The sequence below is a fragment of the Sorangium sp. So ce426 genome, from assembly GCF_051475585.1.
GTDB lineage: Bacteria > Myxococcota_A > Polyangia > Polyangiales > Polyangiaceae > Sorangium > Sorangium cellulosum_B.
The window spans coordinates 4060580-4175922 of record NZ_CP150341.1 but is presented as its reverse complement, the minus strand read 5'-3'; the positions used below and the strand labels follow the sequence as shown (position 1 = coordinate 4175922).

Annotated in this window: 95 protein-coding genes and 1 pseudogene (2 of these 96 running past the window's edge); 47 read left to right on the top strand and 49 right to left on the bottom strand. The window is 72.7% G+C overall.

All coding sequences use genetic code 11. From position 1 onward, the window contains the following. From cyoE to WMF44_RS15670, 6 genes are all read right to left on the bottom strand, one after another. A protein-coding gene (gene cyoE / locus WMF44_RS15695) for a heme o synthase (protein ID WP_437299923.1) crosses the window boundary here: on the bottom strand, positions 1–831 show its 5' portion. It extends 168 nt beyond the left edge of the window; only the first 831 of its 999 coding nucleotides appear in the window; the start codon lies at positions 829–831; its stop codon lies off the left edge, out of view. 364 nt (positions 832–1195) lie between these two features. Beyond that, on the bottom strand, positions 1196–2116 hold the full coding sequence (locus WMF44_RS15690; protein WP_437299922.1) for a carboxypeptidase regulatory-like domain-containing protein: 921 nt from the start codon (positions 2114–2116) through the stop codon (positions 1196–1198). A 197-nt stretch (positions 2117–2313) separates the two neighbouring features. After that, positions 2314–3531, bottom strand: a complete 1218-nt coding sequence (locus WMF44_RS15685) for a hypothetical protein (RefSeq protein WP_437299921.1) — start codon at positions 3529–3531, stop codon at positions 2314–2316. A 20-nt stretch (positions 3532–3551) separates the two neighbouring features. Beyond that, complete coding sequence (locus WMF44_RS15680) at positions 3552–4055, bottom strand: T3SS (YopN, CesT) and YbjN peptide-binding chaperone 1 (RefSeq protein WP_012235526.1); 504 nt, start codon at positions 4053–4055, stop codon at positions 3552–3554. 44 nt (positions 4056–4099) lie between these two features. Next, complete coding sequence (locus tag WMF44_RS15675; RefSeq protein ID WP_437299920.1) at positions 4100–5857, bottom strand: hypothetical protein; 1758 nt, start codon at positions 5855–5857, stop codon at positions 4100–4102. Positions 5858–6126: 269 nt separating this feature from the next. Next, positions 6127–6972 (bottom strand): SDR family NAD(P)-dependent oxidoreductase, encoded by an 846-nt coding sequence (locus tag WMF44_RS15670; protein ID WP_437299919.1) that lies wholly within the window; start codon positions 6970–6972, stop codon positions 6127–6129. 275 nt (positions 6973–7247) lie between these two features. Here WMF44_RS15670 and WMF44_RS15665 point away from each other — a divergent pair, with 275 nt between their 5' ends. Then, positions 7248–8021 carry a J domain-containing protein gene (locus tag WMF44_RS15665; protein WP_437299918.1) on the top strand — a complete coding sequence of 258 codons (774 nt, stop codon included), beginning with the start codon at positions 7248–7250 and terminating at the stop codon, positions 8019–8021. 4 nt (positions 8022–8025) lie between these two features. Here the strand turns inward: WMF44_RS15665 and WMF44_RS15660 are convergent, their stop codons facing one another. The 3 genes from WMF44_RS15660 to WMF44_RS15650 form a co-directional block, all read right to left on the bottom strand. Beyond that, the gene (locus WMF44_RS15660) at positions 8026–8760 is read right to left on the bottom strand and encodes an OAM dimerization domain-containing protein (protein ID WP_437299917.1); all 735 of its coding nucleotides are present in this window, start codon (positions 8758–8760) and stop codon (positions 8026–8028) included. Positions 8761–9082: 322 nt separating this feature from the next. Further along, positions 9083–9574 (bottom strand): hypothetical protein, encoded by a 492-nt coding sequence (locus tag WMF44_RS15655; RefSeq protein ID WP_437299916.1) that lies wholly within the window; start codon positions 9572–9574, stop codon positions 9083–9085. A 28-nt stretch (positions 9575–9602) separates the two neighbouring features. Then, the gene (locus WMF44_RS15650) at positions 9603–11147 is read right to left on the bottom strand and encodes a lysine 5,6-aminomutase subunit alpha (protein ID WP_437299915.1); all 1545 of its coding nucleotides are present in this window, start codon (positions 11145–11147) and stop codon (positions 9603–9605) included. Positions 11148–11368: 221 nt separating this feature from the next. Between WMF44_RS15650 and WMF44_RS15645 the strand changes: the two genes are divergently transcribed. From WMF44_RS15645 to WMF44_RS15630, 4 genes are all read left to right on the top strand, one after another. Then, positions 11369–11953, top strand: a complete 585-nt coding sequence (locus WMF44_RS15645; RefSeq protein ID WP_437299914.1) for an FxsA family protein — start codon at positions 11369–11371, stop codon at positions 11951–11953. A 475-nt stretch (positions 11954–12428) separates the two neighbouring features. Next, positions 12429–12947 carry an NUDIX hydrolase gene (locus WMF44_RS15640; RefSeq protein ID WP_437299913.1) on the top strand — a complete coding sequence of 173 codons (519 nt, stop codon included), beginning with the start codon at positions 12429–12431 and terminating at the stop codon, positions 12945–12947. A gap of 243 nt (positions 12948–13190) precedes the next feature. After that, positions 13191–13883 (top strand): oxidoreductase, encoded by a 693-nt coding sequence (locus WMF44_RS15635; RefSeq protein WP_437299912.1) that lies wholly within the window; start codon positions 13191–13193, stop codon positions 13881–13883. A 93-nt stretch (positions 13884–13976) separates the two neighbouring features. Next, positions 13977–16163: a RecQ family ATP-dependent DNA helicase gene (locus tag WMF44_RS15630; RefSeq protein WP_437299911.1), complete on the top strand. Its 2187-nt coding sequence runs from the start codon at positions 13977–13979 to the stop codon at positions 16161–16163. A gap of 13 nt (positions 16164–16176) precedes the next feature. On the opposite strand, the gene WMF44_RS15625 is transcribed toward WMF44_RS15630, so the two are convergent. From WMF44_RS15625 to WMF44_RS15610, 4 genes are all read right to left on the bottom strand, one after another. After that, positions 16177–16389: a hypothetical protein gene (locus WMF44_RS15625; protein ID WP_012235515.1), complete on the bottom strand. Its 213-nt coding sequence runs from the start codon at positions 16387–16389 to the stop codon at positions 16177–16179. A gap of 340 nt (positions 16390–16729) precedes the next feature. Further along, positions 16730–17785: a tyrosine/phenylalanine carboxypeptidase domain-containing protein gene (locus tag WMF44_RS15620; RefSeq protein ID WP_437299910.1), complete on the bottom strand. Its 1056-nt coding sequence runs from the start codon at positions 17783–17785 to the stop codon at positions 16730–16732. A 135-nt stretch (positions 17786–17920) separates the two neighbouring features. Beyond that, positions 17921–19240 (bottom strand): PhoH family protein, encoded by a 1320-nt coding sequence (locus tag WMF44_RS15615; protein WP_437299909.1) that lies wholly within the window; start codon positions 19238–19240, stop codon positions 17921–17923. A 95-nt stretch (positions 19241–19335) separates the two neighbouring features. Beyond that, complete coding sequence (locus tag WMF44_RS15610) at positions 19336–20697, bottom strand: sigma-54-dependent transcriptional regulator (RefSeq protein WP_437299908.1); 1362 nt, start codon at positions 20695–20697, stop codon at positions 19336–19338. Positions 20698–21090: 393 nt separating this feature from the next. On the opposite strand from WMF44_RS15610, the gene WMF44_RS15605 reads away from it, so the two are divergent. The 6 genes from WMF44_RS15605 (at position 21091) to WMF44_RS15580 (ending at position 28711) form a co-directional block, all read left to right on the top strand. After that, positions 21091–22761 (top strand): aminotransferase class I/II-fold pyridoxal phosphate-dependent enzyme, encoded by a 1671-nt coding sequence (locus tag WMF44_RS15605; RefSeq protein ID WP_437299907.1) that lies wholly within the window; start codon positions 21091–21093, stop codon positions 22759–22761. A 151-nt stretch (positions 22762–22912) separates the two neighbouring features. Beyond that, entirely contained in the window at positions 22913–23620 is a 708-nt protein-coding gene (locus WMF44_RS15600; RefSeq protein WP_437299906.1) for a hypothetical protein, read from the top strand. 330 nt (positions 23621–23950) lie between these two features. Then, complete coding sequence (locus WMF44_RS15595; protein ID WP_437299905.1) at positions 23951–24736, top strand: hypothetical protein; 786 nt, start codon at positions 23951–23953, stop codon at positions 24734–24736. A 112-nt stretch (positions 24737–24848) separates the two neighbouring features. Further along, the gene (locus tag WMF44_RS15590; protein ID WP_437299904.1) at positions 24849–26291 is read left to right on the top strand and encodes a serpin family protein; all 1443 of its coding nucleotides are present in this window, start codon (positions 24849–24851) and stop codon (positions 26289–26291) included. Positions 26292–26410: 119 nt separating this feature from the next. After that, a complete protein-coding gene (locus WMF44_RS15585; RefSeq protein ID WP_437299903.1) occupies positions 26411–27598 on the top strand; it encodes an acyl-CoA dehydrogenase family protein in 1188 nt (395 codons plus the stop codon). Between the two features lie 54 nt (positions 27599–27652). Beyond that, positions 27653–28711: an LNS2 domain-containing protein gene (locus tag WMF44_RS15580; protein WP_437299902.1), complete on the top strand. Its 1059-nt coding sequence runs from the start codon at positions 27653–27655 to the stop codon at positions 28709–28711. 78 nt (positions 28712–28789) lie between these two features. On the opposite strand, the gene WMF44_RS15575 is transcribed toward WMF44_RS15580, so the two are convergent. Continuing rightward, positions 28790–29989: a vWA domain-containing protein gene (locus WMF44_RS15575; RefSeq protein ID WP_437299901.1), complete on the bottom strand. Its 1200-nt coding sequence runs from the start codon at positions 29987–29989 to the stop codon at positions 28790–28792. Positions 29990–30324: 335 nt separating this feature from the next. On the opposite strand from WMF44_RS15575, the gene WMF44_RS15570 reads away from it, so the two are divergent. Continuing rightward, positions 30325–30951 (top strand): HAD family hydrolase, encoded by a 627-nt coding sequence (locus WMF44_RS15570; protein WP_437299900.1) that lies wholly within the window; start codon positions 30325–30327, stop codon positions 30949–30951. A gap of 27 nt (positions 30952–30978) precedes the next feature. On the opposite strand, the gene WMF44_RS15565 is transcribed toward WMF44_RS15570, so the two are convergent. Beyond that, positions 30979–31647 carry a DUF2293 domain-containing protein gene (locus tag WMF44_RS15565; protein WP_437299899.1) on the bottom strand — a complete coding sequence of 223 codons (669 nt, stop codon included), beginning with the start codon at positions 31645–31647 and terminating at the stop codon, positions 30979–30981. A gap of 29 nt (positions 31648–31676) precedes the next feature. On the opposite strand from WMF44_RS15565, the gene WMF44_RS15560 reads away from it, so the two are divergent. After that, positions 31677–32465: a class I SAM-dependent methyltransferase gene (locus WMF44_RS15560; RefSeq protein WP_437299898.1), complete on the top strand. Its 789-nt coding sequence runs from the start codon at positions 31677–31679 to the stop codon at positions 32463–32465. A gap of 135 nt (positions 32466–32600) precedes the next feature. After that, positions 32601–33410, top strand: a complete 810-nt coding sequence (locus WMF44_RS15555; RefSeq protein WP_437299897.1) for a fumarylacetoacetate hydrolase family protein — start codon at positions 32601–32603, stop codon at positions 33408–33410. A 51-nt stretch (positions 33411–33461) separates the two neighbouring features. Here WMF44_RS15555 and WMF44_RS15550 read toward each other — a convergent pair whose 3' ends face one another. The 6 genes from WMF44_RS15550 to WMF44_RS15525 form a co-directional block, all read right to left on the bottom strand. After that, a complete protein-coding gene (locus WMF44_RS15550; RefSeq protein ID WP_437299896.1) occupies positions 33462–34379 on the bottom strand; it encodes a glycoside hydrolase family 11 protein in 918 nt (305 codons plus the stop codon). 1449 nt (positions 34380–35828) lie between these two features. Then, positions 35829–36017 carry a hypothetical protein gene (locus tag WMF44_RS15545; protein ID WP_437299895.1) on the bottom strand — a complete coding sequence of 63 codons (189 nt, stop codon included), beginning with the start codon at positions 36015–36017 and terminating at the stop codon, positions 35829–35831. A 775-nt stretch (positions 36018–36792) separates the two neighbouring features. Next, entirely contained in the window at positions 36793–38253 is a 1461-nt protein-coding gene (locus tag WMF44_RS15540) for a serine/threonine-protein kinase (RefSeq protein ID WP_437299894.1), read from the bottom strand. A gap of 79 nt (positions 38254–38332) precedes the next feature. Further along, on the bottom strand, positions 38333–40471 hold the full coding sequence (locus WMF44_RS15535) for a DUF2169 family type VI secretion system accessory protein (protein WP_437299893.1): 2139 nt from the start codon (positions 40469–40471) through the stop codon (positions 38333–38335). 143 nt (positions 40472–40614) lie between these two features. Further along, positions 40615–41475, bottom strand: a complete 861-nt coding sequence (locus WMF44_RS15530; protein WP_437299892.1) for a hypothetical protein — start codon at positions 41473–41475, stop codon at positions 40615–40617. Positions 41476–41484: 9 nt separating this feature from the next. Beyond that, the gene (locus WMF44_RS15525; protein ID WP_437299891.1) at positions 41485–43101 is read right to left on the bottom strand and encodes a hypothetical protein; all 1617 of its coding nucleotides are present in this window, start codon (positions 43099–43101) and stop codon (positions 41485–41487) included. A 135-nt stretch (positions 43102–43236) separates the two neighbouring features. On the opposite strand from WMF44_RS15525, the gene argJ reads away from it, so the two are divergent. From argJ to WMF44_RS15495, 6 genes are all read left to right on the top strand, one after another. After that, positions 43237–44412, top strand: coding sequence for a bifunctional glutamate N-acetyltransferase/amino-acid acetyltransferase ArgJ (argJ, locus tag WMF44_RS15520; RefSeq protein ID WP_437299890.1), 1176 nt, complete (start codon positions 43237–43239; stop codon positions 44410–44412). A 306-nt stretch (positions 44413–44718) separates the two neighbouring features. Further along, positions 44719–45609, top strand: a complete 891-nt coding sequence (locus WMF44_RS15515; protein WP_437299889.1) for a hypothetical protein — start codon at positions 44719–44721, stop codon at positions 45607–45609. 48 nt (positions 45610–45657) lie between these two features. Beyond that, positions 45658–46254: an OmpH family outer membrane protein gene (locus WMF44_RS15510; RefSeq protein WP_437299888.1), complete on the top strand. Its 597-nt coding sequence runs from the start codon at positions 45658–45660 to the stop codon at positions 46252–46254. Positions 46255–46302: 48 nt separating this feature from the next. Then, the gene (gene fabZ, locus WMF44_RS15505) at positions 46303–46770 is read left to right on the top strand and encodes a 3-hydroxyacyl-ACP dehydratase FabZ (RefSeq protein WP_012235490.1); all 468 of its coding nucleotides are present in this window, start codon (positions 46303–46305) and stop codon (positions 46768–46770) included. Between the two features lie 20 nt (positions 46771–46790). Continuing rightward, complete coding sequence (locus WMF44_RS15500; protein ID WP_437299887.1) at positions 46791–47402, top strand: TlpA family protein disulfide reductase; 612 nt, start codon at positions 46791–46793, stop codon at positions 47400–47402. A gap of 25 nt (positions 47403–47427) precedes the next feature. Then, complete coding sequence (locus WMF44_RS15495; RefSeq protein WP_437299886.1) at positions 47428–48531, top strand: dipeptide epimerase; 1104 nt, start codon at positions 47428–47430, stop codon at positions 48529–48531. Here WMF44_RS15495 and WMF44_RS15490 read toward each other — a convergent pair. After that, on the bottom strand, positions 48497–49222 hold the full coding sequence (locus WMF44_RS15490) for a pseudouridine synthase (protein ID WP_437299885.1): 726 nt from the start codon (positions 49220–49222) through the stop codon (positions 48497–48499). The genes WMF44_RS15495 and WMF44_RS15490 overlap by 35 nt on opposite strands. Next, positions 49219–50427 (bottom strand): protein phosphatase 2C domain-containing protein, encoded by a 1209-nt coding sequence (locus WMF44_RS15485; protein WP_437299884.1) that lies wholly within the window; start codon positions 50425–50427, stop codon positions 49219–49221. Before WMF44_RS15485 ends, WMF44_RS15490 begins: the two co-directional genes overlap by 4 nt. A 326-nt stretch (positions 50428–50753) precedes the next feature. Between WMF44_RS15485 and WMF44_RS15480 the strand changes: the two genes are divergently transcribed. Both WMF44_RS15480 and WMF44_RS15475 read left to right on the top strand, forming a co-directional pair. Next, a complete protein-coding gene (locus WMF44_RS15480; protein WP_157906681.1) occupies positions 50754–50903 on the top strand; it encodes a hypothetical protein in 150 nt (49 codons plus the stop codon). Positions 50904–51162: 259 nt separating this feature from the next. Then, positions 51163–52128, top strand: a complete 966-nt coding sequence (locus WMF44_RS15475) for an FHA domain-containing protein (RefSeq protein WP_437299883.1) — start codon at positions 51163–51165, stop codon at positions 52126–52128. Positions 52129–52174: 46 nt separating this feature from the next. Here the strand turns inward: WMF44_RS15475 and WMF44_RS15470 are convergent, their stop codons facing one another. The 7 genes from WMF44_RS15470 to WMF44_RS15440 form a co-directional block, all read right to left on the bottom strand. After that, on the bottom strand, positions 52175–53314 hold the full coding sequence (locus WMF44_RS15470; RefSeq protein ID WP_437299882.1) for an acyl-CoA dehydrogenase family protein: 1140 nt from the start codon (positions 53312–53314) through the stop codon (positions 52175–52177). 79 nt (positions 53315–53393) lie between these two features. Beyond that, positions 53394–53537 (bottom strand): hypothetical protein, encoded by a 144-nt coding sequence (locus WMF44_RS15465; RefSeq protein WP_012235483.1) that lies wholly within the window; start codon positions 53535–53537, stop codon positions 53394–53396. Beyond that, positions 53537–53815, bottom strand: a complete 279-nt coding sequence (locus WMF44_RS15460) for a CcmD family protein (protein WP_437299881.1) — start codon at positions 53813–53815, stop codon at positions 53537–53539. The genes WMF44_RS15465 and WMF44_RS15460 overlap by 1 nt, the downstream gene beginning before the upstream one ends. 4 nt (positions 53816–53819) lie before the next feature. Next, positions 53820–54611, bottom strand: coding sequence for a cytochrome c biogenesis protein (locus WMF44_RS15455; RefSeq protein WP_012235481.1), 792 nt, complete (start codon positions 54609–54611; stop codon positions 53820–53822). A gap of 131 nt (positions 54612–54742) precedes the next feature. Continuing rightward, positions 54743–56134, bottom strand: a complete 1392-nt coding sequence (locus tag WMF44_RS15450; RefSeq protein WP_437299880.1) for a TolC family protein — start codon at positions 56132–56134, stop codon at positions 54743–54745. 67 nt (positions 56135–56201) lie between these two features. Continuing rightward, complete coding sequence (locus WMF44_RS15445) at positions 56202–57665, bottom strand: sigma-54-dependent transcriptional regulator (protein WP_437299879.1); 1464 nt, start codon at positions 57663–57665, stop codon at positions 56202–56204. A gap of 22 nt (positions 57666–57687) precedes the next feature. Next, positions 57688–58863, bottom strand: a complete 1176-nt coding sequence (locus WMF44_RS15440) for a diguanylate cyclase (protein WP_437299878.1) — start codon at positions 58861–58863, stop codon at positions 57688–57690. A 190-nt stretch (positions 58864–59053) separates the two neighbouring features. Here WMF44_RS15440 and WMF44_RS15435 point away from each other — a divergent pair, with 190 nt between their 5' ends. Continuing rightward, positions 59054–60022 carry a COX15/CtaA family protein gene (locus tag WMF44_RS15435; RefSeq protein WP_437299877.1) on the top strand — a complete coding sequence of 323 codons (969 nt, stop codon included), beginning with the start codon at positions 59054–59056 and terminating at the stop codon, positions 60020–60022. Here the strand turns inward: WMF44_RS15435 and WMF44_RS15430 are convergent. Then, entirely contained in the window at positions 60019–60687 is a 669-nt protein-coding gene (locus WMF44_RS15430; RefSeq protein WP_437299876.1) for an AMIN domain-containing protein, read from the bottom strand. The two genes, WMF44_RS15435 and WMF44_RS15430, sit on opposite strands and share 4 nt — an antisense overlap. A gap of 60 nt (positions 60688–60747) precedes the next feature. Here WMF44_RS15430 and WMF44_RS15425 point away from each other — a divergent pair, with 60 nt between their 5' ends. Further along, the gene (locus tag WMF44_RS15425; RefSeq protein ID WP_437299875.1) at positions 60748–61323 is read left to right on the top strand and encodes a DUF99 family protein; all 576 of its coding nucleotides are present in this window, start codon (positions 60748–60750) and stop codon (positions 61321–61323) included. An 89-nt stretch (positions 61324–61412) separates the two neighbouring features. Here the strand turns inward: WMF44_RS15425 and WMF44_RS15420 are convergent, their stop codons facing one another. After that, positions 61413–62837 carry a hypothetical protein gene (locus WMF44_RS15420; protein WP_437299874.1) on the bottom strand — a complete coding sequence of 475 codons (1425 nt, stop codon included), beginning with the start codon at positions 62835–62837 and terminating at the stop codon, positions 61413–61415. A 241-nt stretch (positions 62838–63078) separates the two neighbouring features. Here WMF44_RS15420 and WMF44_RS15415 point away from each other — a divergent pair, with 241 nt between their 5' ends. The 4 genes from WMF44_RS15415 (at position 63079) to WMF44_RS15400 (ending at position 72378) form a co-directional block, all read left to right on the top strand. Continuing rightward, positions 63079–63678: a bactofilin family protein gene (locus WMF44_RS15415; RefSeq protein ID WP_437299873.1), complete on the top strand. Its 600-nt coding sequence runs from the start codon at positions 63079–63081 to the stop codon at positions 63676–63678. Between the two features lie 196 nt (positions 63679–63874). Then, a complete protein-coding gene (locus tag WMF44_RS15410; protein ID WP_437299872.1) occupies positions 63875–64705 on the top strand; it encodes an SRPBCC family protein in 831 nt (276 codons plus the stop codon). A gap of 516 nt (positions 64706–65221) precedes the next feature. After that, entirely contained in the window at positions 65222–68371 is a 3150-nt protein-coding gene (locus tag WMF44_RS15405) for a PD-(D/E)XK nuclease family protein (protein ID WP_437299871.1), read from the top strand. Next, a complete protein-coding gene (locus WMF44_RS15400; protein ID WP_437299870.1) occupies positions 68368–72378 on the top strand; it encodes a UvrD-helicase domain-containing protein in 4011 nt (1336 codons plus the stop codon). The genes WMF44_RS15405 and WMF44_RS15400 overlap by 4 nt, the downstream gene beginning before the upstream one ends. A gap of 72 nt (positions 72379–72450) precedes the next feature. Here WMF44_RS15400 and lon read toward each other — a convergent pair whose 3' ends face one another. After that, on the bottom strand, positions 72451–74865 hold the full coding sequence (lon, locus tag WMF44_RS15395) for an endopeptidase La (RefSeq protein WP_437299869.1): 2415 nt from the start codon (positions 74863–74865) through the stop codon (positions 72451–72453). 52 nt (positions 74866–74917) lie between these two features. Further along, the gene (locus WMF44_RS15390) at positions 74918–75799 is read right to left on the bottom strand and encodes a hypothetical protein (RefSeq protein WP_437299868.1); all 882 of its coding nucleotides are present in this window, start codon (positions 75797–75799) and stop codon (positions 74918–74920) included. Positions 75800–75960: 161 nt separating this feature from the next. Between WMF44_RS15390 and WMF44_RS15385 the strand changes: the two genes are divergently transcribed. The 3 genes and pseudogenes from WMF44_RS15385 to WMF44_RS15375 all read left to right on the top strand — a co-directional run bounded on the left by WMF44_RS15385 (position 75961) and on the right by WMF44_RS15375 (position 78702). Beyond that, the gene (locus WMF44_RS15385; protein ID WP_437299867.1) at positions 75961–77505 is read left to right on the top strand and encodes a DUF262 domain-containing protein; all 1545 of its coding nucleotides are present in this window, start codon (positions 75961–75963) and stop codon (positions 77503–77505) included. Then, positions 77502–78335: pseudogene (locus tag WMF44_RS15380) on the top strand (type II toxin-antitoxin system HipA family toxin); the annotation flags it as partial. The gene WMF44_RS15385 and the pseudogene WMF44_RS15380, both read left to right, overlap by 4 nt. Before the next feature lie 160 nt (positions 78336–78495). Next, on the top strand, positions 78496–78702 hold the full coding sequence (locus tag WMF44_RS15375; protein ID WP_437299866.1) for a hypothetical protein: 207 nt from the start codon (positions 78496–78498) through the stop codon (positions 78700–78702). A 14-nt stretch (positions 78703–78716) separates the two neighbouring features. Here the strand turns inward: WMF44_RS15375 and WMF44_RS15370 are convergent, their stop codons facing one another. Together WMF44_RS15370 and WMF44_RS15365 are read right to left on the bottom strand one after the other, a co-directional pair. Continuing rightward, complete coding sequence (locus tag WMF44_RS15370; protein WP_437299865.1) at positions 78717–80720, bottom strand: hypothetical protein; 2004 nt, start codon at positions 80718–80720, stop codon at positions 78717–78719. Continuing rightward, entirely contained in the window at positions 80720–81760 is a 1041-nt protein-coding gene (locus WMF44_RS15365; protein ID WP_437299864.1) for a PEGA domain-containing protein, read from the bottom strand. The genes WMF44_RS15370 and WMF44_RS15365 overlap by 1 nt, the downstream gene beginning before the upstream one ends. 175 nt (positions 81761–81935) lie before the next feature. Here WMF44_RS15365 and WMF44_RS15360 point away from each other — a divergent pair, with 175 nt between their 5' ends. Continuing rightward, positions 81936–83165, top strand: coding sequence for a hypothetical protein (locus WMF44_RS15360; RefSeq protein WP_437299863.1), 1230 nt, complete (start codon positions 81936–81938; stop codon positions 83163–83165). A gap of 61 nt (positions 83166–83226) precedes the next feature. Beyond that, positions 83227–85344, top strand: a complete 2118-nt coding sequence (locus WMF44_RS15355) for a thrombospondin type 3 repeat-containing protein (RefSeq protein ID WP_437299862.1) — start codon at positions 83227–83229, stop codon at positions 85342–85344. Between the two features lie 18 nt (positions 85345–85362). Here WMF44_RS15355 and WMF44_RS15350 read toward each other — a convergent pair whose 3' ends face one another. The 4 genes from WMF44_RS15350 to WMF44_RS15335 all read right to left on the bottom strand — a co-directional run bounded on the left by WMF44_RS15350 (position 85363) and on the right by WMF44_RS15335 (position 90622). Continuing rightward, positions 85363–86211 carry a hypothetical protein gene (locus tag WMF44_RS15350; protein ID WP_437299861.1) on the bottom strand — a complete coding sequence of 283 codons (849 nt, stop codon included), beginning with the start codon at positions 86209–86211 and terminating at the stop codon, positions 85363–85365. A gap of 795 nt (positions 86212–87006) precedes the next feature. After that, a complete protein-coding gene (locus tag WMF44_RS15345) occupies positions 87007–87915 on the bottom strand; it encodes a hypothetical protein (RefSeq protein ID WP_437299860.1) in 909 nt (302 codons plus the stop codon). Continuing rightward, positions 87912–89027 carry a PEGA domain-containing protein gene (locus WMF44_RS15340; protein WP_437299859.1) on the bottom strand — a complete coding sequence of 372 codons (1116 nt, stop codon included), beginning with the start codon at positions 89025–89027 and terminating at the stop codon, positions 87912–87914. The genes WMF44_RS15345 and WMF44_RS15340 overlap by 4 nt, the downstream gene beginning before the upstream one ends. After that, a complete protein-coding gene (locus WMF44_RS15335) occupies positions 89024–90622 on the bottom strand; it encodes a serine/threonine-protein kinase (RefSeq protein WP_437299858.1) in 1599 nt (532 codons plus the stop codon). The genes WMF44_RS15340 and WMF44_RS15335 overlap by 4 nt, the downstream gene beginning before the upstream one ends. 169 nt (positions 90623–90791) lie before the next feature. On the opposite strand from WMF44_RS15335, the gene hisB reads away from it, so the two are divergent. Together hisB and hisH are read left to right on the top strand one after the other, a co-directional pair. Further along, positions 90792–91379, top strand: a complete 588-nt coding sequence (gene hisB / locus WMF44_RS15330) for an imidazoleglycerol-phosphate dehydratase HisB (protein WP_437299857.1) — start codon at positions 90792–90794, stop codon at positions 91377–91379. Positions 91380–91382: 3 nt separating this feature from the next. Continuing rightward, a complete protein-coding gene (gene hisH, locus WMF44_RS15325; protein ID WP_437299856.1) occupies positions 91383–92060 on the top strand; it encodes an imidazole glycerol phosphate synthase subunit HisH in 678 nt (225 codons plus the stop codon). Positions 92061–92076: 16 nt separating this feature from the next. Here the strand turns inward: hisH and WMF44_RS15320 are convergent, their stop codons facing one another. Continuing rightward, complete coding sequence (locus WMF44_RS15320) at positions 92077–92991, bottom strand: sensor histidine kinase (RefSeq protein ID WP_437299855.1); 915 nt, start codon at positions 92989–92991, stop codon at positions 92077–92079. A 382-nt stretch (positions 92992–93373) separates the two neighbouring features. On the opposite strand from WMF44_RS15320, the gene WMF44_RS15315 reads away from it, so the two are divergent. Beyond that, entirely contained in the window at positions 93374–93850 is a 477-nt protein-coding gene (locus WMF44_RS15315; RefSeq protein WP_437299854.1) for a pyridoxamine 5'-phosphate oxidase family protein, read from the top strand. A gap of 76 nt (positions 93851–93926) precedes the next feature. Here the strand turns inward: WMF44_RS15315 and WMF44_RS15310 are convergent, their stop codons facing one another. The 4 genes from WMF44_RS15310 to WMF44_RS15295 all read right to left on the bottom strand — a co-directional run bounded on the left by WMF44_RS15310 (position 93927) and on the right by WMF44_RS15295 (position 97385). Next, positions 93927–94613, bottom strand: a complete 687-nt coding sequence (locus WMF44_RS15310; RefSeq protein WP_437299853.1) for an HAD-IB family phosphatase — start codon at positions 94611–94613, stop codon at positions 93927–93929. 157 nt (positions 94614–94770) lie between these two features. Further along, positions 94771–95808: an aldo/keto reductase gene (locus WMF44_RS15305; protein ID WP_437299852.1), complete on the bottom strand. Its 1038-nt coding sequence runs from the start codon at positions 95806–95808 to the stop codon at positions 94771–94773. 168 nt (positions 95809–95976) lie between these two features. After that, positions 95977–96519 (bottom strand): non-canonical purine NTP pyrophosphatase, encoded by a 543-nt coding sequence (locus WMF44_RS15300; RefSeq protein ID WP_437299851.1) that lies wholly within the window; start codon positions 96517–96519, stop codon positions 95977–95979. 23 nt (positions 96520–96542) lie between these two features. After that, positions 96543–97385 (bottom strand): SIR2 family NAD-dependent protein deacylase, encoded by an 843-nt coding sequence (locus WMF44_RS15295; protein WP_437299850.1) that lies wholly within the window; start codon positions 97383–97385, stop codon positions 96543–96545. Positions 97386–97672: 287 nt separating this feature from the next. Between WMF44_RS15295 and WMF44_RS15290 the strand changes: the two genes are divergently transcribed. The 8 genes from WMF44_RS15290 to WMF44_RS15255 all read left to right on the top strand — a co-directional run bounded on the left by WMF44_RS15290 (position 97673) and on the right by WMF44_RS15255 (position 104792). After that, positions 97673–98170, top strand: a complete 498-nt coding sequence (locus WMF44_RS15290; protein ID WP_437301713.1) for a hypothetical protein — start codon at positions 97673–97675, stop codon at positions 98168–98170. Further along, positions 98080–98286, top strand: coding sequence for a hypothetical protein (locus WMF44_RS15285; RefSeq protein WP_437301567.1), 207 nt, complete (start codon positions 98080–98082; stop codon positions 98284–98286). The genes WMF44_RS15290 and WMF44_RS15285 overlap by 91 nt, the downstream gene beginning before the upstream one ends. A 151-nt stretch (positions 98287–98437) precedes the next feature. After that, the gene (locus WMF44_RS15280) at positions 98438–100012 is read left to right on the top strand and encodes a protein kinase domain-containing protein (RefSeq protein ID WP_437299849.1); all 1575 of its coding nucleotides are present in this window, start codon (positions 98438–98440) and stop codon (positions 100010–100012) included. A 97-nt stretch (positions 100013–100109) separates the two neighbouring features. Further along, positions 100110–101081, top strand: coding sequence for a hypothetical protein (locus tag WMF44_RS15275; RefSeq protein ID WP_437299848.1), 972 nt, complete (start codon positions 100110–100112; stop codon positions 101079–101081). A gap of 83 nt (positions 101082–101164) precedes the next feature. After that, positions 101165–101890, top strand: coding sequence for a 1-(5-phosphoribosyl)-5-[(5-phosphoribosylamino)methylideneamino]imidazole-4-carboxamide isomerase (hisA, locus tag WMF44_RS15270; RefSeq protein ID WP_437299847.1), 726 nt, complete (start codon positions 101165–101167; stop codon positions 101888–101890). A 37-nt stretch (positions 101891–101927) separates the two neighbouring features. Then, positions 101928–103610 carry a tetratricopeptide repeat protein gene (locus tag WMF44_RS15265; RefSeq protein WP_437299846.1) on the top strand — a complete coding sequence of 561 codons (1683 nt, stop codon included), beginning with the start codon at positions 101928–101930 and terminating at the stop codon, positions 103608–103610. After that, positions 103600–104256 (top strand): CDP-diacylglycerol--glycerol-3-phosphate 3-phosphatidyltransferase, encoded by a 657-nt coding sequence (gene pgsA, locus WMF44_RS15260; protein ID WP_437299845.1) that lies wholly within the window; start codon positions 103600–103602, stop codon positions 104254–104256. Before WMF44_RS15265 ends, pgsA begins: the two co-directional genes overlap by 11 nt. A 44-nt stretch (positions 104257–104300) precedes the next feature. After that, positions 104301–104792: a hypothetical protein gene (locus WMF44_RS15255; RefSeq protein ID WP_437299844.1), complete on the top strand. Its 492-nt coding sequence runs from the start codon at positions 104301–104303 to the stop codon at positions 104790–104792. A 149-nt stretch (positions 104793–104941) separates the two neighbouring features. Here the strand turns inward: WMF44_RS15255 and WMF44_RS15250 are convergent, their stop codons facing one another. Next, a complete protein-coding gene (locus tag WMF44_RS15250) occupies positions 104942–107164 on the bottom strand; it encodes a hypothetical protein (RefSeq protein WP_437299843.1) in 2223 nt (740 codons plus the stop codon). A gap of 280 nt (positions 107165–107444) precedes the next feature. Here WMF44_RS15250 and epmA point away from each other — a divergent pair, with 280 nt between their 5' ends. Next, positions 107445–108776, top strand: a complete 1332-nt coding sequence (gene epmA / locus WMF44_RS15245) for an EF-P lysine aminoacylase EpmA (RefSeq protein WP_437299842.1) — start codon at positions 107445–107447, stop codon at positions 108774–108776. After that, the gene (locus tag WMF44_RS15240) at positions 108773–109324 is read left to right on the top strand and encodes a hypothetical protein (RefSeq protein WP_437299841.1); all 552 of its coding nucleotides are present in this window, start codon (positions 108773–108775) and stop codon (positions 109322–109324) included. Before epmA ends, WMF44_RS15240 begins: the two co-directional genes overlap by 4 nt. Positions 109325–109393: 69 nt before the next feature. On the opposite strand, the gene WMF44_RS15235 is transcribed toward WMF44_RS15240, so the two are convergent. Next, positions 109394–110386, bottom strand: a complete 993-nt coding sequence (locus WMF44_RS15235) for a hypothetical protein (RefSeq protein WP_437299840.1) — start codon at positions 110384–110386, stop codon at positions 109394–109396. A gap of 111 nt (positions 110387–110497) precedes the next feature. On the opposite strand from WMF44_RS15235, the gene WMF44_RS15230 reads away from it, so the two are divergent. Next, the gene (locus WMF44_RS15230; protein ID WP_437299839.1) at positions 110498–110890 is read left to right on the top strand and encodes a DUF423 domain-containing protein; all 393 of its coding nucleotides are present in this window, start codon (positions 110498–110500) and stop codon (positions 110888–110890) included. Between the two features lie 27 nt (positions 110891–110917). On the opposite strand, the gene WMF44_RS15225 is transcribed toward WMF44_RS15230, so the two are convergent. Continuing rightward, entirely contained in the window at positions 110918–114247 is a 3330-nt protein-coding gene (locus WMF44_RS15225; RefSeq protein ID WP_437299838.1) for an efflux RND transporter permease subunit, read from the bottom strand. A gap of 1 nt (position 114248) precedes the next feature. Then, a protein-coding gene (locus WMF44_RS15220) for an efflux RND transporter periplasmic adaptor subunit (protein WP_437299837.1) crosses the window boundary here: on the bottom strand, positions 114249–115343 show its 3' portion. 105 nt of this gene lie beyond the right edge of the window; 1095 of the gene's 1200 nt are visible here — the last part of the coding sequence; the start codon falls outside the window, past its right edge — the gene reads right to left on this strand; its stop codon occupies positions 114249–114251.

Below are 115343 nucleotides of genomic sequence, written 5' to 3'. Positions count from 1 at the left end.
CACGCCGAACGGGACGAACAGCACCGAGGACAGCACGAGCAGCGCGAGGTAGCCGACGATGTGGCGCCGTGTCGTGAGATCGCCCTTCTCGAGCGGCAGCACCTTGAGCCCCGCGCGCTGGTACTCGTCCTGACGGAAGAGCGATATCGCGAGGAAATGCGGGATCTGCCAGAGGAACATGACAGCGAAGAGCAGGAAGCCGGGCGCATCGATCTGCCCTGTGACGCTCGTCCACCCGAGCAGCGGCGGGATGGCGCCGGGGATCGCGCCGATCGGCAGCGACAGCGTCGTCCTGCGCTTGAGCGGGGTATAGACGAGGACGTAGCTGAGCAGCGCCGCCGCGGCGAGCACGCCCGTGGTCGCGTTCACCCCGACGAACAGCACCGGAATCGAGGCGGCCGAGAGCGCGATCCCGAACCAGAGCGCCAGCTCCGGCGAGAGCCGCCGCGCCGGCAAGGGGCGGCTCCGCGTCCGCTCCATCAGCAGATCGGTGTCGCGCTCGATGTACATGTTGAGCGCGTTGGCGCCGGACACGACGAGCACCGTCCCCAGCAGCGCCAGCGCGAGCTGCGCCGGCGGCACCGCCGCGCGCTCGATCGCGGCCTCTCCCGCGAGGCCGGCGCGGAGATAGCGGCTCGCGACCCACATGCCGCCGAGCATCGTCGCGACCACCATCCTCGTGATGCGCGGCTTGGTGAGGCTCACGAGATCGGCCGCTCCCTTGAGCAGCGGGCGCGTGCTCGTGGGGACCGCACAGCCGCCGCCCTCGGACGGCTCGGCCTGGCGAACGTAAGGGACCGGGGCGCGCTCGGCGGCCTGCTCGACGCTCATGGTCACGCGCGCACCTCGCTGCTGTGCCCGGCGCCCGCGCCGCGCGCTCGCACGACATCTCCGAAGATCCCTGGTCTCGGGACAGCTACACTGAAAAACGACGTCATCACCGGAGCGCGGGAGGCGGGAGAAAACAGCATCGGGGCCGGGAGACTAGCGCGCACAACACGTCTCGGGGAGTCGAGTTCGTCAGTTGTCGCCCGCCTTCCTTTAGGGCACGAGTCGCCTTGGGGCAACCGTCGTGGCGTGCTCATCCGTTCTTTGCGCGTCGAGCGAGCCTGGAGAGGTCGCTCCACCACGCCGCTCGCCGCCAGCCGGGCGGCCCGGGGTGGGGCGACGCCTGCTGCAAGCGCTGCCATGGAGCTCACCAAAGGCCCTTGAGCTCGTCCTTGTTTTCCGCCGGCTCAGGCTCGGTGCCGGCGTACGTGAACGTGACCTGGGCGGGCTTGTCGTCCGCGACCGTGACGTCGGCCGTCTTCAGGCCGTAGTGGGGGTGCCACGCCTCGAGCTTGTACTTGCCGGCAGGGACCTTCTCGATCGTGAACGAGCCGTCATCACCGCTCACGGCGAAGAACGGGTGATCCGTCACCACGACAAAGCCGCGCATCCACGGGTGGACGTCGCAGGTGAGCTTGATGATGCCGTCCTTCCATGCCTTCGTGAGCGGCGCGGCGCCCCCCGGCTGCGCCTGGTTGAACAGCGTCTCAGAGCCCTTGTAGGTGTGCACGTTGTGCAGCGTCCGGTCGCTGTTCTTGATGTCGACCTGCTGCTCGGAGACCACGCCCTGGATGCGCGGCACATACATGCAGTCCTGCTGGTCGACCACCGCGTGCGCGTCGGGCGCCTTCCAGCTGCCCGGCACGCCTCTGACCGCGATGCGGACGAAGGTGTCCTTGAGCTTGCCATCGTTGACGACAACAGCGTTGTACAGGACGTCTTTGTCCTGGCAGACCGGGGCGTCCTTGCGCGCGGCGGGGACCTTCATCTCGACCGGCTTGCCGGTGAGCTTGACGACCCCCTTGATGATCCCCTTGCCCGCGGGGGCAGCCGGGGCGGCCTCCTGCGCCGCGGCCTTCGGCGCTTCGGCCCCCTGCGGGGCCGCGGCGGGCTTCTCGACCGAGGCCGCCGGGGGCGCCGCCGTTGTGGCGATCGCGGCCGTGCCGCCGCTGGGCCTCGAGGGCTCCTCGGGGCACCCTGCGAGCGCCAGCGCGGTGAGCGCCAGCGCGGTGAGCGCCAGCGCGGTGAGCGCGAGAGCAGAGAGCGAGGCGAGATCGCGACGATGCATGAGGACTCTCCCGCGCCCGCGGCGCGCCACGCGAGCCTGATTCGCGCCCCTCCGAGCCTGACCTGGCCTTTTCTAAGGAGGGACCGTCTGGACCGGGCGGCGGCTCCCCCCGCGTCCTTCTGGCGAGCAGCGGGTGGAATGCCGCGCGCTGTCCTTCCGCACAGCGAGGGCGTGCTTAACGAGTGTCGTCGCTCGCGTCAACCTGACGCGCCGCCGGTGGTGTCCGGTTTCCCGGCGCCCGGGAGCGAGCTCGAGGTGCGCTCGCGCTCGTTCGCGAGCATGGCCGCCCAGAAGCCGCGCTCGTCGCGGGCAGCGAGTGCGATGCAGAGCGCGGCGATCACCAGCGACAGCGCGCCGAGCGGCACCTCCGGGGCGCTGCCCGCGACGAGCAGCAACGCGAGCGCGCCGCCCAGCGCCGGCAGCCGCGGCGGGGCGACGAGCGCGAGCGCGACGACCACCACCGAGAGGGCGGCGACGAAGAGCTGAATCGAGAGCGGCACGACCGGAGCGGGGCGGGTGAGCAGCCGGTCGAGCGCGCGGCGGAAGAGCGCCTCGACCATGGATGCGTCGTCGGCGGCGCCCGCGAGCGCCGCCCGCGTGGCGAACAGCGCCGACGCGAGCGCCACCAGCGAGAGCGGGCTCACGAGGCGCGGACGCGGCGGCTCGGCGTCGCGCGGCCGCGCCTCGCGGCCCGCGCCGAGCGCGACCGTCGCCGCGAGGACGGCCAGCGCATCGAGCGCGAACGCCGCGGTCGCGACGGAGCTCGTCGCGCCGGCGAGCGCCTTCGAGCCGCGGTCGTTCGCCCAGACGGCCAGGAGCACGCCGGCGAGCCGCACGAGCGCGGAGGCGCCGATGAGCCCGAGCGCGGCCGCGACAGGCCGCACGAACGGCACGCGGAGCGCCTCCCACGCGCTGCCGAGCGCGAGGATCGCGGCGCTCACGCCGATGAGCGCGGCGGACAGATCGGGCACGCGCTGCACGGTCGCGTGCAGCACGACCAGGATGACGAAGCTGCCCGCGACGATCGCGCCGATCCGCAGCGCGTACGGGACGCGGCTCCGCACGACAGCGCTGATCAGCGCCATCGCGACGACGATGGCGCCGATCGCGAAGAGCTGCGAGGCGCCGGCGCCGGCGAGCTCGATCGTGTGGACGGCGCGCTCGATGCCCACCGCCAGGCCGACCATCGCCGGCGCGACCATGCGGCCGAGGATCATCGCGAGCAGGGCGAGGACGGCGAGCGGCCGGATGAGCGCGAGCACGGGCAGGCCGGCGAGCGGAGGCCGCCCGGCGGCGGAGGACCGGCGCTCGGCGGGCGGAGGCTCGCCGCCCTCCTCGCGACGGGGCGAGGCAGCCGTGTCCGGCGCGGCGGAGGGAGGAGGGCCTTCGGGTGGGAGATCGATGGTGAGGAGCATTGAAGAACAGCGCCCGTCGCTCAGCCCTTGTCCCAGGCGCGGGGGGCTTCGAGATCCGTGAAGACCGCGGCGGTCGCCGAGGCGTCGATCAGGTCCTGCATCCGCTGGCCGCCGGCCTCCTCGACGATGCGATCGTCGTACTCGTCCGCGAGCACCGACAGATCCCGGAGGGCGACGAGGATCTCGTCGGCGTCGAGCGTCTCGCCGCCGAGGAGCGTGTGGACGATGACCACACACGAGCCCTGCGCGACGTAACCGAAGGCGCCGAAGCGGATGCGCGCGTTCAGGCGGAGCAGCTTCATCGCGAGGTCCGGCGTCATCTCGACGCCGCGGGCGAGCTGCGCGACGAGCCGCACGAGCGCGCGATCGGGCGCCCAGGGAAGGACATGAAGGTAGACGTACGCTGTCCCCTGGCGAACGACGTAAAACTGCGGCTCGACTCGGGTGAACGCCGGGGAATCCGCGAGCGCCGCCTCGATGCGCGCGTTGGTCACTCGAACGGCCTCGTCGGAATCCTTCGGCATGACGCGGAGGATACATCGCCGCGGTCCCGGTGCAGAGCCGGGACCTAACGCCTGAGCGGAAGCAGCGGACCTGGCGGCGCCGGCGCCCCCTCGTCGCCCGGGACGGGCCGCGGCCCCTTGCGCACAGGCGCCGGCTCGATCGGGGCGGCGCCGGAGGGCGCCTTCAGCAGGAACGGGCGGGCGTTGCGGGTCGAGCACGCATCGTACGGATCCCGGTGGAACTCCCAGTGAAGGTACACATTGCCGTCCGGCGAGACGATCGCGTCCGGCGCCTTGCCGAACGGCGACGCGCGGTGCACCGAGTTCAGCGCGACGATGTCGAAGGCCGTCATCCCGCTCGGCCTCGTGACCCCGAGGCGCACGACGCTGCCGCTGTCCTTGTTCAGGACGATCTCCACGTGCGTGACCCGGTTCTGGTTGAACGCGTGTCCGGAGGGCAAGCTCTCGAGCGACGCCAGGAACTCCTCCGCGAAGATCGGGTGGAGCCGGTTGTGGATCATGTTGATGTACGTCGCGAACGGCACCCGCGCGGCGTTGAGCGAGGTCTGGTTGCCGGGCTTGACCGAGGGGTCGTAGTTCTCGATCGCGGCACGCCATTTCTTCCACTTGTCCGTCGTCTCCCACGAACCCCGGTGCGCGCTCCTGCGGGAGGCGCCGTCCGAGGCCCGCTCCGCCCTGAGCTTCTCGTTGCCGACGGCCGCCTGCACGCCGGTCATGTCCAGGTTGAGGTTGGGTCCGCCGGGGAGCCCCGGCGCGCCGAGGCCGATCGAGCCGACACGGACCGGGCTCTGGTAGGGCTGCGGCGTCGCCTTCTTGCCGGCCACGCGGCTCTTGCCGTCGCCGCCGGGGTTCGCCGGATTGAGGGTATAGCCACCGCGCGCGCCGTCGATCACCTCGGGAGACGCCGGGCCGGAGCCGCCCGCGGCGCCCTTCTCCGGCGGCGGAAGCGCCGGAGAGACCTGCGCGACGCGAGCGCCGCCGCTCGCGCCCGGCACGCTCGGGGGGGACGCCGCCCGGGAGGCCTGCGCTGCCTGCGCCGGCGACGCCGGGCTGTGGTGCTCCGCGCTCTCGCTCTCGGGGTTCCCCTCGCCGGGCGCGTGCTTCTCGTTGCCGGCGCGCTCCTCGCTGTGGCCGCTGTGATCGTGGTCGCTGTCGCCGACCGTGTCCGTGGGCGCCTTCGGCCCCGACGGCGTCCCGGGCGTCGGCTCGGGATCGTCCTGATCCTTCGAGCGGATCTGCGCCATGGTCTCCTCGTCGACCTTGTTGGCGTCGTCCGCGATCCGGTTCGCCTCGGGGTTGTCCTGCTGGTCCTTCTGGACGTGCTGGCGGACGGCGATCCGTCGATCCGCCGGCGGCAGCGGCGGCGGCGGCGCCGGCTGGACCGGTACGATCTTGGTTTCCTTGGGCGGCTCGGGCTTTGCCGGCGCGGGCGGAGGCGCTTTCGCCTGGCGCGGCGGCTCTGCCTTCGGCGGCTTCGGCGGCGGGATCGTCGCCGCCTTGGTCGGCTCGGGCTCCGGCTGCTGCGGATCGGGCGTCGCGTCCTCGTCCGGCTCGCTGTCCGACGGTCGCTCGGGCGGCGCGAGCGGGGCGAGGGGCGGCGTGAGCGCCGCGCCGTCGGTCAGGATCTCGAACGTCGTGTCGCCCGGCCGGAGGCCATCCCTCACCGCGTGGACCATCTGGCGGAGCTGGGCGCGATCCTCGATGACCTGCGCCACCTCGACGGCGCCGCCGCCGCCCGCCATGTGCGCCACGATCGCCGCGCAGATCCACAGGGCGAGCGGGATGTGGGCGTCACGCGACACGGCGCTCAACGCCTCCGCGCTGCAGAGGCCGCACCGCGCGACATGGCGCAGGCGTAACAGCAGCGAAAGACGGTCACCGGTGGCACCTCCAGACTCCGCGTGAACGACCTGCTCGAACAGTGCGCCGATGCGCCAAACGTACCCCGGAAGCGGTTCGAACCTAGCATCCAGGGATCAGCGCAGCAACGGTCGGCTCGCGCTCCCGCGCTCCCCGCGCCCCGGCGCCCCCGCGCCCGCCCTCGGCGAGGCGCCCTGCGCCGTCGCCAGGATCAGAGCTTGATGATCGCGTCCCAGTGATCCGCGATCTCCTGCGCCGTCCAGACGCCGCCCTCGTCCTTGAACTTCCCGGGGCTCTGGACGACCTTGTAAATGTACATCTGTGCACCGGCGACGGCGAGGACGTTGCCGGTCTTGTCGGCGCACAGGTCGGACGCGAGGAACAGCGCCGCAGGCGCCACGTGCGCCGGCGTGAGCGTGTCGCCCGCCGATTGGAACATGGGCAGATCCTCCGTCATGCGGGTCTTGGCGATGGGCGCGATCGCGTTGACGGTGATCCGTTGCTTCTGCAGCTCGATCGCGGCGGTGCGGGTCAGGCCGTAGATGCCGGCCTTGGCCGCCGCGTAGTTGGCCTGCCCGAAGTTGCCGAGCATCCCGGAGACGCTCGTGGTGTTGACGATCCGCCCTCCCCCGCCCTGCGCGACCATCTGCTTCGCGGCGGCCTGCGTGCAAAGGAACGTCCCCTTCAGGTGAACGGCGATGACGGCGTCCCACATGCCCTCATCCATCTTGAGGAGCGTCTTGTCGCGGACGATTCCCGCGTTGTTCACCAGGATGTCGACCCGGCCGAACGCATCGACGGCGGTCTTCACGATCTTCGCCGCGCCCTCGGGGGTCGCCACGCTGTCGAAGCTCGGCGCGGCCTGCCCGCCCGCGGCCTTGATCTCCTCCGCGACCTGCGCCGCCATCGCGTCGCTCGAGCCCGACCCGTCGCGCGTCCCGCCGAGGTCGTTGACGACGACCTTCGCGCCCTCCCGGGCGAACAGCAGCGCTTCCTCGCGGCCGATCCCGCCGCCGGCTCCCGTGATGATCGCGACCTTTCCGTCGAGCAAGCCCATCGCAGATTCCTCCTGATCCGCGCGCCGGCGCGGTGCGCCGTGCCGTTTTCGCGCGGAGCTTCGCACGGCGGGCCCCGGCCCGGGCACACATTCGTGCGCGCAGGCGCGCGCAACGCAATCGAGCGAGGACCGAGCGAGGACCGAGCGAGGGACGAGCGAGCGCCGAGCGACGGTGCGCGCGAGCGGGCCCGTCCGGCCAGAGCGACAGCCGCGCGCCCGGGCGCCCACGCCGCTTCTTTGGCCGATCGAGCGCGGCAGTGATAACGCCGCCTTCGATGCAACTGCCCAGCCGCCTTTCCACGTCGACCCTGGGAGACCTGCTCGGCGCGCTGCACCGCGAGAAGACCACCGGGCTCCTGGAGCTCTGCGAGCTCCGGACGCCGAGCGGCTCGACGGTGCCGGGCCGCCAGCACCGGATCCAGCTCTTCTCCGGCCTCGTCACGGCCGTCGAGACGCCGCTCCGGGTGCCCCGCCTCGGCGAGATCCTCGCGAAGGAGGGCTCCGCGCCCGAGCCGTCGATCCAGCGGCTCGCCGCGCTCGTCGCCGCGCACCGGGGGCGCCGGACGGGCGAGGTGCTCGTGGCGGCGGGGCTCATCCCGGCGAGCGCGGTCGACCGCGCGCTCCGGATCCAGCTCCGCGCGCGCCTCGAGGCGCTCTTCAGCATCGAGGAGGCGACCATCTGCTTCCACACGGCGAGGCCCCTCGCCGGGTCGCTGCGGCAGACCGGCCCGCTCCCGCCGAGCGATTTCCTCCACGGCCGCCCGCGCGCGCGGGATCGGCAGCGGCGCGCCGGCTCGTCGGCGCGCGCCGCGCACGGCGGGCCGGCGGGCGCGCCGCCGCGCGCCGCTCGGGCGGACGAGCCGCGCCGCCGGGCGCTCGACGTGCTGGGTCTGCGCGAGGGCGCGACCGAGGCCGAGATCCGCCGCGCATTCCGCCGCCTGGCCGCGTCCCTGCACCCCGACCGCGCCGCCGCGCACGCCGGCGACGGCGCCCAGCGCACCGCGCGGTTCGCCGAGCTCTCGGCCGCCTACCACCTGCTCGTCGCCTGACCGCCTACGCCCGGCCTACGAGGCGCTCGATCAGGAACGACGCCACGGTGATCGGCTTGGTGCCCGGGCCGAAGCCAGCGTCGAAGCCGAGCTCGACGGCCAGGTTGTGATCGATGCGCGGGCCGCCGAGCAGCAGGATCACCTTGTCCCGGAAGCCCTGGCGCGTCGCCAGGTCGACGAGCGCCGCCGCGTTCTCCTTGTGGCAGTTCCGCTGCGTGATCACCTGCGAGACCAGGATCGCGTCCGCGCCGAGCGCCTTGGCCTTCTCGCAGAGCTCGGCGTTCTCGACCTGCGCGCCGAGGTTGTGGGCGTCGAAGCACTTGAAGCTCTCGAGCCCCTTCTCGCCGGCGAACCCCTTGTAGTTCAGGATCGCGTCGATGCCGACCGTGTGCGCGTCGCTGCCGGTGCACGCCCCCACGACCACGATCTTCCGGCCGAGCTTCTTCGCCTGCGCCTCGATGTCGTCCCGGGTGAGCGGCTGGGCGGCGAGCTCCTGGACCTCGATGTCCGAGAGGTCGACCCCGTGCTGGGAGTGCCCGTAAACGACGAAATACGTGTGCTCCCGGCTGGCCTGCTCCATCGCCGTGACCAGCGGCTCGCGCAGGCCGTGCGACTCGGCAAAGCGCTTCGCCGCCTCGCGCGCGCGGTCACCCGGCAGGACGCGGAGCGTGAACGACATCTGGACCATCCCGTCCCCCTCTCGGTCGCCATACGCACGCAGGATGTTTCGCTGTGTCATGCTCACCTCCGTCTACAGGCTACAGGGGGCGGACTGCGCCGATCCCTCGTTGACAGTAGCGCCAGGCGGCCTCGCGCGGCTAGGGCGTTCGCGCCGCAGAGAGCGAGCGAAAACGACACGAAAGCTCAGAGAGCATGCGTTTTGAAGACTCCAGTGACGTCGCTTCCCGGAGCGGTTCGAGCCCGACTCTGGCGCTGTGCTGGGACGAGAAGGGAGTGAGACGCCAGGATGTAAGGAATAGAGATCCAGGGGTTCCTGGCGTCCATGGCGCCTCGGCGGTCCCTTTTCCGATCGTCTCGTCCCGTTCCCCTCGATCGGCGCGTCAGCGCTGGAAGGAGAGGGGCTCGTTGCAGCGCGGGCATCGACCCGACCAGTACCGCTCGTGGCGGGCCGGCTCGCTGGGGTCCGGGCGTCGGATCCGCCGCGCGCAGCGGGCGCAGCGGACCCGATCGACGAGCTCCTCGATGAAGCCGTGCGACGGGTGGGCGTCGACCAGCTTGCGCAGCTCGGAGAACACCTCGGACGAGGGAATGCGACCCGCGCGGCGCAGGAGATCCTCGGCCGCGCGGCGGACGCCGTCCCCCTTCGGCGGCTTCGCCTTCGCAGGGGGCGCGGGCGCCGGGAGGTGAGCGAGCTGAGCGCGCATCCGCTCGAGCTCCTCCCTGAGCTCGTCGATCGCGCGCTGCTGTCGGTCGAGCGCCTGCCGCTGCTCCGCGACCCGATCCTCGAGGATCTCGAGCCGCACCGCGTCGGTCGCGTCGCTCCGGTAAGGCGAACCGCCGCGCCGTGTCCCCTCGGGCATCCTTCCGCTCATGCGCCCATGCTCGCAGATTCCGGTCGTCTTATGGCCGCTCGAGCACGTCGAGGATCGGGTTCAGGTACTCCGGGTGGCGCGCGACGACCCCCGAGTACCCCTTCCCCCCGGTGCGCGTGCGCCTGACGTCGCCGAACGCGCCGCGCCCGATGGCGTCCCAGACGGTCTCCCGCTCGACCTCCTGCAGCAGCTCGTGCGCCTTGTCGAGGACCTCGCGGGCGCGCCGCTCGACGATGCCGCCCGGCTTCCACTGGATTTCGTCGCCGAGGTGCCGCGCCGCCGTGAAGATGTAGCGAGCGCTCTTCAGCGAGAGATACCGGTCCATGAGGAGCGGTGTGTGGACCGCCTCGCTGAACATCCCGAGCAGCTCGATCGACTGGCCGGTCGTGATCCCGACCAGGTTGAACATCGCGTCGTGGACGTGGCTGTGGAAGATGTCGCCTGTCTTGAACTTGGTGGGCGGCATCCACTTGATCGGGTGCCTGTCGAAGATCTGCCGGACGAGCTGCGCCTGGGCGAGCTCGAAGAGGAGGCTGTCATCGAGCCAGGGGTCGATCTCGAAGGCGTGGCCGAGGCCCATCTGCTCCTCGCGGAGGCCCGCGCGCCGCGCGAACGCCTCGTTGATGAACTGCGACGCGAGCACCGTATGGGCCTTCTCGACCGCGTCGGCGGTCGTGAGGTAGTTGTCCTCTCCCGTGTTGATGACGATGCCGCTCCTCGCGATGATCCTGCGGGAGAAATACTGATCGATGAACGTCCGCTGCATGTTGATGTCGCGGAACAGGATCCCGTACATCGCGTCGTTGAGCAGCATGTCGAGGCGCTCCACCGCCGCCATCCAGGCGATCTCGCTCATGCAGAGGCCGGACGAGTAGTTCGTCTGCGCGAGGTAGGTGCCTGTGTCGCGGGTCGCCTCGTCGGTGGCGCGGCGGATGATCCTGAAGTTCTCCTGGGTCGCGTACGTGCCGCCGTATCCCTCGGTGGTCGGCCCCTCCGGGACGTAGTCGAGGAGCGACTGGGCGGTCGCGCGGATCACGGCGACGATGTCGGCGCCGGCGAACCCGGCGGCCTTGGCCTGCACGGCGTCGTCGTAGATGTTGCCCGTCGCGACGATGACGTACTTGAGCGGCGCGACGCCGACCCGGTGCGCCGCCTTGGTGGCCTCGCGCTCATCGCGGGCCCTGTCGATCCGGGCGATCGCCTCCCGCGTCGCGGCCTCGAGCGCGCCGCGCGCCTCGGCCGCGGAGGGCCCCGCGCCGAGGTCGGCCGCCTCGCTGAACGCCAGCATCTCCGCGGCCTCCTGCACCGAGCCGGCGCCCTCGCAGAGCGCCCGGCCGAGGTGGTACGCGACACCGCGGCCGGCTTGCCCCGCCCTGTGGATGCGATCGACGAGCGCGTTCACGAGCGGCGTCCCCTCGGCGTCGGCGCCGACCACGCCGTAGGCGCGGGCGACCGTGCGCTCGACGCCGACCGTCGTGTGGCGGTCGATGAAGCGCTGCACCTCGTCGGCGATGTCGGCGGCAAACGCGCGGCACGCCTCCACCTTTTCCTGCTCCACGGGGACAGTCGTCATGGATTTCTCCGGGGCAAGCGCTCTTAGCGCACTCTCCCCGCGGCCGGTACTCCGGCGCAGGATCCATGGCGGAGCATGGAACAGCCGGCCTCGCGGGACTCAGCGGCGGCCGATGACGGCGCGCGGCGCGTGATGACGGCGCACGGCGCCCGGCAGCGACGCCGGCGGCGGGCGGCCTCACGCGTGCGCGGCGCGGCGAGCGGCGCTAGACGACGGGGGTCATGGGCAAGCTCATCCTGCTCTTCACGGCGCTCCCGTTCCTGGAGCTCTGGCTCCTCCTGTCGATCGGCGACGTCATCGGCTTCTGGCCTACCGTGGCGATCGCGCTCGGGACGGCGGTCCTCGGCGCGGCGCTCGCGAAGCGCGAGGGGCTCAAGGTGCTCGCCTCGTGGCGCGGCGCGATGGCCGCGGGGCGCGTCCCGGACGAGGGGCTCACGGGAGGGCTCCTTGTGCTCCTCGGGGCGGCCCTGCTCGTCACGCCGGGGGTGCTGACCGACGTGGCAGGGCTCCTGCTCCTGCTCCCGCCGGTGCGCCGTCGCATCGCGGCGGTGGTGCGGGAGCGGTTCGAGCGGCGGGTGGCCGCGGCGAGCGCCGCCGGCATCGGCGTCGGCGGCCCGGGCAACGGCGCGTTCTTCAGCATGAAGGTCATCGACCTGAGCGGCGGGCCGTTCGGCGAGCGCGCCGGCGCGTCCCGCGGGCAACCGGCGTCATGGCAGGTCATCGACGTCGATGCGGAGGTGACCGAGAGCGCCGAGGAGGATGAAGCCGGCGGGCCAGCGCGGACGACGCGACGACTGCCCGGCTGACACCCAGGTGTCATCGATGCCCCGGCGAACGCAGGCGCGCTCGCGCTGCCCGGAGCACCAGCGACTCTCACGCACGACCCCCGAACACCGGCGTCAGGAGCTCGGCGGTACACGCGAGCAACGACGCAGGACAACGATTCACGTCCGAGCTGCACGACTGAAACGACAAAGAAACAGAGCGCATTGTACGCTCCTCAACGTCGTCGGCGCAGCCCGACATCCCAGGAGAAACGACATGAAGATCTGAACCTGCGCAACATCATGCAACAACGCACAACGACACCAACGCAGCAACCTCTATGAAAGATCCAACTCGAACCTCTATCCCATCGACCCGGCCGCGCCGCCCCGGCAGCAGCGCGAAGAACGACCCTGGCACGACGTCCAGGCCTGAGCAGCGCCGGCGCGCTCGCCTGAACGCCCGGCGGGCGGTGCTCCAGCGGCCCCGCCGCGCGCCCTCGCGGAGGATGCCGAGATGAGGCTCATCAAGTCGATGGCCGGCTGGCTCCTCGGGTACGTCGATCCACGGGAGCCGCTCGGCAGCTCGCTCATCAACGCTCTTTCCCGGCTCCCCATCCACCTCGCCGCGGACGCCGTATGCCTCCGGAGGAACGCGGACTCCGGCGCCATCGAGGTGCTCCTGACACAGCGCGGAGCGTCGGCGGCAGGCCCTGGAGAGTGGTGCTGCCCCGGCAGCGTCCTCTCGCCGGGCGAGCAGCCCGAGCACGTCCTCCACCGGGTCGGGATGACGATCTCCGACTTCACGTTCGTCGGCGACTACTTCTCGGCCGCCGCGCGCGGCTGGATGCTCTCCCGGGTCCATCAGGCGAAGCTCGCCGAGGTCCCGGCGACGGGCGCCTGGTGGCCAGTCGAGCAGCTGCCGAACAACCTGGTACCCAAGCACCGGGAGCTGGTCATCCCGATGGCGGTCAAGGCCTTCCACGCCCAGCGCGCGAAGCGCTCGCAGAAGGTCGCCAGCGCGCCGCTCACCTGAGGACAGCGGTCGTCCGTCTATGCTGCTCCGGGCGAGCGCGGCGCGTGGCTGGCGCGTGACTGACCAAGACTGAGCATGTAGCGCCCGGACACACCAGGAAAGGAAGCGTGGGGAGGCCGCGCCGTCGGTCCGCTCGCGCCGCGCGCGGCCGGCCGCTATGGTTCGCGCGCCGCTTGCGTTACGCTGCGTGGTACGGCTGTGGATCCCCGCGGCGGCGCTCTCCGCGGGTGATTCCGCACGGACATGGAAGACATGACGGTCGACAAGACAGCTCTCATCGTGGGAGGAACGGGCCTCGTCGGCGGCCACTGCCTGCGCCTCCTCGTGCAACAGCCAGCGTACACGAAGGTCGTCGCCCTGCTCCGCCGCCCGGCCCCGATCGAGGACGCGCGGCTCTCGCAGCGCATCGTCGACTTCGACCGGCTCGAAGGCGCGGACTTCGCCGGCGTGAGCGACGTGTTCTGTGCGCTCGGGACGACGATCGCCAAGGCCGGCTCCGAAGAGGCCTTCTACGAGATCGATTATCGCTACCCCATCACCGTCGCCAGGCTCGCCGAGAAGGCCGGGGTGAAGCAGTTCGTCCTGGTCTCCTCCGTGGGCGCCGATCCGCGCTCGACCAGCTTCTACCTGCGCGTGAAGGGCGAGCTCGAGCAGGAGCTCTCGGCGGCGAGCTTCGCGGCGGTCCACGTCCTCAGGCCGAGCCTGCTCCTCGGCGAGCGGGGCGAGGTCAGGAAGGGCGAGGCCATCGGCGTCGCGGCGGCGCAGACGCTCCGGTTCACGATGAAGGGCGGCCTGCGCAGGTACCGGCCCATCGACGCGAGGACCGTCGCCGGCGCGATGGTCGCCGCCGCGCTCGACGGGCGCAGCGGTCGCCACGTCTATCACTTCGACGACATGGAAGCGCTCGCCAAGGGCATCGGCGTCGTCCAGGCCTGATCACCGCCATGGCGCCGCCACCCACCTGGCGACGCAAGCGCGCGAAAATGCTAGGGCTCTCGGCAGGCACGGCGCTCGCTCGATGACGCCGCCATGGTCCTCGCTGAACGCCCCTCGCCGATCGTGACCGAGCGCCTCGCCCCCTCCCCGCTGCGCCCGCCGGAGAGCCCGCCGCCGTCGCTCGACGCCGTGCTCGCGGAGCGGTTCGGCATCGCCGCGTTCCGGCCGTGGCAGCGCGAGGCGATCGAGGCCCTGCTCGGGGGCGCGGGGCGCGTCCTCGTGGTCGCCCCGACCGGCGGCGGCAAATCGCTCTGCTACCAGCTCCCGGCCGTCGCCCTGCCCGGCACGGCGCTCGTCCTGAGCCCGCTCATCTCCCTGATGGAAGATCAGGTCCGCGCCCTCGAGGCGCGCGGCATCCCGGCGACGTTCATCGCGTCCAGCCTCGCGCGCGAGGAGAACGGCCGCCGCCTCGCCGCCCTCCGCCGCGGCGAGTACAAGCTCGTCTACGCCGCGCCCGAGCGCCTCGCCCTCGACGGGTTCCTCGAGGCGCTCGCCGCGTGCCGCCTCTCGCTCGTCGCCGTCGACGAGGCGCACTGCATCGTCCAGTGGGGGCACGACTTCCGGCCCGACTACCTGCGCATCGGCGCCGCGCTCGCGCGGCTCCGGCCGCCCCGGGTCCTCGCCTGCACCGCGACGGCGACCCCCGACGCGCGCGACGAGATCATCCGCCGGCTCGGCTGGCCGCTGCCCGCGCTCGACGGCGCGGGCGACGGCGGCGGCGATGCGGTGAGCGGGCGCGGCCCCGAGGAGCCGCCGCCCAAGGTGATCCTGCGCGGCTTCGCCCGGCCCAACCTCCACCTGCAGGTCTCCGCCGTCGACGGCCCGCGCGAGGCCGGGCGCCGCACGGCGCGCGCGCTGCTGGAGGCCCTCGGCGATCCCGGGCGGCCCCGCGGGGCGGGCATCGTCTACGCGGCCACCCGCAAGGGAGCCGAGCGCCTCGCCGAGGCGCTCCGCGACGCCGGCTGGAACGCGGAAGCGTACCACGCCGGGCTCGCCCCCGAGTCCCGCGCGCGCATCTCGGCGGGCTTCGCCGATCGCAGCCTCTCCGTGGTCGTGGCCACGAACGCCTTCGGCATGGGGATCGATCGCCCCGACGTCCGCCTCGTCGTGCACGCCCAGCCGCCGTCGTCGATCGAGGCGTATTACCAGGAGGTCGGCCGCGCCGGGCGGGACGGCGCCCCGGCCCGCGGCCTCCTCTTGTTCGCGCCCGCGGACATCGCGCTGCGCCGCCGGCTCTGCCAGCTCGGCGAGGGGGGCGTCGAGGCGAGCGCCGACGACGCCGCGCGCGCCTGGGGGCTGTTCCGCGAGCTGCTCCGCTACGTCGACGCCGCGACGTGCCGGCACGACTTCATCCTCCGCTACTTCGGCGACGAGGCCGAGTCGCTCGGCGGCTGCGGCCACTGCGACGTCTGCCTCGAGGTCGACGCCCTCGAGGCGAGCGACCCGGCCGCGCTCGCCCGCGACAACGACCTCGTGCGCCGCGCGCTCGCCGGCGTCGCGCGGGTGAAGGGCGGCGCCGGGATGCAGGCGGTCGCGTCGATGCTGATCGGCGAGTCGAACGAGCGCGTCCGCCGCATGGGGCTCGACCGGCTCTCGACGTTCGGCGTCCTCGAGAAAAAGAGCCACGACGAGGCGATGTCGATCCTCCGCGCGCTGCTCGCCAACGCCTGGATCGATCTCACGACCGGCGAGTTCCCCGTCCCCCTCATCACGCCGGCGGGCTGGCGCGTGATGCGCGGAGACGTGCCCGCGCGGGTGCGGCTCCCGGTCCCCGCCGCGCGGCGCCGGGCCCATCGCCCGCTCCGCGCGGCGCCGGGCCCATCGCCCGCTCCGCGCTCGCCGGCGGCCGCGCCCCCCCCGCGGGCGCGCGCGCAGCCGGCCCCGCAGGCGTTCACGTCCGCAGCGACCACCGACGACGCGGCGCGCCCCGCGCCGGGCGCCCCCCTCCCCGCCTCGCGCGCGCAAGCGGAGCCCGGCGTCGAGCTCGAGGAGCGCGACGTGCCGCTGTTCGAGGCGCTCCGGGCCCACAGGGCCGCGCTCGCGAAGGAGAAGTCGCTGCCCGCCTACGTCATCGCGCACGACCGGACGCTCCGGGAGATCGCGCGGATCCGGCCCGCGTCGCTCGACGACCTCGCGCTCGCGCGCGGCATGGGGCAGGCGAAGATCTCGAGCTACGGGGAGGGCATCCTCCGCGTCGTCCGGGAGTTCTCGGGCCCCTGATCGGCCCGGGACCTCAGGCGAGACCCGCGACGCGGAGCTCCGCGATGAGCTGGCCATCCAGGCTGACGAACGTCGTCAGGCGCCCCTCGACGTTGATGAACACGTCGAGCATCAGGCCCGCGCCGAGCTCCAGGACATGGAGGTCCCCCTTGAGGACCACCGTCGGGGCCTCGCCTCCCCTCGGCGGCCGCCTGGGTTCCCTCTCCATGGCCTTCTTCGAGTTCATGCCCACCTCCGCCCACCGGCCCATCCGCGCCCAGGACCGCCGCCGCACGCCGCGCGGTCGACCCGGATGCGACCGCACGCGCGAGGCAGCCCGCCCGCCGGCCACCACCTCAAGCGCGTTCCATGCCGTGCTCGCACGGCTGGAGTGATCCTTCCCTTCACGCAGCCCCCTTTCTCGCCCGCTCGTCACCCGCTCCTTCCCCGACCGGCGCTGCCTTCATTTCATGGGATCGGCTTCACAGGAAGGCACGAAGTTCAGCCAGGATCGGACTTTTCTTCCCGGCTTCCCATCCTCCCGATGGATCCGGGCAACGCCGGTCGAGCGGGGCAACCACGGTCCATCACCTCTCCCTGGCCCAGGACGAGAGCGACGCTGCTGCGCCCACCGAGACCCGGCCCGAGGCGAGCACCGGCCCCAGCGCTGGCTGCTCCACGAGCAGCGCCTCGACCCGCAGCAGCGCCGGCAGATAGACGACCTCCCGCGCGAGGCCGCCGCCCCGGTGGACGCGCGCCGCGATGCGCAGGGCGTCCCCCGTGGAGCGCGCGCCGCGCGCCTCGAGAAGCCGCGCGGTCTCGACGAAGCCCGCGCCGCGCTCGACGCTCCGCGCGGCGAGGTGGCGCAGCCCGAGCTCGATCCGGCGGGCGCCGACCAGGTACCCCGCGGCGCGCTCGCGCGCGAGCGCCCAGCCCTCCTGATCGTCGCCCCCGTTCGCGGTCCCGATCGCGAAGATCCCGAGCGGGAGCGCCGCGGCGCGCACGCTGGGCGCCGCGTGCCCCTCGATCTCGTGGAGCACCGTGCGCTCGACGTCGTCGCGCGTGAGCATGCGCCCCCGCGCGACCTGGATCACCCCGTCGCCCGTCGCGGCGAGCGGCGCGATGTCGGCGATCACGACCCGGAGGGGGAGGCGCCGCGCCCCGATCTCGCGGCGCATCCGCGACACGAGCGACCGGGGCGAGCGCGCGTCATCGCTCCGCACCCGCACCTCGTCGCCGGGCGCGGCGCCCGCCTCCTGCTCGACCCAGGCCGCGGCGAGCGCGTCCGCCTGCTCGTCGAACGCGTCGCGCGCGGCGTAGCGGCGGCGCGCGGCGGCCCAGCACCCGGCCCCGCCCGCGGCCTCGCAGATGGCGGCCTCCGCGGCGAGCTCGCTCGCGCGGCCGGCGTAGACCGCGCCGAGCTCCCCTTGCCCCGCGAGCCGCTCGGCCGCCGCCTCCATCGCCTTCCGGAGATCGCCGTGGTCCTGCGCGGGCGCGTAGGTGAACCGCGGCAGCTCCCCGCCGCTCCGAGCCCAGGAGGCGGCGAGCCGCGCGAGCTCCTCGACGAGGTTCACCGGCGTGCTCGACCCGACGACGCGGATCCGCCGCGCCGCGGCGCCGAGGAGCCGATCCGCGTCCGGCACCCACGCCGGAGGCGCCGGCCGCTCGGCCGACCTAGCTCGATGACGCCGCGCCACGGCCCGCCGCTCCTTCCAAGTACGCCCCCGCCCCGTGTGCCCCTGCCCCGTGAGAGCGCCGCGCGCCCGGTGCCGCCCGCCTCAGAGCAGGTTCGCCGCGAGCTCCGCGAGCTCGCTGCGCTCGCCCTTGGCGAGCACCACGTGACCCGCGATGCGCTCGTGCCTGAACCGCTCCGCCACCACGAGCAGGCCGTTCGACGCGTGGTCCACGTACGGGTTGTCGATCTGCTGAGGGTCGCCGGTCAGCACGATCTTGGTCCCCTCGCCGCACCGCGTGATGATCGTCTTCACCTCGTGCGGGGTGAGGTTCTGGGCCTCGTCCACGATGAGGTACTGGTGCGGCAGGCTGCGCCCCCGGATGTAGGTCAGCGGCTCGACCTGGATCTGCCCGCTCTCCAGGAGCTCCACGAAGCCGCGCGCGTCGCGCCCCGGCCTCGTGCCGCCGTTCGAGAAAAGGAACTCGAGGTTGTCGAAGATCGGCTGCATCCACGGGTTCAGCTTCTCGTCCACGTCGCCCGGAAGGAAGCCCAGATCGCGCCCGAGCGGCATGATCGGCCGGCTCACGAGCAGCCGGCTGTAGGCGTTGTCCTCGGTCGTCCGCTTGAGCGCCGCCGCGAGCGCGAGGAGCGTCTTGCCCGTCCCGGCCTTGCCGATCAGCGTGATCAGCCGGACCGAATCGTCGAGCAGGAGGTCCAGCGCGAACGCCTGCTCCTTGTTGCGCGGCCGGACCCCCATCACCCCCTCCCGCCCGACGCGGAGCGCGACGATCTGCCCGCGCGCGGCGTCGAACCGGCCGAGCGCCGTGTGGCTCGGCGCCCCCGCGTCGCGCAGCAAGACCGCAGAATTCGGCAACAGATCCGCGAGGTTGGCGCCGGAGAGAGAGCCGTTCTGGAAGAACGCGTCGACCTCGGCGCCGGGCACCTCGAGCTCCACCACCGACTGCTCGATGGCCGGGTCGTGCACCCGCTGGTTCTCGTACGTCTCCGCCGGGATCCCGAGCGCGTCGGCGCGGATCCGGAGGTTCGTGTCCATCGTCACGAAGATGGTCGGCCGATCCTTGTGCCGATCGCGGATGTCGATCGCCGTCTGCAGGATGGCGTTGTCCTGCGATCCGGACTCCAGCCCCACGAGCAGCTCCGGCCGCCGCTCCGGGATCGCGATCCGCAGCGTCCCGCCGCTCTCGAGCAGCACCCCGGTCGCGAGCGTCCCGGCGCCGCGGACCTCGTCGAGCAGCCGGGCGATCGTCCTCGCGTTGCGCCCGCGCTCGGAGCCCTCCCGCTTGAACTGATCGATCTCCTCGATCGCGTAGATCGGGATGATGACGTCGTTGTCCTCGAACCTGAAGATCGCGTGCGGATCGTGGAGGAGGACGTTCGCGTCGAGAACGTAATTCTTCTTCATGGGGGAGCGGGACGACGTAGCCGCCTGAAGCGACGGGCGCAAGAGAGCTCTTGTGCCGCCCGCGCTCGGTTGTGGTCCCAGCCGGCCCGTCGTCGTCAGAGATCGATCCGGTAGTCCTTGATCTTGTAGAGCAGCGCCCGGTGGCTGATCTCCAGCACCTCGGCCGCCTTGGTCCGGTTGCCCTTCGTCTTCTGGAGCGCGCGCCGGATGAGGATCTCCTCGATGACGCGGGACGTCTTCTTGATCGACAGCTCGCCGCTCGTCAGCTGCATCTGGATCGGATCGCGCGCCTCGCGGATCCGCTCGGGCAGGTCGGCCTCGCCGATGCGCTCGCCCTCGCAGAGCACCATGGCGCGCTCGACGGTGTTCTCCAGCTCCCGCACGTTGCCCGGCCAGCGGTACTCCAGGAGCAGCCGCCTCGCCTCGGGCTCGAAGCCGCGGATGTTGATGCCGAACCGCGCGTTGTTCCTCGCGAGGAAGTGATCCATGAGGATCGGGATGTCCTCCCGCCGCTCGCGGAGCGGAGGGATCGCGATCGGGAGCACGTTGATCCGGTAGAAGAGGTCCTCGCGGAACCGGCCGGCCTGGGTCTCGGCCAAGAGGTCGCGGTGGGTCGCCGCGAGGATGCGGACGTCGACCTTGATGTCCTTGCTGTCCCCCAGCCGGCGGAGCGTCTCCTCCTGGAGCACCCGGAGCAGCTTCACCTGCAGCGGGAGCGGCAGCTCGCCGATCTCGTCGAGCAGCAGCGTGCCGTGGTTCGCCTGCTCGAACAGCCCCGCCCTGTCGTTCACCGCGTCGGTGAACGCGCCCCGCTTGTACCCGAAGAGCTCGCTCTCCAGCAGGTTCTCCGGGATGGCGCCGCAGTTGACCGCGACGAACGGCCCGCCGCGGCGGCTCGACCGCCGGTGGATCGCCCGGGCCACGAGCTCCTTGCCGACGCCGCTCTCGCCCGTGATGAGCGCCGTGGTCTTGTAGTCGGCGACCTTCGCGATCGTCTTGAAGATCACCTGCATCGGCGGGCTCTTCGCGAGGATCTCCTCGAAGAGGTTCTCCCGCCGGATCTCCTGGCGCAGGACGCGGTTCTCGCGGCGGAGCGCCTCCCGCTCCTCGGCCTTGCGGAGCGTGAGCAGCACCTCCTCGGCCTTGAACGGCTTCTGGAGGTAATCGTAAGCGCCCGCCTTCATCGCCTCGATCGCCAGGTCGACGTTGCCGTAGGCGCTCATCACGATGACCGTGGCCTCGTTGCCCTTGGCCTTCAGCGTCGCCAGCAGATCGAGCCCGCCCATCCTGGGCATCCGGACGTCGGTCAGGATGACGTCGGGCCCGAACGTCTCGACCATCGCGAGCGCCTCCTCGCCGCTCGAGACCGCCTCGACCTCGTAGCCGTCCCGCTTGAGGAACGTGCGCACCACGAGGCGCAGGTTTTCTTCGTCGTCAACGACTAGGACACGGCGCATACACCCTGAAAACTTTTCCTACACCGGCGCGCACCACTCCGCAACGAGTTGCGTCTTTGCCCCTGCCGCAGCCTGTCCTCCGCGGTGTTTGGGAGTCGGGCGCGGCGCGCGCGGGCCCACAGCGGGCGAGCTCTGCGAACGTCGCCGCGCACCACGCGAACGCCCCTGCGCGACGCGGAATGCGCGTGCGCGGCGACGGCGCTTCGCGGCGCTCGCGGCGCGCCGGGACGACGCGGTGGTGGCAGTTGACGCGGCCCGCGCAGGCTGCTTTAGCGGCGACACGCGCAGGGAACCAGCAGGGGCTCGAGAGGCCTCGATCCTGCACGCCGGAGCGGCTTTCGCGGACAGGACCGCGCCCCTTAATTCGATCGCGTGAGGAGCCAGGGCATGAGGATGAAGGATCGTCTGGTCGACCAAGCAAAGAAGCTCACCTCGTCGGGCGTGGTCGTCCGTGTCGTCAGCAACGATCGCGTGATGCGGCTCGCCACGGGGGTCATGGACGCGAAGAACCGCCTGCGCGCCGCCCGGGAGCGGGCCGCGGAGGCCTGGGACATCCTGCTCAACGGGCACGCGCTCCCGAACATCGATCCCGCGCTCGACGACGAGGCCGGCGTCCACGTGGCGACGCCGTCCCGCTCGGCGGCCCGCCAGCCCGCCGCGGGCGGCGCGGGCGGCGCGGGGCTGTCGGTCGTGGAGGAGACGGCGAGCGGCGACGCGCCGCGCGAGCGCGCCGCCCGCACGCACGTGAACGGCGTCGGCGCGAACGGCGCGGGCGCGAACGGCGCCGGCACCTACGTGGCCGCGGCGGCCGAGCAGCAGCTCGCGACCCAGATGGCGGCGCGGACGTCGCTGTCGCGGATCGGCGGGCGCGACGTGTTCGAGAAGGCGTACAAGTTCATGACCGCGGACAACGCCCGCGCCATGGGCGTCTACCCCTTCTTCCGCCCGCTCGACTTCAACAACGGCCCCGAGGCGCAGCTCGAGGGCCGGACCGTGATCATGCTCGGCTCGAACAACTACCTCGGGCTGACGACCCACCCGAAGGTGCGGGAAGCCGCGCGGAACGCCATCGACAAATACGGCACCAGCATGACCGGCTCCCGGCTCGTGAACGGGTCGATGCGCCTCCACAACGAGCTCGAGCAGAAGCTCGCCGCCTACCACGGCAAGGAGGCGGGGCTCGTGTTCACGACGGGCTATCAGGTGAACATCGCGACCATCTCGGCGCTGCTCAGCAACAAGCGGAGCGTCGCGATGATCGACAAGGACGATCACGCATCCATCTACGACGGCGTGCGGCTCGCGCAGGCGGCCGGCGCCCGGATGGTGCGCTACAAGCACAGCGATCCCGCCGCGCTCGACAGCGCGCTCTCCGAGATCGCCGACACCGAGGGCGCCCTCGTGATCACCGACGGCGTCTTCAGCGCCCAGGGCGAGATCGCGAGTCTGCCCGGGATCGTCGAGGTGGTGAAGAAGCACAAGGCGCGGCTCCTCGTCGACGACGCGCACGCGCTCGGCGTCATCGGCCCCGGGGGCCGCGGCACCGCCGCGCACTTCGGCCTCGAGAAGGAGGTCGACCTCATCGGCGGCACCTTCTCGAAGTCGCTCGCCTCGATCGGCGGCTGGCTCGTCGGTGAGCGAAAGGTGCTCGATTATATTCAGCATTTTGCCTACAGCTTCCTCTTCGCGGCGAGCGCCGCGCCGCCCTGCGTGGCCGCCGCCATGGCCTCGCTCGAGGTCATGCAGGAGGAGCCCTGGCGCCAGGAGAAGCTCCGCGAGAACTTCACGTACATGCGCACGGAGCTGCAGCGGCTCGGCTTCGAGCTCGGCAAGACCGAGACGGCCGTCATCCCCATCTACATCCGCGACGATCTCAAGACCGTGATGATGTGGAAGTCGCTCCTCGACGACTACTCGCTCTACGTGAATCCGTTCATCACACCCGGCGTCCCGCCCAAGCAGCAGGTCCTGCGCACGAGCTACATGGCGACGCACGAGCGCAAGCACCTCGATCACGCGCTCGAGGCGTTCGAGAAGGTCGGCAAGAAGTTCGGCGTCATCTGAGCCGGTGAGCCGGTGAGCCGGTGAACCAGGAGGAGCGCCGAGGGGCGCCCTCCGGGCCCGCTCCCCGCGCTCGACGTGATCGACGTGATCGACGCGCGCCCGTCAGGTTCGGCATTTTCGCCGCGCGGCGGGCGTGGTCAGCTGAGCGGTCATGGATCTTCGACCGTTCGTGCAAGGCGTCGCCGGGGCGCTGGGACCTGCGCTCCGCTCTTTCTTCCTGACCGCCGCGGCCATGTCGTTCCTGGCCCTCGTCCTCGCGGCCTCGTCGTATGCCATCGCGGCCGACGGCTCGGCGCTGCGCGGGGGGCTGGCGGCCGTCGCGGCGCTCGCGCTCTCCGCCGTGATCGGCTTCACGCTGTCGTGGAAGCGGGCGCTCGGCACGGGCATCCTTCAGATCGTGCGGGCGAAGCGCCTCGGCGGGATGCTCGTGACCGCCGTGTTCGAGCGGCTGCTCGGCGTCTCCGAGCAGGCCGAGGCGGGCGCCCGCGGCGGGCGGATGGCGCAGGCGGTGGAGCGGGTCCCGCTCAACGAGGCGGTGAAGCGCCTGCGCCTCGCCGTGATCCACAGGGTGCAGGCCGCGCCGACAGGGGGCGGCGTGCGGGGGTTCCTGCGGCGCAGGATCGAGGCGCAGCTGCTCGGGACCATCGAGAAGCTGACGCTGGCGCGCTTCCGCAACGAGGCCAACCAGGGAGGCGGCATCGACCTGCTGAAGGTGCGGGACGAGCTCGCCCAGGGCGTCGACGGCCTCGTCACCGACCAGATCGAGGGGACGCTGCTGAAGATGACGCTGCTCCTCGTCGGGGCCGCCGCGCTGGCGTCGCTCGGGGCGGCCGCGGGCATCCAGCACATCCCCGTGTGATCCTCCTCTCAGACCACGCGCAGGCCCTCTCCCCCCCTGCGCGCCCCCGGCCCTCGGCGAACGGCGCCGCGCCCGCGATCGAGCGCCGCCAACGGCTCAAGCCGCTCCCCTGCCCGATCGACGCCTGTCGCTAGCGAGCTGCGCCAGCGCAGGCAGGCCACGCCGCCGCGCGCCGCTCGGAGGCTCTCCGTGCACATGGGCTTTGCCTAATTGCTCTCCATTACGTTAGTGTCAGCCGACTGCCGTTACGTTTCATGTTGCTCTCATGTTTCATGTTGCTCTCATGTTTCATGTTGCTTTCACCTCATGCTGCGCAGAGGAGGCAATTCGATGATGGAGAACGATATGGGGAGATGTTGCTCGGCGCTCGCTTGCGTCGTGGGATTGCTCGCGTCGCCGGCCGCCTGGGCTCAGGATCCCGCGCCGCCCCCGGCTGATCCGGGCGCAGCGGCCGCGGCGGCGCCGACGCCCGCGGCGGAGCCCGCCGCGCCGGCGCCGATCCCGAGCTGGTTCCGCTTCGACGCAGACAGCCTCGGTCTCCAGCTCTGGGCCGGCGCCTCGCACCAGGTCGGCCCCATCAGCCTCTCGAGCGACATCTACCTCACCACGCTGGGAACCGCGGAGTTCGACATCGGCCCCGCCTTCACGATGGGCCCTGTCACCATCAACCCGATGGTGGGCTTCTCGTTCAACTTCATGACGATGGAGCCGGCGGCGCTGGTCGCCCCGCAGCTGTTCACCTTCGTCGACGCGAAGCCCGTTTACTTCGAGTCGTGGATCCTGGGGTCGTTCTCCAGCATGTTCAACGAGAGCGTCCAGAACTACGTCTACACGCGGGACTTCCTGCTCTATTACCCCATCGACGACTTCGGCATCGGCCCGCACCTCGAGGCCACGATCGACCTCAACGAGGTCGCGCTCGAGGACGACCCGTTGACCGCCGGTGCGGACGTCGACGAGAGCGGCCTCGCCAGCCTGCAGGTCGGCGGCGTGATCGGGCTGAACTACGGCACGGGAAACAAGCTGCTCCTTTACCTCGGCTACGAGACGCAGGAGGAGAGCCAGATCGGCGGGAACAAGCTCGCTGGCCGGTTCACGTTCGTCCACAACTTCTGACGGCGCGCGCCGCGCGGCGACGCCCGCCGGCGCGGTAGGAGCTCGCGCCCTCGCCGCGTTCCGTCTTCCGGTCGAGCTTCCCGCCGGCCGGGCGCGCTGGTACCGCAGCGCCATGGCCAGACCGATCTCGTTCTTCACGACCGCGCTGTGCACGTTGCTGGGGCTCGGGTGTCAGGCCCGGGATAACGTCCCGCCGGCCGCGCCGGCCCCGAGCGCGTCCGCGTGCCAGCCCGCCGACTGCGGCCCCCTCGCGATGATCGCCCGCGTCTGCGACGACGGCTCCACCGGCACCCCGCAGTGCGCGCGCGCCGAGGGCGGGGCGTGCCGGTGGGAGCACGTCTGTCCCGGCGCGAAGCCGGCCTCCGAGGCGGCGGCCCCTGGGCCGAGCGAGCCCGCCTCGCCGGACGCAACGCCGCCGGCCACGGCGCTCGCCGACGCGAACGCGGCGTTCGCGCAGCGCCTCTACGGCAAGCTCGCCGCCACGAAAGACAAGCTCTTCTTCTCGCCGGCGAGCATCTCGACCGCGCTGGCCATGACCTACGCCGGCGCCCGCGGCGAGACCGCGGCCCAGATGGCGAAGACGCTCGAGTTCACCCTCCCGCCCGAGGCGCTCCACCCCGCGTTCGCCGGGCTCCTCAAGGAGCTGGCGCTGGCGACCGGGCCCAAGGGGCCCGAGCTCCGGATCGCCAACCGGCTGTGGGGCCAGGCCGGGCTGCCGATCGAGCCCGCGTTCCAGAGCACCACCCAGCAGCACTACGGGGCCGGGATCGAGCTCGTCGACTTCAAGGGCGGGAGCGAGCCGGCGCGGGGGCGCATCAATCAATGGGTCGAGCAACAGACGAACGGGAAGATCAAGGACCTGATGCCCGCCGGCAGCATCACCGGTCTCACCCGGCTCGTGCTCACGAACGCCGTGTACTTCAAGGGGAAGTGGGCGACGCCGTTCGACAAGCGGGCCACCAAGAACGAGCCGTTCACGGTCAAGCCCGGGACGGCGCCGGCCGTGCCGATGATGCGCAAGACGCTGCTGGCGGGCTTCGGAAAGGCCGCTGACGCGTCGGTGCTGGAGCTCGCGTACGAGGCGCAGAGCCCCGAGCGCCGGCTGGCCATGGTCGTCGTCCTGCCCGAGCAGGTGGACGGGCTGGCGAAGGTGGAGCAGCGCCTTTCGGCGGGGGAGCTCAAGGCGTACGTGGAGGCGCTCCATCCGGCGCGGGTCGACGTGGCGCTCCCGCGCTTCAAGATGACCGCCGAGCTCGAGCTGTCGGCGACCCTGAGCGCGCTGGGCATGCCGCTCGCGTTCGACGACAAGAAGGCCGACTTCACCGGGATCACGAGGGCGGAGCCGCTCTTCATCTCCCAGGTCCGCCACAAGGCGTTCGTCGAGGTCAACGAGGAAGGGACCGAGGCCGCCGCGGCCACGGGCGTGGTCATGACGACACGGTCGGCCCCGGCGCAGCCCCAGGTGTTCCGCGCGGATCACCCGTTCGTTTTCCTGATCCGCGACGTCGCGACAGGCGCCGTGCTGTTCATGGGCCGCGTGACCGACCCGCGATGACGTTCCTCCCGGCGGAGGGGTACCGAAAGTCCGCGCGGAGCGCCAGAACCGCCGTACGATGAGCCGTTTTGCCGGGCCTTCACGGGCTCTGCCACCCCCCCGATTTCAAGGAGCGAGCGATGAAGAACGAAGACGCCGCGAAGGTGCTGCATGCCGTCCGTGACCTGACCCCCGCGATCGCGTCACGGAGCGCCGAGATCGAGGAGGCGCGGCGCCTCCCCGCGGATCTCCTCGGCCAGCTCAAGGCGGCGGGTTGCTTCCGGATGTTCGTGCCGAGGAGCCACGGCGGCCACGAGGTCGATCTGCGCACGGGGATGGACGTCCTCGAGGCGCTCGCCCGGGCGGACGGGGCCACCGGCTGGACCGTGATGATCGGCTCGGAGAGCCCGAACCTCTTCGCGCTCCTGCCGCGCGAGCGCTTCGACGCCATCTACGCCGGCGGGCCGGACGTGATCATCGGCGGCGGCTTCAACGCGCAGGGGGAAGCCCACGCGACGGACGGCGGCTACCGGGTCACCGGGCGCTGGAGCTTCGCGAGCGGCTGCGAGCACGCCAGCTGGCTGTTCGGAAACTGCGTGATCATGGACGGCGGCCGCCCGCGGATGGGCCCGGCGGGCGAGGCGGGCGAGGTGCGCGAGACGCCAGAGATGCGGGGCATGCTGTTCCCGGCGGGCGAGGCGCGCATCATCGACACCTGGTCCGTGCTCGGCCTGCGCGGCACGGGGAGCCACGATATCGCGCTGGAAGGGGCCTTCTGCCCCGAGGTGAACACCTTCGATATCTTCGGGGGCCAGCCGTCGGTGGCCGGGCCGGGCTTCGTCGCGCCGGTCCTGCACTTCGTGCTCCACATGGGGGCCGTGGCCGTGGGGATCGCCCAGGGGGCGCTCGACGACGTCGTGACGCTCGCGAGCTCGGGCAAGAAGCGGCTGTATGCGCGCGCCCAGCTGGCGGACTCCCCGCTGTTCCAGGTGAACCTCGGCCGCGCCGAGACGAGCGTCCGCGCGGCGCGCGCCCTGCTGCGCGACATGGGGGACGAGCTCTGGGACGCGTGCGTGAACAACCCTGGCGCCGCCCTCGCGATGGCGCCGAGGATCTCGGGCGCCCTGGCCTGGGTGACGGAGGTGACCGCCCGGGCCGTGGACGCCTGCTATCAGGCGGGCGGAGGCGGAGTCGCCCGGAATGCCTCGCCGGTGCAACGGCGGTTCCGGGACATTCACACCTTCTCGCAGCACGCCGCCGCCGCAGAGGGCTGGTTCGGCCAGGCCGGCGCCGCGCTCCTGGGGCAGCCGACCGGCTTCTGGACCTGAACGCTGGCGACCACGACCACGTTCACGACCACGACCAACGCGGTATACGTGAACATGGTGCGCCCCGCCCCGCTCGCCCCGCTGGTCCTCGCCGCCGTCTCGTTCGTCGCCTGCGCCGGTGCCCCGCGTCAGGCTGACGCTCCCGCGCCGCCGCGGCCCCGGGCGGGCGCCTGCCCGGCCCGTCCGGCGTGCGACGCGCCGCCCCCGGCCGCCCTGCCGCGCGGGTTCAGGCACACGCGCTCGCGCCTGGTCGCGGCCGGGTGGCCGCGCCACCGCGGGCGCGACCTCTTCGCCCGCGCCGACGGGCCGCAGTGGGCCATCGCGAAGCTCGCTTACGGGCCGCAGGACGACGATCTCGAGGACGAGGACGTCGAGGCCTACCTGCTCCGCGGCTGCAGCGGCGCCTGGGAGCGGCTCGGCACCTTCCGGACGAGCGACGACGACCACCCGCACCCGACCACGGAGGGGATCCCGGACACCGGCGGGCGTGTCTACATCGACCTCGCCGCGGGCCGGCGCCTCGAGGTCGGCCGCCACCGCGTCCACCTCGCCGTCGCCGGCGACGCCACGAGCGCGGATCTGTTCATCGAGGTCCTCCCGCCCGGCGCGCAGGTGGCCGTGACCGACGTCGACGGGACGCTCACGTCGAGCGAGGTGGCGGTCGTCAGTGAGCTCGTCGGCGGCGGCCCGCCGGCCGCCCACCCCGGCGCGGCGGAGGCGATGCGCGCCCTCGCCGAGAGCGGGATCTACCTTTTCTATGTGACAGCGCGCCCCGAGTGGCTCGTGGGCAGCACGCGGGTCTGGCTGCGAGAGCAGGGCTTCCCGCCGGGCATCCTCCACACCACCATCGGCGTCACCGGCGCGTTCGGCGGCGCGGCGGCCAGGTACAAGACCATCGAGCTCGGATGGCTCAAGGCGCGCACGGGCATCGTGCCCTCCTTCGGCTTCGGCAACATGCCGAGCGACGTGGCGACGTACACGGCCGCCGGGATCCCCGCCTCGCGGTGCTTTTATTACAAGCTCGGCGGCGATCTCCGCGGCGGCGTGCCCCACGAGGACTACCGGGGCCTCGCCCCGGCGCTCTTCAGCCCACAGGCCGCCTGCGCGCCCTGAGGGAAGCGCTCGCGACGCGCGCCCACGCGCCATGCGAGCGGCGGGCGCGCCCGGATCAGGGAGCGCGCCCGCCGCCGATCACTGCGGAATGTCGATCACGTCCTCGCAGGTGAAGTCGACGCCCAGGGACGCCTGGGGATCGGACTGTATCGCGCCGCACACGCTCTCGCAGAGCTCGATCTGCGTCGGGTTCGATGGATTGTCGTAGCGCCAGGCGTCGGCGCTCGCGCACTCCTGATCGTACGCGACGGCCTTCGGCTGGCCCCCTCCGCTCGTGTACGTCACGCGCACCCGCTGCTTGTCGAACGTCCGCCCGTCGGGAGCGGCCGGGATCGCGACCGTGCACGACACCGCGGCGCCGCGGATCTCGTCGATCGCCGCCCTGAACGCGGTCGCGGTCGCGTCGGGGTTGCCGGTCTCGATGATGAACGCCTTCCCCGTGCCGCCCGCCACCGCGATGTCGCGCAGGTTGTCGACGTTCCCCGGCTCGTCCTCCGGCGGGTTGGCCACCCCGATCACGTAGGTCGGGACGTTGTCCTGGCGCGCCCCCTCGACGCGCTCGACGACGGCCTCGATGCTGTCCGCGTCTCGGCTGCAGCGCTGCGGGTAGCCGTCGGTCACGAGCACGAGCGCGTACTTCCCGGGGTTCTCCTGGCGCTGCGCCTTGATGAAGGTGACCGTCCCGTCGACAACGAACGCCGTCGGCGTGCTCATGCCCCAGTCGTCGTCGTTCGCGGGCGTGACATCGTCGATCGCCTCGCCGAACGCCTCGGAGGGCAGCGGCGTCATCTCGACGTCCGGCGTGCGGTAGGTGCTGGCGTCGCACATCCGCCGCTCGCCGGGGAAGAACGTGAGCGAGGCGGTGAGCCCCGCGGACGCCGGATCCTTGAAGAACTGCTTGGTCGCGGCGACGACGGGATCCCACTTGAGCTCCTTGCTGTGCGAGGGCCTGTCGTTCATCCCCATGCTGCCCGACACGTCGAACGCGACAGCCAGGTACACGGGCTGGAGCCCGGCCTGGGCCGATTGCGTGGCGCACGCCTCGCCGGCCCCGGTCGAAGGGCCTGCGCCGCTGCTGGGGTTGCCCGAGCCGGCGCCGCTGCCCGAGGTCACCCCCCCTGAACCGAAGCCGCCGTCGTCTCCTCCGGTCCCATTGCCCGAGCTGTTCCCGGCGCCCGAGCCGCTCGGATTGACATTCTGGTCGTCACCACCGCCGCCGCACGCCGCGCTGGCCACGACGACCGTGAACAAGGCAATGCTCATCGCAGGCAATCTCATGGCCTGACTCCTTTTTAAGCAAGTACCGGCGCCGCGCGCCGGTAGATAAAGCAGACCACCACACGAGGCCTCAGGAGCCGGCGCATCGCCGGACCACGCTCCTGAGAACTCGCCACCCATACCCAGTATAAGCCATCGCGCAGCGCATTGCGAGATGCGCTTTCTCAAAGTTCGTAGTTCGTATCCGTTTCGTGTTCGTGACATCGGGCTGGTTCGCGCTGGCTCGCGCTGGCTCGCGCGCCCTCAGCGCAACTCACCCGTGTGGCCGCACGCCTGTGCGCCTGTGTGACCTGTGTGCGCACACAGGCGCGCGCCGGTGCTACGGTTCGCGCCTGATGGTCCGCGCAGTGTGCTTCGATCTGATGGACACGGTCCTCTACGACCCGTACCGGGAGGCGCTCGCCGCGGCGATCCGGTCCGCCGCGCCCGGCGCGCCCGCCGCGCGCGCCGCGCCTTCCGAGATGGCAAAGCACCGCGACCCCACGTGCTGGCCTGCGTTCGAGATCGGCGAGATCGATGAGGCCGAGTTCGCTCGCCGGTTCTTTCGTGAAGGCGCCGCGGGGTTCTCGTTCGACCTCGACGCGTTCAACCGGGTGCGCCGCGCGGGATACCGCTTCTTGCCCGGCGTGCGCGAGATCGTCGCGTCGCTCGAGGGCCGCGCGCTCAGGTTCGTGGCGAGCAATTACCCCGTGTGGGTCGAGGAGGTGCGCGAGGCGTTCGCGCTCGACGTCCTGTTCGAGGGGGTCTATTCGAGCCATCACCTGGGCGTGCGCAAGCCGGCGCGCGAGTTCTTCGATCGGCTCATGACGCGCATCGGGGTCGGCGCCGGCGAGTGCCTGTTCGTCGACGATCGCGCCGAGAACTGCGAGGCGGCGGCCGCGATCGGGATGCGCGCGCACCTGTTCGACGGGGCCGCGGGGCTGCGCGCGCGGCTGGTCGGCGAGGGGTTGCTCGGCGCGTGACGGGCTCGCCCCGCGCCGCCCCGCGCGTCAGAGCGCCGCGCAGAGCGGGCACGACGCGCCCGCGTGCGGCGCGTCGCCGCGATGGAGATCGAGGATGGCGCGGGAGATCTGCGCGAGCTCGCGCCGCACCTCGCGGCGCATCCCCTTCACGCGCGGGATGGCCATCGCGTCGTAGGCCGTGGTCTGGTGCCGCATCCAGGCGATCACGGCCGACTCGGCGCGCTGCGCGACCGGGATCCGCTCGGTGCGGGCGACGGTGCCGCTGCCGACCGGCGTGGCGTGCAGCGTCACCTTGGTCGCGACCGCCCGCGCGAGCGCCGCGTAGCGCGGCGAGAACCGGAGGAACGCGGCCACCGCCGCCTCGAACTCGCGCACGTACTCCTCCTGGTCGCGCTCCCTCCGCCGGGCGTCCGCCTCCCGCTTCTTTGCGTACGCGGGCGTGCTGCGCTCGGCCTCGAGCGCCGCGCGGGCGGCCTCGATGGTGGCGGCCGGCGCCCAGAGGCCCCGGGAGAACGTCTTCCTCCCGCGCTTCTCGACGACCATCCAGGAAGGGCCCGCGAGCTTCACCCGGCGGGTGAGCCCGGCGTCGCCCGGGGGCAGGCACACCCAGCCTTCGGGCGGCGAGAGCAGCGCGCCGTCGGGCGCGCGGAAGCGGCGGGGATCCGGGGTCGGGGCCAGGGTCAGGCACTCGGGCATGGCGAACCGCCGGCGTGCTAGGCCAGGTCATGCCGCGCGTCCAGAAGACGCCGGCCGGCGCCGTCGCTCCGCGCCGGAGCGGCCCGCTGGAGGACCGTCGCTCTGCGCCGGAGCGGCCCGCTGGAGGGCCGTCGCTCTGCGCCGGAGCGGCCCGCTGGGATGGTACGCTCCGCGCCGGCGAGGGGCGCTCGCCGGTGTTCGCCCCGGTGCGGCCAGCAGGACAGGAGGACAGCGTGTCGGACGACGATCGCACGAGGTGGGATGCCCGCTACCGCGAGGGCGGCGGCGCTCCGGGGGAGCCGTCCGCCGTGCTCACGGCGCTCGATCCGCTCCTGCCCCGGCGCGGGCGCGCGCTCGACCTGGCGGGCGGCGCGGGTCGTCACGCCCTGTGGCTCGCGCGGCGCGGGCTCGACGTGACGCTCGCCGACATCTCCGAGGTCGGGCTCGGCGTCGCGCGGACCGCCGCGGCGAGAGAGGGGCTCGCGCTGCGCACGGTGGCGCTCGACGTGGAGCGCGACCCGCTCCCCGCCGGGCCGTGGGACCTCCTCCTGATCTTCTACTTCCTCGAGCGCAGGCTCGCGGCCTGCGCGGCGGAGCTCGCCCCGGGCGGGCACCTCGTCGTCGTGCACCCGACGCGGTCGAACCTGCTGCGGCACGCGCACCCGAGCGCGCGCTGGCTGCTCGATGACGGCGAGCTGCCGGGGCTCCTCGGCGAGGCGCTCGAGGTGGTCCGTTACGAGGAAGGGTGGCTCGAGGAAGGGCATCACGAGGCTCGCCTCGTCGCGCGACGTCCGGGCGTCGCGGCGCCTCCTCGGTGACGGCGGCCCGCCGCCGACGTCGCGCGACGACCACGACGCACGAGCTCCGCGCTGGCGGGCGCCCGGCGCTCGCACGTCGCGGCGCGCGGGTCTCCGAGGCTTGCCGCGACGCGAAGATCGCGCTTTGCTCGCGCCATGCGCTTCGCTCGCCTCGCGCCTCCCGATCAGGATCGCCCAGCCTTCTTCGCCCGCCTCGACGGCGCAGCCGCGCTCGTCCTGGACGCTCCGCCCTGGCTCGGCGGCAAGACAACGGGGGAGGCCGTGGCGTGGACCGACATCGATCTCGCCTGCCCCGTGGCCCCCACGAAGATCGTGTGTGTGGGGCGCAATTACGCCGCGCACGCGCAGGAGCTGGGCAACGACGTCCCGGTCGAGCCGCTCCTCTTCCTCAAGCCGCCCTCGGCGCTCATCGGTCCTGGCCAGTCCATCGTGCTCCCGCCGGAGAGCCAGCGGGTCGAGCACGAGGCGGAGCTCGGCGTGATCATCGGCCGCCGCGCCCGGGCCGTGCGGCCGGAGGAGGCGCTGGATCACGTGCTCGGGTACACCTGCCTGGGCGACATCACCGCGCGGGATCTGCAGCGGAAGGACGTGCAATTCACGCGGGGCAAGGGGTTCGACACGTTCTGCCCCGTGGGGCCGTGGATCGAGACGGCGCTCGACCCCGCGGCGCTCCGCGTGCGGGCGGTCGTGAACTCCCAGGTGCGGCAGGACGGGATGACGTCGCAGATGATCTGGGGAGTGGCCGAGCTGGTCGCGTACATCAGCCGGGTGATGACCCTGGAGCCTGGCGACGTCATCGCGACCGGGACGCCCCAGGGCGTGGGGCCGCTCGTGTCCGGCGACGAGCTCGTCATCGACATCGCCGGCGCCACGGCCGAGGCGCGCGGGATCGGCGCGCTGCGGCTGTCCGTGGCCGCGCGGGGAGACGGCGCGAGCGGGCGCTAGCTCGGCGAGCGGCCCGGGGGCGGGCCGGGCTCGACGCTCCGACCCCGGCGCTCATCTCATGGAGAAGCTCACCTCAGCCCTTCCGCTGCTCTGATATCCTTCCACGAACATCGAGACCTCGCTCAAGGTCCCCATGTTCATCCCCAGACTCTGCCATGCGTCGAAGTGGTTGGCGACGGTGATGGTTCCGCTCGTGCGCTTCTGCGTGCGAACGCTCCAGAACTGGGGAGGGGCATTGACGCCATCGATCCCAATCACATCGGATCGATCGACTCTGTAGATGTCATAGACGCCTCCGTCGCTCGTGACGGTGCCCATGGTTCTTGTTCCGCCAGGGGGGCGCCAGGTGCCCCAGCCATCGACGATATAGTATTCGACGTCCGGCTTCTTCGTCCATCCATAGACACCCAGGTAGGAATTGCCCCCTGGCTGAAAGTCGGCCTCGTAGGTCACGATCTGGTTCGCCGACCCGGGCCTCAGGCCTTTGCAGCCCAGCAAACTGTTGATATCGCTCCATTCCACGCTGAAGCCATCCGCGGTGCTGGTCAGGCAGCCGGTCCCCCGGTCCTTCCAGAGTTGATAGGTGAAGCCGCAGTGGTCGCCGGTTTGATTGCTGCAGACCGACGGTTCGGAGGTCGTGCACGCGTCGGGCGCGCCGCCGGCCCCGCCGGCCCCGCCGCCGCCAGTCCCCAAGCTGCTCGTCGACGACGAGGCCCCACCGGCGCCGGCCCCGCCGCCGCCCGGCCCCGAGCTGCTGCTCGACGAGGAGGCCCCGCCGGCCCCATCGCCGCCCGTCCCCGAGCTGCTGCTCGACGAGGAGCCCCCGCCAGTCCCGCCGGCCCCGCCGCCGCCCGTCCCCGAGCTGCTGCTCGTCGACGAGATCGAGCCGCTGCTCGACGAGGGGTCCAGGACTTCGAGGTCCTCGCCCACGATGCGCTCGGCGTTGCACGCCAGCAGGCCGCATGCCATCGAAGCGGATAAGTAGCCGAGCAAGGGAGCGATGCGCATTGAAGGGTTCTCCATGATGGACCGGCGAAGCCGCAGGCTTCTGCTCGAGATGAATTACTGAACCATCGAGACGCCTGCGTACCCTCGAACCATTGGTTTAAATTCAAGATTTCCGGCCAGCGCGCTCAGGATCCCGGCGATCATGAATGCACCTGCGAGCCTGCGCCGACCACATGCCTCGCGTTCACGACGTTCATCAAACAGACGCTCACGCACGAATACGCCGTACGATTGTGCCGGGCATCCGACGGAGAAAGCAAGAACAAGGGGGTTTGAAATACTCTTACAACCATGAGGCGAAAGTCAAGGGTCCTTTCTTCGATGGGGTCTGCTCCGCCTCGAAGTGTTCGTGGATCCGATGGGTTAGCCCGAGGCGAGTCGCCTTCCGGCGCCTCCAGTGTGGAGTCACGGGGTGAGCGCTGGTTGACACGACGTCTGACTCGCCTGTTAGCCTGCGCAGCATGGAAGCTCGTAGTTTGCTTTTCACGGCGAGCGTGCTCGCGCTCGGAGTCGCGCTGGTCGGGTGCGGCGGCGACGACGGGCCGACGCTCGGCATCGGCGGGGCCGCGTACCATCGGGCTCGAGCCGCACGTCACTCATTCGAAGCGTGATGGTCCGCCGCGGACTACCGTCCGTTGGGGCCAATGGAGTGGTCAACTCAAACAATGGACCTCACCTGCATTCAGCCTCGCCGTCGCGAAGACACTTGAATACTCGGCATTTCACCTCTCGCGACACGTTCCGTGGGGTCGCGTCTTGTGCAGTCCTCATGGCAGCCGTCCTGAATCTTGTCACACTTGACAGTCATTTTCGCATGCCTCCGCCACATCGACGCAATGCTGCCGACAAGAGCTGCTAAACGAGCCGTGAGCCGCCGCTGCATGGGTCCTCGTCGTAGCCGGTGTGGTTTTGCGGCTGTAGCGGGACATACCCGAAGCCTCCGACGCCGCCGATAGACCCCGACGCCTGCCCCTGGAGCGACGGATTGTTCTTGGTGGGATCTGGGCGTCAAATAGAAAATCGGCGAGTGTTCCGAAGAGACAGGAGTCGACCCGTCCTGGGCGTACGCTGGTGTGCTGATGGTGATGTGATTGGCAGTCTTCGTCAGCCGAGTGGTCGGCGAACAGCACGCGTCCGGAGATCCACGGCGCCGCGGCGATCTCGTTGGACGCTGGCGGCAGCACCGTGCTCGCCGCGCGGTCGAAGCGGGCGAGAGGGGTCGCGCCCACGCTGGCGCACGTGCCCCTCGTCGCGGGCGCCGCGCTCGATCACGGAAGAGGTCAGCAAGCTCGATGCAGACGGGACGCGAATCCTGGGAGTGGATCGCGTCGATGAGATCTCTCCGCGAGCGGCGCTCGTCGGTTGGGTCGGCTCGGGGCCATTCCCGGTAGGGATTCGTGACGGGCGAGATCAGGGCGACTCTTGGTCGTCCCCGTCCTCACCCGGTTCGTCGTCTTCCGGCTCGCCCTCCTCGGACGCGCGGTCCTCCGGCTCGGCCTCCTCCGAGGCGCCGTCTTCCTCGCCCTCCTCGTCTCCTCCGGCGGAGGCGCCGCGGACGACGGGGAAGGGCGCATCGTCCTTCAGCTTCTCAGTGCCCACGTACCAGTACTCCGCCGCGGGGCGCCTTTTGAAGGGCCTCCGCGTGCTCGCAGCAGAGATCGATCGACCGAAACGCTGACGAGAAGAGACTGCGCACGAGACGGCCAGAGTCGCGCAGGAGAGCCGCCGGCGCTGCGCAGGAGGCCGCCGTGGCTGCGAAGGAGAGCCGCCGGCGCTGCGCAGGAGGCCGCCGTGGCCGCGAAGGAGAGCCGCCGGCGCTGCGCAGGAGGCCGCCGTGGCTGCGCAGGAGAGCCGCCGGCGCTGCGCAGGAGGCCGCCGTGGCCGCGAAGGAGAGCCGCCGGCGCTGCGCAGGAGGCCGCCGTGGCTGCGAAGGAGAGCCGCCGGCGCTGCGCAGGAGGCCGCCGTGGCTGCGCAGGAGAGCCGCCGGCGCTGCGCAGGAGGCCGCCGTGGCTGCGCAAGAGAGCCGCCGGCGCTGCGCAGGAGGCCGCCGTGGCTGCGCAAGAGAGCCGCCGGCGCTGCGCAGGAGGCCGGCTGAGCTGCGCAGGAGGCGGCATTCAGTGATAAAGGACACAAAATCGACGTGCAGGAGGCCGGCTGAGCTGCGCAGGAGCCGTGCCCGAGCGCGTTCAGGGCATCAAGCCCGCCCCCCGGCAGTCCCCAACGTGGTCGTGGACGTGGACGTGGACGTGAACGTGGTCGTGGTCGTGGTCGTCAACGATAGGCCGTGAACGACCACGACCACGACCACGTTCACGTCCACGTTGGGGACTGCCGGGGGCGATGACGCGGCGCGACCTGCCGAGAGGGCGCTCCCTCAGACCCCGGCGCCCTCCCGGAGCACGATCGTCACGTGCGACAGCCCTGTCCCGCCGAGGAGCATCGCCTTCACGAGGAACTCGACCATCGTGTCGAGGCACTCGGCGGGCGAGAAGCCCGCCCTCCCCGCCCCGAGCAGCGGCAGCGCCATGCTCCGGAGCTTCATCGTGTCCGCTTGATAAAAGCACCCCTCCAGGAGCCGCAGGATGAGGTCGCGCGTCGGCCTGTAGGTCGCCACGTGATCCCAGTCGAGCGTGATCGCGTGGAACACGAACCGCGCGTTCAACCTGCCAGCGGAGCTGACCACCACCCCGCCGTGCCGCACGGGAATGTACTTGCGCGTCTCCATGTGGCACACGCCGCCGCTCGCGTGGTTCAGGGCGAGCGCCACGCCGCCCGCCATGGTGAGCTGCCCGTCGTCCGCGCTCACGAGCGCGTCGGCCGACACGCCCGCGATGTTCGCGCGCACGATCGAGAGCGTCCTGTCCCCGTGGAACTGGAAGGCCGTCACCGGCCCCGCAGGGCCGCCCGCCAGGAGCGCGGGCCGGAAGCGCTTGTACTGCTCCATGTACACACGGAGCGTCAGATCGTGCGGATCCCCCCAGCGGGTGCTCTGGGCGCCCACGAGGGCGGTGTCGATCTCGTCGAAGGACTGGAAGCGGTCCTTCGGGTCCTTGGCCAGGCAGCGCTCCAGGACGGTCTGCACGTCCTCGTCGAGCTCGGGACGGAGCGCCCGCGGCCGGGCCGGGATGTCCTGCCGGTGCGCGAGCAGGAGCGGCAGGAGCTCCTGCTCCTCGAACGGCCGCTGGCCCGTGGCCGCGTGGTAGAACGACGCGCCATAGCTGTAGATGTCCGCGCGCGTGTCGCTCTCCTGCGGGCTCCACGCCTGCTCGGGCGCCATGTAGAACGGCGTCCCCAGCACGGTGCCCATCGCGGTGAGGGGCTGCTCCCGGAGCGCCGAGGGCCCCGTCGTGGCGGTCAGGCGCGCGAGGCCGAAGTCGGCGACCTTCAGCTCCCCCGACGGCGCGATCAGCATGTTCGACGGCTTCAGGTCGCGGTGCATCACGCCGAGCTCGGTCGCGGCGGCCATCCCCCGCGCCGCATGGAGCATGTAGCGCCGCAGATCGTCGAGCGGCAGCGGCCCGTCCTGGAGCCGCGCGGCCAGCGACGGGCCGCCCACGTACTCCATCACCATGAACGGCGAGCGGCTCGAGAGGAAGCCGAAGTCGTAGCAGCCCACCACGTGCGGCGACTTGATGAGCGCCGAGATGCGCGCCTCGCGCAGCATCCGCTCCCCGGCGTTCGGATCCGTGTGCCCGGTGAGCACCTTGATCGCCACGACCCGCGCGAGCGCGAGGTGGCGCGCGCGGAAGACGGCGCCCATCGAGCCCACGCCGAGCAGCCCCTCCACGCTGTACCGGCCCGCGAGCTCCTTGCCCAGCGTCGACGCGTCGATCATGAACGGACCATCGCTTGCACCAGCGATGATGTTCGGAACCCCGGGCGCCGCGGTCAAGGGGCACGGCGCGCGACGCGCATCAGACGGCGTACGCCGCGGGAGCGCCGGCCTGCGCGCGCTGGCGCGGCGCCTCGCGCAGCCTCGCGATCTCGGCCTCGACGCGGGCCCTGAGGCGCGGATCGTCGGCGAGGCGCCTGACCCAGAGGCGCTTCATGCGCACCCACACGGTGCGCCGGATCGCACGGTCGCCGAGCGCCGCGGCGCCCCCGCTGCGCTCGGTCGCGACGATCAGCCGGGCATAGTCGGCCGCATGCAGCGGGCCACAGACGGCTTCCCACGCGCCGACGTAGGCCGCGTCGAACCTGTCGCGGAGCGCCCGCTCGCGGCGCCTGGCCTCCTCCGCCATCGCGTCCCGCCACCGCCGCTCGGCCTCTGCCCAGCGCGCCTCCGACAGGCCGTGCGCCCTGAGCACGTCGGCGCGGGGGACCGGCTTCTCGGCGAGCTCCGCCGTGACGATCGCGCACCGCTCGAGGCTCACCTCGTCGCCGTCGCCGAGCGGCGGGAGCGACGCGGAGGGCGGCTCGTCCTCGCGCCGGAGGACGTGAAAGAAGCGGGACGCCGCCGGTCGCTCGGGCTCGCGCGCGAGGACGCCCGAGGTCGGCGCGGCGTGGGGCGAAGACTCGACGGGCGGCGGCAACACCTCGGCGGGCGGCGGCGGAGCCTCCTCCAGCGCGAGGGTCGCGAGCCCCATGGACGGGCCCGGCGCCGCTGAAGCGAGCGCGCCAGACCAGGGCGCGCCGGGGATCGGCGCCCTGGGCTCGACGCGCGGCGCCGGCCTCGGGTCGAAGAAGAACGGGATCGCGGGCCGCTCGCCGACGCGCACCCCCTCCTCGCTCGACAGCACGAGCGTCGCGCTCGCGACGGCATCGCTCTGCGGTCGCGCTGGCTCGGGCCGACCCCGCCGCGCCGATCCCGGAGGGGGCGCGAACGGAAGCGCCGGCGCGCGCTCCGCCGCCTCGCCCTGCTCGTCGGAGAGCGCGACCGTCTGCAGCGGCGACGGGCGCTGGATCAGGTCGATGAGCTCGATCTCGTCGCCCGAGAGGTGGATCGTGCGCCCCGGATCCCCGTCCCGCTGGCGCGCCTGGCCGGGCGCGTCCTCGATGTGCACGGTCCCTCGCGGGCCGATCGCGAGCGCATCCGGCGCCGCTCCCGCGGCGCCCGAGGCCCGCCCGGGGCGCAGGTCGGGCCACGCGAGCTCCTCGCCGTCGACCGCGACGCCGGCCGCGATCCGCACGGCCGCGAGGGCGAGGTCGTCGGGGACGGGGACGATCTGACGCCACACGACCGTGCAGCGCTGCTCGGCGCCGTCGATCCGGAGCGTGTCCGCGTTGAGCTCGACGACGTCGCCCCCCGTCGCGGGAGGCGCGGCGAGCCCCTGGATCCGCGCAACGCCGCGCGCTCGGGGCAGGCGCATCTCCAGCCGGCGCGCGGCCGGGTGCAGGTTCTCGAGCACGATCCACTCGTCGCCGCGCAGGTACTCGGTCCGCTGGTCCGGAGGCGCCGCCTGGAAGTACGACCAGTCGAAGCCAGCGGGGATCTCCGCGTTCGGACCCTCGAGCGTCTCGCGCCGGGTCTTGCCGAGCAGCCGCTTGCGCACGGGCCAGGCGCGCGCGATCGGGCCGAGCCCCGCGGGCCGCCCGGGGTCCAGGGGATCGAGGACTTTGGCCTCGCCGTCGCCCGCGTCGATGCCGAAGGGGTTCTCCCACCCGTTCGGGCCGCGCGCTGCCTTCTCGTACACGAGGGGCATCCGCTGGAACGGCTTTTGGTCGCGGACGAGGAGGCGTTTGTCGAGCGCGCAGCCGCCCGCGCCGAAGACGGCGAGCCGCACCGGCAAACGCTCGACATGCGCCCCGTCAGGCGCGTGCGCGTCGCCCGTGAAGAGCACGTCCGCGCGGCCCAGGTAGGGCGCGAGATCGCCGGTGAACCGCACGCTCCGCGCGGGGTTCTTGCCGTGATGGACCTCGGCGCGGAGGATCTCCTGCGGCTCCGTCCGCCACATGGCCGCGCCGGGCGTGAACGCGAAGCTCGCCTTGACGATGATCGTGATGTAGCGCTGGCCCTGCGTGCGCCACGAGACGGCGGCGGCCTCGGCGCCCGGGAGCGACGCCACGGCGTCGGGCGGCAGCGCGCTCACGCCCGCGTCCTCCTGCAGAAGCACCTCGCCACGGCTCGCATCGCGTCACGCATCGCTCAGCGGCCATTGAACCCGCTCGACGTGAACATCGCGTTGCAATCGCGTGATCTGCGTGTGGCGCCGGCGCGGCGGCGAGGGCGTGAGCGGGCGTGGACCGGAGCCGCCGCTCACGCGCCGCACGGGTTCGCCCGGCATGCCCGGACGAAGGCGATCTCGCTCTGCCCCGCCTCGATCCGCTCGATCCACCAGGCGAGCCCCGGGTAGGTGGCCCGGATGAACGCCGCCGCCTCCGCGAAGCGCGCCGTGTCTCCCCGCGCGGCGTAGATCTCGGCGCGGAGCGCGTGGGCCTCCGGCTCGTAGACGCCGCGGAGCACGTCGAGCAGGGCCGGATCCACGTCGCCGAGCGGCTGCGGCCCGTACATCAGGTAACGCAGGATGCGGTCGAAGCGGAGCGGGTCGCCCGGCTCCACGCGGCTCGTGACCGCCGCGCCGCTGTCCGGAGGGAGGCTCGTCCAGCGGCCCCAGGAGCCCGCGCGGGCGGCCTCGGGCGCGAGGCGCCCGAGCTCGCGCTGCTCCTCGGGGCTCGGCGCCGCGAGCTCGATCGGCGCCGGCGCGCTCTCCGCGCGGTCCGGCGGCCCGACGTAGACGATCGCCAGCGTGTACTGCCCGGGATCGAGCCCCGCCGGCAGGTACGACGAGACGTCGATGAGCATGCGCCTGCACTCGCCCGGGCACAGGCGGAACACCGGCGTGCCGTGCTCGGGGAGCACGACCGGCTCGGGCTCGGTCCTCACGACCTCCTCGCCGGTGCCCGCCCGCGCGAGGCGGACGCCGATCGCGCCGGCGTTGCCCGCCCAGCTCGGGCGCGGGAGCCGCAGGATGCAGGCCCGAGGGCGGTCGGCGCACAGCGTGATGGCCACGTGCAGGGGAAAGCCGAGCACATAGCGGCGATCGTGATCGAGCGAACGGAGCACCAGCCCAGGCGGGCCGACCGGGTCCCCGGCGCTCCGCGCGTGTTCATCGGACATGACAGCCCCTCATCTCCATCGAAGTCCCCTGTTGTCCTCGAGGCGCACGCGCCGGGTCTCCTTCACGTGGCGCCCGCACAGGTCGTTGCCGACCCGCCCCTCGGTTCCAGGGATGAGCTCCTGGTCGGCGTCCACCATCCAGTGGGACCGATAGTTCATGCAACACGTCGTCTGGCGCGGCGTCCGGTAATCGAAGTAGCCGCACTTGTGCGGCATTCCGAACGCGTGCGTGAGCTCGTGGACGATGGTGTGGAGCGTGGCTTGCTCATAGCCGCGCCGGGGCCGCGCCCCCTCGGGGTCCCACCACGCCCTGTGATGGGTGAACAGGATGGTCCTGCCGGCGAAGTACCTCGCCGACCCGATGTCGATCGTGGGGCTCATGCCGGCGGTGTAGGAGGCCCCTGGACCCCTCACGTCGGCCTCGACGCGCGCGGGGATGCCGTAGCCCGGGGGCTCCCACGCCCCGTCCCTGCGGCGGGCCCGAGGGAAGAAGAAGAGGCGCCGCTCGTACGCGTGCGCCAGGGACCCGTCGCCCGCGGTGAACTGGCTCTGGATGTCGTGCGGCGCGAGCCAGAGGCGGGTCCGCGGCGGGTCGTCGAGGACTGCCGCGCTCGCGACCGAGAAGCTCATCCGCCAGCCATCCCAGCGGAACGTGACGTGGCTCGCGTCCGGGTGGGCGCCAGGGATCTCCACGTACTCGCCGCGCCGCTCGCCCTCGCCGCCGTCCAGGATCGTGACGCTGCCGGAGAACAGCGGCTCGCCCCGGACCTCGGGCACGGGGTGCGGCTCGAGCGCGGCGATCAGGCAGAACCAGCCAGGTTCCCCGGCGTGCTCGAACTGCTCGCTCACGAAGCGCGAGGCCATCTCGCCGAGCGTGCCCGCGTCGAGCGCCATGTGCTGCAGGTCCTGGATCACGCGCGCCTCGGTGAAGTCGAGCTGGGTGAAGACCGGCTCGAAGTGCTCCGGCGCCTGCTCCACGGGCACCCGGGGCGCGCTCTCCATCCGGATGTACTCGACGTCGATCCGGCGCCAGAGCGTCATGATCCCGGTCTCGTCGCCGGCCGCCTCGGCGACGCCATCGGCGTCGAGCTCGGCGCTCACGATCAGGTTGTCTCCGGCGATATCGGTCATGTGGCGCCGGATCGTGCTCCGCCCCCCCACGATCGCCGTGCTCGCGCTGGTCTCCGTCGCGTCGGACAGCGCATAGCCCTCCACCTCTTCCCAGCCAGGCGCCCTGTCCTGCGATCCCTCGTTGTCGTCTTCGGCCGGGGCCGCATAGCCCCCCGCGGCGTCGTAATCGTTCTCGTCGAGGGTGGCAGCCCAGTCCGGGTGCACCTCCGGCCGCTCATTCGATGGATCGTCTGGATCGCGCGCGCTCCAGCGAATCCGGGCTCCTTCTGGCAGCTCGCCCTCGGAGCCCGTCACCTCGACGGTGATCTCGACGAGCTGCGTATTCTTTGCCCACTGCCCGTCGAGATCTCGGTTGATGTAGACGCGTCCCCGGTTATCGAGGCTCTTGTAACCGGGCTTATATCCAGCCGCCCGCGTCGTCCCCGGCGGCGCCGTGCTGTCGGGAAAGCCCGGCAGATACAGGCCCTTGATGTCGACAATCCGGACCGCGATCATCGCGGCAGAGCATTGCAAATGCCGCGCTCAGCCCGGCCGCCTCCGGGCGTCTCATCTCCCCGCGCGTCCCCGCGCGCGCGCCTTCCGGTTGTCGCTTTCTCCCGGCGCGCGTTCGTGCGTAGACTCCGCGCCCTCATGAGCTTCGAGCCAGTTGCAGGGTTTCGCTTCGGCGCCGTCAGCGCCGGGATCCGGAAAGACGGGCGCATCGACGTCGCGCTCGCGGTGGCCGATCAGCCGGCGATCGTGGCCGGCATGTTCACGCGGAACGTGGTGCGCGCGGCGCCCGTGGACATCGCGATGCAGCGCGTCCGGTCGGGGCGCGCTCGCGCCGTCGTCGCCAACAGCGGGTGCGCGAACGCGTGCACGGGCGAGGCAGGCTGGAAGGCGACGCTCGACACGACGCGCGCCGTCGCCGAGTCCATCGGCGCCGCGGAGGACGAGGTGCTCCCCGCCTCGACCGGCGTGATCGGCGCCGTCCTGCCCGCGCACCGGATCATCGAGCGTGTCCCGGAGCTGTCGGCGCGCCTGTCGCCGAAGGGCTACCTCGATTTCGCCCAGGCGATCTGCACGACCGACCGCTGGCCGAAGCTCGCGCAGCGCAAGCTCGGCGCCGGCGCGACGCTGCTCGGCATCGGCAAGGGCGCCGGGATGATCCACCCCGACGTGGGCCCGCCCCACGCGACGATGCTCGTCTTCCTGTTCACCGACGCCGTGATCGACGCCGGCGAGGCGAGCGACGCGCTGGCGGCCTCGTGCGACGTGACGTTCAACGCGTGCAGCGTCGATGGGGACACCAGCACCAACGACACGGTGCTCCTCCTGTCCTCCGGCGCGTCGCAGCGCCGCGTCTCGCGCGACGAGCTCTCGGCGGGCCTCACCGAGGTGTGCGGCGAGCTCGCGCGCTCGATGGTGGCCGACGGCGAGGGCAGCACGCACGTCGCCGAGATCCGCGTCCGCGGGCTCGCGACCCGCGACGGTGCGCGCGCCGTCGCGCGCACGGTGGCCACGTCGATGCTCGTGAAGACCGCGCTGTTCGGCAAGGACGCGAACTGGGGGCGGCTGCTCGCCGCCGCGGGCCGCGCAGGGGTCCCCTTCGACCCGCGCGAGGCCCAGGTCCTCGTCGGCGGGATCCCGATCGTGCGGAACGGCGCGCCGGTCGGGGCGGAAGCCGAGCTCAAGGCGAACGAGGTGCTCGCGCGCGACACCTATGTCATCGAGATCGTGCTCGGCGGCGGCCCCGGCGACTTCGCGTACCTCACGAGCGATCTCGGGCACGGCTACGTCGACGTGAACGCGGGGTACCGCTCCTGATCCTCACGGGGTGACCGGCCGGGCTGCTCGCAGGGAGCGCCCCCGCGCCTTCGCCCTGACCGGAAGCGCCGGCGCTCCGAGCGCCGGCCGTCCCCCGCCTCACGCCGCGCGACCCCCACGGATCAGTGAACCTCGCGCGACGAGCGCAGGTGAACGCAGGTTCACAAGCGGGTTCACAAAATGAGCGCCTCGTCGGGCTTCCCGGCGCTCCTCTCCTGCCGCCCCGTGGCACGCTGCGTGTTAGCGCGCGTCATGGTAGTCGTGCGGGAAGGCCGCGCTGGTGCCGGCCGCCGCTGGAGGACTTCGATGCTTCTTCATTCCCCCCTTGCGAAGATCCTGGGTCGAGGCGCGCTGTTCCTGATGATCGCCGCGACCGCGACGGGCTGCGGCGGCTGCGGCGATGCGTCGCTCCAGTGCGACCCCGATGGCGAGAACTGTTTCCTCTGCGACGGCTACGGGTGTCGCCCCGTGGAGCCGGACATCGACACCACCAGCAGCGGGGGCTGGGGCGGCGCGGGTCCGGTAGACCCGGGTCAGGGCGGCGCGGGTCAGGGCGGCGCGGGCCAGGGCGGCGCGGGGGGCGCGGAGGTCGAGTGCGACGCGGAGCTCACCACGTGTCCCTGCGACGGTGACGGCGCGTGCGAGGACGGCACGCGGTGCGTCGACGGGCTCTGCATCGCGGCGTGCGAGTTCAGCTACGAGTGCGGCGACGGCAGGGTGTGCGTGAACGGCGAGTGCGCTGATGGCTGCTCCAGCGCCGCGCCCTGCGCGGAGCCCGGCACGCGCTGCGACCGCGGGGTCTGCGTCCCCGACCCCGCGAACCCCGAGTGCGGCGACGCGGCCCCGTGCGAGGGCGGCGCGATCTGCGTCGACGGCGCCTGCTCCACCGGCTGCGCGTCGCACGCGGACTGCGCGCCCGGCGAGGTGTGCAACGCGGCCACCGGCGCGTGCATGGACGACCCCTCGCCTCAGCCCGGCTGCGGTGCCAAGGCCTGCGCGGCGCAGGGCCAGGAGTGCATGGAGGACGGCTACTGCCACTACCCGTGCGAGAACACCCGGGCCTGCCAGCTCATCGACAGCCGCTTCGTCGGCTGCGAGGACGGGTTCTGCAAGACGCGGGAGGAGGTCGCCCCGGAGTGCTCGCTCGACGAGCCTTGCCCCGACGGCGAGAGCTGCATCTCGGGCAAGTGCCTCTGATCCCCCGCACACCTTGACCGTCCGTCACGCGGCGGGTAATCGCCTCCAATGGTCTCCCGCTCTCCCGTCCATCGGCCCGCGCCGCTCTTCGCTCGGATCGCCCGCGCCGCCGCCGTCTCGCTCGCCCTCGCCGTGCCGAGCGTCGCCGCCGCCGAGACCCGGATCGCCGTCGTCGACGTGCAGCACGCCGTCATGCAGACGGAGGACGGCATCCGAGCGCAGGCCACGCTGAAGAAGCTCTTCGACCGGCGGCAGCAGGAGCTCGACGCGAAGCAGACCGAGCTCCAGCGGGCGCGCGAGGACATCGAGAAGCAGTCGCGCGTGCTCTCGCGCGAGTCGCTCCAGAAGCGGATGGAGGACTGGCAGCGCCAGATGGTCGAGCTCCAGACCGTGTTCGTCGACTACAACAAGGAGCTCCAGAAGAAGCAGGGCGAGCTCACCGGGCCCATCCTCAAGAAGATGATGCTCATCGTCGGCAGGATCGCGAAGAAGTCGGGCTACGAGATCATCTTCGACAAGCAAGCGGCCCCGTACGTCCGCGCCGATCTCGATCTGACGGAGCAGATCATCCAGCTCTACAACACCGGCGGCGGCGAGGACGACGCGGGCGGCGACAAGGCAGAGAAGAAGGACGACGCGAAGTAGCGCGCCGCCCGCGCGCTCCACGCTCCACACCGCGGAAAGGAGCCGGCCTTGCCCGAGCGAACCCAAGCGCCCGTCACGCTCGACATCCACCAGATCCTGTCGATCCTGCCGCACCGTTACCCCCTCGTGATGGTCGACCGGGTGACGGAGATCACCGCCAACAAGTGCATCCGCGGCTACAAGTGCGTCGCTTACAACGAGCCCTGGTTCCAGGGGCACTTCCCCCAGCGGCCGATCATGCCCGGGGTGCTGATCCTGGAGTCGCTCACGCAGCTCGGCGGCATCCTCGCCTATGCGTCGGATCCGTTCGACGCCACGTCGAACCTCATGTTCTTCCTCGGCATCGACAAGGCGAAGTTCCGCCACACCGTGACGCCCGGCGACCGGCTCGATCTCTACGCCGAGGTGCTGCACCACCGCTCGAACGTCTGGAAGCTGCGCGGCGAGGCGAGCGTCGACGGGACGCTCTGCGCCGAGGGAGAGATGCTCGCTTCCATCGTCGATCGCGAGCCCTGATCGGGGAGGGAGATCTCGTCATGAGGCCCAGTCCATCGCCGTCGTTCGCCCGAGTCCTCGCGGCCCTCTGCGCCTCGCTCGCGCTCTCGCTCGCAGGCGGCTGCGGCGGCGCCGCGCCCGTCGCTCCGCCGGCGCCCGAGGCGGGCGGCGGCCTGATCGGCTCCGCGGCGCCCGAGCTCGCGGCGGAGGTCGTGAGCGGCGAGGGGCCCTCCACGCTCAAGGACGCGCGCGGCAAGGTGGTGATCGTCGATTTCTGGGCGACCTACTGCCGCCCCTGCAGAAGATCGTTCCCCAGGTACCAGGAGCTCGTCGACCGCTTCGGCGGCGATCTCGCCGTGCTCGCCGTCTCCCTCGACGCCCCCGAGGACGTCTCGACGGAGCAGATCGCGGGGTTCGCGGACGAGGCGGGGGTCAGGTTCAAGATCCTCTGGGACAAGGACCAGAGCGCGGAGAAGGCGTACAAGCCGCGGCGGATGCCGACCGCGTTCGTCGTCGATCGGGACGGCGTCGTGCGCCATGTCCACGCGGGCTACGAGGACGGCGAGACGGACAAGATCTCCCGGGAGATCGAGGCGCTGCTCGGCCCGGCGGCGGCTCCGCCGCCTGCCGGCGGCGGCCGCCGATCCCCTTGAGGCTCCCGAGGAGGCGACGCTCGTCTTGACGACCCCCACCCTGATCCGACGCGTCTCGGTCGAGGCGCTCGACATCCCCCTGCACGAGCCGTTCGGCATCGCCGGCGGCGCGCAGGAGCGCGCGGCGAACCTCCTCGTCACCGTGGAGCTCGCCGACGGGACGCTCGGCTTCGGCGAGGCGGCGCCGCTGCCCGCGTTCAACGGCGAGACGCAGGACGGGTCGCGCGCCGCCGCCGTCTCCCTGCGCGAGGCGGTGGTGGGCTCGGACGCGCGCGCGTGGCGCGCCGTCGCGCGCGCGCTCCGCGAGGCGTCCGGGGGCGGCGCGGGCGCGGCGCGCTGCGCGATCGAGACAGCGATCCTCGACGCGCTCACGAAGCGCGCGGGCATGCCGCTCTGGGCCTTCTTCGGCGGCTCCGGGACGGCGCTCACGACCGACATCACCATCACCACCGGCTCGCCGGAGCGCGCGGAGGAGGCCGCGCGGCGCGCATCGGCCATGGGCTTCCGCGCGCTCAAGGTGAAGGTCGGCGGCCGCCTCGCCGCGTCGGACCCGGCGCGCATCGAGGCGATTTACGCGGCCGCGCCCGGGGCGTCGCTGATCCTCGACGGCAACGGCGGGCTCACGGCGGGCGAGGCGCTCGCGCTCGTCGCGCACGCGCGCCGGCTCGGCGCGGACGTCGCGCTGCTGGAGCAGCCGGTGCCGCGGGACGACTGGGACGGCATGAAGGAGGTCACGCGGCGCGCCGGCGTCGACGTGGCCGCCGACGAGAGCGCCGCCTCCGCGGAGGACGTCCTGCGCGTCGCGGCGGAGCGCGCGGCGACCGTGGTGAACATCAAGCTGATGAAGGGCGGCATCGCCGAGGCGCTCGACATCGCGGCGGTCGCCCGCGCCGCGGGGCTCGGGCTCATGATCGGCGGGATGGTCGAGTCGGTGCTCGCGATGACGGCGTCGGCGTGCCTGGCCGCCGGCCTCGGCGGGTTCTCGTTCGTCGATCTCGACACGCCCCTGTTCCTCGCCGAGAACCCGTTCGACGGCGGCTTCGTCCAGCGAGGCCCGGCGCTCTCCCTCGAGGAGATCCGCGCCGGCCACGGCGTCACCCCGGAGCGCCGCTCTCCAGGGGCGGGCTAGCGGCCGCGTCGTCGACGGCGCCGATCCACGCCGGCACGCCCAGCTGATCGAACGGGCCCCGCAGGTCGTCGGGCAGCGGGGCGGCGAGGCAGAGCGGCGCGCCCGTCTCCGGGTGGGCGACGGCGAGCTCGGCCGCGTGGAGCGCGAGGCGGTGCAGCGCGTACCGCTCGCGGAACAGGCGGTTGTGCTCGCCCTTGCCGTAGTTCACGTCGCCGATGATCGGGTGGCTGATGTGCTTGAGGTGCCTCCGCACCTGGTGCAGGCGGCCCGTGCGCGGGCGCGCCTCGACGACGGCGTAGCGCTCGAGCGCGTGGAGGCGCTCGAAGTCGGTGACGGCCGGCACGCGCGGGCCCCCCTCGCGCCGCGGGATCGGGTGATCGACGCACCCGCGCTCGGGGGGCACGCCGCGCACGAGCGCCAGGTAGCGCTTCCGCGCGAGGCCCTGCTCGAACTGCGCGCAGAGCAGCGCCGCGGCGGCGGAGTCGAGCGCGACGAGCAGGACGCCGCTCGTCGCCCGGTCCAGGCGGTGGACCGGGTAGACCTTCCGGCCCAGCGCGCGCTCGGCGAGGTCGACGAACACGACCGGCGCGTCACCCCAGCCGCGGTGCACGAGCAGCCCGGACGGCTTCGCGAAGGCCGCGACGCGATCGTCCAGGTGGAGCAGGGAGAGCTGCGTCGCGGCCGCGCTCATCCGGTCCCGAGCGCGAGGTACCGCGCGAGCCGCTGGTACAGGGCGGCCGCGAGCTCCGCGTCGTGCTCGCAGACCTCGGCGAAATCGTCCTTGCGGATCCGGATGAGCCGCGTGCGCGCCGCGGCGACGGGCAGATCGCCCTTGCGCCGCGCGCCCACGAGCGACTCCGGGAAGAGCAGCCCGGAGGACCCGACGCGCCGCCCGTCCGGCAGGTTCACGGCGCCGTCGAGCACCAGGTAAGCGACCAGATCGCTGGCGACGTCGCGCGGGATCCGATCCCCCGCGCCGAGCTCCACCTCGACGCCGGCCGCGAGCGCCCCGAGCACCGCCGCGGGGCTCATGCCGGCGAGGAGCGGGCACGCGGAGAGCACCGACAGATCGCGCGAGGACGGGCCGGCGTCGTCCGCGCGCTTGACGAAGCGCTCCTTGATGTCGATGACGATCGCGCTCGCGTTGTCGTGGCCCCCGCGCTCGCGCGCGTGGCCGAGGAGGCCGGCGGCGACCTCCTCGGGCCCGCCCTTCGAGCAGAAGCGGGAGAGCGACGCCTCGCTGTCGATCGCGTTGTGCACCCCGTCGGTGCAGAGGACGATGCGGTCGCCGCGCGAGAGATCGACGAACACGGTGTCGACCGCGACGGTGCCCGCGAGCCCGATCGCGTTCACGAGCGGGTTCCGTTGCGGCTTCCTGGCCGGGGTCGGGTTGCCGGCCGCGCGGAGCGTATCGTAGAGAGCATGGTCCTGGGTGAGCTGGACGGTGGTCGTCGGGCGAACCAGGTACGCGCGGCTGTCGCCCGCGTGGGCGAAGAACGCCCGGCTGTGCGCGAGCACGACGAAATCGAGCGTCGTGCCCATCCCCTGGTAGCTCGGCTCCGCGCGGCGCGCCTCCAGGATGGCCGCGTGCGCGGCCTCGCCCACGCGCCGGAGCAGCGCGAACACCTCGCGCCGCGCCTCGATGTTCGGGTCGGCCACGTACGCGTCGAGGATGGCGGCGGCGGGCGGGCGGAGCACCTCGACGCGCACCGTGTCGACGGCGATCTGAGCCGCGACCTCGCCCGCGGCGTGGCCGCCCATGCCGTCGGCGATGCCGAAGAGGGCGAGCTCGGGGCAACAGAGGATCCGGTCCTCATTGCTCGGGCGGACGAGGCCTACATCGGTCGATGCGGCGAACTCGATGCGATAGTCGAAGCGTGGGAGGATCCGGGACACCGCGACCAGGATAGACACCGTGCGGGCGGCGTCAAAATGGCGCGTCCGTCGACGACCGCGCGGCGGCTCCACGCCCGCTCGCCTGCGTCGGCCGGCGGTCGGCAACGTGACGCGCGCTCGCCCCTGTCCCCGCCGCGAGCGCGCGCCACGGTGCCGCCCCGCTGCCCCCCTCGCGGCGGCGCGCGGCGGGCCTCGCCCTGGCCCCCGCTGACGCGGGCCGGCGCGCCCTGCGCACCGGCCGAGGCGAGGCCGTGCCTCCGGCGGACACACCAGCGTGCAACGCGCACGGATCCACGGTTGGCCCGACTCTCGCGTCTTCGGGGAGCATGCAACTCATCGAGGTGGACGTCGGGCGCTTTCGGCTCGAATTCGGCGGAGGGCTCGGGCTGGAGGTCATCGTCCTGTTCAGCCGCTCGGTGGCCTTCTGGCGCTGGGGCGGCGAGCTCGTTGCGGAGGTCAGCGTCGGCGTGAGCTGAACCGGACAGCCGTCGTCTCGACCCGAGCCCCGCCGGCCACAGCAGATTCGGGGCGCGCAGCGAAAGAGCCCCAGACAAAAAATTCCGGTAGGATTCGGCTCGACCGCATGAGGCCTCGCCGCTGTCTGACATCCACCACGCTCGCTCCTGCCGCGGCTCTGCCGGAGGCCTGCGCAGCGACTCCGCCGTTCACGCTCGAGCTCGGCGGTCCGACGCGGACTGCGGGGCGCGCGATCTCGCGCCGCTCGTGGAGCGCGCGATGACGGTAGAACCGCGGATCGACGTCGCCACGATGCGGCGCGCGCTGTCCACCGCCGAGGCGGTGATGGCGCTGAACCCACCCGAGTCGCCGATGACCGAGGGGTACCGGCTGTTCCGGGTGTCGGGCGGTGACGTCGCGTGGCTGGACCTGCCCGCGAACAGCGGCGCCTATGCCGTCTTCGGCTCGCACCCGCGCTGCGACATGAAGTTCGCGTCGGGCGACGATGTCTGCGTGCGCCACCTGGTCGCGACCTGCTGCAACCTCCCCGACGGCGGCTTCGGGCTGCGGCTCATGGATCTGCAGACCTCGATCCCGTTCTTCGTGGACGACGACGTGCCGCGGCGGTCGATCGTCGTCAGCGGCCCGCTGCTCGTGCGCATCGGCAAGCACGTGGTCGGCGGGCTCCCGGTCGGGCCGCGCGCCTCGTCGAGGGTGCTCGAGGTGAGCTCGTGCGGGATGAGCGAGCCGCCGCGCGGCCTCGAGAGCGTCGCGAGCAAGGCCGTCAGCGAGGGCGCCGCGCCGCCCGCGGCGACCGAGGGCATCACGACCAGCCACCGCTTCGCCCGCGGAGAGATCTCGCACATCACGTCGGTGCGCCCCGTCGCGCACATCGAGGAGATGGTGGCGCCGCGCGCGAAGAGCGGGTACGTGCGGCTCACGCTGCAATCGAGCGAGCGCAGCGCCGCGGTCGAGCTGCCCCAGCAAGCGCTCGACGACGGCGTGCTGCTCGGGCGCGCCGACAACTGCCTGGACCGCGGCCTGCGCGCCGTCCTGAGCACGCACATCTCGCGGACCCACCTGCTGCTCCTGCGGGACGGCGCGGAGATCATGGCCCTCGATCTCTGCTCGACGAACGGGACGAGGTTCGCAGGCCAGAAGGTCCGCCGCGTGATGGTGCCCGCCGAGGGCCTCGCGCTCACGCTCGGCCCCGAGCTCACGCTGATCTGGCACCCGCAGACCTGACGCGGGTCGCCCTCGCGGCGCGGCGGCGCGGCGGCGCGGCGGCGCGCTACGCGAGGAGCTGGCGCGCGATGACGAGGCGCTGGATCTGGCTCGTGCCTTCGTAGATCTGGAGGACCTTCGCGTCGCGCATCATCTTCTCGACGGGGTACTCCTTCACGTAGCCGTTGCCGCCGAACACCTGCACGGCGTCCACGGCGGTCTGCATGGCGCTGTCGGCGCCGTAGGCCTTCGCGAAGCTCGAGACGATCGGGTCGCGCACCCCGTGATCGAGGTTCCACGCGGCCTTCTGGTAGAGCAGGCGCGTCCCCTCGACGCGGATCGCCATCTCCGCGAGCATCCACTGGATGAGCTGGTGGTTGCCGATCGGCTGGCCGAAGGTCTTGCGCTCCTTGGCGTAGGCCACGCACTCGTCGACGCAGCGCCGCATGAGGCCCGTCGCGGCCGCGCCGATGTCGGGGCGGGTCTGGTTGAAGGTCTCCATGGCGAGCTTGAAGCCCTGCCCCTCGGGCGCGAGCAGGTTCTCCTTCGGCACCTTCACGTCGTCGAGGAACACCTGGGCGGTGTCGCTCGCCCGCTGGCCGAGCTTGTCCTCCTTCTTGCCGACGCGGAGGCCGGGCGTGTCGCGGTCGACGATGAACGCCGCGATCCCCTTGTGCCGCAGCTCCGGGTTCGACGTCGCGAAGATCACGTAGTAGCGCGCGTAGCTCGCGTTCGTGATCCAGCACTTCTGCCCGTTCAGCACGTAGTCGTCCCCGTGCTTCGTGAAGCGCGTCTTGAGGCCCGCGACGTCGCTGCCCGCGTCCGGCTCGCTCGTGCAGTAGCTCGCCATGATCGGCTCGGCGGTGAGCATGCCGAGGTACTTCTTCTTCTGATCCTCGCTGCCGGCGAGCTTGATGGGGGTGAGCGCGAGGCCGTTCGCGAGGAAGCTCGTCTGGATCCCGGTGCACCCGTACGAGAGCTCCTCGGCGAGGAGGGCGTTCTCGAGCTCGCCCATCCCCGGGCCGCCGTACTCGGCCGGGCAGGTCGGGTTGACGAGGCCGATGTTCCAGCCCTCCACGAAGACATCCATCGGGAAGTACGATTTCTGATCGCACTCGGCCGCGATCGGGAGGATGCGCTCCTTCGTGAAGCGACGCGCCGTATCGATGAGAGCCTTGTGCTCTTCGCTCACAGAGAAATCGACCACCTTGTGACCTCCGGCTAGTGGGGCGGGGACGGCGCTCACCGGGCCCGCCAGCTCCGCGGGACGAGGGCTTGCGCCCCCGTCACTCCTTCATTCTGCGCCTGCGTCGCTCGAGCTCGGCGCGCACGGCGCGGCTGCCCAGAATGTAGCCGACGATCAGCCCAAGCATCAGCACCACGGGGATGTAGAGCGCGTGCTGCGGGGTCATCTCCCCCAGGTTCGGCATCAGCTCGCCCCCTGGCCCGCTCCAGCCCGCGCCTTCTGCACGGCGGCCTCGAGCGCGTCGATGCGCCGGTCGATCTGCTTCTGCCGGCGCCAGGAGACGAAGACCAGCGCGAAGAGGATGAGCCAGATCGCGGCGTACGCCTCGACCAGCAGCTTCTCTCCGCTCTGCATGTCGTTGCCCCCCTGGACGGGGCGGAACGCCTGCGCTCGGTCGTCCGTCGTGGTGCTCGTCGGCTGCTGCAACGCCGCATGGGAGAACAGGGAATGATTGGTTTTCATGTTGTCAGTCCTCTCCGATGCCGGCTTCGAGGGCCTCTTGCTCGAGCTCCGCGAGCCGCGCGGACGCGAGATCGACGCGGTAACGCGCCCAGACGAGCGCGAGGGTGAGCAGGGTGAACGAGAGGAAGCCGAAGCCGAGCGCCATCTTCATGTCGGGGTGCCCGAGGCCGCCGCCTTTGCCCGTGATGACCGTGGGGTGGTTACCGCCCCACATCTTCACCGAATAATGGATGATCGGCAGGTTGGCCGCGCCGAGGACGCCGAGGGCCGCCGCGAACTTGCGCTCGGCGTCGCTGTCGCCGGTGAAGGCGCGGAGCACGACGTAAGCGATGTAGATAAGCACGCTGAGCAGCGACGTCGTGAGGCGCGGATCCCACGTCCAGTACACGCCCCACGCCTTGGCGGCCCAGAGCGGACCGGTGACGAGGACGATCAGCCCCATCGCCACGGCGACCTCGGCGCCGGCCTTCGCCAGCGAGTCCCAGCGCTGGGTGCCGCGCGCGAGGTAGCCGGCGGAGCCGATGAAGCAGACGGTCGCGCCGATGTACATCGCGTACCCGGCGGGGGCGTGGAAGTAGAAGATCTTCTGCACGATCCCCATCGAGGCCTCGGTCGGCACGACGTACGCCACGAAGTGGAGAGTGCCGATGACGGCGAGGGCCGACGCCGCGAGCAGGACGTAAAACGCGATGCTGGCGCCCGCGGATGCGCCGCTCGTCGCGCGCCGCGCCGCATCACCGTTCGCTGCCAAAGCCACCTTGTGCGGCGCCCGCTCGACGTTGACGTTGGCTCCCATGCTGTCGCGCACCGTACTGCCAAGGACGGTCGCGTTCAAGCCGGGGTGACGCGGAGTCGAGCGGCGCCCGAGCGGCGCCCGAGCGGCGCCCGAGCGGCGCAGCGCGTGCCTCAGCGCGGCCGCCCCCTCGCTCAGGTGCCGTCCGGCGCGATGGCGTCCCAGCCGGTCGCCTTCGCGAGCCGTGACATCGCCATGTCGAGATCCATCGTCGCGTTCAGCTGGTTAAATCGGTTCGTGGCATATGCCTTGGCTGGATCGATGAGATCCTTGTCCGCCATCGTCCCGACGTCGATTCCTTGCTGCACCATCACGAGCCAGCGCTTCCCGTACTTGGCCGCCTTGGTGTACGCGTCGAGCCGCTTCTGGGCCTCCACGACCTCGGCATAGGCGGTCTCGACCTCGGTCGCGACCCCGCCCATGGCGAAGCGCTGCGTCGAGGCCATCTCCTCGAGCTGCGCCTCGGCGGCGCGGATGCGCGCCGATTGCGGCAAGACGTCGAGCTTCCACTGCAGCGCGAGCGCCGCGCTGTAGTGGAAGAAGTTGCCGGGGTCGCTGGTGAACGGGTTCAGCTGATCCGCCACCTCCGGGGCGGCGCTCACCCCGACCTGCAGGGCGATGCCGATGTCGGGGAACAGCTGCGCGCGCGCGAGGCGCACCTGCGCGGACCGCGCGTCGAAGCCGGCGCGCGCCTGCGCGAGCTCCGGCCGGTAGAGGCGCGCGGCGGTCAGGTAACGGGTGACGTGGCCGAGCCGGTGGTTCGGCGGGCGGATCGGGACGTCGGGGATGTCGAGATCCGCGACGCCCGTGTAGAAGCGCAGCCCCGCCAGCGCGACCGAGATGTACTTGTCGACCTCGGCCCCGCGCGCCTCGAGCTCGGCCCCGAAGGTCTGCAGCTTGAGCAGCTCGATGGGATCCCCCTCCTCGCGCTCGACCTGCTCCTCGAGGCGCCGGAGGGCCCTGTCCATCTCGGCCCTCACGTCGACGAGCAGGCTCCGCGAGTCGCGCGCGAGCTGGAGGCCGAAATAGGCCTTGCGGACGTCGAGCCGGACCGCGTCGCGCTCCTTCTCGACGCTCGCCTGGTTCACCCGGACGTTCGCCTCGGCGGCGTCCCAGAGGTTCGTGATCTTCCCGAACGTCCAGAGCGGGACGACGCCGTCGATGGTCACGCGCCAGCCGACCCCGAGGCTCGAGGTGAGCGAGACGTCGGTGTTCGGGCTGAAGACGTTGTTCCCGCGGACGGTCGGCGCGAGCGCGACGCCGCCCGTCAGCTTGAACTGCGAGAACGGGGCGTACCGGGCCTCGTCGAGCTGCGCGCGGACCTGGTCGAGCTTCGCGCGCGCGGCGGCGACGTTCGGGTGATTGCGGTCGGCGAGCGCGAGCACGCCGGGGAGATCGTGGACCGCCGCCGCTCGCCGCGCGGGCGCCCCGCCGGTGTCGGCGGCGGCAGCGGGGAGCGGCGCGAGCCGGACCGCGAGGGAAACGGCGGCGGCAGCAAGGGCAGCTCGTGCAGCGCGTCGGGCCATTTTCGGCGCAACGTAGCACGAGCCGGCCGCGCGCCTCTGCGACGTGCGCGCGCGACGTGCCCGCGCGTCAGCCCGCGCCGCCCTTGCTCGGCCCCGCCCCGTCGCTCTCTCCCTGCGCCGGCTCGTCTCCGCGCGACGCGACCTTTTTCTTCAGCCTCCGGAAGTTCGAGCGATCCATCCCCGCCTGCCGCGCCGCCTCGCTGAGGTTGTTGCCCGTGCGCTCCAGCAGGCGCCCGACGTAGATCTGATCGAACGCGTCGACGGCGCGCTCCTTGGCCTCCGCGTAGGGGAGCTCGCAGAGCTCGGCCGGCAAGACCAGCGCGTCCCTCGGAGGGCGAAGGGGCGGCCCGGGGCGCCCCGACACCGAGGGCGGCAGATCCGCGGGCAAGATCGCCTCGCCGCGCGCGGAGATCACGGCGTGCTCGATGGCGCTCTCGAGCTCGCGCGCGTTGCCCGGCCACGCGTGCTCGCGGAGCAGGCGCGCCGCCTCGGGGCCGATCCGCTTGACGTCGCGCCCGTGCCTGCGCGCGCACCGGTTCAGGAAATGGCTCGCGAGCAGCGCGACGTCCTCCTTGCGCCGCCGGAGCGGCGGCAGCTCGACGACGATGACGCCGAGCCGGTACGCGAGATCCTCCCGGAGCTGGCCGGCGGAGGCGAGCTCGCGGAGGCCTTCGCACGTCGACGCGATCACGCGCACGTCGACGCGGCGCGGCTCACCCCCCGCCCTCGCGATCTCGCCGTGCGTGAGGACCCGGAGCAGCCTGGCCTGGGCCGCGGGCGGCAGCGCCGAGACCTCGTCGAGGAAGAGCGTTCCCTTGTCCGCCGCCTCGATCAGGCCCCCGCGGGCGCGCGCGTCCGGCGAGGCGTCGCCGCCTTCGCCGAAGAGCTCGTCCTCGGCCCGCGACCCCGGCAGCGCGCTGCAGTCGACGGCGACGAACGGCCGCGCGGCGCGCGGGCCGCGCCGGTGGACGGCGCGCGCGACGAGCTCCTTGCCCGTCCCGCGCTCGCCGATCAACAGGAGGGGCGCGGCGACGGCCGCCACGCCGAGCGCCTTCCTGTACGCGTCCTGCATCGCGGCCGAGCTCGTGATCACCTCGCCGAGCTGCTCGTGCTCGTCGACCCGCTCCTCGAGGGCCCGCGCGCGGCCCTCGAGCCGCCGGCGCTCGATCGCGCGCTCGATCGCGATCGAGACCGCGGCCTCCGCGTCGACGGGCTTCGTCACGAACCCGTACGCGCCGGCGCGCACGGCCGCGATCGCGGCGTCGAGGTCGGCGTGGCCGGCCATCACCACGACCTCGACGTCGGGGTACGTGGCCCTGATCCGATCGAGCACCTCGGCGCCGCTCATGCGCGGCATGGCGAGGTCGAGCAGCACCGCCTCGACGCGGGTCGTCGCGAGCAGCCCGAGCGCCGCGGGGCCGTCCTCCGCGGTGAGGACGTCGAAGTCGCGCACGAGCGCGCGCGCCAGGCCGCGGCGCAGGGCCGGCTCGTCGTCGACGAGGAGGATACGGGCGCGATCTGCAGCGTTCACGAGGCGGAGCGGCGGGGCGGGGCTACAGCGGCTTGCGTGAGGCGAAGGGCGGGAGGTCGGTGCCCCGGCGCGTCTGCGGCTCCCTCGGCTCGTCCGTAGCCGTGTGCGCCGTGTGCGCCGCGTGCGTCGCGGCGAAGGCGGGATCGCTGGAGCGGCGGAGCTTGCCCGGCGGCGGCGAGGACTGCGGCTCGCCGCTCGCCGCCGGCGTGTAGATGTGGCCGTGCTGCTGGAAGACGCAGATCCGGTTGCCGCCCTCGCGCTTCGCCTGGTTGAGCGCGCTCTCGGCGGCGCGGATCAGCCCGTCCTTGGAGCGGACGTCGCGCGAGGGGTAGAGCGCGACGCCGATCGATACGCTGCACGGCCTCGCCTCTCCGCCGAACTCGACCGGGTTGCCGGCGGCCTCGCGCCAGATCCGCTCGGCCACCGTCAGCGACCCGGCGAAGTGGGTGCTCGGCAGGACGATGAGGAACTCCTCGCCGCCGTAGCGCGCGACCACGTCCACCTCCCGGACGGAGCGGCGTATCCCGTCGGCCACGCGCCGGATCACGGCGTCGCCGAGCGTGCGCCCCCCGGTCTCGTTCATCACCTTCAGCCGATCGATGTCGACGAGCACGCAGGCGAACGGCTCGTGGTAGCGCTCCGCGCGCTTGAACTCCTCGTTGAGCCGCGTGAAGAGGTAACGGTAGTTGTAGAGCCCCGTCATCTCGTCGTGGATGGAGAGCTGCTCCAGGTAGGCGCGCTGCGCCGCGACCTGGTCGTGCAGCCGCTTGATCCGGAGCATCGCGCCGACCCGCGCGAGGAGCTCCTCCTCCTCGAACGGCTTGCAGACGTAGTCGTCGGCGCCGATCTTGAGCCCCTCGACCCGGTTCGCCGTGTCGCTCTTCACGGTGACCAGCACGACGGGGAGGAACGACTCGGAGGTCATGCTCTTGAGCAGCCTGCACGCCTCGAGGCCGGTGAGCCGGGGCATCACGATGTCGAGGAGCACGAGATCGACCCCTCCCCGCCCGATCAGCTCGATCGCCTCCTGACCGTCGTCGACCGCCTCGACCTGGAAGCCCGCCTTCTGGAGGATGCTCACCAGCATCTGGCGCGCGAGGCGGTCGTCGTCCGCGACGACGATCCTGGCCGGTCGACCGCTCGGGAGCTCGATCGGCGCGGAGAGCGGAGCGCTTCGGAGTTCGTCGCTGTTCGGCACCGGCACATCCTCCCTTCAGCCGGGGCCGGGCGCAACGAGATCGCGCTGCGGCGGACGCCGCCTCGCCGGAGGTCGCGCGCGGTCGCGCGCAATCACGAAGGCAATCGCGGGAGTTGCCCGGGCAAGTCGCCCCCGCCTCGCCGATCTCGCGCGGGCTGCCGTCGCGCTGGTTTCGCGGTAAGGACCCGGCATGACTCAGGCGCGGTTCTGGAAGCTCGCGGCGCTCGCGCTGGCCTTCACGCTCGGCGTGATCCTGTGGGGCGCGTTCGTGCGCGCGACCGGCTCGGGGGCCGGCTGCGGCAGCCACTGGCCGACGTGCAACGGCGACGTCATCCCACGCTCTCCGAGCGCGGCGACCTTCATCGAGTTCACGCACCGCGCCACCTCGGGCGTCGCGTTCCTGCTCGTCGCGCTGCAGCTCGTCTGGGCCTTCGTCGCGTACCCGTCGGGCCACCCCGTGCGCGGCGGCGCGGCCGCGTCGATGCTGTTCATGATCACCGAGGCGGCGGTCGGCGCCGGGATCGTCCTGCTCGAGTACGTCGCGCACGACGCGTCGGCGGCCCGCGCGCTCTGGATGGCCGTGCACCTCATCAACACGTTCCTGCTGGTGGGCGCCATGACCTGCACCCTCTACTGGGCGCGCGGGGGCCGGCGCGTGCGCTTGCGCGGCCAGGGGGTGACGGGCGCGCTGCTCGGCGCCGGGCTCGCTGGGGTCCTGGCGGTGGGCGTGACCGGGGCCATCGCCGCGCTCGGCGACACGCTCTTCGCCGCGGCGTCGCTCCGCGAGGGCCTGGCGCAGGATTTCTCGCCCGCGGCGCACTTCCTGCTGCAGCTGCGCGTGCTGCACCCGACCGTGGCGGCGGCCGTGAGCGTCTACCTCCTCTTCGCCCGCGGCGCCGTCGCTGCCCGGCGCCCCTCGCCCGAGGTCGCGCGGCTCTCGACGGCGATCGGAGCGCTCGTGCTGCTGCAGATCGGCGCGGGGCTCCTCAACCTCTTCCTGCTCGCGCCGGTGTGGATGCAGCTCGTCCACCTCCTGCTCGCCGATCTCCTGTGGATGGTCCTCGTCACGTTCGCCGCGGCGGCGATGTGCGAGTCGACCTCGGCGGTGGACGCGGGCCCGCCCGGGGAGAAGGCCCGGCGGGAGGCGGTCGCCATCTAGTCGCCCTCCTCGTCGCTCCCGGGGTCCTGCGAGATCGTGCGGCGCTCCGAGCGCTTGCGCGCTCCCTCGGCCGGCGCCGCGGAGCGCTGCTCGGGGACGGACGGGGGGAAGTCGACCTGGAGCACCATCCCTTGATCGGTCTCGATCACGCGGTAGGTCGCGTCGGCCTGGGTGCGCAGGTCGATCACCATGTCGAGATCGTTGCCCTGGCCGACGAGCTGCACCTGGGTCACGGGGGTCGCGAAGAACGACGTCACGAGCGGGAAGCGGTTCGTCTGGATCGCCCCCGCGCCCTTCAGCCGGTAGACGAGGCGCCCGGCGGCCTTCGACTCGGCGACGTCGACCTTGCCGCCGTGGATCTGCACGAACACGCGCGAGCCGCCGGTCGGGAGCATGCGGAAGCCGGGGAAGGTGGCGACCGGCCGCCCGGCGAGGCTCGCCTGCGCGTCCTTCTTGGGCTTGCGCGCGCGCCCGGGGCGCTGCGGCGCGCCGGCGCTGCCGCCGCGCGGCTTGTTGACCGCCGGCTGCTGCGGGGCCGCGGCCTTCTCCGGCGCCGCGGGGGCCTTCGGGGCCGGCTGGGCGGTGGCGCCCTGCGCGAGGGCCAGCGACGAGGCGAGGCCGAGGGCCAGCAAGAGGCTCAGCGAGAGGTGCCTGGAAGGTCGCATCCTAGCAGTACAGCACGACCGCCTGGCCCGGCAAAGGCGGCAGCACGGTAAGCTCTGCGTGTGCCGGCCCGCGCTCCACGCTTCTCGCACGTCATCGGCGTCGACGACGCGCCGTTCGCCCGCGACCACCGCGGCGACGTGCAGGTCGTCGGGACCGTTTTTTCGGGGTTGCGCCTCGAGGGCGTCCTCTCCACCCGCGCGAGGCGCGACGGGCGGAACGCCACGCCCGCGATCGCCGCGATGATCCGCGGCTCGCGCTTCTACGCCCAGGCGCAGGTGGTCATGCTCCAGGGCATCGCGGTGGCGGGCTTCAACGTCGTCGATCTCGCGGCGCTGCACGACACCCTCGCCCTGCCGGTCGTGGTGGTGGCGCGGCGCCGCCCGGACCTCGACGCGATCCGCGACGCGCTGCTCTCGCGCGTCCGGGGAGGGCGCCGCAAGTGGGCGCTCATCCAGCGCGCCGGCCCGATGGAGCCGGTCGCGGGCGTGTACGTGCAGCGCGCCGGCATCTCGCTGGACGACGCGAGCGCGCTCATCGCGCGGCTCTCGGTGAACGGCCACCTCCCCGAGCCCCTGCGCGCCGCGCACCTCATCGCCGGCGGGCTGACCACCGGCGAGAGCCGCGGGCGCGCGTAATTTGACGCTGACGAGACGCTGACGAGACGCTGACGAGCCGCTGACGAGCCGCTGACGAGCCGCCGGTGGGCCGCGACGGCTCGCGCGCGTCAGAGCGCCTGTCGGCGCGGAGCGCTGGCCGCGCCCGCCTTCTCGGGCTTCTCCCCGCGGCCGGTCACCTTCGAGTAGATGACGTCGAGGTTGGCGGTGATGTCGAGATAGAACTGAGCGTCAGGACTGTGGAAGAAATTCCTGCGCTGGCCGTCGAGGCCGAGCTGCATGTTGCTGTTGTTGTACCCGAGCGTGAGGCCAACGACCTCGTAGACCGGGTAGCTCACGCTGACATCGAAGGCCGTCTGGACGGCGTAGGTGGGGCCCTGGGAGCCCTCGTACGGGGCGCAGCCGGTCCCGATGTTGGCGCATCCCCCTTCGAACTCGTGCTTGAACTGGCTGATGAGCCTGAAGCTCGTCGCCAGGGAGAGGTCCTTGTAGAGCGGCAGGTCGACCTCGAGGCTCGTGGTCAGGCTATCCGTGGTCTGAGACACCCCGCTCAGCTGGTCGTCGAACGTCGGGTCACCGCTTACGGCCGTCCGGGGCCGCCGGAGGCCAGCTTTCACCGGCGTGTACGAGTCCGCGAACAGATGGGCGTAGGTCACGCCGAGCGTCGCCGTCACGTCGTTCAGCCCGTCTGCCTTCGAACCGAGCAGCTTGATCTTCTGGGTGATCTGCGGGCCAACCGACAGGAGGAAGTACTTGCCGGAGTTCCAGCTGTTCGGCGAGGTCGGCAGGAGCACCCGCAGCCGCATGGCCCCGTCCGTCTTGTACTCGCCTTCGTTCGCGCCACCGCTCTCCCAGAGCTCGCGGCTGTACCGGGCGCTGAGCCCGGTGTCCTTGAACTGCGGCTCACGGTAATCCGTCGTGGTGTCGCTGTTCGTGAGCTCGGTGACCCAGCCGATCTCGGCGGCCACCGACACCTTGTCCTTGGGCAGGTCGAGCAGATAGAAGTTGGGCCGGAACGTGAAGTCCCAGCCGTAGACCTGGATGGCGGGGATATACTCCCCGCCAACACCGAACAGGGTCGTGCTACCGCCCTGGTTCCAGGTGAACGTCGTCCCTCGCCAGGGCAGGGTCGTCTCTTCGTCCTCCTCCTGGACGGTGTCGGCCGCAGTGGCCTGAGTCCACTGCACCGTCGGGGAGGCCGCTGCGTCGGGCCGCGGTGACACAGGGGCGGGCGGCGGCGCTGCTGGGGGCTCCGGCTGCGCGGGCGGCGCTGGCACCGCGGGCGGAGCAGCAGCGGGCGCAGCAGCCATGCCCGGCGCAGCGGCAGGAGCGCCGGGAGCCGCGGCAGGAGCGCCGGGAGCAGCGGGAGCGGCACCACCCGGCGCCGCCGGCGCCGGGGCGGTCGGTTGCTCGGTCGGCTGGAGCGGCGTGGGGTCGACCGGCGGAGCTGTCGGCGGCGCGGGCGGCGTCTGCGCGGACGCTACCGAGATGCTGCCCAGGACACCGGCAGCCACAAGCAACGATCGGAACGTCATCTCCACTCCCTCTCCTGGTCGCCTCGGACCCTCACGCTCCACGCGCGCTCGGACCAGACGTCGGCCACGCGCCGCGCGCCCCCGGCGATCAGCACGCCGGGACACCTGCTCGGTCCGCCCCCTCTGCAGAAAACGTACCCTGCCGCAAATCGAGCCCAAGCATCTGAAATCATTCAACATACACGGCCACCGCAGCGCGCCCGTTACGCGACTGACGCGCACCCCCGTTGCGAATGTGACGATGCCTGAAGTAAGCCAGCGGGCGATGGAGCCGATGTCCTTTCCGGGCGACAGGGATTCGCCCCTCTCGCCGCGATCCCCAGGAAGCCCCCGCGGCGACGACGGCGGGGGCCACCGGCCCACCGAGATCAACGCCCTCCTGGGCCGCGGTACGCACTTCGAAGGCAAGCTCTTCTTCGAGGGCCGCGTGCGCATCGACGGCAGCTTCCGCGGCGAGATCCGCGGCGAGGACGTGCTCGTGATCGGCGAAGGGGCGCTCGTGATCGGGGAGATCCACGTCGTGACGTGCATCGTCACGGGCGGCGAGGTCCAGGCGAGCATCCGCGCCCGCGACGCCATCGAGCTCTACGCTCCATCCAAGGTGACCGGCGCCCTGCACGCGCCCGCCATCATGATCGACCGCGGCGTGCAGTTCGACGGCTCCTGCAAGATGGCCCCGCTCGACGAGGAGCCAGGCGAGCGGCCCCTGCGGCCGCCTGCGGCGTCGTCCGAGCCCGACGCCGACGCTGCCGGACAGGCCGCGAGCGCCGCGCCGACGCCCACGACGCCTACGACGCCTACGACCGACGACAGCGGCGGCAGCGCGCAACGCGCGCGGTGAGCGTTGAGCGCGCCGACGCCGACCGCTGAATTCCGACCTCGTCCGAAGAAAGCATGTTTTCTGTAGTGCGCAGGCGTGCAGCCGCGTGCTGACGGGGCTACATCTAGCGAGGGGCTGCGGTCTCGCCGCCCGAGGCGCATGTCCGCGATGTGGGGGGGAACCCGCGCTGACGGACGTCGCTCGAACAGGAGAGTCCATGAAGAAACTGTGGTCCCTGTCCTTGATCGCCTTCTCGCTCGCCGTCCTCGCCCTCTCCCTCTCGCCGCGCGCGGCCCGCGCCGCCGACGCCGAGTCGGAGAAGCTCGCGTCGCTCGGGAAGGCGCTCCGGTACACGCTGAAGACCACCGGGCCCGTCGCCGCGATCGACACCGGGGGCGCGGCGATCCTCGTGAAAGCGCCCCTGCCGACGGTCCGGAAGATCGTCACCTCCTACGGCAACTACAAGACGTTCATCGGCCCCTTCGACCAGAGCCGCGTGCTCACGAAGCGCAAGGGCACGAGCGAGGTCTACCTTCAGGTGCCGATCTTGAACGGCGCCGCGCACATCTGGACGGTCGCCGACATGTCGCCGCCCACGAAGGACGGCGCCGATGAGGTGATCTCCGGCCGCCACAAGCGCGGCAACGTCGCGGACTTCCGCGCTCGCTGGCGGCTCCGCGCCGTCGACGAGCACCACACGATCCTGAAGCTCGAGCTCTTCGTCGCCCCGAAGCTCCCTTTCCCGCCCTCGGTCGTGACGACACAGCTCGTCAAGGCGGCCGACAAGGCGGTGACCGCCGTGCGGAATCGCGCACAGTCCGAGGCGCCCCCCGGCGCCGGGGCGACAACCGCCGCCGCCACCGACGTTCCGCCGGGCGCCGCAGCGAGCACGCCCGCCGCCGCGTCCGCTGGCGCCGCTCCCGCCGCGCGAGGCGACGATCAGCGCAGCGTGACGGCGGCGCCCGCCGTGCTGCCAGCGAGCGTGGCCGATCTGCCGCCGGCCGACGACACGAGCGTCCGCCACGACAAGGACGTGGCGCGCCGCTAGCTCTCCCCGCGACCGACGCAACCGACCCGACCGACAGGGCGCCTCGCGACAGAGCGCCCAGACCCCCTCCTCCCCTTCTCTCCTTCCGTCCGCCCTTCCCCGCTCGGTCGACCGAGGCGGCTCACGCCCCCGTCGTGACGCCCGGTCGCCTCCGGCCGCCGCCGCCCACCGCTGAGCCTGTTGAAAACTCCGGAGCGCCCCGGGCGTGCTCCGGCGCGCGCTCGCCGGGTGCAATTCCGCAGATCTACGGAGGCTACGGCCCGGACCGTCCAGGGTTCCCAACAGGTTTTTCAACACGCATTCCGATTTCCCCACAAGAATTCCCACATTCCGCGGGACTTTTTCAACAAGGCGCGCCCCCGGCGGAGGTTGCGAGGGGACGGATGCATGAAGTAAAGCGTCTGCCGTGAGGTACCCCTTGCTGGACGTGCATTCAGATGCGCCGGCGCCCTCTCAGCCTCCCGCCGCGGCGGGCGCCTGCGCTTCCCGGGAGCGGTGCTCGGCCGTCTCGCGGTGGTGAGCAGAACATCGCTCCTCCTTGTCCCGACCGAGCGGCACGTTGAACGCGAGCTCGCCTCTCTCGATCTGCGCGACCCGCGCACCGCGGACCAGGAAATCCGCTCACGGTGGAGCTTCGTCTCCGAGGCGCTCGCCCTGCTGGCGCCGGACGACGCCATAGCGAGCCCCCACACAACCCGCCTCGCCACCCGGCTCGCCCTCGACGCCCTGCCGCCGGATCGGCTGCGGCAGCCGGGCGAGCCCGCCGCGCGCGTCGCGCTCGCGCACGCCCTCGACCGCGCCCTCGGGGCCTTCCGGCGCGCCGGGACCTCCCCGGCGGAGCTGCGGGCGCTCGGGACCCCGTACGCGATCGCCATCGCCGAGGTCCTCGATCGGGCGGACGCCGCCCTGCGGGCAGCGCGCCTCGTCGACCCGCGCTGCGCGGGGTTCCTGCTCGCGCGGGCGCTCCGCTCGGCCGGCGCGTCCGCCGCGCTCCCGCTCCCGCGCAAGGTCACGATCCGCGGCGCCGTGGCCTGGGAGCCCGACGATCTCGCCTGGGTCGAGGCGCTCCACGCCGCGGTCCGCGCCCGCGGCGGCGCGGGCGTCACCGTCGAGCTGCCCGCGCTGCCGGACGACGGCGCTGCGCCGGTCGCCGACGCCCTGGAGCGGCGCTGGGCCTCGCTCGAGGACGCGCCGGAGATCGCGTGGGTGCCCGACGGCGGAGCGGAGCCGCTCGCCGCCATCGCGGCGAGGACCCCGGAAGGCGAGGCGCGCGCCGCGGCCGCCGAGGTGGCCGCCGCGCTCGGCCGCGGGATCCCGCCCGAGCGGATCGCCGTCATCGTGCCGGCGCTCGACGACGCCGCGCTCGAGCCCCTCCGCGCCGCCCTCGCCGACGCGGGCGTCCGCTCGTCGGAGCCGCGCGGACGCGCCGCCGCGAGCTGCCCCGACGGGCGCGTCGCGCTCGCCCTCCTGCGCCTCGCCGTCGGGCCGGTGCGCCGCGAGCAGGCGATCGAGATCCTCCGCGCCCCCGGGGTCCACGCCGGCGCCTGGATGGACCGCACGTCCGCCGCCGAGGCGGAGCGGCGCTCGACCGACCTCGCCCACCGGCTGCGCGACGTGCCGGTCGAGGTGGATCGCACGGGCCGGCTGCTGATCGACGGCCTCATCTCGGTCGTGGCGGCCCGCCGCGCGGACCGCCGCGCAGGGACGGCGCGGACGCCGCCGGCGACCGCGGAGGAGGCGCTGAGCGACGCGGAGCTCGCCCTGGGCTTCTCGGTGCTGGGCGGCGCGCACGGCGACGAGGACGGCGACGACGAGGCGTGGATGCCGCACGCGCTGGAGCGGCTGCTCGCCAGCGCCCGCTGGATCGGCGAGGCGACGACGCGGCCCGAGATCGTGCGGCGCTTCCTTTCGCTGCTCGACAAGCTGGGCTTCGGCGAGCCCGGGATCGAGGAGCTCCGCGCCGCGCTGCGCGGCGAGCGGCGGAGCGGCGGCGCGCTCGCGCCCGAGGCGATGGGTGCGATGGGTGCGATGGGCCAAGGAGCGCGGGCCGCGCGCGCGATCCGCGAGCAGGCCGAGGCGCTCGCGCGGGCCGCGTACGACCTCGGCTGCGAGGAGCGCCCCGCCACCGCGGCCGAGATCTACGCGGAGCTCGAGCGGGCCGCGGCCGAGCAGGGCGCCGGGCCGCGCGGCGACGCCGGCCGCGCCGGCGCGGTGCGCATCGACGTCGCCGCGGGGTTCACGGCGCTCGAGCACGACGTGGTGGTGGTGACCGGGCTCGACGCGCGCGCCTACGGCGGCAGCCCGGGCGCGGACGAGACGCTGCTCGGCGAGGCGCTCCGCGGGAGGCTGCCGGCGCCGAGCCGCCCCGCGACGGGGCGCGAGCGCCAGGCGGCCCAGCGCGCGGAGCTCGGCTGGGCGCTCGCCGGCGCCCGGCGCGTCGCCCTCTGCTTCACGCGCGGGGACGACAGCGAGCCGAACGAGCCGCACCCGCTCTTCACCGCGGCCGCGGCGGCCGGCGCGCACCAGCGGACGGAGCCCGCCTCGCGCGTCGCCCCGGACGCGGCGCCCCTCGGCCCGCACGACGCGGAGCTCATCGCCCTCGCGGGCGGCGGGCGGCCGGCGGCGGACCTCGCGGAGCGGATCCGGATCGAGCGCGCCCGCGCGGACTTCTTCCTCGATCCACGCGCGCCGATCGACCTCCACACGGGCCGCGTCCTCGTCGACCGCGACCCCGCGCTCGCCGCGCAGCTCAGGGCCGCGATCGGCGGGGCGCACCCCGGCAGGCCGATCGCCGTCACCCACATCGAGCGCGCCGTGGGCTGCGCCTTCGCGGCGTTCGCCCGGCGCGTCCTGCACGTGCGCCGCGCCGAGGATCTCGCCGAGTCGGCCGACGCGCGCGAGCGCGGCACGCTGATCCACCGCGCGCTGCAGGCCTCGTTCGAGGCGCTGCGCGAGCTCGGCCCGGAGCGCGATCCGGCCGAGCAGCTCGCCGCGGCGCGCGCCGCGGCCGAGGCGGCGCTCGGCGTCTCGACGCCCATGGCCCCGCTCCGCCGCGAGGCGGTCGAGAAGGCGATCGCGGACGTGATGGAGGTCGTGGCCCGCACGCTCGACGGAGACGGGGAGGACGCGTCGCCGGAGCTCCGCTTCTTCCTGGCCGAGCGGCGCTTCGGCGCCGGAGAGCCGCCCCCCTGGCAGCCGCTCGAGCTCCCCCCGCTGTCCGACGAGGAGGGCGGCCCGAGCCTGTGGGTCGACGGCCAGATCGACAGGCTCGATCGATCGACCGACCAGCGCGTCGTGCGGGTCGTCGACTACAAGACAGGCAAGCTCCCCGACGCCAAGGAGCGGCGGAGGGCGCTCCAGCTGCCGCTGTACAGCGCCATCGCGGCGCGCGCGCTGGGCGCGGAGGAGGTGCGGGCCGTCTACATCGGCGTGCGCCAGCGCGGGCTCATCGAGCTGTGGCCGCGCACGGCCGAGGACCAGCGCGCGCTCGCCGAGGGCTGGGCCGAGGCCGCGCGCACGGCGCGGGCCGCGGTCGTCGCGCTCTGGGAGGGCAAGGCCGCGCCGCGGCCGGCGCTCTCGACGATGTGCGCGCGGTGCGACGCGCGCGACGTGTGCCGCCGCCCCGCCGTCGTGCCGAGCGACGAGGCCGCGGAGGAGGTCGCGTGAGCTCCGCGCCGCGCGGCGCGGAGCTCGCCGAGGGCGACGCGCTCATCTACGCCTTCCGCCGCAACGTCGTGGTCGCCGCGAGCGCCGGCACCGGCAAGACCCACCGCCTCACGGCGCTCTACGTGCTGCTCACGCTCGGCCTCACCTCCCTCGGCCTGCCCGACGCCGCGTCCGCCGCGCCGCCCGTGCCGCCGGACCGCATCGTCGCGACGACGTTCTCGCGCGCCGCGGCGCGGGAGATCGCCCACCGCGTCGAGCGATCGCTCCGCGAGATCGCCCGCTGGAACGGCGAGGCGGACATCCCCTTCGCCGACATCCTCCGGGCGCGGCGGGCGGCCGTCGCCGGCCTCGCCGGCGGCGCGTCGCTGCCCGTCGCCGAGCTGCGCAAGCGCGCGGAGGAGGCGCTCGCCCGCCTCCCCGCCGCGCGCATCGACACGCTCCACGGCGTCGCCAAGCAGATCGTGGACCGGCACGCGATCGCGATGGGGCTCTCGCCCTCGGCCCGGATCCTCGACGAGGAGGAGGCGCAGGCGCTCAGCGACCTCGCGGTCGACGAGGCGCTGAGCCGCGCGCTCGCCGAGGGGGGCGAGCGCGCCGAGGCCGCGCGCGCGCTCATCGCCGCGACGGGCGGCGTCGAGGCCGCGCGGAGCGAGGTCACGCGGCTGCTCGACCGGCTCGACGAGGACGGCCTCGCGCCGCGCCGGCTCGCCGTGTCCGACCACGCCGCCGAGGCCGGCGCGCTCGCGCGGGAGCTCCGCCGCCTCGCCGCCGAGAGCGCCGCGCTCGGCAGCGCCGCCTTCCGCGCGCCGGCGGCGGCGCTCGCGGCGGCGCTCGGCCGCGAGGACGGCGGCGCGCCCTTCCCCGCGAGCGCGGCGAGCGCCCCGCTCATCGAGCTCCTCACGCAGCGCAAGCCGCACAAGAGCAAGTTCACGCCGGCCGACGAGGCGCTCATCGCCTTCCGCGAGGCGCTGCCGGGCGAGACCCACCGCGACAAGGCGCAGCAGCTGCTCGGCTTCCTCCGCGAGGCCCCGGCGCTGTCGCGCCGCGAGGCGCGGATCGTCGAGCTGCTGGAGGAGATCCGCGAGCGGCTCTCGGCGATCCGCCGCACCGAGGGCGGCCTCGGGTTCGGGGATCTCCTGCGCGCCGCCCGCGACGGCCTGCGGGACGATCCGGCGATCGGCGCGGCGGTCCGCGGCTCGGTCGACGTGCTGCTCGTCGACGAGTTCCAGGACACGAGCGCGGTGCAGCGCGATCTCGTGTACCTCCTGCGCGAGCGGGGCGACGCCGCCCTCTCGCGCCCGGCCGGCGCGGCCCCGACGGCGGCCGGCCTGTCCGGTCATGGCCTGTTCCTCGTCGGCGATCGCAAGCAATCCATCTACGGGTTCCGCGGAGCCGACGTCTCCATCTTCTGCCGCGTCTGCGCGGAGCTCGCCGGCGCCGCCGCGGGCCGCGCGCTCGAGCTCGCGCCCGCGCTCTGGTCGCCGGACCCGAGCGCCGATTTCGTGGCGCTCCGCGAGAGCCGCCGGTCGACGCCCGAGCTGCTCGCGTTCATCAACGCCTTCTCCGCGCGCGATTTCGCCCAGGATCGCGGCGCGGGCGACGGCGACGCGGGCGCGCCGCGCGAGTTCGAGATCGCCTACAGCGCGGCCGAGCACCTCGTCGCGGCGCCGGGCAGGGCCGCGGAGGGCCCGACGGACGTCGTGCTCGTCAGCGACGGCGGTGGCGCTCCGGACGGGGTCGACGCCCTCGTCCGGGACGCGCGCGGACAGCTGCGCGAGGCGCTGATCGCGGCCGCGTACATCGCGCGGCGCGTCCGCGGCGCGGGCGGCGACGGCGCCGCGACCGGCGATCTGCGCTTCCGCGACGTCGCCGTGCTCACCCGCCGGAGGAGCACGATCCCGCTCGTCGAGCTGGCGCTCGCGCGCCTCGAGATCCCGTACGTGGTGGCCGGCCGCGCGCTCTTCGACGCGGCCGAGGTCCGCGATCTGGCCGCGATCCTCCGCCTCCTGCTCGATCCGCGCGATCGCCTGGCCCTGGCGACCGTCCTCCGCGGCCCGGTGGTGGCGCTCTCCGACACGTCGCTCGCGCTCCTCGCGCCTCCTGGCCGCGGCCTCGCGGTCCCGTTGCTCGGCCGCTGGCCCGCCGCCGCGCTGGCGCAGGGGGCCTGGTCGCCCTCCCCGGACGACGCCGAGCTCGACGACGGGCGCCCGCTCCCCGTCCTCGCGCGCCTGCCCGCGGGCGATCGCGAGCGCCTCGAGGCGTTCCGCGCCCGCTACGCCGGCCTGCGCCGCGCGGCGCTCCGCTCGACGCCGGGCGAGGCGATCCGCGCCGCGGTCACCGCCTTCGATCTCGACCGCGTCATCGCGGCGCTCCCTCGCGCCCAGGCCCGCCTCGGCAACGTCGACCGCCTCGTCTCCATCGCCCGCCGCCGGGGCGGCTCGCTCGCGAGCTTCGTCCGCTGGCTCGACCGCCGCATCCGCGACGAGGCGGACGAGCCCGAGGCCGCTGTCTTCTCGCCCGAGGACGACGCCGTGCGGCTCACGACGATCCACGCCAGCAAGGGGCTCGATTTCCCGGCCGTCGTGCTGCTGGATCTCAACACGGAGCCCCGCGCGGCCCAGCCTGGCCTGAGCTACGTCCCCGCCGCGGGGGACCGGCCTGCCGCCCTGCTCGTGCGCCACTACGCGCGGGTCGTCGACGGGCGGTCGCGGACCGGCTCGCTCCATGACGCCGAGGCGGCGGCGCGCGGGCCGTCGTTGCCCGTCAGCACGCCCGCGCTCCAGGCGGCGCGCGCCGAGGTGCGGGCGCGGGAGCGCGCCGAGCGGCAGCGGCTCACGTACGTCGCGATCACGCGCGCCCGCCGCGAGCTCGTGCTCGTCGGCGCCGAGGCGAAGCCGCGGAGCGGCTCGGCGTGGCTCACGCTGAAGGCGGCGGTCGACGCCGAGCCCCGGGCCGCGGCCGCGGCCGACGCCGAGCCCCGCAGCGCCGCGGCGGATCTCGGCGTCGAGGCCCCCACGCTCGCCGGCACCCTCCGCGCGACGCTCGACGCCAGCGCGCTGCTCGCCGGGGCGAAGGCGCCCGCGCCCGGCACCGACGCGTACGCGCGCGCCGCGCCCGCTCCCCGGGCGCCGCCGGCGACGGGGCCTGCCCGCGCGCAGACCGTGCTGGTCGCGGCGGCGTCCCTCGCGGCGTTCCAGGCGTGCCCGCGCCGCTTCCGGCTGCGCCACCTCCTCGGGATCGGCGAGCCTGCCGGCGAGGGCCAGCTCGGCCTGTTCGACGTCGAGGGCCCGCCCGAGCTCCCGGGCGAGGAGCGCGTCGAGCTCGAGGACGGCGCGGACCCTCGCCCTCCCGGCCGCGCCGTGCACCGGGTGCTCCAGCGCTGGCCGCGCGCGCGCTGGGGTGAGCCGACCGAGCCCCAGGACGTCGCCGCCCGCCTCACCTTCGAGGGGTTCCCGCCGCACGGCCCGGACGTGCTGCGCACCGCGGAGCGCGTCGCGCGCTTCCTGGACGGCCCCTACGCGCGGCAGGTGCGCGGCGAGGAGGCGTCGCTCCTCCGGGAGGAGGCGCTCGTGCTCGACGTCGAGCCCCAGCGCGCCGGACGGCGGCGCGGCGCGAGGCTCGCGCTCTCGCTCGCCATCGATCTCGCCGTCCTGCACCCGGGCGGCCTCATCGACGTCGTCGAGTACAAGCGCGCGCGCCCCCGGGCGGATCTCTCGCCGTACGAGCTCCGCCTGCGCGCGTGTGCGCTCGCGCTCAGGAGGCGCCACCCCGACCGCCCCGTCCGCGCAGGCGTGCTCTTCGTCGGCGCCGAGGTCGAGCCCGTGTGGCTCGCGGCCTCGGGCCCCATGGGGACCTTCACCGACGACGAGCACGCGCGGTTCGAGCGCGAGCTCGCCCGGCTCGCCGAGCGCTTCGCCGAGGCGAGGGCCGAGGATCGCTTCGACGGCGTCCCCGCCGAGGCGTGCCGCAAGCTGCGCTGCGGCTTCGTGCGCGCCTGCCACGGCTAGCGTCGCCGCGGCCCCCCGGAACGCGCTCGAGATCGAGCGAAGGCGGTACGGCGCTCGTGGAGCGCCCCCCCGCTACACCCCCGCCTGCTCCTCGAGCTCCTCCGGCGACGCGCTCTGCGCCGGAGCGCGCCGCGGCGGCTCCAGCACGAGCGGCAGGATCTCCTCCATCGACGACACCATCGTGATCTTGATCTGATCCTTGACGTCCTGCGGCACGTCCTCGAGGTCGCGCCGGTTCTTCGCCGGGATGAGCACGTGCCGGATCCCGGCGCGGTGGGCCGCGAGCAGCTTCTCCTTGACGCCGCCGACCGGCATCACCCGCCCGCGCAGCGAGATCTCCCCCGTCATCGCGACGTCGCTGCGCACCGGCGCCCCGAGCAGCAGCGACGCCACCGCGGCGAACATCGTCACGCCCGCGCTCGGCCCGTCCTTCGGCGTCCCGTGCTGCGGGATGTGCACGTGCAGATCGATCTCCTTGAGCCACTCCGGATCGAGGTGCAGCCGATCGGCCTTGCTGCGCACGAAGCTCACCGCCGTGCTCGCCGACTCCTGCATCACGTTCCGCATGTTGCCGGTGAGCACCACGTTGCCCTTGCCCGGCATCTTCGTCGCCTCGATGAAGAGGATCTCGCCGCCCGCCGGCGTCCACGCGAGGCCGGTCGCGACCCCGGGCTGGAGCGTCCGCTCGGCGATCTCGGGGCGGTGCTTGTGCGGGCCGAGCACCTGCTCCACGTGCTCGGGCGTCGCCACCTCGCGCACGTCGTGGCCCTCGGCGACCTTCACCGCCGTCGCGCGGCACACCGCCGCGATCTGCCGCTCCAGGCCGCGCACGCCCGCCTCGCGCGTGTAGTGGTCGACGACCGCCTCGATGCCCGGCTCCGTGAACTCCAGGCGCTCGTCCGTGAGCCCGTGCGCCGACAGCTGCTTCGGCACAAGGAACTCCCGCGCGATCCCCAGCTTGTCCGTCCGCGTGTAGCCGGGCACCTCGATGACCTCCATGCGGTCGACGAGCGGCCCCGGGATCCCGTCCCAGTTGTTCGCGGTCGCGAGGAACATCACCTGCGACAGATCGAACGGCAGGTCGAGGTAGTGGTCCTGGAACGTCGAGTTCTGCTCCGGATCGAGCACCTCGAGGAGCGCCGCCGCCGGATCGCCCCGCAGGTCGACGCCCATCTTGTCGACCTCGTCGAGCACGAGCACCGGGTTCTTGGTCCCCGCCTTCTTCAGCGCCTGCAGGATGCGCCCGGGCAGCGCGCCCACGTAGGTGCGCCGGTGCCCGCGGATCTCCGCCTCGTCGCGCACGCCGCCGAGCGCGATCCGCTCGTAGCGGCGCCCCATGCTGCGCGCGATCGACTTGCCGAGCGACGTCTTGCCGACGCCGGGCGGCCCGATGAAGAGCAGGATCGGCCCCTTCTTGTCCGTGCGGAGCTGCCGGATCGCCGAGTACTCGACGATCCGCTTCTTCACCTTCTCCAGCCCGAGGTGATCCTCGTCGAGGCAGCGCCGAACGCTCTCGACGCTCAGCTTGTCCACCGTCGTCTTGGACCACGGCAGATCCGCGATCCACTCGAGGTACGTCTTGGTCACGTTGAACTCGGCCGACTGCTGCGCCATCGAGCGCAGCCGGCTGAGCTGCTTGCGGACCACCTTGTCGACCTCCGCCGGCACCTTGGCGCGCCGGATGCGCTCGCGGAGCTCCTCGATCTCGTCGTCGTCGCCGCCCTCGCCGAGCTCCTCCTTGATCGACTTCATCTGCTGCCGGAGGATGTACTCGCGCTGCGACTTGCCCATCTCCTCCTGCACCATGGAGGAGATCTCCTTCTTGACCCGCAGCACCTCGAGCTGGCGGCCGACCATCGCGAGCACGAGGCGGACGCGCGCCTTCACGTCGAACGCCTCGAGGATCTCCTGCTTGTCGCCGACCGAGGCCTGCGCCTGCGGGAAGTTCGAGGCGATCAGATCGGCGAGCGCGCCCGGCTCGCGCACGTTGTCGAGGATGCCCGCCGTGTCGCGCGGCAGGTTCGGCATCAGGCCGAGCACCTCGCGCGTCGCCTCGCGCAGGCCCGCGCCGAGCGCCTCGAGCTCCACGTCGCGCACGAGCGACTCCGGGATGCGCTCGATCCGCGCGCGCATGTACGGCTCCAGCGAGAACGCCGACTTCACCCGGAAGCGGCCGAGCCCGTTCAGCACGACCGAGTAGTTGTTCGGGCCGAGCCGGATGACCTTCACCACGCGCGCGACCGTCCCGACGGAGTAGAGCTCCTTGAACGTCGGCTCGTCCACGTCGGGCGACCTCTGGCTGATCACGCCGACCAGCGCGCGCTCGCGGCCGAGGAGATCCTCGACGAGGCGCACGCTCCGCGGCCGGCCGACGTTGATCGGCACGACCGACATCGGGAACAGCACCGAGTTGCGCAGCGGGAGGATCGGGACGCTATCCGCGTCGGGCGAGGGAGGCGTTCGCGAAGAAGGATCGCCGGTCGGCATGCAGACAACCCTAGTACAGCGCTCTTCTCGAAGCCATGACGCGGGCGCGCCGCTAGAAGTCCTTGATCTTCCAGACCCCGTGCTCGCGCGTGAAAGCGACCGTGCCGCCGGCGCCATAGGCCATCGACGCGCTGTCCCCGGTCTCCTCGATGGTCGCGGTCGGCAGCGCCGCCTTGATCGCCTGGACGACCCGGTTGATCTGCTCCTTCTGCGGCCCCTCCCAGGCGCTCTTCAGCTTCTCGGGCGTGAGCTGCCCCGCGTCGGCCGCGGCCTTGACCGTCCCGGGCCGACCGCCCGGCTTCTGCGCCGCGTCAGCTCCCGCGCCGGGCGGCGCGGCTCCAGGTCCGGCTCCCGCGCCGGGCGGCGCGGCGCCAGGTCCGGCGGGCTGCGCCGGGCCCTCGCCGGCGCGCGCGGAGCCCGCCTCGCCGGGGGGGCCTGCCTCCTCGGGCGCGGCGCCCGCGGGCTCGACGAGGCCTTCCCTCTCGGCGTCGGGAACGTAGCGCATGATCACGTCATAGCGCCGCCGCTCGAAGGCCCGCAGGAACCCCACCAGCGCCTGCCGGGGCGTCGCCTGACCGTAGAGATCGACCGCCGCCGCGTCGAGCCGCCAGCGGCCGCCCTCGAAGACGAGCAGGAGCTCCTCGCCGTTCGGCATGGTGACCGTCGCGGTCACCACCGGATCGGCCGCGGGCCGCGCGATGGCGCGGGCGATCTCGAGCGCGTCGTCCGGGTTGTCCCGCACCGCGCGCCGGAAGGCCTCGAGCGACATCGACCGCTTGGCCTCGTCCGAGAGCAGCCGGTAGGCCGCGTCGACGCGCCCCTCCTGGAGCGCCTGCGCGTAGGCCCGGAGCGTGTCGCTCGGGCCCTGCTGAGCGTAGCTCGAGCCGCACGCCGGGAGCGCGAGGACGAGCAGGAGAAGCGCCGTGCGTTTCACGGATCGGCCCATAGCACACGCGGCGGCGAGCGCGCAGACGGCGCGGCGCCTGGGTGCGACTTGCCGGCGATCGCCAGGAGGCGCTACCCCTTGAGTAGATGGATAGCCGCCGCCTTGAACGCCGCCCAGAAGCCAGAGCGCTCAGCGTCGAGCGTCTGCTGTTGGACATCCGGGACGGCAAGCTTCGGATCCCCGAGTTTCAGCGCCCGCTCCGCTGGCGCTCCGCGCATGTCCTCGACTTCTTCGACAGCGTGTACCGCGGGTTCCCCGTCGGTGTGCTCATCCTGTCCAAGCTGTCAGCTGAGCCGCGGCTCTTGCACTTCGGCCCGCTCCGCGTGGACGCCCCCGCCATGCCCGACGCGATCTTCGTCGTCGATGGCCAGCAACGCATCAACGCGCTCGCCGGCGCCCTGCTGCACCCCGACAAGCGGCCCCGCGGCGACATCCACGCGGTGTGGTTCGATCTCGAGGAGGAGCGCTTCGTCCGCCTGCGCTCGGCAGAGCCTCCGCCGCACTGGATCCCGCTGAACGTCGTCTCGGATTCAGTTCTGCTGCTCGACTGGCTGCACGAGTGGCCGTTCGGAAAGCAGCGGCGCGATCTGGTCGAGCGCGCCATCGCGCTCAGCAAGGCAATCCGAGAGTACCAGATCCCGGCGTACGTCGTGGAAGAGGCCTCGAACGAGTTTCTCCGGCTGATCTTCAAGCGGGCGAACACGTCCGGCGTTCCGATGAAAGAGAGCGAGGTGTTCGATGCGCTCTTCAACGGCACAGCGCTGCGCCCGCTCGAGAGCGCCTGCGCACGTCTCCAGGAACAGACCGGGTTCGGGGTCATGGCCCCAGATGTGTTCCTGCGCTGCCTCAAGGCCGTCGAAGGGCGGGATCCGCGGCACACCTTCACGGAACGCGAGGGCGATGCGGCGGACGTGAGGGCGGCCGCCGTCGAGGACACGGAGACCGCATTACGGCGCGCGATCGCGTTCCTCGCCGACGACGCCGGGATCATTCACCTACAGCTCCTGCCCTACCAGCTCCCGCTCATCCTCCTCGCCCGGTTCTTCCACCTGCACCCGAGCCCACACTCGCGCACGCGGACGCTCCTGGTCCGCTGGATCTGGCGCGGTGCGCTCGCTGGCATCCACGCGGACAGCGGCCACCCGACCGTCAACCAACTTCAGTCCAAGATCGACCGCGACGAGTTCGCCTCCGTGGAACGCCTGCTCCTCACGGCCCCGAAGCAGGCGGCATCACCGACCGCCTCCACGGTCTGGTCGGGACACAGCGCGGCCACGCGGCTCTGCGCGGTCGCCATGCTCCACATGGATCCCCGGAACGTCGATACGGGCGAGGTCTACACGCTGCAGGAGATTCAGAGGCTGCTCGACAGGCGGGATCTGGCCAAGATCTTTCGCGACGTGGACAGTCACGCGCCGTCGACGGTCGCACGGCGCATCCTGCTCCCAGGCAGCCGGCAGCTCGCCCGGCTCCCACCCGCGCCGGATGAGGTGTTGCGAAGCCATGGGCTGGACCGAGACGCAGCAAATGCGCTTCAGCGCGGGGACATCGCCGGGTTCGTTGAGCGCCGACAGCGAGAGCTGGATCGATGGTTTCAGCGCTTCTTCTCGGAGCGAAGCGCTCCGGGCGAAACCGACCGGCTCCCCATCGCTGAGCTGGTCCGGCGCGTCGAGGCGCAGGCTGCCACGACATGAGCGCCCTCGAGGTCCGTCTCGGCTCGGTGCGGGTCGGCATCCTGGAGCGCTTCAACGACTGGGACTACCGCTTCTCGTTCGACGATTCCTGGCTCCGCACGACCGATGCCCCGGTGCTCGGTCAGCTCTTCGAGGACCGCAAGCCGGGTGACATCGAGAGCACCGGCAACCTGATTTGCTGGTTCGATCACCTCCTCCCTCAGGGACCGCTTCGCCGCGCCGTCGCCAAGCAAGCCCGCTGCGATGAGGACGACGAGTTCGACTTGCTGCAAATCCTCGGCGAGGATCTTCCGGGCGCTGTGGTCCTGGTTCCCTGCCTGCCACGGCTCTCGCGCGATTCCAGTGTGAGCCGCGTCCAGGCTCCGCCCACGGCGGAGGGGCTGCTCCATTCGTCGCTGGCGGGAGCGCAGTACAAGCTGTCGGTTCGCGAGGGCGAGCGTGGCCTGACCCTCCCGGTGCAAGGGCAGACGGGATCCTACATCGCGAAGTTTCATGATCCGCTCCACAAGGAGCTACCTCGGGTCGAGCTCGCCACGATGCTCTGGGCACGAGCGTCGGGCATCTCGGTGCCGCCGTGCCGACAGGCGCGCATCGAAGAGTTCATCGAGCTTCCGGACGGCACGCCGATCGGCGACGGAACGGTCTTCCTCATCGAGCGCTTCGATCGCCTGCCCGGCGGCGAGCGCGTCCACATCGAGGATCTGGGCCAGGTGCTCGACCGCTCGCCTGGCGACCCACAGTACACAGGGCGCTACGAGCACATCGCGGCCGTCCTCGCGCAGCTCGCCCCGGATGATCTGCGACCCTACTGCGAGCGCCTCGTGTTCTGCGTGCTCTGCGGGAACACGGACGCCCACCTCAAGAACTGGTCCTTGATCTATCCGGACAAGCGTCACCCCCGCCTACGATCTGGTAGCGTCCATCCTCTACGTACCGCCGCTCGCCGACAGGCTCGCGCTCGACCTCGGCGGTTCGCGGCGGTTCGAGGACGTGCGGGTCGAATCGTTCCGCCTGCTGGCAGAGGTCGCCGATCGCCCGTTCGACGAGGTAGCGGGCTGGGTCCGGCAGGCGGCGGAGCGCGTGCGCGAAGCATGGCAGGAGCATGCGGCGGAGCTGCCTTACCTTGCAAAGGAGCGCACGCGCATCGACGAGCACATGTCGCGCGTCCCGCTGGCGACCGCCACGCCGTCCAGCTGACGGATTACCGCCCGTCACTTCGCGCGCTTCAGCACCGCCCCGTCCTTCGCCGGCGCGCCATCGCTGCCGTCCGGCGATCCCTCGTTGATCCAGTAGACGGTCGCCTCGTCCACCGCGATGTCGCCCGGCCGCGCCTGCCCCGAGGCCAGCACCTCCTGCTCCCCGCCGCCCTTCGGCATGCGCACGACCGTCCCCGCGTCGCGCCGCGTCCAGTACACGTGCCCCTCGTCCACCGCGAGGCCGTTCAGCTGGCCCTGATCCGACGCGATCTCCTCGGGCGCGCCGACCTCCGCCCCGCTCAGATCCGCCCGGAAGACGCTGCCGCCCTCGAAGCTCGCCCAGTAGACCGCCGCCGCGTTCCCCTCCCCGTCCACGTCGAGCGCGATCTCCCGCGGGGTGAGCTGCTCCGCGGCGACCGTCACCGAGGCCTCTCCCACGCGGCACGCCACCGCCCCGTCGGTCCTGCCCAGCGTGCCCTGGTACGTCCAGCACACGGTGTCCCCCGCGCTGGCTACGCGGTAGGGCGACGAGAACGCCGTGCCGGTCGGCGTCAGCTCCTCCGGCGCGCCGAGCTCGACCTCCGCGCCGCTGCCGTTCAGCTGCGCCCGGAACACGCCGCCCCCCCAGAGCTCGGTCCACGCGAGCGCGCCGCCCGAGAGCGCGAGCCCCTCGGGCTGCTCCAGCTCCGCGAGCAGCACGCGCGGCTCGCCGCCCGCGAGCAGCACGCGCGGCTCGCCGCCCGCGAGCGGGACCACCCTCAGCGTGCCGTCCTCCGCGTTCGTCCAGAAGGCCACCTGCCGCGCCTCGTCGATCGCGAGATCCCGCGGCGAGGCCTGCGTCGCGCCGAGGATCAGCGGATCGCCGCCGCCGACGGGCGCCGTCTTCAGCTCCCCGTCCTGCTGGGCCATCCCCTCCCCGTCGAACGTGGCGCCCGCGATCCACGTCACGCCGCCCGCCGCCACCCGCAGCGACACCGGGTGGACCTGCGCCACCGCCACGGGGACGGGCGCCGACGCGTCGGGCACCGTGGACTCGCCGCCCATCAGCGCCGACCAAGGGCCGCACGTCGGCAGATCCGTGCCCTTCCTGCGGCACTGCCCCTCGCCCGCCGCCGCGATCGCGAGCCCCGCGAGCTTGCCGCTCTGCGCCCGCCGGCACACCTCGACAGGCAGCCGGAGCACGTTGCCCTCCTCCACCCGGAAGCCCGCGTCGCTCTCCGCGTCGAGCGGCACGAAACACGCGCTCTCGCCGCAGATGCCGCCGCCCTGCGTGAGCAGCGCGACGTTCACGTCGCCGCTCGGCGCGGCGGCCCGGCAGACGGTGCCGTCCGCCGCGAACGCCTCGAGATCGACCGGCGCCGACGCGGCGCCGGCGAAGCACTTCAGCGTGTCGAAGCAGATCCCGTCGCCGTCGCCTGCCCCGCCGCCGAACACGGCCACGGCCTCGTAATCGGGCAGCGCGCGCGAGTCGACCTCGCGCGGCACGCACGAGCCCGCGACGCAGCTCTGGCCCTCCGGGCAGCTGTTCTTGACGAGCACGTTGCCCTCCGCGTCGCGCAGCGCGTTGCCCTGCTCGTCGCGCTCGACCTCGGCCGAGCCGTCGCACAGGAACTGGATGGGCATGTGCAGCGTCGCCGTGCGCCCCTCGGGCACGGTCGTCAGCACCTCGCGGAGCAGGCGCACCCCGTCCTTCCCGCCGCGGCTCGCGATGACGCGCACCCGGAGCGACTGCGAGGGGTCGTCGGGCGTGAGGAAGCCAAGCGTCGCCGGCAGGCGGATCGACCCGTCGGTCCCGAGCCGCTCGAACGTCTCGTCGTAGACGACGGACCCGTCGAGCGTCGCCTCGATCCGGACCGTATCGATGTCCTTCGGCAGCGACATGTCCGTCTGGAAGACGACCATGAGCTGCCCCTTCTCCCCGCCGCAGGCCGACCCCGCCGCCGCCGCCGCGAGCGCGAGCAACGCCGCCGCCGGCACCGACCTGGTCCGCTTCGCCCGCTTCGTCCGATTCATCCGCATCAACGTCTCCCTCCGAAGCCGAGCGGGACCGTGCCCAGGCTGCCCTGCTCCGCCGGCGTCCCCGGCTCGAAGAGCAGCGAGCCCGCGACGAGCGCGCCCGCGAAGATCGCCGCGCCGCCGCCGATCCAGAGCCACTTGCTCGCGCCGCCCCGCGGCGCGGCGCGCTCCAGCGACACGTCGATCCGGCGGCGCTCGTCGTCGCGGACCAGGATCTGCGCCTCGTGCGGCGTCATCCCCGGCGCCGTCACCCGCAGCGCGTGGGTCCCGCTCTGCACCGAGCCCTCCCAGCGGCCCTTGCCCACCACCTTGCCGTCGATCGCGATGAGATCGTCCTGCCCCGCCGCGATGGCGAGCCGCCCCCGGTGCACCGCCCGGTCGAGCCGCGCCGCGAGCGCGACGCTGTCGCCGCCCACGACCTTCACCTGCCGGACGAGATCGACGAAGCCCGGCTTCGACACGCGGATGCGGCGCTCGCCGATGTCGATCGGCACCGGCGCGGCGAGCGGCGTCGTCCCGACCGGCTCGTCGTCCACGAACACCGCGGCCCCCGGCTCGCTCGCCGTGACATCGAGGAGGGACACGAAGCTCCCGGCGGCCTTGATGAGATCGGCGACGTCCTGCCTGTCGCGCGCCGACAGCGCGGCGCCCGCCTCGGCCTCCATCCGGCGCAGCGTCGCGATCATCGCCGCGTAGCGCCGCAGGTTCTTCTGGCAGAGCGCGACCTTCCAGAGCAGCCGGTGATCGCGCGACAGCTCGTAGGCGCGCTCGTACCGCGCGAGCGCGCCCGCGTAGTCGCCGTCGTCGAACAGCGCCGCGCCCGCCCCGTGCTCTGCCCTGGCCATCCCGGTCAGCGACTCCGCGAGCGGCGTCTCCGCGAGCGGCGTCTCCGCGGGCGGCGTCGCGGCGGGCGGCGTCGCGGCGGGCGGCGTCCCTGCGGGCGCGGAGCGCGCCGGCTGGGCCGCGGCGACGCCCGCCGCGAGCCCCACGCCGAGCGCGGCCGCGGTGGCGCGCCCCCAATGGCCCAGGTGTTTCCCTCGCATCGATGCTCCTTGCTGGCGGAGGCGCGCCGCGATGGCCGCGCTCCGGCTCTCCGACGCTCCACCTCGGATTACCGCGATGGTACCCGATGCACGCGCCGCACGAGCAACTGTTGGAAACGTCTCGGACAAATCGTCTTTGCTCCGCTTGCGCTCGCGGGGATACCATCCGGCGCCCATGAGAGGCTTCATCACGGTGGGCGCGGCGCTCGCGGGCGCGCTGATCGGCATCGCCCTCGGCCCGTCCTCCGCGCGCGCGGAGGGGCCTGGCGCCGTTGCGCTCAGCCGGTTCGAGCCGACACCCGCGGGTGATCCGCTCTTCGGTGTGCCGTCGCCGTTCATCGGAGGGCACCTGGTCCCGCGCGGGCTCGCCCTGTTCGACCACGCGGAGGATCCGCTCACGCTCGGAGGCGGCGCCTCGCCCGAGCGGGCGATCGTCGGCAGCCAGTCGCTCCTCCACGTCGGCGGCTCCCTCTCGCTGTGGGATCGGCTGCTCGTCTCGGCGTCGCTGCCGCTCGCGCTCGCCCAGAGCGGCGACGGCGCCGCGGCGGCGGCCGGCGCGGGCGCGCCCGAGGCGCCCTCTTCCCCGGCGCTCGGCGATCTGCGCCTCGGCGTGCGCGTGCGGCTGCTCGGCGACGACGGCGACCCCTTCCAGCTCGGCACGAGCGCGTCCCTGCACCTGCCCACGGGCAGCTCGGACGCGTACGTCGGCGATGGGGCGGTCCGCGTCACGCCGCAGCTCCTGCTCGGCGGGCGCATCGCGCGCGTCGTGTGGAGCGTCGCGGCCGGCGCGGTGATGCGGAGCTCCGAGAGCCCCTCGACGCTCGCTTATGGCGGCGGCGCGGGCGTGCTCCTCTGGGACGACCGGCTGCAGCTCGGCCCGGAGGTGCTGGCCGAGACGATGCTCCAGGGCGGCTCCCTGTCGCTCACCGCGCGCGAGCGGGTCGAGGTGGAGAGGACGACGAGCGCCGAGCTCCTGCTCGGCGCTCGGTTCCGCCCGTTCCGCCCTTCCCGCCCCCTCGCTGGCCTCGTCGTCGGGGCGGCCGCCGGTCCGGGCATCGGCGACGCGATCGGCACGCCGTCGTTCCGCGCGATGGGGACGGTGGCGTGGGCTCCCCCGGCGCCGCCCGCCGGCGCGGCGGCGGACGCCGGCGCGAACGCAGATCCGGACATGGACGGCATCCCCGGCGCGCGGGACGCGTGCCCGTACGCGCACGGCCCGGCCAGCGCCGACGCGAAGAGGAACGGCTGCCCCGTCGAGGACGAGGACGAGGACGGCGTCGCCGATCAGGACGACCTCTGCCCCCATGCGGCCGCGGGCTCCGGGGGCGGCGACCCGTCGCGGCGCGGCTGCCCGGAGCCGGCGCAAGGCGAGCAGGGGCCGGCCGCGGGCGGCGCGGGGCGATGACGGTGACGAGCGCGATCGGGCCATGGGACGCGGCCCCGCGTGGCGAGAGAGGGTGAAGAGGATGAAGCGAACCGCCATGATCACCGCGCTCGGCGCCACGCTGGCGCTCGCCGCGGCGCCGCGGAGCGCGGCCGCGCAGTGCTCCGCCGCGGCCCCGTTGCAGGACCTCATCGATGGCCTCGCCTTCCGGTGGGACATCGGGATGGACGGGGTGATCGGCGACGGGACGAACGACGCCTTCGACACCGGCATGGCGCTGCGGGTGGACGGGATCAGCTTCCCCTCCTCGCCCCGGGCCGAGGAGATGGACGGGCGGCAGCTCGTCCATGGGCCGGCGCTGATGGGCGAGCTCGAGGTCACCCGGAAGATCTACGTGCCGACGGACGAGGGCTGGGCGCGCTTCCTGGAGATCCTCCGCAACCCCACCGCCGGCGAGCGGACGGCGGTCGTGCGGATCGAGACCAACGTCGGATCCGACAACAGCACCACCATCACGCAGTCGTACACGGGCGATCTGGAGTTCACGCCGGCGGATCGATGGCTCGCCACGGACGACGCCGACGACATGGCGGGGGATCCGAGCCTCCATTTCAATTTCTTCGGGCCCTCTGCGGCGATCGTGCCGGGGAGCGTCGGGATGACCACCTTCGACTGCGCGGCGACGCAGGGGCCCGTCGTCGAGTTCCCCCTGAAGCTGCCGCCCGGGGCGACGCGGATCGTCATGCACTTCGGCGGACAGCGCGCGAGCCGGGCCGATTCCCACGCGGGCGCGGCCCACCTCGACGCGCTCCCGGCGCCGGCGCTCGCCGGGATGTCGGTGCGCGAGCGGTCCTACGTCGTCAACTGGGACGCGGACGGCGACGGGGACGACGACGACGACGGCGTGAAGGACCTCGACGACAACTGCCCGTCCGCGCCGAACCCGGCTCAGGCCGACGCCGACAGCGACGGCGCGGGCGACGCCTGCGATCCCGACGACGACGGCGACGGCGTCCTCGACGGCGACGACAACTGCCCGCTCACGCCGAACGCCGATCAGTCGGACCTCGAGGGCGACGGCGCGGGCGACGCCTGCGATCCCGACGACGACGGCGACGGCGTGCCCGACGGCGTCGACAGCTGCCCGTCGGCGCCCAACCCGGGGCAGGAGAACAACAAGGACGAGTCGCCGCCGGACGAGCGCGGCGACGCGTGCGACGACGACGACGACAACGACGGCCTGGGCGACGAGGTCGACAACTGTCCGGTCGTCCCCAACCCCTATCAGGCCGACGCCGACACGGACGGCCGGGGCGACGCGTGCGACCTGAACGCGCTGGACAGGGACGACGACGGCGTGGAGGACGGCGTGGACAACTGCCTCTCCATCCCGAACCCCGACCAGTCCGATCTCGACCGCGACGGCGAGGGCGACGCGTGCGACGGCGACGGCGACGGCGACGGCGCGCCCGACGACGGCGACAACTGCCCGCTCACGGCGAACCCGAGCCAGCGCGACGTCGACGACGACGGCTACGGCGACCGGTGCGACGACGACGACGACGGCGACGGCGTACCCGACGCCGGCGACAACTGCCCGTTCCTCGCGAACGAAGGGCAGGAGGACGCGAACGGCGACAACGCCGGCGACGCGTGCGACTGCAGCGCGCCGGCGAAGCCTGACGGCACGCCCTGCGACGACGGCGACCCCTGCACCCGGACCGACGCCTGCGACGGCGGCGTCTGCAAGGGCGCCGATCCGGTCGTGTGCGCGCCCTCCGGGGACGTCTGCACCTCCGCGCGGTGCCACCCGAGGCACGGCGAGTGCGCGCTCTTCCCCAACGAGGGCGCCCGCTGCCCCGGCGGCACCTGCGTGGCCGGCGGCTGCGTGCCCGATCACGCCGGCAGCGGCGGCGGCGGCGCGGGCGGCGAGGACGGCGCGGGCGGCGGCGACGCCGGGGCGGGCGGCGGCGACGCGGGCCCGGGCGGCGGCGACCCCGGGGCGGGCGGCGGCGGAGGCGACGGCGGCGAAGACGGCTCGGGCGGCGAGGGCGCCACCCCCAGGCCGCTGCGCGGCGATCCCCGGGCGCACGGCAACGGCTGCGGGCTCGCGGCGGGCGCCGACGGGACGGCTGGCTCGGCAGCGGCGTGGCTCGCCGCCGCGTCGCTCCTCGCGCGGTGGCGGCGGCGGCGCGGGTGACGCGCGCCGCCGGCCGCGTCACTCCACGGGCGGGCTGACCCCGGGCGCGCCTCCGGCGGCGGCGCCCCCCTCCCCCGCTGCCGCCGGCTGGCGAGGCCCTTCGGCGCCGGCGCTCCCGGCCTTGCCGCCGGCGTAGCGCCTGCCGGCTCGCTCGGACGCCTTCAGGACGGGGCCGCGGATCGTCTCGATGGCTTCCGCCGGAGCGCTGGAGATCTCCAGGTTGGAGAGCACCGCGGAGACGACGCGGAGCCATTGATTGCGCGCCGCCAGGATCGTCGCGTTCACGACCGGCGCGGTCTTCTCCTTGGCGGCGAGCGCGTCCCGCCGGTGCTCGATCGTCGAGAGCTCCTTGCCCGACGCGATCCACCGCTGCACGGTGTGGAGCAGCGTCGTCTTGCCCGGCGCCGGGATCACCTTGAGGAACGCGGCGGTCGAGGGCTCCTCGTCGAGGAGCCGGGCGATCCGCGCCGTGTTGCCCGACTCCGCGGTGGGCGACGCCTTGATGATGGCGAGCCCGGTCGGGAACAGGCTGGCCTGGGCCCGATCACATGCCTCCGCCCCCCCGACGTCCGGCGGCTCCTCCGCCAGACAGTGCTCGCGGTGCGCGTCGATGCCGTACGAGACCGCCTTGGCCAGGTGATCGTGGCGCTCGTCGACCTTCGAGAGCTCGTCGTTCAAGGCCGTCATCCCGGCCGACGCGCCCGTCCTGCTCGGGCGAACCGCCAGCACGGCGCCGTGGACCTCGGCCACCTTGTCGTGCAGCCCGGCGATCTCCGGGATCGACAGGAACAGCCGCTTCCGCTGGGCATCCTCGATCCACGGAGCGACGAGGGCGACCATCTCTTCAATCATCAGGTGTTTCAACATGGGACAGACCTCCACGTGGGGGACAGCGCGTCGAGCCCAGGGAAGCGCCTGTCTCGTGTCCTGTCGATGACACCCGATTACAGGAGCAACCGCGGAGCGCGCAGGGCGGCCCCGAGGCGCGCCTCGGGGTGACCGACGCGACGTGACGGCCCTCACCGGCGCCCGTCATGGGCCGAGGCTCACAAGAGCCGGAGGGAGGCGGCCCCGATCTGGCGCGGAGCGTAATTTTGAAGGGAAGCCCAGGTGTGGACCTGGGCTCCGCGGTCCCGGCAAGGTCCTGGGGAGATCGCGATCTTGGCGACGCGTCGAAATCCGGCGCTCGGCCTGATCGCAATCTGGGCGAGCGCCTGACGACAGGCGTCAGCTCAGGTCACGTTCTCGACGGGACACCCGAGTTCGAGCGTCCTCCCGGATCGCGACCTGCCGGAACACCGGACAACGAGCGTCAGCCCAGGTCACGTCCTTGACGGCAGGTCGCTATCGACCGCTTTCCCGGATCGCGACCTTCCGGAACGCCGGACGACGAGCGTCACGTCAGGTCACGCTCTCGACGGCACGTCGATATCGAGCCCTAGCCCAGATCGCGACCTTCCGGAACGCCGGACGGCGCGCGCGCGAGTGGGTGGAGGGGGACTTTGGCCAAGGGTAGGGCTTTTGAACCGTCGAGTCGCCCAAAGACGCCAAAAGACGCCAAGAACCGCCAGAAGACGCCAGAATTTTTATGTTTTTCTTGGCGTCTCTTGGCGTCTCTTGGCGTTTCCTGGCGTCTTTTGGCGTCCTCTGGCGGTTCCGTCATCACGGCTTCGCGGAGCCCGACGCCGACCACGGCCCGCACGTCGGCAGGCCCATGGTCTTCTGGACGCACGTGGCCGTCACCGGCGACGTCACGACGGCCGCGATCTTGCCGGCGGCCACCTGATCACAGACGGCGGTCGGCAGCTGGATCCGCCCGTCGTCCGCCACCCGGAAGCCATCGGCGCTGCCCGCGTCGAGCGCCACCAGGCAACGCTCGTCATCATCGCAGATCCCATCGCCCGCGGCGGTCTCCAGCGCCACGTTCAGCGGGACGCCGGCCTCGCCCGCGATCGAGCACGCCGCGTCGACCTTCGCAGGCGTCGTGCCCTGGAAGCAGGCCGTCACGTCGAAGCAATCGCCGTCGCCGTCACCGTCGCCGCCGCCATAGACGTCCGCCGGCGCGTAGTCGGGGAGCGCGCCCGCGTCGACCTCGCTCGACGCACACGTCCCCGCGACGCAGGTCTGCCCTTCCGAGCAGTGCTTGTTCACAACGCCGCCGCTCCCGTCGCTCTCGCCCGAGTCGTCGCAGAGGAAGTTGAGCGGCAGCGTCAGCAGCGCGACGCGGTCCTTCGGGATCCTCGTGACCGCCTCGCGCAGGACGCGCGGCGCGCCGAGCTCGTCCCCGAGGAGGGCGCTGACCTTGATCCGGATCGAGTCGCCGCCGCCGCTCGAGGAGTAGAAGCCGATCGTCGCCGGCATGCGCGCGGCGGCGTCGGACTTGCCGAGCCGCTCATAGGTCGCCGAGAACTTGGGGGTGCCGCCCTCGAACACCTGCACCTGGAGGGCGCCGAAGTCCTTGGGCATCTCGAGATCCGTCGAGACGGCGAGCATGATCTCGTCCGGCGGAGAGCACCCTCCGGCCGCGACAGCGACGAGCGCGGCGAGCGCCGCCCGGGCGACGGCGCTCATCGGCCACCCCCGAAGGGGATCGTGAACGTGGCGCCGCGCTTCCGGGACAGGGAGACCGAGCCGGGCGACGTGCGGCCGTCGACCGGCGGCTCCGGGCCGAAGACCCCCGTGGCGACCAGGACCGCGCCCGCGAGCACCAGCGCTCCGCCGCCGATCCAGAGCCAGGTCTCGACGTTCCCCTGCTTGGGCTGCGCCACCAGCGTGACCTGCACGCGGCGCGTCTGGTTGTCCTGGATCATCACCTCGGACTGGTGCGTCACCATGCCGGACGCCGTGACGCGGAGCGCGTGACCGCCGCTCGGCACAGGACCGTCGTAGCCGCCGCGGCCGACCACGCGACCGTCGATGGAGATGACGGCGTCCGGCGCCGCCGTGACGATGAGCCGCCCTTGATGAACCTCTTTCTCCAGCGTGGCCGTGACCGTGACCTCGCCGCCGCCCGTCACCTGCTGGGAGACCTCGACGTCCTTGAAGCCCTTCTTGGTCACCCGGATCTTCCGGGTGCCGACGTCGAGCAGCACGGGCTCGCTCAGCGGCGTCCGGCCGACCTCCTCGCCGTCGACGAAGACCGTGGCCCCCGCCTCGCTGGCCTTCAGATCGAGCCGGCTCACGTAGGCCTTCGTCGCCTCGATGAGCGCAGCAGCGTCCTTGCGATCCTGCTCCCCGAGCTGCGGGCCGGCGTCCCTGAGGAGCTTCTCGACCGTCCCGAGCAGGCGCGCATAGCGCTTCAGGTTCTTCTGGCAGAGGGCGATGTTCCAGAGCAGCCGCGGGTCGCCGGAGAGCTCGAAGGAACGCTCGAACTTGATGATGGCGTTGCGGTAGTCGCCGTCGTTGAAGAGGATCCGCGCGGCCTCGTACTCGGCCTTGGCCTCGCCGGTGAGCGTCGCGGACAGCGGCCCCTGTGCGGCAGGCGCGCCCGCGGCGGGCGCTGGCTGCGCCCCCGCGGGCGCTGGCTGCGCCCCCGCGGGCGCCGGCTGCGCCCCCGCAGGCGCCGGCTGCGCTGCCGCGGGCGCGAGGGCCGCCAGCACGGCGCCGCCGAGCGCGACCGCGGCGCTGGCGCGCAGGCTCCTGCTGCTCCACAGCGGGAGCCGTTCGCTTCCTGGCCAACTCATCTGGGCTTACCTTTGTCGTTCAGCACATCGAAGATGCTCCCCGGCTGCGCGGCGGTCGCGGTCGCGGTCGGCGCGGCGGTCGCGGCCGGTGGGGCCGAGGGCGCGGCGGCGGGCTTCGGCCGAGGCGCCGTGGCGACCGGCGTCGCGCTCGCCGGCGCCTTCGGCCCGGCGGTCGACAGCGGCGCCGCGGTGACCACCGGCGCGGCGGTCGCCACCGGGGACACGGTCGCCGACGGCGCCGCGGTCGCCGGCGGCTGCGGCTCCGCGGTCACCTCCGCAGGTGCGACCGGCGGGGGTGGGGCCGGCGTCGCGGGCGCCGAGGGCTCGGCGGAGGCGGTCGCCGAAACGGCCGACGGGTCGGCGGAAGGAGCGTCCGCGCCGCCATGGAACGTGACGAAGCGCAGGATCCCGCCGATCACCACGGCGGCGCCCACCACGGCCAGCGCGAGCACGACGCCGCTCCGCGAGCGCGCCCCGGGCGCGGCGCCCGCCGGGCCGGCGGTGTGGCCGACCGCGCCGACCGCGCCGACCGCCGTCGCGGCGGCAGGCGGCGCCGCGCTGTGCCGCGCTGTCGCCGCGGGGACGCCGCTCACGCGCTCCTGCGACGTCTGCCAGGCGGGCGGCGTGCTCATGCGCTCGCGCACGGAGCTCGCCCGGTCCCGGAAGGAGACCGCGGGGACGAGCCCCAGCGTCCGCTCGATCCGCTCCAGCGAGGCCAGCGCGAGCGGAGGCCCGAAATCGACGATGGCGCCCGCGAGCTCGGCGACCGACTTGAAGCGCTTCGCGACGTCCCTCTCGAGGCAGCGCAGGATCGCCGCCTCGAGCCCCGGCGGCAGGTCGCGCCGGAACGTGGTCGGGGGCGGCGGCGGCTCGGTGTTGATCATCAGGATGAGCTCGGACAGCGAGCTCGCGTCGAAGGGGACACGCGCGGTGAGCAGCTGGTAGAGGATGGCGCCGAGCGACCAGATGTCCGCGCGCGCGTCGACCGAGCGCGCCGAGCGCATCTGCTCGGGCGCCATGTAGAGCGGCGAGCCGAGCACCATCGCCGTCTTCGTCAGCCCGAGCTCCGGCTCGGCCCCGGCCGTCGACGGGTCCGCGAGCGCCTTCGAGATGCCGAAGTCGAGCACCTTCACCATGCCGCTGCCGTCCGCCGCGCGCGTGAGGAAGAGGTTCGCCGGCTTGAGATCGCGGTGGATGATGCCTGCCGCGTGCGCCTCCGCGATGGCCTCGCAGGCCTCGAGCACGTAGCCCACGGCCTCCTCCAGCTCGAGCGGGCCGCGCCGCCGCAGCGTCTCCTGGAGGTCGCTTCCCTCCAGGTACTCCATCACCATGAACGGCGCGCCCGTCTCGAGCGTCCCGACGTCGAGCACGCGCGCGACGTGCTCGCTCTTCAGGCGCACCGCCGCGCGCGCCTCGCGCACGAAGCGCTCCACCATCTCGTCGTTGGCGCCGGGATGGAGCAGCTTGATCGCGACCCGCTGGTGGAGCTGCTCGTGCAACGCGGCGACGACGACGCCCATGCCGCCTTGCCCGAGGATGCGCTCGACCCGGTATTTCCCCGATAGAATTTGACCTTCGGTGACCGGTGCGCTCACGGACGCTCCCGCGCTGGGGCTGCCTCGAGGGCGCCACCACCGCCACGTTATCCAGGAGGCCACCTTATGCGATCCGGCGCTCGCGTCCAAGGCCATTGCCGGGTCACCCCGTCACGTCATCGGGATCACGCCGCTTCCCTTGCGGCGAAGGGCGACTACCCTACGCGCCATGCCCCGCATCGCCAGAGTCGAGCGCAAGACGCGCGAGACCGACATCCGCATCGAGATCGATCTCGACGGCCAGGGCCGCTCGGAGATCAAGACGCCGCTCCCCTTCCTCACGCACATGCTCGATCAGATCGCCCGCCACGGCCTGTTCGATCTCGCCATCCACGCCGAGGGCGACGTCGAGATCGACGGCCACCACACGACCGAGGACTGCGGCATCACCCTGGGCACGGCCGTGCAGAAGGCGCTCGGCGACAAGGCGGGCATCGCCCGCTACGGCGAGGCGACGCTCCCCATGGATGAGGCGCTCGCGCAGTGCGCGCTGGACCTCTCCGGCAGGCCGTACTTCGTCTGGCGCGTGCCGCTGCCCAAGGCGAAGCTCGGCACCTGGGACGTCGAGCTCGCCCCCGTGTTCTTCGAGGGCTTCGCGCGCGGCGTCGGCGCGAACCTCCACGTCCGCCTCATCGAGGGGGACAACCTGCACCACATCGTCGAGATCTGCTTCAAGTCGTTCGCCAAGGCGCTGATGAAGGCGACCCGGATCGAGCCGCGCGTCGCCGGCATCCCGTCCACCAAGGGGAGCCTCTGAGCCATGCAAGCCATCGCGCTCGTCGATTTCGGGATGGGCAACCTGCGCTCCGTGGAGCGGGCGCTCCAGAAGGCCGCCGAGGACGCCGGCGCGCCGTGCGCGGTGACGCGCACGGGCGACCCGGAGATCATCGGCCGGGCCGACAAGGTGGTGGTGCCCGGCCAGGGCGCCTTCCGCGACTGCGCCGCCGCGCTGCAGAGCGGCATCGGCGAGGCGCTGCGCGCGCAGATCCGGAAGGGGACGCCCTACCTCGGCATCTGCCTCGGCATGCAGGCGCTCTTCGACGGGAGCGAGGAGGCCGAGGGCGCGCGCGGGCTCGGCGTGTTCCCCGGCACCGTCAAGCGCCTCACCCCACAGCCGAGCGCGGCCGAGGCGGACGCGGCTCCCGGCGAGCCCTGGGTCGGGATCAAGATCCCCCACATGGGCTGGAACCGCATCGCGTTCGCGCGCGAGGTGGAGGGCCCGCTCGCTGTGTTCGCCGGCGAGCGCCCCTTCGTCTACTTCGTCCACAGCTACCACGCCGTCCCGCTCGACCCCGCGCTCGTCGCGGCGACGACGAAGCACGGCCCGCACCGCGTCACCGCCGCGATCGAGCGGGACAACGTCACCGCGACGCAGTTCCACCCCGAGAAGAGCCAGGCCGCCGGCCTGCGCCTGCTCGCCCGCTTCCTGACCGGCTGACCCGCCCGCGCGCGCGTCAGTGCGCGCGCAGCAGGCGCTGGTGCACCTGCTTGACCTGCGCGAGCTTGAGGTGCGCGCCCAGGGGAAGCTCGGGCGGGCGCGCCCCGCCCGCGCCGCGCCCGCGCCGGGCGTGAGGGGGGACCAGCGAGGAGCGCCGCGCCGCCCTCACCCGCTGCGGCCGCCGCGGGGCGAGCGGGAGATCGACGATGAACGCCGCGCCGCAGCCGAGCTCGCTCTCGACGCGGATCGCGCCGCCGTGCGCGCGCGCCGCGACGTGCGCGATGTACAGGCCGAGCCCCAGGCCGCCGAAGCGCTCCACCGGGACGGCCCGCTCGAAGCGCGCGAAGATGCGCTCCTGGTCCTCCCGCGCGATCCCCATGCCGCGGTCGCGCACGATGAGCCGCGCCCGCGCGCGCGTCGCGCGCACCTCGATCGAGATCGGCTTGCCCTCGCCGAAGGTGAGCGCGTTCTTGATCAGGTGGAACGCCATGCGCTCGAGGTGAGACCGGTCCCACCAGCCGATCACCGGGCCCTCGGCCGCGACCGAGATGGCGCCGCACGCGGCCGGCCGGTGCGCGACCGCCGTCGCGACCACCTCGCGGATGAGCGCGACGAGCTCGACAGGCTCACGGGTCGGGGCGCCGTGGGCCTGGCCGCCGTGCCTCGCCTGGAACATGTCGTCGCAGAGCCGGGCGAGGCGGCCGAGCTGACGGTCGAAGACGGCCAGCATCGCCGCCGCCCACGCCGGGGTCTTCTCCGGCTCCTGCTGGCTCATCCGCTTGGTCAGCTGGAGCTGCAGGAGGAGCGAGGTCACGGGCGTCCTGATCTCGTGCGCGGCGAGCACGAGGAAATCTTCCCGGATCCGGGCGGTGTCGTCCCGGATCGGGACAGCGGGGATACGAGGGTCGACGTCGTCCGAAAACGCGGTCATGGCAGAGCCTGCTGGGCGGAGTTGTGGTGTGCCCCCGCGGCCGCGAACGCATGGAGTGTGCCACCCAGGAGGGTTCGCAGATTGGCACTTCTGGCGGCAGGAGAGCGCCCCATCTGCCGAGCGGACGCGCGTCGAGGCGTCGCATCGCGCCGTCCACTGCGCAAAAAACCAGCGAAGGTGAGCCGAGCTGCCTGGGCCGTTCTGCGGCGCGCGGCGCCTCGGGTCACGCCGGAGCGCCGCCAGGCTGCCGCGGTACACGGGTCAGGGCGCACCCCTGCTTGCGGGCCAGGGTCCGCGGAGCAGCTTTGTCCGCATGCAACACCAGAGTGGAGAGCAACACCGGAGTATGGAGCCGGGGGCCAGGGCTCAGGTCCGCGGATCCATGAGCGAGCTGCACGCGCTCCTCAGGGAGTTCGACACCGCGATGCTCGTCACGATGACCCCCGAGGGGCTGATGCGGGGGCGGCCGATGGAGATCCAGGAGCCGGCCGAGCTGATGGACTGCGATCTCTGGTTCGTGACGGAGGACGAGGCGGCGAAGACAGGCGAGATCGCCCGCGAGCACCAGGTGGCGGTCTGCTGCTACAGGCCGCGGGATCGGGCGTACATCTCGATCTCGGCGCGCGCGACGATCGAGCGGAACGAGGAGAAGATCCGGAGCCTCTGGAAGCCCTCGTGGAAGGCGTGGCTGCCGGCCGGCCCCAGCCACCCTCACGCCGCCCTCCTGAAGCTCTATGTCGAGCGCGCCGAGTACTGGGAGCCCGAGGGCGGGCGGCTGCGGGTCCTCTACGAGAAGGCCAAGGCGCTCGTCCAGCGGAGGTCGGCGGAGGACAAGCTGAACCCGCCGAAGCACATCTGAGCCGCGCCTGCGGCGGCGATCGAGCAGGCGTGACCCGAAGCGAGGCGGTCCTCGGGCTGGATGAACCCCGGATGGATCAGCCAGGTGTCGGCGTGGCGTGGGCCGCGCGCCGCGCGCGCTCCCCGTCAGGGGTGGCGCTGCCCTCGAGCGCCGCGCAGATCTCGGCGAAGCCGTCGAAGGGTGTGCACGGTATCCCGTCGCGGGAGCAGAGCACGTCGAGGGCGCTGTCCCGCACGGCGAACACGCGATCGCAGCACCGCGCCGCGGGGTAGTCCAGCCGGCCGTCGCCGATGTAGACCGTGGAGGTCTCGCCGGTGGCCGCCTTCAGCTGGTCGAGCACGCGGATCTTGAAGTCCTCGCCGGGACCGAGCGGCACCGTCTCCGGCACGGTCACGCGCCAGCGCCCATCGAAGACGGCATCGAAGCAAGAGAACGCGGTGCCCGGCGGCAGGAACTCGCGGATGTAGAACGGCAGGCCGTGGCTGATCACGTGGAACACCCACGACCGGCGGGCGCACAGGGCCAGGAGATCCTCGAAGCCCGACCGCAGCCCGGCGTGCGGGCGCAGCTCGGCCAGCAGCTCGGCGGCCGGGCGATCCACGTCGGCGTAGCCGCGGCGGAGGAGCTCGAACGGCGTGAGCTCGCCGGAGGCGGCAGGCGCGAGCAGCGCCTGCCGCCAGTCATAGCGAAGGTGAGCGTCCCAGATCCGGTTCGTCAGGTCGTCGCAGGTGATGGTCCCGTCGAAGTCGCAAAGAATGAGCACGACCGCTGATTTGCACGCCGCCACGCCGGACGCCACCGCCGCGCCGCGCTGACCGGCCCTCGCCGCGGGATCGCCATCCACAGCGAGGGCGCGGCGCGCGCCCCCGAGCCGGGCCTCCGCGCAGGATCAGCCGACGGTCGCGGCCAGGCCGCGACCGTCAGAGCGCGACAGGGAACGGATTGCGCTCGCTGAACCCGGTCTGGTGAAAGTAGGGATAGGGCAGCTTCGCCTTGCTCGCGGCGTCCAGCTTCGCGACGTGCTCTGGCGCGAGGTTCCAGCCGACGGCCCCGAGGTTCTGTCGAAGCTGCTCCTCGTTGCGAGCGCCGATGATCACGTTCGCGACGCTCGGCCGCTGAAGCAGCCAGTTGAGCGCGATCTGCGGGACGGTCTTGCCCGTCTCCTTCGCCACCGCGTCGAGCGCGTCGACCACACCATAGAGGTACTCGTCGTCGATCTGCGGCCCCCCCTCGACAGACAGCTTGTTCCGGAGCCGGCTGACCTCCGGCAACGGCTGCCCGCGCCGGATCTTCCCCGTGAGCCGCCCCCAGCCCAGCGGGCTCCAGACCACCGCGCCGACCTTCTGATCGAGCGCCAGCGGCATCAGCTCCCACTCGTAGTCGCGCGCCACCAGCGAATAATACGCCTGGTGCGCCACGTACCGAGAGAGACCATACTTCTCCGACACCGCGAGCGACTTCATCAGGTGCCAGCCGGAGAAATTCGAGCATCCGAGGTAGCGGATCTTCCCCGCTCGCACGAGATCGTCCAGCGTGCCGAGCGTCTCCTCGAGCGGCGTGACCGCGTCGAAGCCGTGCAGCTGAAAGAGATCGATATAATCCGTCTGCAGCCGGCGCAGGCTCCCCTCGATCGACCGGATCAGGTGGTACCGCGACGAGCCGACGTCGTTGGGGCCCTTGCCGCTCCGGAAGGTCGCCTTGGTGGAAATGATGACCTTGTCGCGCCTGCCCTTGATCGCGTGGCCGAGGATCTCCTCGGCGAGCCCGTCGGAGTAGATGTCGGCCGAATCGAACATGTTCATCCCGGCCTCGAGCGAGACGTCGACCAGCCGGGTCGCCTCGGCCACGTCGCTCGATCCCCACCCCCGGAAGAACTCGTTGGAGCCACCGAACGTCCCCGTCCCGAGGCTCAGCACCGGTACCTTGAACCCTGACCCGCCGAGCTGTCTGAACTCCATGAATCGCCTCCGCGCCAAATGGGGACAACCTCTGAGCGCAGGGGGAGCGCCGGACATCAGGCTCTCGCCCCCTTGCCGCGGTCGTGGACGGTTAGGAACTCCAAAGCGATCCGGAAGTCAAGCGCCACCGTGGCCAGCCGAGCGCAGCGCGAGCGCCGCGCTGCGCGATCACAGGCCGAGATCGAACCGGAACGCCCGCAGCGCCTCCGCGCTCGCGGAGCACCGGAGGCGCTCGTCACGCGGCATCTGCCCGAGCGTGCGCGTGTGCCCGGCCGGGATGAACATCGGCTCCCAGTGGATGCCCTCGTCTCCCCGCTGCTCGACGGCGATCTCGCCGGGGACGCTGCCCGTGTAGACACGCAGCGTCCGGCCGTCGCAATAACACACCTTCTGAACCACGTGCGCCGCGCGCGACTGCCCCGGAGGGATGAGGGAGCATATCCGGTCCTGCAGCCGCTCCCAGAACGGCATCACGAGCGGGCCCGGGAAGCCGTTCAGGTGCTCGATGAAGAGGCCGCCGTGCTCGACGAAGAGCGGCACGAGGGAGAGCCGGTAGGCGGCGAGGGCCTCCTCGCGTACGACGGTGTCGAGATCCGACGAGAGGATCTGGGGCACGTCGAGCCGGAGGACGCGGAGCGGCGTCGGGGCGTCCTTCCATACATGGGTCATGTCCGCGAGCTTGCGGTGGTTCGAGGAGACGAAATAGACCATGACCATCCCCCTCCCCCGTCCCCTCACGCGTCCAGCGCGTCGAGCAGATCCACGACGCTCTTCGTCTTGTCGTTCGGGTCGAGCTCGATCACGTCGATGTGCCAGTCCTCGAGCAGCGCCGGCTGGACGAGCCCGGCGCCGAAGGTCGCCCAGTAGCCGCGGCGGTTCGAGGCGCGCCTCGCGAGCTCGGGGCTGCCCTCGATGCGCATCTGCTCCATGCGGTACCAGATGTACCGGATGTCGACGTCGCCGAAGCTGTAGCCGAGGAAGAGGAAGCTGTTGCTGAGCAGATCGGCCCGCAGGCGCTGATCGGGCGCCGCCTCGAGCCGGAGGCGGCCGAAGTACTGCGACTCGGTGAGCACCACCGTCTCGGGCCAGTCGAGATCTCCATGAAACTTGATGACGTGGCACGCCCCCTGCGCCGGGCACCGCGCGAAGTCGTCGAACCTGGCGAGCGCCACGGCCTCTTTTCCTGCGTCCCGCAGCGCCTCCTCGATGTGGTGCTCGAAGTTGGTCGTGTAGATGGTCGAGAAGTCGCGGCGCGCCAGGGCCTTGTGCTGGCACGAGCTCCTGCGCCGCTCGTCGACCTCGCGCGCGTGGAAGCGCGCGCGCATCTCGGCGATGAAGCTGTCGAGGCCGCCCGCGCACTCGCGGGCGAAGAAGCCCGCGAGCTGCGGGGGCAGGCCGTGCAGCTCGAAGAGCGCCGGCTCGAAGCCGAGCGCGGCGCCCATCCACCCCATCAGCTCCTTCCACATCGGCAGCCGGAGCGGGGCGGAGAAGCCCGCGCCCAGAAAGGGAATGAGGCGACCTTCCCGGTACGCCTGCCGGAGCGGGATCGCCGCTTGCTCGAGCGTGAGTACAGCCATCTTCAGCGAGCGATGGTATCTGCCCGACGACCTCGCGCAACCAGCGCCCGCCGGGCCGGAACGCCTCGCCCCGAGCGGATGTCGGCGCCGATGTCGGCCGGCGCGCAAGGACAGAAGCCGCGACGCCTCAGGACACACGCGGCAGAGCCCGGCGCCGCGGAGGAGGGCGCCGGTCGCGCCTCCCTCTCCACGGCGGCAGAGCGGCGTCGAGCGCGCCCGCTCGCGAGCCGAAGGAGGCGCCCCTGTGTGACGATGGGCGCTGCACCGTCCCTCGGAGCTGCGCCAAGATGGACAAGATCTGCGGGCCGCGCGGAGACGAGCGCTGCTGCGGGAGCCTGGTGGTGCCCGGAGGCACGTTCGATCGGGGCAGCGCCGAGCCGCGCCTGGCGACGGTGAGCGACTTCCGGCTGGATCGATTCGAGGTGACGGTGGGGCGGTTCCGGGCGTTCCTGTCGGAGTACCCGGCGAGCTGGCCAGCGGTGGGGGCAGGAGCGCACCCGAAGATCCCGGACAGCGGGTGGCGCGCCGCGTGGGACGCCAACTTGCCCGTGGACCGGGCGGCGCTGTCGGAGTCGCTGCACTGCGAGAAGCCCTATTTTTCGTGGACCGACGAGGTGGCGGACCTCCAGCCGGGTGGGTCGAGGTCGCCGCGGGGAGACGGGCGGTGGGGAGACACGCGGATCTGGGGGGAAACGTGTGGGAGTGGGTGCTGGATTCGTTCGCGGCGGACGACCCGATCGCGTGTGATGACTGCGCCGTCCTCACCCCCGACACGAACCACATGATCTGGGGCGGGGGCTGGCGCAGCGGGAAGGAGACATTGCTCACCTCCGCCTTCCAGGAGCGCTCGCCGACGGGCCACTTCGCCGGCGCGGGGCTGCGGTGCGCACGGGCGCGGTGATGCGCGCAGCTGGGCACCGCGGCGTCGCGGCGTCGCGGCGTCGCGGCGTCTCGGGGTCTCGGCGTCGCTGCCGCCGCTCCGCAGAGCGCGCGCCGCCCTTCGGGGTCCCTGGAACCTTGACGCGACAGCCGCCGCGCGCGACCCTCCCGCCGTGTCGGGCACGCTCGCGGACGGAACGGTCTTCGCGCACCGCTATCGCGTGGCGCGCCTCCTCGCCGTGGGCGCGATGGGGTCCGTCTACGAGGTGGTGCACATCGAGACGAACCGCCGCCGGGCGCTGAAGGTGATGCACGCGTACCTCTTCCAGAGCGAGGAGATGCGCAGCCGCTTCAAGCGCGAAGCGCAGATCACGGCGGACATCGAGAGCGAGTACATCGTCGACGTCTTCGACGCGGGCATCGACGAGGCGACGGGCATGCCGTTCCTCGTGATGGAGCTGCTCCGCGGCGAGGAGCTCGGCCTGCGCCTCAAGCGCCTCGGCAGGCTGCCTCCCGGCGAGGTCGCGACGTACCTCCAGCAGACAGCGTCGGCCCTCGACCGGACCCACGCGGCGTCCATCATCCACCGGGATCTCAAGCCGGAAAACCTGTTCGTCACCCAGCGGGACGACGGGACGCCCCGCATGAAGATCCTCGACTTCGGCGTGGCGAAGCTGCTCGCCGAGGGCGGGACGGCGGCCGGCATCACGCGGAGCCTCGGGACGCCCATCTACATGGCGCCCGAGCAGTTCCGCACCGACACGAAGCTCACCAGCGCCGTGGACATCTACGCGCTCGGGATGATCGCGTACACGCTGCTCGTGGGGACGCCGTACTGGAGCCCGGAGGCGCTCAGCGCGAACGACGTGATCGCGTTCGCGCTCGTGGCCGTCCACGGGCCGCAGGAGCCGCCGGTCCACCGGGCGATGTCGCAGCGGGTGGTGCTGCCGCAGAGCTTCGACGGCTGGTTCGCTCGGGCCACGGCCGTCGATCCAGCGGCGCGCTTCCGCCTCGCGAGCGAGGCGGCGCAGGCGCTCTCCGAGCTGCTCGGCCTCGCCCCGGCCAGCAGCGGGCGTTCGCCCCGCCCGACCACGCCGCCCTGGGCCCAGGCGAGCCCCTCGGCGCACGCGCTCGCCACGCCACCGCCCGCGAGCACCGCAGCCGCGCTCACGGCGCCCGCGAGCACCGCGATCACGGCGCCCTCGATGATGCCGCCGGTGGCGACGAGCGTCGGCCCGATGGGGCCGGAGCACCCGTCTCGCTCCCCGGTCGCGCCCCTCGCGGCGACCATGGAGACGTCGGTGACGTCCGTCCCTTCAGGGAACATCCCGCCGATCGCGCCAAACCGAGCCCCGCTCGTCGCCGCCGCGGTCGTCCTCGGGCTCGGGGTGCTCGGCGCAGGGACCTGGCTCCTGATCCGCGCCGGGACCGAGGCCGATCCGGCGGTGGCCGCGCCGCCTCCGGCCGCTGCGCCGGACGCCGGCTCGGCGAGCGCCGCCGCCACCGCTGCGCCGAGCGCCGCCGCCACCGCTGCGCCGAGCGCGACGCCGTCGGCGCCGGCGCCCAGCGCCTCCGCGACGGCGCTCGCCGCGGAGCCCGCCCAGCCCGCGACCAGCGCGAGCGCCAGCGCGAGGCCGGCCGCGCGCGGGGCGGCGGGCGCTCCCCCGAAGGCGACGCCGAGGCCCGCTTCGACCGGGCGAACAGGCGCCGCCGCTCGCCCCAAAGTCCCTTTGCTCGGACGAGATTGAGACCTATCTCCGCCGCGCTGCCGGTCCGATCCTCGCCGACACCCGTTGACACCTTCGCCCGTGGATGCCCCAGAACATGACACGTCGCCTGCGCCGGTTGGCCCCTCTCGCTCTCGTCCTCTGGCCGCTCGCCGCCGCGACGCCCGCCGCGGCGCAGGACAGCGCGGCCGCGGAAGCCCTCTTCAACCGGGGCCTCGCCGACATGGAGGCGGGCCGGTACGAGGCGGGCTGCGGCGCGATCGCCGAGAGCCATCGGATCGAGCCCAAGCCGGGGGCGCTCTTCACGCTGGCCATCTGCGAGTCGAGGTGGGGCCGCGTCGCGAGCGCGTTCGCGCACTTCGGCGAGTACCTCGCGCTCCACGAGCAGCTGACGCCGGAGCAGAAGCGCCGGCAAGGAGAGCGGCCCAAGGTCGCCCGGGAGGAGCGCGAGAAGCTCGCCCCGCTCGTGCCGGAGCTCGCGCTCTCCCTCCCGCCAGGGGCCCCCGCGGGGACGGTGGTGAAGCGCGACGGCCGCGCGGTGGACAGCGCCGCGCTGGGCGCGAGCGTGCCGGTGGATCCGGGAGAGCACGTCGTGTCGACGCAGGCGCCGGGGGGGCCTGTCCAGGAGACGCGGATCCACCTCGCTCACGGCGAGAAGAAGCGCGTCGAGCTTGTGGTGAGCGGCGCCCCGCCGCCGCCCGCCGAGGGCCTCTCAGGCCGGCGGGCGGCCGTGTACGCGGCCGGCGGCGTCGGCGTCGCGGGGCTCGTGATCGGCGGGGTGACGGGCGCGCTCACGCTCGGCAAGAAGAGCGTCGTCCGCGAGCACTGCGGCAGCAGGATCGGCCTGAGCGACCCGACGGCCTGCGACAAGACGGGCCTGGACGCGGCGGAGAGCGCGAGCACCACCGGGCTCGTGAGCACGATCGGCTTCGGCGTGGGGCTCGCCGGGCTCGGGGCGGCGGCGATCCTCTACCTGACCGAGCCGAAGCAGAGCGACATGACCGCCGTCGCGCCGTCAAGGCGGATCCGCGCAGGCGTGCTCGCGGCAAGCCCGGAGGGGGTCGTGCTCGGGGCGAGCGGGTCGTGGTGACGCGGCGGGGCCGTTCACCTTCGCGACCTTCGCCGCCTCCGCCGCCTCTACCCGCCGGCGCGGAGGCGCGCTAGACCCGCCGCGTGCAGCTCATCCCCGCCATCGATCTCCTCGGAGGCCAGGCCGTGCGCCTCCATCAAGGGCGTTACGATCAGGTCACCGTCTACGACAAGGACCCGGCGGCGCTCGCCGCTCGCCTCCGCCGCGCCTGCGCTCGGCTGCACGTGGTCGACCTGGAAGGGGCCCGCGCCGGCCTGCCCGTCCAGGCCGACGCCGTCCGCGCCGTCATCGCGGCCTTCGGCGTGGAGGGCGGCAGCGTGCAGGTGGGCGGCGGCATCCGCTCCGCCGCCGCGGCCGAGAGCTACCTCGCGCTGGGCGCCGATCGCATCGTGCTGGGGACCGCCGCGGTGAACGATCCCGCGCTCGTGCGCGACCTCGCCGGCCGCTTCCCGGGGCGCGTCGTGGTCGCCGTGGACGCCAAGGACGGGCGCGTGGCCGTGCAGGGCTGGGAGCAGGTCTCCTCCGTCACCGCCCTCGACGTCGCCCGCGCGCTCGCCGGCGCCCCCGTCGCGGCGCTCCTCTACACCGACGTCTCCCGCGACGGCACGCAGGTCGGCCCCAACCTGGAAGCCACCCGCGAGCTCGCCGCCTCGTGCGGCTTCCCCGTCCTGGCCTCCGGCGGAGTCGGATCGCTCGCTCACCTGCGCGCGCTCGCGCAGATCCCCGGCGTCAGCGGCGTCATCGTGGGCCGCGCGCTCTACGAGGGGGCCTTCACGCTCGCCGAGGCGATCGAGGCGGCGAGCGCCTGACGGCGTGTGTGCGTTTTCGTGTACGATCCCCCCGACAATGCACGAGCGCGACGACCCACGGCCCTCCACACGCGAAGTCGCGGCGGAGGAGTTCCTGTTCCACCTGCACCGGGGCAGCGAGCTCCTGCAGGACAACCGGGTCCACGCCGCGAAGGCGGAGCTCGAGCGCGCGCTGTCGCTCCAGCCGAGCGATCCCAAGGGGCAAGACCTGCTCGGGATCGTCTACTTCCGGCTGGGGCTCTACCCGCGGGCGATCGCGATCTATGAGCGGCTGATCCAGGCCCACCCGGAGGCGGTCGAGCCGCGCATCAACCTCGCGCTCTCGTACCTCAAGACCGGGCAGCCGGCGCAGGCGCGGTCCGAGCTCGAGAAGGCGCTCGAGCAGAACCCGAAGCACCAGCGCGCGTGGGGCTACCTGGGGCTCGCGTTCCAGCGCATGGGCGACTACGAGCGCGCGAGCCACGCGTTCGCGGCGGGCGGCCACGACGCGATGGCGCGCCGCCTGCTCGACATGACGGGCGGCGGCGCCACGGGCCGCTACCCGATGGAGCCGCCCGACACCGAGGATCAGCCGCCGGTCGAGGCCAAGGCCGAGGTGCAGCGCGCCGCGGGCGAGGCGGTGCAGGCGCTCGATCGCGCCGGCGCGGGCTTCCGGCACGACTCGGATCTGCCGCGCATCCCGTCAGGGACATGGTCGGCCATCGAGCCTGGCCGCGAGATGATGCCGACCATCCCGGCGCCGCCGTCGTTCAAGAGCCTCGGGGCGGACGGCCGCGCGGGGGGCGCGTCGAACCCGCCCGGCCCGGGCAAGGCTCCCGGCCCGAGGGTCGGCGCGGCGCCGACGGTGCCGTCGATGCCGGCCGTGCAGGCGCCGCCGGGAGGGAGCGTGGCCCCGACCGTGCGCCGCAGCACGGTGGCGCCCGAGGAGCCCTCCGCGACGGGCCGCTTCGCGATCGCCGTCGCGGCCGGCGGCGGCGCGCCGGACGCGGCGACGGCGAGCAAGAAGGCGGCGGGGCGGCCGTCGTCGTCCTCGCTGCCGCCTCCCACGGCGGCGCCCGCCGCGCCGCCGGCCGCGGCGCCGCCGCTGGAGACGCTCTCGGCGCTCGCGCGCGAGCGGCTGCTCGTCTTCCCGCGCGAGGCCGCGGTCACGCGGCACCCGACCGGCGTCGTGCTCGTGCAGTCGACGAAGGGCTTCGTCGCCCGGCTCGACGCGCTGCGCACCATGAGCGTGCACTCCGGGACGGCCACGCACGTGCTGAAGCGGCAGGCGCGCGGGCGCATCTTCGACGAGCCGCTCGGCGGGCCGAGCACGCCCTTCATCGAGATCGGCGGGCGCTGCGAGCTCGTGCTCGGCGCGCCCGAGGGGCGGCGGCTCCACCCGGTGACGCTCGGGGAAGAGTCCATCTACCTGCGCGAGGACGTCCTCGTCGGCTTCGATCTGCCGATCGGCTACGAGAACGGCCGCCTGCCGGCCGGCGAGGGCGAGGCGGTCGCGATGGTGCAGCTCCGCGGCCGCGGCCACATGGTCCTGTCGGTGCCCGAGCGCGCCGCCGCGCTGGAGATCACCCCGTCGCGGCCGACGTCGACGCGCGCGACCGCGGTGCTCGGGTGGATGGGCCGGCTCCTGCCGCGCACGCTGCCCGCCTCCGAGGCGCCTGGAGGGATGCAGGGCTTCGTGACGTTCGGGGGAGAGGGGATGGTCCTCGTCGATGGTCGCTAGCGCGGGCACGTCCCTGCGGGGCATCAAGGCGCAGCGGCGGCGCACGCTCTGGGAAGACGCGCGGAACCTTCCGAACCTGCTCACGTTCGCCCGGATCCTCATGATCCCGGCCGTCCTCTTGCTCCTGTCGAGGGGCGCGCCACGGGACTGCTTCTGGGCCGCGGGCGTCTACTCGCTCGCGGCGATCACCGACATGCTCGACGGCTACCTGGCGCGGCGGCAGGGCCTCGTGAGCGTGCTCGGCAAGTTCCTCGATCCGCTCGCCGACAAGCTCATCGTCGCCGCCACGCTCGTGTGGCTCGTGCCGATGGGCCGGATCCCGGCGTGGGCGGTGGTGCTGCTCATCTCGCGCGAGATCACGATCACGGCGCTCCGCTCCATCGCCTCGACCGAGGGGCTCGTCATCGCGGCCGGCGACGGCGGGAAGATCAAGACAGCGCTGCAGATGATCGGGATCGTCTGCCTGATCCTCGGCTACCCGTACCACATCCACCTCGGCGTCGACTTCGGAGAGGTCGACGTGGTGCACGTCGGACGGCTGCTCATCTATCTATCGCTCGTCTTCTCGATCACGAGCGCCGCGCAGTACATGGGCCTGTTCATCGACGCCATCGACGCCAAGAACCGGCCTACCCCTCCGCAGTAGATGGGCAATAGGCAAGCCCGGCTGGTTCTGCTAGACCAGCGCGCGTGAAAGCCCCGAAGACATCGCGCAACGCGTTGCGCCCCGCGCTCCTCCTGGCCGCGCTCGCCGCGGCGATCGTCGCCTCCGCCGCGAGCTGCAGCCAGCAGCGAGAGGGCGAGCCCTGCGAGATCACGAACGGCAACGATGACTGCGCCGATGGCCTCGTGTGCATGGGCATCGGTCAGCAGCAGCAACAACATCGTTGCTGCAGACCGAATGTGATCACGCAGGTCTGCGATCCCAACCAGAATCCGACGACGAGCAGCGCGAGCGGCACGGGCGGCGGCGGTGGGACTGGCGGCAACGGGACTGCCGGGGGCGGCGGTACAGGCGAGGGCGGAAGCGGCGGTGGTACGGGCGGCGCCGGTGGTACGGGCGGCGCCGGTGGTACGGGCGGCGCCGGTGGTACGGGCGGCGCCGGCGGCGCCGGTGGTACGGGCGGCGCCGGTGGCGGCACCGGCGGCGCGGGCGGCACCGGCGGCGCAGGCGGGCGCTAGAACAGCGAAGGCAGCCCTCGCGCATCACCCCCAGAGAAGCGACAGGCGCGAGCGCTCCAGGCCTCGCGCTTGCGTGGAGGGCAGGCGCCACGGCGGCGCGCGCCGATGCGCCGCCCGCCGCGTGACGCCAGCGGCCTCAGGCCGTCACTTCAGCCCAGCGCGCGACGCGCCCGCGCACGCCGCCTGAGCACGGCAGCTCCGGCGAGCGCGACCCCGGCGAGCGCCGTCCACGGCGCGACGGGCGCGACGGGCGCGCTCGGCTCGCCGGCGCGGCAAGCGCACCCCACGACCGTCTCCGGTTCGGGATCCTCGACAGGATCCGTCGGATCCGGCGTCGCGCCGCCCGTGGAGCCGGCGGGCTCCGGCTCGACGGGCTCCGTCGGATCGACCGGCGGCTCCACCCCGAGATCTTCGCTCTCCACCGTCACGGACGAGGACGGGCAGTTCTTGTGACCGATCACCAGGTAGTACGTCTGCGCGGGATCGAACGGCGGATCGGAGGTCTCGTCGATGACGATCTCACCGCTCGTCTCCGTGATCCCATCGACGCTGTAATCGTATTTCGTGGCCTCCGGCAGGAGCTCGCCCAGCGTGAAGCCGACGTGCCGGCCGGCCCTCACGTAGATGCTCCACTCGACGTCGTTGCCGCGGTCGGGATCGAGATCCACGGTGAAGCGGACGCCCTTCGCGGCCCCATCCGGCTTGCTCTTGAAGTGGAAGAGGCTCTGCAGGCTGAGCTGCGAGCGGTAATCCGCGCACGACGCCCCCGAGCCGAAGACCAGCGAGTCGATCCCGAACATGTTCGTCGTCTGCGACTTGCCCCCGCTCAGATCGAGCACCTCCTCGCAGTCGTCGAGGCCCCGGCTCTCGATCAGCGCGTCGACGGCGCCGGCGTCCGCCTCCGTGAGCTCGCCGGCGGTCACCAGCTTGCCGGTCGCCCGCTTCAGCGCCTTGGCGAAATCGCCGAACGAGGCGTTGGGGGTCAGCAGCGTCACCGTGCCCCAGACGAGCTTGTCGCCCACCTTGGCCCCGAATTTCTCGCGCAAGGACCACGCGAGGCTGCCGATCAGCTCGCCGTCCTCGTGCACCTCGCCCACCAGATCGCCGGGGCACGTCTTGGTGTCCTTCGCGAGGTCGCGCGCCATGCCGAAGGGCGCCAGCGTCGCCTCGCCGAGCGTGGAGTCGCCGTTCACGGTGCAGGCGAAATAGTCCGCGATGCCCTCATCGATGCTGCCGGCCCAGGGGGAGAGCCCATATTCGTTGATCGCGAACTGCCCCCCATTGTAGCCGACCGCGTTGGCGGAGACATAATGGGTGAACTCGTGGAGGAACACGTCGGAGTCGTCCGAGAAGTCGAAGAACGACCCCTGGCCGATGGCGATGAGGTTCGGCGCGCGGAACGGCTCGCCCACGCCCTCTCCCGAGAAGAAGGCGTTGTCCATCGGCCGGCCCGCCTCCAGCATGTTGGCGACCGCGACGAGCTTCCAGCCAGGCGCCCCCATGTCGATCTGGTGGGTCGACACGAAGTAATCGCGCATCCGGGTGAGGTGGTAATAGATGCCGACCTGCGCGAACTGGTCGTGCGCATCGTCCGCGCTCGTGGGCGGATCGTAGAGGAAGTCCTCCCCTGCGTTCGGCTCGACGCTCTGCTCCACGGTGAGCGGGACGCCGGCGGCGAGGTCGCCATCCACGTAATTCACCACCTTGAAGTTGCCGTTCCAGCCGCTCAAGGTCTGGGGATCCGCCGCGTCGAGGCCGCTGAGCTCGAGATCCTGGACCTCGGGCGTGACCGCCGAGCTGATGGGGTAAACGCGCCCTCGCGCGTGCACGGCCAGCGAGCGCCTGTGGACGAGCTTGCCTGTGTGCGCGTCGACGAGGTAGCGCTCCCCGCCGCGATCCGACCGGACATCGACGACCCAGACGAGCTTGCCGCCCGTCTCCGCCTCGGGAAACACCGCGAGCGCCGCGTTCGGCCGCTCCGCGAGCGTCATCCCGTAGGCCGCCTCGACCGCGCGCCGCGCGGCCTCCTCCCCGTGAGTCGGCGTCGTCGCGACCGACAGGTCCCGCGCCACGTCGAGCACCACGACCTCCGCGCGGTTCTCCCGGGTGAGATCGATCGCCACCGCGGCGCCGAGCACCGGCAGTCCGGCGTGGACCTGCCCGAACCGGACGGTGCGGTGATCGCCATCCACGAGCTCGCTCTGGTAACGCAGCGAGACACCCTCGAGGCGGAGGTCTGAAGCGGCGTGCTTCAGCGCCGCCTCCGCCGCGCCCCGCGCGCCATCCGTGCCGCGGAAGGACAGCGCCGCTCCTGGCGAGCCCTGCCGAAGCGTGTGCCACTCCGACGCGGCGGCGGGCCCCGCAGCGGCCAAGGCTGCGAGTGCGGTCAACGGAAGAAAGAGCGGCAGTCGTCTCATGGGTTCATCTCTCCGGCTGGATTTCTGCTGGCTTTCTGCAAGCAGCGCTCGCGTGAGGCGCGGCAGGGCCGGACCGACGAGCGCGACCAACGTAACGAGTTGCGTTGGCTCATCAAGGAGAAGCGACGCGACGTCCTCGCGGAAAATCAGGGAGTTGTGGCCGTGATTGCCTCGTTACGTGACCTCCCTGGTCAACCTGCGTGGTATGTCTCCGGCACCTTCAACGCAGGCTCCCGTGGCTCTCTCTGAAACAAACACCTCCATTGGATTCCCGGCGACGTTCGCCCCGAGCGACATCGTCTCCGCCTGTCCCCCGTGCCCCGCCGGTCCCTCCGGTGCGCCGCTGCCCGGCAGGGTTCGCGTCGGCGGCCGCGTGCTCGAGGTCGCGGAGGGCGCGGTCGTCCTCGGCGACGCGTTCGGCGCGCTGCGCGTCGCGCTCGAGGGCGCGCTCGCGCCGCCGCTCGAGGTCGGTGATCTCGCGATCGTCGAGGGCGCGCCGGCGCCGGCGCCGGCGCCGGCCGACCGCGCGCTCGCGTCCGCGCGGCTCGTCGAGCGGATCGCGCCCCGGAGGCCGCCGCGGGCGCGCGCGGGCGCCGCGGCGCCGCCGTCGAGCGAGACGGAGCGCGCGATCCATCGCGGGCGCGGCGCGGCGCTCGCCCGGCGCGCGGCGGCGCTCGGCGCGGTGCGGGCGCTGTTCGCCGAGCGCGGCTTCCTCGAGGTGGAGACGCCGAGCATGGTCCCCTCCCCCGGGCTCGACCTGCACCTCGACGCGTTCGCGGTGCAGGCGGCGCGCCCGACGTTCCTGATCACGAGCCCGGAGTACCAGATGAAGCGGCTGCTCTCGGGGGGCGTCCCGCGCTGCTTCCAGCTCGCGCGCTGCTTCCGGCGCGGGGAGCTCGGGGACAGGCACAACCCGGAGTTCACGATGCTCGAATGGTACCGCGCCTTCGCCGGCGTGGACGAGGTGATGGCCGACACCGAGGCGATCGTGCAGCGCGTCGCGGGCGCGCTCGGCGCGGAGGGCACGATCTCGACGTCCGGCAAGCAGGTACGTTTGGAGCGGCCGTTCCCGCGGATCTCGATCGGCGAGGCGTTCGCGCGCTGGGCGGGCGTGCCCGCGGACGACGCGATCGCGCTCGCGTCGAGCGACGAGGAGCGGTTCTTCCGCCTGCTCGTGGACGCGGTGGAGCCGGCGATCGCCGCGCTGCCCCACCCGGTGTTCCTCGTCGATTTCCCCGCGCCGTTCGCGTCGCTCGCGCGGCTCAAGCCGGGCGATCCGCGGGTCTGCGAGCGGTTCGAGCTGTATGTCGCGGGCGTCGAGCTCTGCAACGGCTTCGGCGAGCTCACCGACCCGGTCGAGCAGCGCGCGCGGCTCCTCGCCGATCAGGCGGCGCGGGCCGCCCAGGGCAAGCCGGTCTATCCGATCGACGAGCGCTTCCTCGACGCGCTCGAGGAGGGGATGCCGCCCGCGGCGGGCAACGCGCTCGGGGTCGATCGCCTCGTCGCGCTGTGCCTCGGCGCCCCGTCGATCGGCGACGTCCTCGCGTTCCCTCACGGCTGGCTGTGACCGGCGCGGGGGTCCCCGACGGCGACGCGCGCCTCTCCCCGGAGGTCCTGTCGCAGCTCGCCCGCAAGTACCTCACCCTCGCGGAGCTCCGGCGCGCGCGGGCGGCCGGGGAGCCGATCCCGGGCAAGGAGGTGTTCCGCGCGCTCGCGGGGGAGTTCCCCGGCGCGCTGAACGAGCTCGACAACCTGCCCCTCGACGAGATCGAGCGGCGCCGCGACGCGCTCTCACGGGCCCTCGCCGGGGGCCCGGAGGAGCGCTGGATGGCGTGGATGCACGGCTATCACACGCTGATGCGGGCGGCGCTCTACGTGAAGATCCGCGTCGCGCGTCGTGAGGAGCTGTCCGACGTCGCCGCGGCGGCGCTCGCGGAGCGGGCGGCGAGGCACGCCGGCACCGCCGTCGACGTCGCGTTCGTGATCGCCGTCAGGGCGCCGCCGGACGGCCGGCTGAACCGCCTCGTCCTCGGCCGGCTCGCGACGACGTTCGGCGCGTCGATGGCGGAGATCCGGGGGACGATCTTCCCGCGGCGGCGGGCGGCGGGTGGCTGAAGCGCCGCGCGCTCGGGTGGGCGCGCGGCGCTGGCCGGCCGAGTGCGCGGTGGGTGGCCCGCTGGACGGTCAAGAGGCCGTGGCTGTGAGCCACATCGAAAGATCGGCTGCGGAGAGGTCGAGCACCACGTCGCCCACCTTCTCCGGGCCTTCTGCGTGCAGGCGCTCGTGGAGCCGGCTTCGCTCCGCTGCGGAGAGCGGGCGCCCCAGTCGCCGCTCGACCTGGTGCGCGAGCAGCGCGAGGCCCTTCTCCAGCCCCTTTTCTAGGCCCTTCTCCAGCCCTTCCTTGAGCCCGGCCGCCTTGCCTTCCCTGTAAATCGAGTTCTGCATCACGACCTCCCGCGGCAGCAGCGACTTTACCACGTCGGCGAGACCCCGCTCACGCGTGTCTGCTTCGGCCAGGGCCACCATCGCTGCTCCGAGCTCCCCGAACTGACGCTCGCCGGAGCAGGCCCGGAGCTCCTCGATTACCTGGTTCAGCTTGCTGCGATCCGCATCCGCTGCCAGCGGTGTAAAGATCAGCCAGAACGGGCTTCCCCGCGCCGCCAGCTCGGCCACCGTCCGCTGATAGACTGCCTCGATACGGAACTGCACGCCGGAGAACGGCTCGTCCGGTGACGATGTCCGATACGCGCCGTGCGTCGGCCACGGCGCTTCCCGGCCAGAAAGGACCACCACCACGCTGTCGATCGGCGTGGGTTGCCGAGCCGGGGCGCCCTCGCTCGCCCGCGCCTCGTCCGCCACCGCCAGCGCCGTCAGGCAATGGTACTCGAACACGCGGAACGGAATTTCCTCGCTCATCGCCAGCGTCCACTCGGCGTGGAGCAGCCGCCGCTCGCCGCCCACCTTCACGGCGAGCGCCCGATCGAGCCGCCGCCGGCGGCCGGTGACCTGCGTGTCGACCCAGCCCAGCGGCTCGATGGGCCCGGCCGCGCCGAGCAGAGCGCGCGCGACGTCGTGCGGGAATTGCCGCGATACGTGGCGGAGGATCAGATCGACGTCGTCCTGCTCGTCGTCCTGTCTCGTGTTCTCCTTTCGACGCCTGCGGCCTCGCTTGCCCATGTCGACGGACCGTCCTCCTGCACCTCGAACATCGGCGCGAGCCCGCCGCAGTTGCGCGGGCGCCTAGCGCCCCCGTGACGGGCTCCGGCCATCGGCTAAGCTCCGCGCCCGATGGAACGTCTCTTCTTCCTGCTCTCGGGCGTTTACGGGTTCCTCGCGGTGGCGCTCGGCGCCTTCGGCGCCCACGGGCTCAAGGCGACGCTCGACGCGGAGCCGGACGGCGCGCTGCGCCTCTCCTGGTGGCAAACGGGCGCCCAGTACCACCTCGCCCACGCGCTCGCGCTGGCGCTCGCCGCCCACCTCGCCGCGCGCACCGGCGGCGTCGCGGCGACCGTCGCCGGCTTCTGCTTCGCGGGCGGCGTGCTCCTCTTCTCCGGCAGCCTCTACGTGATGACCGTGACCGGCGTCCGCGTCCTCGGCATGGTCACGCCGCTCGGCGGGCTGCTCCTGCTCGCGGGCTGGGGCGCGGTGGCCGTGGCCGCGCTCGGGATGGCGAAGGGCTGAGGCGCCCGGCGGCGGGCGCCGCCGCGCCTACGTCGTCCTGCGCGCGAAGAGCCGGCCGAACCGCGCCGACGCGCGCTCGCGGAGGGAGGCCACGCGGGACCGGACCCGCCCCCAGCGCTCGCTGCGCGCGAGATCGTCGAGCAGCGAGTACGAGACCGGCGTGACGATCAGGGTGAGCAGCAGGCTCAGGGACTGGCCGCCGATGACCACGACGGCGATCGTCTGGCGCTCCTCGGCCCCGGGCCCCGTGCCCAGCCAGAGCGGGAGCATGCCCGCGACCAGGGCCAGCGTGGTCATCAGGATGGGCCGCAGCCGATCGCGGTTCGCCTGGAGGATCGCCTCCTCGCGCGGCACGCCCTCGCTCCGCAGCTTGTTCATGTGGTCGACCTGGAGGATCGAGTTCTTCTTCACCACGCCGAACAGCACGAGGAAGCCGAGCGCAGAGTACAGGTTCAGCGTGTTCCCGGTCGCCCACAGGCTGAGCAGCGCGAACGGCACCGACAGCGGCAGCGAGAGCAGGATCGTCACCGGGTGCACGAGGCTCTCGAACTGCGACGCCAGGATCATGTACATGAGCACGATCGAGAGGAGGAACGCCCAGATGAACTCGCCGAACGTGCGCTCGAGCTCCGCGCCGCGGCCGCGCACGCTCGTCGTGTACGCCGCGGGCATGTCCATCTCCCGGGCGGCGCCGCGCAGCGCCTCCAGCCGGTCGGCCAGCGCGTAGCCGGGGGCGACGCCGGCGCGCAGGCTCGACACCCGCTGGCGATCGAGCCGGTCGATGCGCGACGGGCTCCTCGCCTCCTCGATGCGCACCAGGTTGTCGAGGCGCACAAGGTCGCCCCGGAGCAACGGCGTCCCGGCCGAGGGCGCCGCCGCACCGCCGGCGCCGCCGGCGCCGCCCGGCTGCGGCGCGGCCTGCGCGCGCGCCGTCCGGGGCACGTACAGGCGGCGGACGGCCGCCACCCGATCGCGATCCTCCTCCATGAGGCGCAGCTGCACGTCGTAGTTCTCGTTCTCGGCCTCGTCCCGGAAGCGCGAGACCGCCTGATCTCCGCCCACCATCAGGCGCAGCGCGGTCGCGATGTCCTGCGTCCGGACCCCGAGCTGCGCCGCGCGATCGCGCTCGATGAGCACCCGGAGCTCCGGCCGGTCGATCTTCAGCGTCACGTCGGCGTCCACGATGCCGCCGAGCTGCGCGGAGCGCTCGCGGAGCTCGTTCGCATAACGCTCGAGCTGCTCGATGTCGGGGCCCTGGATCGCGAAGTCGATCTCGAAGTTCCCGCCGCCGATGTTGAACGACGGCACGTTGCGCACCGAGATCCGGAGATCGGAGTACTTGCGCAGCTTGCGCCGCACCTCCTGCATCACGTCCTTCTGCGAGTAGTTGTCCTTGAAGGCGCGCCACGGATGGCCGGAGAACGTCTCCCGGAGCAGCCGTGTCAGGGAGAACGTGCGCTCGTCGTGCGGGGCGATCCGCACGAAGGCCTCGCCCGCGCTGACGCCGCCCACGAAGCCGCCGCCCGCGGTGGCGAGCACGCTCCGCACCCCGCGCACCCCGCGGACGTCGTCGCTGATCTGCCGCATCACGTCGTCCATCGCGCCGATGCTCGCGCTGAGCGGGGCCGTGACGCGGATCTCGAACTGCGCGTCGTCCGCGCCCGAGGGGATGTACTCCTGCTTCACGAGGCCGTAGAGCGGCACGGCCGACGCCATCACCAGCGCGCCCGAGACGGCGACGAGCGCCCGGTGCCGCATCGCGAACGCGAGGGCGCGCGTGTACCTGGCCTCGAGCCTCCCGTAGAAGCCCTCCCGCGTCACCGCCCCGCCCCCGCCGCCGTGCGCTCCCGCCTCCCCCGCCCCGTGCGCGCGGGCGCCCTCCTCGCGGAGCAGGCGCGCGCTCATCATCGGGGTCAGCGTGAAGCTGACGAGCAGGCTCACGAGGATCGCGACCGTGGCCGTGATCCCGAACTGGAACAGGAACCGCCCCGAGATCGACGACATGAACGAGACGGGGACGAAGATGACGACGAGCGACAGCGTCGTCGCGAGCACGGCGAGCCCGATCTCCTGCGTCGCGGCCCTGGCCGCCTCGAAGGAGTCCATCTTCTTCTCCTCGACGAAGCGGAAGATGTTCTCGAGGACGACGATGGCGTCGTCGATGACGATGCCCACCATCAGCACGAGCGCCAGCATCGTCACGCTGTTCAGCGTGAAGTCGAGCAGCCACATCATGCCGAACGTCGCGACGACCGACGTCGGGATCGCGACGCCCGCGATGATCGTGGACCGCCACGACCGCATGAAGAGCAGGACCACCGCGCACGCGAGGATGCTGCCGAGGACGAGGTGCACGTTGATCTCGTGCAGCGCCGTGTAGATGTAGCCCGACTGATCGCGGATCACCTCTAATCGCACGTCCTCGGGCATCTGCTCGGACAGCTTCGCCAGGTTCGCCTTCACGGCCTCGATCACCGCGACGGTGTTGGCGCCCGACTGCCGCACGACGTCGAGGACGACGGTGGGCTTGCCGTCGAGGCGGGCCAGCGACCGCTGCTCGTAGGTGCCGTCCTCGGCGCGGCCGATGTCGCGCACCCGGACGGGCCGCCCGTCGACGGTGGCGACGACCAGGTCGTTGAACGCGCCCGCGTCCTCGATGCGGCCCATCGTGCGCAGCGTCCGCTCCTCCTCCTTCCCCGTGACGTTGCCCGCGGGGATGTTCGCGTTCTGCTGCACGATCGCGTCGCGGACGGCGGTGATCGGCAGGCCGTACGCGGCGAGGCGGTCGGCGTTCAGCCAGATCTTGATGGCGCGCTGCTGCCCGCCCACGACGCGCACCTCGCCGACGCCCGACGACCGCTCGAGCTGCACCCGCACGAGCTTGTCGGCCACCTCGGTGAGCTCCCGGATCGAGCGATCGGCCGAGAGGGCGATCGACATGACAGGGGTCGAGTCGTTGTCCTGCTTCGCGATGACGGGCGGATCGGTGCCCACCGGGAGGCGGCGCAGCGCCGCCTGCACGCGATCGCGGACGTCCTGCGCCGCCGAGTCGATGTCCCGGTCGAGGTTGAAGGTGGCGACGACGACGGAGGTGCCGCCCGTCGAGATCGAGCGGAGCTCGGCGATCCCCTCGACGGTGTTGACCGCCGCCTCGATCTCCTCGGAGATCTCCGACTCGACGTCCTCGGGCGCGCCGCCGGGGAGCGTGGTGCGGACCGAGACCGTCGGCAGGTCCACGGCGGGGAAGCGATCCACGCCCAGCTTGAAGTAGGCCACGGCGCCGACCACCACGAGGGCGAGCGTCAGCATGGCGGCGAAGACGGGCCGCTGGATGCAGATCCTGGCGAGCGCTTGCACCCTAGCCCCCCTCCACCACGCGCACCGGCTGCCCCTGCTGGAGCGACCCGGGCTTTGCGACGACGGACTCCCCCACCGCGACGCCGGACACGATCTCGACCCGATCCCCCGACGTCTTTCCGGTGGTGACCTGCTTCTCCTTCGCCTTGCCTTCCTCGACCGTGATGACCTTCGCGAGGCCGGCGAACCGGACGACGGCGGTCGCCGGCACGGTCGGCACCGGCCTCGAGCTCACGACGATCTGCGCGCTGACGAGGCTCCCCGGCCGCAGGTGGCCGGGGTTCTTGATGTCGCTCTCCACGAGCAGGGTGCGGCTCTGCGGGTCGAGCGCGGGCGCGAGGCGCGCGACCGTCCCCGGATAGGCGGCGCTGTCTCCCGGGAGGGTCACGCGCACGGGCTGGCCCGCGCGCACGCCGGCCGCCTCGAGCTCGGGGATGGCCACGCGCAGCCGCAGCGGGTCGATCCGGACGACGTCCACGATCGGCGCCCCCGCGGCGAGGTACTGGCCGACGTTCGCTCTCCGCACCTGGACGACGCCATCGAGCGGCGACCGCACCAGGGTGTCGGCGAGCTGCTGCCGCGCCATGCGCAGCTCGGAGCGCCGCTGGCGGACGGCGGCCTCGCGGATGCGCACCTCCTCCCGCGCCGACTGCACGGCGGTCTCCGCGCGGACCGCCGCCGCCTCGGCCGCGTCGAGGTCCATGCCCGACATCAGCCCTTCCCTGGCGAGCCCCCGCGCCCGGACCTGGTTGGCCTGCGCTTCCTTGAGCGTCGCGAGGGCCTGCCTCACGACCGCCGTGCCCTCGATGTCGAGCTCGCTGTCGGGCCCGTCCGGGGGCAAGCCGAGCTGGGCGCGGCTCTGCGCCAGCGCGGCCGTGGCCTGCTCGATGCGCAGCTCGTAGTCCCGCGCCTCCAGCTGAGCGATGACCTGATCCCGCTGGACCGGGCTCGCCAGGTCGACCGAGATCGAGGCGAGGCGCCCGGCCACCTTGGCCCCGAGCGTCACCTGCTCGTCGGCGTCGAGGGTCCCCGAGATGTCGACGGCCTGCTCCATGACGAGCTCCGTCACGGGGGCGAGCGTCACCTCCTTGACGCT

Excerpts from the sequence above, each read along its gene's own strand:
- WMF44_RS15510 (WP_437299888.1), top strand. The coding sequence starts at position 45,658 with ATGGTCTCCCGCTCTCCCGTCCATCGGCCCGCGCCGCTCTTCGCTCGG.
- WMF44_RS15580 (WP_437299902.1), top strand. The coding sequence starts at position 27,653 with ATGGTGCGCCCCGCCCCGCTCGCCCCGCTGGTCCTCGCCGCCGTCTCG.
- WMF44_RS15235 (WP_437299840.1), bottom strand. The coding sequence starts at position 110,386 with ATGGGCAAGCGAGGCCGCAGGCGTCGAAAGGAGAACACGAGACAGGAC.
- hisH (WP_437299856.1), top strand. The coding sequence starts at position 91,383 with ATGCAAGCCATCGCGCTCGTCGATTTCGGGATGGGCAACCTGCGCTCC.
- WMF44_RS15635 (WP_437299912.1), top strand. The coding sequence starts at position 13,191 with ATGGAAGACATGACGGTCGACAAGACAGCTCTCATCGTGGGAGGAACG.
- WMF44_RS15265 (WP_437299846.1), top strand. The coding sequence starts at position 101,928 with ATGCACGAGCGCGACGACCCACGGCCCTCCACACGCGAAGTCGCGGCG.
- WMF44_RS15540 (WP_437299894.1), bottom strand. The coding sequence starts at position 38,253 with ATGATCGACGCGTCGACGCTGGGCAAGGAGCTCGCGGGCCGGTACAGC.
- WMF44_RS15465 (WP_012235483.1), bottom strand. The coding sequence starts at position 53,537 with ATGCCGAACCTGGGGGAGATGACCCCGCAGCACGCGCTCTACATCCCC.
- WMF44_RS15685 (WP_437299921.1), bottom strand. The coding sequence starts at position 3,531 with ATGCTCCTCACCATCGATCTCCCACCCGAAGGCCCTCCTCCCTCCGCC.
- WMF44_RS15550 (WP_437299896.1), bottom strand. The coding sequence starts at position 34,379 with ATGGCATGCGGCCTGCTGGCGTGCAACGCCGAGCGCATCGTGGGCGAG.
- WMF44_RS15555 (WP_437299897.1), top strand. The coding sequence starts at position 32,601 with ATGCGCTTCGCTCGCCTCGCGCCTCCCGATCAGGATCGCCCAGCCTTC.
- WMF44_RS15565 (WP_437299899.1), bottom strand. The coding sequence starts at position 31,647 with ATGCCCGAGTGCCTGACCCTGGCCCCGACCCCGGATCCCCGCCGCTTC.
- WMF44_RS15575 (WP_437299901.1), bottom strand. The coding sequence starts at position 29,989 with ATGAGATTGCCTGCGATGAGCATTGCCTTGTTCACGGTCGTCGTGGCC.
- WMF44_RS15430 (WP_437299876.1), bottom strand. The coding sequence starts at position 60,687 with ATGCGACCTTCCAGGCACCTCTCGCTGAGCCTCTTGCTGGCCCTCGGC.
- WMF44_RS15605 (WP_437299907.1), top strand. The coding sequence starts at position 21,091 with ATGAAGGATCGTCTGGTCGACCAAGCAAAGAAGCTCACCTCGTCGGGC.
- WMF44_RS15360 (WP_437299863.1), top strand. The coding sequence starts at position 81,936 with ATGAGAGGCTTCATCACGGTGGGCGCGGCGCTCGCGGGCGCGCTGATC.
- WMF44_RS15560 (WP_437299898.1), top strand. The coding sequence starts at position 31,677 with ATGCCGCGCGTCCAGAAGACGCCGGCCGGCGCCGTCGCTCCGCGCCGG.
- WMF44_RS15415 (WP_437299873.1), top strand. The coding sequence starts at position 63,079 with ATGCCTGAAGTAAGCCAGCGGGCGATGGAGCCGATGTCCTTTCCGGGC.
- WMF44_RS15655 (WP_437299916.1), bottom strand. The coding sequence starts at position 9,574 with ATGAGCGGAAGGATGCCCGAGGGGACACGGCGCGGCGGTTCGCCTTAC.
- WMF44_RS15690 (WP_437299922.1), bottom strand. The coding sequence starts at position 2,116 with ATGCATCGTCGCGATCTCGCCTCGCTCTCTGCTCTCGCGCTCACCGCG.
- WMF44_RS15595 (WP_437299905.1), top strand. The coding sequence starts at position 23,951 with ATGATGGAGAACGATATGGGGAGATGTTGCTCGGCGCTCGCTTGCGTC.
- WMF44_RS15300 (WP_437299851.1), bottom strand. The coding sequence starts at position 96,519 with ATGGTCTATTTCGTCTCCTCGAACCACCGCAAGCTCGCGGACATGACC.
- WMF44_RS15370 (WP_437299865.1), bottom strand. The coding sequence starts at position 80,720 with ATGCGGATGAATCGGACGAAGCGGGCGAAGCGGACCAGGTCGGTGCCG.
- WMF44_RS15610 (WP_437299908.1), bottom strand. The coding sequence starts at position 20,697 with ATGCGCCGTGTCCTAGTCGTTGACGACGAAGAAAACCTGCGCCTCGTG.
- WMF44_RS15500 (WP_437299887.1), top strand. The coding sequence starts at position 46,791 with ATGAGGCCCAGTCCATCGCCGTCGTTCGCCCGAGTCCTCGCGGCCCTC.
- WMF44_RS15435 (WP_437299877.1), top strand. The coding sequence starts at position 59,054 with ATGACTCAGGCGCGGTTCTGGAAGCTCGCGGCGCTCGCGCTGGCCTTC.
- WMF44_RS15615 (WP_437299909.1), bottom strand. The coding sequence starts at position 19,240 with ATGAAGAAGAATTACGTTCTCGACGCGAACGTCCTCCTCCACGATCCG.
- WMF44_RS15345 (WP_437299860.1), bottom strand. The coding sequence starts at position 87,915 with ATGAGCGCCGTCGCCCGGGCGGCGCTCGCCGCGCTCGTCGCTGTCGCG.
- WMF44_RS15570 (WP_437299900.1), top strand. The coding sequence starts at position 30,325 with ATGGTCCGCGCAGTGTGCTTCGATCTGATGGACACGGTCCTCTACGAC.
- WMF44_RS15455 (WP_012235481.1), bottom strand. The coding sequence starts at position 54,611 with ATGGGAGCCAACGTCAACGTCGAGCGGGCGCCGCACAAGGTGGCTTTG.
- WMF44_RS15585 (WP_437299903.1), top strand. The coding sequence starts at position 26,411 with ATGAAGAACGAAGACGCCGCGAAGGTGCTGCATGCCGTCCGTGACCTG.
- WMF44_RS15365 (WP_437299864.1), bottom strand. The coding sequence starts at position 81,760 with ATGCGAGGGAAACACCTGGGCCATTGGGGGCGCGCCACCGCGGCCGCG.
- WMF44_RS15665 (WP_437299918.1), top strand. The coding sequence starts at position 7,248 with ATGCAACTGCCCAGCCGCCTTTCCACGTCGACCCTGGGAGACCTGCTC.
- WMF44_RS15420 (WP_437299874.1), bottom strand. The coding sequence starts at position 62,837 with ATGACGTTCCGATCGTTGCTTGTGGCTGCCGGTGTCCTGGGCAGCATC.
- WMF44_RS15350 (WP_437299861.1), bottom strand. The coding sequence starts at position 86,211 with ATGTTGAAACACCTGATGATTGAAGAGATGGTCGCCCTCGTCGCTCCG.
- hisB (WP_437299857.1), top strand. The coding sequence starts at position 90,792 with ATGCCCCGCATCGCCAGAGTCGAGCGCAAGACGCGCGAGACCGACATC.
- WMF44_RS15450 (WP_437299880.1), bottom strand. The coding sequence starts at position 56,134 with ATGGCCCGACGCGCTGCACGAGCTGCCCTTGCTGCCGCCGCCGTTTCC.
- WMF44_RS15230 (WP_437299839.1), top strand. The coding sequence starts at position 110,498 with ATGGAACGTCTCTTCTTCCTGCTCTCGGGCGTTTACGGGTTCCTCGCG.
- WMF44_RS15480 (WP_157906681.1), top strand. The coding sequence starts at position 50,754 with ATGCAACTCATCGAGGTGGACGTCGGGCGCTTTCGGCTCGAATTCGGC.
- WMF44_RS15490 (WP_437299885.1), bottom strand. The coding sequence starts at position 49,222 with ATGAGCGCGGCCGCGACGCAGCTCTCCCTGCTCCACCTGGACGATCGC.
- WMF44_RS15660 (WP_437299917.1), bottom strand. The coding sequence starts at position 8,760 with ATGACACAGCGAAACATCCTGCGTGCGTATGGCGACCGAGAGGGGGAC.
- WMF44_RS15340 (WP_437299859.1), bottom strand. The coding sequence starts at position 89,027 with ATGAGTTGGCCAGGAAGCGAACGGCTCCCGCTGTGGAGCAGCAGGAGC.
- WMF44_RS15645 (WP_437299914.1), top strand. The coding sequence starts at position 11,369 with ATGGGCAAGCTCATCCTGCTCTTCACGGCGCTCCCGTTCCTGGAGCTC.
- WMF44_RS15305 (WP_437299852.1), bottom strand. The coding sequence starts at position 95,808 with ATGGAGTTCAGACAGCTCGGCGGGTCAGGGTTCAAGGTACCGGTGCTG.
- WMF44_RS15530 (WP_437299892.1), bottom strand. The coding sequence starts at position 41,475 with ATGTCCGATGAACACGCGCGGAGCGCCGGGGACCCGGTCGGCCCGCCT.
- WMF44_RS15315 (WP_437299854.1), top strand. The coding sequence starts at position 93,374 with ATGAGCGAGCTGCACGCGCTCCTCAGGGAGTTCGACACCGCGATGCTC.
- WMF44_RS15680 (WP_012235526.1), bottom strand. The coding sequence starts at position 4,055 with ATGCCGAAGGATTCCGACGAGGCCGTTCGAGTGACCAACGCGCGCATC.
- WMF44_RS15590 (WP_437299904.1), top strand. The coding sequence starts at position 24,849 with ATGGCCAGACCGATCTCGTTCTTCACGACCGCGCTGTGCACGTTGCTG.
- lon (WP_437299869.1), bottom strand. The coding sequence starts at position 74,865 with ATGCCGACCGGCGATCCTTCTTCGCGAACGCCTCCCTCGCCCGACGCG.
- WMF44_RS15600 (WP_437299906.1), top strand. The coding sequence starts at position 22,913 with ATGGATCTTCGACCGTTCGTGCAAGGCGTCGCCGGGGCGCTGGGACCT.
- WMF44_RS15355 (WP_437299862.1), top strand. The coding sequence starts at position 83,227 with ATGAAGCGAACCGCCATGATCACCGCGCTCGGCGCCACGCTGGCGCTC.
- WMF44_RS15460 (WP_437299881.1), bottom strand. The coding sequence starts at position 53,815 with ATGAAAACCAATCATTCCCTGTTCTCCCATGCGGCGTTGCAGCAGCCG.
- argJ (WP_437299890.1), top strand. The coding sequence starts at position 43,237 with ATGAGCTTCGAGCCAGTTGCAGGGTTTCGCTTCGGCGCCGTCAGCGCC.
- WMF44_RS15640 (WP_437299913.1), top strand. The coding sequence starts at position 12,429 with ATGAGGCTCATCAAGTCGATGGCCGGCTGGCTCCTCGGGTACGTCGAT.
- WMF44_RS15290 (WP_437301713.1), top strand. The coding sequence starts at position 97,673 with ATGGACAAGATCTGCGGGCCGCGCGGAGACGAGCGCTGCTGCGGGAGC.
- pgsA (WP_437299845.1), top strand. The coding sequence starts at position 103,600 with ATGGTCGCTAGCGCGGGCACGTCCCTGCGGGGCATCAAGGCGCAGCGG.
- WMF44_RS15625 (WP_012235515.1), bottom strand. The coding sequence starts at position 16,389 with ATGAACTCGAAGAAGGCCATGGAGAGGGAACCCAGGCGGCCGCCGAGG.
- WMF44_RS15670 (WP_437299919.1), bottom strand. The coding sequence starts at position 6,972 with ATGGGCTTGCTCGACGGAAAGGTCGCGATCATCACGGGAGCCGGCGGC.
- WMF44_RS15475 (WP_437299883.1), top strand. The coding sequence starts at position 51,163 with ATGACGGTAGAACCGCGGATCGACGTCGCCACGATGCGGCGCGCGCTG.
- WMF44_RS15525 (WP_437299891.1), bottom strand. The coding sequence starts at position 43,101 with ATGATCGCGGTCCGGATTGTCGACATCAAGGGCCTGTATCTGCCGGGC.
- WMF44_RS15650 (WP_437299915.1), bottom strand. The coding sequence starts at position 11,147 with ATGACGACTGTCCCCGTGGAGCAGGAAAAGGTGGAGGCGTGCCGCGCG.
- WMF44_RS15320 (WP_437299855.1), bottom strand. The coding sequence starts at position 92,991 with ATGACCGCGTTTTCGGACGACGTCGACCCTCGTATCCCCGCTGTCCCG.
- WMF44_RS15295 (WP_437299850.1), bottom strand. The coding sequence starts at position 97,385 with ATGGCTGTACTCACGCTCGAGCAAGCGGCGATCCCGCTCCGGCAGGCG.
- WMF44_RS15410 (WP_437299872.1), top strand. The coding sequence starts at position 63,875 with ATGAAGAAACTGTGGTCCCTGTCCTTGATCGCCTTCTCGCTCGCCGTC.
- WMF44_RS15630 (WP_437299911.1), top strand. The coding sequence starts at position 13,977 with ATGGTCCTCGCTGAACGCCCCTCGCCGATCGTGACCGAGCGCCTCGCC.
- WMF44_RS15515 (WP_437299889.1), top strand. The coding sequence starts at position 44,719 with ATGCTTCTTCATTCCCCCCTTGCGAAGATCCTGGGTCGAGGCGCGCTG.